This window comes from Kitasatospora cineracea (genome assembly GCF_003751605.1).
Lineage (GTDB): Bacteria > Actinomycetota > Actinomycetes > Streptomycetales > Streptomycetaceae > Kitasatospora > Kitasatospora cineracea.
In genome coordinates, this window is sequence record NZ_RJVJ01000002.1 from 284,525 (window position 1) to 398,189 (window position 113,665).

Here is a 113,665-nt window from a genome sequence, read left to right on the forward strand (position 1 = left end):
CGCTGACGGCTCCACGCCGAGCACAGGCAGGTGACGGGCACGCATGTGCACCGCGTGCCGCCCCGGACCGCAGCCGACGTCGAGCACCCGCCCTCGGGCCTCCTCGACCGCCAGGCGCTCCACGGCGTTCCACTCCGCCGGTCCGGTGAAGTACCGGCCGGAGTCGTGGACCGTCAACAGCCCGTCGTCGCGCTCGATGACCTCGTGGGCCGCGCCCGGTGCCCCGCCCCGTCGCCACGCCCGGCGCACCGCGTTCCCGAACGCGTCCCCGATCGGCACCACCGGTCCGTGGGCACGGCGGGACGACCGGTCCGCCGTCGCCGGGGGGCGGGAGCCGGCGGGTCGACCCGCAGCCTCGTTCGACGCGTACGTCTCGTGGTTCTCGTCCCTCATCAGTCTTCCTCCCATTCGACCGGCAGGGTGCGGTGTCCGCGCAGCGGCGAGCGGGCCAGCAGGACGACGGGCAGCGCCATCAGCGCGACGCCCGCCCAGAGGGCGGCGGCCGCGGACCAGGACGTGGCCAGCAGGCCGCCCAGCAGTGCCCCCAGCGGGGTGGTGCCCTGGGTGACGACGCCGGCCGCTGCGGCGACCCGGGCCATGTAGCGGGTCGGTGTCACCCGGGCCCGCAGGCCCGCGGAGGCGATCGCCCGTCCGACCACGACGAAGCCGATCAGTACCTGGGCGGCCGCGACCAGCGGCACCGCCGCACCCGGCGCGAGCCCGGCAAGCGGCGCGCCGACGGCCGCGACCGGGGCCGATGCGGAGAACACGAAGACCATCCGGATCTCGCCGAGCCGCCGCCGCAGCCGGGGACCGACCAGCGAGGACAGCACGCCCGCCGCGGCGCCCGCCGTCGACAGCGCGCCGTACAACCACGGCGCGAGGCCGAGGTCGTGCAGCAGGAACACCGGCAGGACCGCCAGGATCACGCCCGCGCCCAGGTTGTTGAGCGCCGCCTGGGCCATCAGCAGCCGCACCAGTGGCTGACGGGTCGTCACCCGGATTCCCGCGGCGATGTCGTGGCGCAATCGGCGCGTCCCGTCGGCGGGCCGGGCCACGTCCGTCTCCGGGCGGACGCCGCGCACCAGCAGGCTGGACAGCAGGTGCAGGCAGGCGGCGAGGCCGTACAGCAGCGGGGCCGGGACGGCTTGGGTGAGCAGGCCGGCCGTGCCGGGGGAGACCGTCCGGATCGTGTTCTCGGAGGTCTGCAGCCGGGCGTTGGCGTCGGCGACCCGGCGCTTGGAGACCAGCAGCGGCAGCACGCTGGTGTGAGCGACGTCGAAGAAGACCCCCGCCACGCTGGCGACGAAGGCGACCGCGAACAGCTGGGGGATCGTCAGGCAGCCCAGTGCGTACGTCGCCGGGACGCTGGCGAACGCCAGCGCGTAGGCCAGGTCGGCGGCCAGCAGGACCGTCCGCTTGCGCCACCGGTCGACCCAGGCCCCGGCCGGCAAGCCCACCAGCAGGTAGCCGAGCCGGGTGAACACCGCGACCAGGCTCGCCTCCAGAGCCGTCGCGTGCAGCAGCACCACGGCGGTGACGGGCAGCGAGAATCCGGCCACCTCGGCCGCGGTGTCCCGGAACCCGTTCGCCGTCCACAGCCGTCGGAACCGCGGGTCCCGCAGCACTTCCGAGTCGCCGTCCGCGCCGCGGGCCGGTCCCGTCCGGGTCTGCTCGCCGGTTCCGGTCACCACACCCGGTCCGTCCCTTCGAGAGCGCCGTCGCCGACGGCACCGGCCGCCAGCGCGGCCCGGTCGGTCTTCCCGCTACTGAGCCGGGGGAAGTCCCCGGTGAGGACGAACAGCCGGGCCGGCACCAGGTAGGACGGCAGCGCGGCGCGGACGGCGGCCGCCAGCCCGGACGACGGCCCGGGCGGCCGCTCGGCCGGCCGGACGAAGCCGACGACCGCGGTGCCGAGCAGGTCGTCGGGTACCGCCACCGCCACGCACGACCGCACCTCGGGCAGCGCGCCGATCAACGCCTCCACCTCGCCGAGCTCGATCCGGTACCCGCGTGATTTGACCTGCTGGTCGGTCCGGCCGAGGTAGGCCAGCAGACCGTCGGCGTCGCGCCGGACCAGGTCTCCGGTGGGGTACCAGGTCCGCCCGTCGGCGGTGCGGACGAACACCTCCCGCCCGTCGGCGTAGCCCGCCATGAGGGTGGCCCCGCGCACCAGCAACCGGCCCGGTTCGCCGTCGGCGACCTGCTCCGAACGGTCGTCGACGATCAGGAGTTCGGCTCCCGCGGCGGCCCGGCCGATCGGAGCCGGCCGGTTCGGCCCGTGGTCCGGCGGGAGCTCGTACGAGGCGCACACGTTGGTCTCGGTCGGCCCGTACCAGTTCCACACCCGCAGACCGGGCAGCACCGTGCGCAGGCGGTCCACGTCGGCCGGGCGGAGTGCCTCGCCCGCGAACACGGCCGCGCGCAGGCCCTTCAGCTCCGACAGCAGCTCCGTCCCGCGGGCGGTCAGCCAGGCCAGCGCGGACGGCACCGTGTACCAGACGGTGGCGCCGGAGCGCCGCAGGAAGTCGGCGTAGCCCGCCGGGAACGGGGCCACGGACGGCGGCAGCACCGCCACGGCCGCGCCCACCCGGCACGCCCCGAACAGATCGAGGGTCGACAGGTCGAAGTGCAGCGGTGCCGAGTTGAGCAGCACGTCGTCCGGGCCGAGGCCGAGTTCGGACACCCCCCAGTCCACGAACGCCGCCGCGCTGTCGTGGGTGTGCACCACGCCCTTCGGCACCCCTGTGCTGCCCGAGGTGTGCAGTACGTAGGCGGGCTGCTCGGCAGGGACGGCGCGGGGCTCCGGGACGAGGGCGATCCACAGTTCGGTGGCCCCGGTTGTCGGCAGCGGCGACCAACTCGAACCGGCGCCGACCGCCTCCCACGCCGACCGGGCAGGCCCGTCGGCGACGACGGCCCGCGGACGCAGCCGTTCCACCAGCCGCGCCGCCCGCCCCGCGGGGCCGTCCGGGTCCAGCGGCGCGTAGCCGGCGCCCGCCCGTAGCACCGCGTGCACCACCGCCACGGCGGTTGCGGACCTGCTCCCGCACCACGCGACGGCGTCACCCGGCCGTACTCCGTGCGCGCGCAGCGCTCCGGCCAGGACGTCCACCGCCGCGTCCAGTTCGGCGTAGCTCAGCGCGCCGGAGCCGTCGATCACCGCGGTTCGCCCGCCGTGCAGGTCGGCCGTGCGGCGCAGGTCGGCGGTGAGCCGCCGCTCAGCGGCCATCAGCGGCCCTTGGTGGCGAGGAAGGCCCGGATCGCGGTGACGGAGTGGAAGTTCCGGGGCAGCACCTCGGTGTCCCGGATCGACACGCCGAGTTCGTGCTCCAACCGGGCCACCACACCGACCAGCGCCAGCGAGTCGAGGACCCGTTCCAGGATCAGCTCGGTGGTGTCGTCGCCGGTGAAGGCCGGCGCCGCGGCCCGGACCGCGGCCCGGACGGTCTCCAGGACCGGGTCGGCGGCGCTCACAGGCCCCACCCCTCAGCGATCACCTTCACCTGCATGTCCTCCGTTCCCGAGTAGAAGCGGCTGGCCAGCGCGTCCTGCAGCAACTGGGCGATCCCGGTGCTGGGCAGCACCGCGTAGCCGCCGTACAGATCGGCCAGGCGCCGGCCCAGTCGGCCGAACTCCCGGCTCACGTGGAGCTTCGTCAAGGCGGCACGCCGGTGCGTCAGTTCACCCAGGTCGGCGAGCCGAGCGGTGCCGTGCAGCACTTCCCGGGCGGCGGTGACGGACAGTTCGGCGTCGACCAGCCGCTCCCGCACGGAGTCGAACGCACCGATCGGGCGGCCGAACTGCACCCGGCGGCGGGCGTGCTCGACGGCGCGGGCGAGCGCGCCGGCCATCAGGCCCACGGCCGGGGCCAGGATCATGGCCCGCTCGTGGCGCATCGCGTGCATCAGCACCGCGAACCCGGCTCCCTCACCGCCCAGGCAGGCGTCGGGCCCGACCCGGACGCCGTCGAACTGCACCGGGGCCATCGCGGCCCCGGCCGGTCCCACCTGGGTGAGCGCCGGCCCCACCGTCAGGCCCGCCGTGCCGCGTGGCACCAGGAACGCCGACAGCGCGCCGAGCGCGCTGCCCGCGCCGGTGCGGGCCAGCACCAGGAACACGTCGGCGAACGGGGCGTTGGTGACGAACGCCTTCGCCCCGTCGAGCCGCCACCGCCCCGCGTCGTCCCGCTCCGCACGGGTCCGCATCGAGAACACGTCCGAACCGGCTTCGTCCTCGGTGGCCGCGAACGCGCCCGCCACCGAGCCCGTCAGCATGCCGGGCAGCAGCGCCGCGTGCTGCCCGGGCGTGCCGAAGGCCAGCAGCGGCTCCTGGCAGGCCCACAGGTGCGCGGCCATGCCGAACAGCAGCCCGCCCGGCTCGTCGGCGCCCGCCAGCACCGCCGACTCACCGGCTGCTTCCCAGGCGCGGCACGTCGCCAGGTAGCCGGCCCCCGCCCCGCCGGATCCGGTCGGGACGGACAGCGACAGCAGACCCAGCCCGGCCCCCGCGGCCCAGTCGGCCCGGGTCGGCCGCGCCGCGGCCGCCCAGCTCCGCACTCCGGGCAACCACGCGGTGAACGCTTCGGCGGGGGCCGGACCGGCGGCCCGCTCCGTCAGCACGCCGCTTCCCAACTGAACGCCTGCAGCGAGGACACCAGGCCGTGCCGGGCGAACGCCTCGGGCAGCCGGCCCGGGGGCGCCAGGGCGAGCACCTCCGTCTCCGGGCCCACCCCGGCGGGAGACCGCAGCCAGGTCAGCACCTGGTCCACCGCGCCGGTCCCGCGGAACCGCGCGCCGAGCTTGAACTCGTGCAGCAGGACCCGGTGCGCGGTGCCCGGCCGCAGCCGCCCCAACGCGGTCAGCGCGAAGACGGCGGCGATCTCGCCCCCCGCCTCCAACGCGTAGTACGCGGTGGCACCGGCCGGGCCGGTCCGGGCGAGCCGGGACGCCATCTCGGCCTCCCGCTCCGTCCCGTACAACGCACCGACCGCGGCGGCGTCCGTCACCCCGACGGGCCGCACCCTCCGTTGCTCAGCCACCGGCCACCGCCGACATGATCAGCATCCGGGTGCCGGACGGCAGCACCGTGTCGAACGACCGGAGGCTGCGAACGTCGGCGTCGTCGACGTACAGGTTGACGAACGGCAGCGGGCGGCCGGACGAGTCGAACACGTGCCGGGCCAGGTCCGGGAAGCGGGTGCGGATGCCGTTCAGGACCTGGGGCAGCGCACCCCCCTCGACCGTGAAGCGCCGCAGGTTGCCGGTGAACCGGGCCAGTGGGGCGGACAGTTCGACCTCGACCGGGCCGACCGCCCCGCGCTCCCAGTCGTCCAGGGCCGTCCGTAGCTGGCTCCCGTAGTCGGCATCGGCGATGAAGCCGTGCCCGCGCCCGTTGCGCAGCAGCACGGCCCGGGCCCGGTCGTCGCCGTCGAAGGCCCGCATGATGGGACGCAGGTGCTCCAACGCGTAGTAGGAGTCCAGCTCGGAGACCAGCGCGTGCAGCCGGTGCCGGGCCCCGCCCGCGCCCCAGTCCGCCAGCAGGTCGACCGTCGGCCGGGGCGCCGCCATCGACGGCAGTCCGGACCACGGCCGGGCCTCCTGCTCCCACTGCGGCAGCACCGCCGGATCGTTGTGCGGGGAGACGACGAACGCCAGTCCGTCCCGCCCGGACCGCACCAGGTACTTGATCGCCGCGTAACCGCCCGACGAGAGCCCGTGCCAGACAGTTCCGGACAGCCCGTGCCGGTGCAGCAGCTCAGCCTGCAACGCGTGCACCTGCGGCAGGAACTCGTCCTCGCCGAGCAGGTACCAGCCGCACGCCGAGGCCGGGGTGAGCCGGTGGATCGGATCGGACAGGAACAGGCAGGCCGCGTCCAGCGTCCGGGCCCAGGCCCGGCGGGCGAAGACCGGCGGCACCTGTGATTCGATCCGGCTCAGTCCGTGGCAGAACACGTGCAGGTAGGGGCTCGCGGGCCGGTCCGGCACGTCGACCAGGTAGTCCAGCCGGTAGCCCTCGGAGTGGCGGAACCGGCCCTGCTCGGAGCTCATGGCTTCTCCTGTCCTAACCCAAGTAGTGACGGTCGGGGTCCCGGGGGATCACCGCGGGGAACAGCAGTGCACGGCGGCGCGGAGCGGGGCCGTCCTCGACGGGGACCAGCCGACCGGTCCCCCGCTCCGGCCGGAGCAGCCGCGGTGAGAACGACACCGTGTGTCGGCGCGCCGTCCGTTCGAGGCTGAACGCGACCAGCTCGTGGACAGCCCGGTCGGGTCTGGTGACCTCGTGGACGAACTCGCCCCTGACGGTGCGCAGCAGGGCCGCGGGAATCCGCTCCGGCAACGAGAGCAGGTAGTACCGCGGTCCGGAGCCGAGCCGGACCCGGTCCAGCCAGGTCCGGCCGAACGGTCGCAGGCTGCTGAACATCGCGAAGCTCCACTCGAGTTTCAGGCCGGCCACGACGAGCGCCAGGTTCACCGCGAACGCCCCCGCGACCGCCGCGTCCACCACGCCGCCGTCGGCCGTGGACCAGGCCGACGGGGCCCCGGCCGCCAGCGCGCTCGCGCACAGCACACCGAACACGCCGCCTTTGCCCGCGTCCCGCAGGACGGTCCGGGTCGGGCGCGGCCCGGCGGCCGTCCGGCCCAGCGCGGCCGCCGACAGCGCGCCCAGCAGCAACGCCGCCGCCGTTCCCGGCCCGAACGGGACGAGCTGGCCGTGCGCGGGGTCGCAGAGCGCGGTGTCCCACAGCGCCAGCGCGACCACCGAGAAGGTGAAGTTGCCGGACACCCCGAACACCCAGTGCATGCCGATCGCGGCGAACAGTCCGGCCCTCGCCCACGACGTCTGCCACAGGCTCGCGCCGACGGCGGCCTCCACCACCACCACGGCCACCGGTGCGGCCACCAGCACCCGGCGGGGCAGCGAGACGCCGTGCAGCCCGGCGTAGAAAGCGGTCACCAGCCGGCCGGCGCTGCGGTCCGAGCGCAGGTACTCGGCGTTCACCTTGAACAGCGCCGCCGACAGGTACACGCCGATCAGCAGGTCGCGCGCGAGCACCGGGTCCAGCCGTGCGGGCAGCACCGCCATCGCCACCACCGCGACCGAGCCCAGCCACACGTGATTGGCGAGCCGCCGCTGCACTGACAGCAGCCACAGCGCCGTGAGGACGGCCGCGACCGCCCGGCCCGCCGCCCAGGGCAGCGCTGCGGCCGTCACGGCGGCGGGCAACGCACCGACGGCCACGGTGCCGGTGGCCCGGCGCGGCATCCGCACTCCCCACACCGGGGCGAAGTTGTAGAACGCGTCGGCGGTTCCCCGGTCCCACAGCCGGTCCAGCTGGTGGACCAGCAGCGCGGCGGCCACCGCGGTCTCCGGCGCCAGCCGCAGTCCGGCCGTCACCGCTCCGCCCCCTTGCTCTTCCTCGTGGCGCTAGTGGCCAAGGGTCCGTCCCTCCGACCAGGCGAGGCCCGGGCAGACCACCCGGACCACGCTGAACAGTTCGGGCCGGGACGACAGGTCGACGGTCAGCACCGGGCGGGCGGTCACCGCTTCCACCCGCGCCACCAGCGAGGCCAACTCCCGTTCCATGTCGACGTCCTCCCGGCGGTGTCCGGCCGACAGCCGGTCCCACGACACGCCTGCCCCGCGGCCCCGGAAGCCGGGGTCCGCGACCGCGTCGCGGACCATCTGCTGGCCGGAGGGTATGTCGTCGCGGGTCGCGGTGATCTCCGTCAGCCGGCTCTGCACCGCCTCCGTGACCGCCCGGGACAGCGCCACGGACGGGTCGGCGTGGCTGCCCGAACCCGCGCAGACGATCGGGAACAGCGGCGACCACACCCGGGCCGCGAACGTGGGCACCTGGTAGCGGTTCGGGAGGAACGCCAATTCGTAGGAGACCGCGGCTGCGTCCAACCGGGCCAGGAGCGCGCGCAGGTGTCCGTCCGGCACGCTCGCCGGATCGACCGGAACGCCCCCGGCCCGCGGCCCGCCCAGGCCCGCCAGCACGTCCCGCTCCACGGCCTCGTACAGGCCGTGCAGGGCGGCCTCGGTCCAGGTGTTGCCGGAGGCCAGCCCCGTGCTGCCGGACCGGAAGATCCTCGGACGCCAGAAGTGCCCGCCGGCGAACGACAGCCGGACCACGTCGAACGGCACCATGACCGACGACCCGTCAGCCGGTCGGTACGCGGCGACCCACTCCAGCCGCAGCTGCTCGACGTCCGGCACGGGCAGTCCGCCGGCCGCCAACGGCAGCTCGTCCAGCCGGTACGGCAGCGCCAGGTCGGCCGCCACTGCCCGTTCCCGGGGCAGCTCGGGCCGCTCCGCGTGCCGGAGTTCGATCGACTCCATCACCGCGGACAGCCGGGCCAGCAGCTCCGTCGCGCCCTTCCCCTGCGAGACGGCGAGTGTCTCCGAATCCGGCCTGGCAGCCAGCACCACCGGGATGCCGATCACGTCCAGCCGCGTCACATCGGCGACCCGGGTGATGCCGAACCCGGGCAGCAGCGGCGCGATCCGGGCCCAGGTGGTCTCCGGAGCGACCGCACGCCGGGTCCCCGGCAGCAGGAGCTCAGCCACCCTCGCCCCCCGCGCTCCGGGCGGCGGCCGCCGCCGTCAGGAAGCCGACCGCGAACGGCCGCAGGGCGTCGGCGGCCTGCCGCGGGGAGGCGAACCCGCGGCGCGCGCACTCGGTGGCGTCGGCCGCCACGACGCCCCAGATTCCGGCGAGCAGCCGCAGGCACACCGCGTCCGGGATGCTGCCCAGGCTGCGGTCCGGGTGCGCCCGCAGGTGGTCGGCTCCCTGTGCCAGGTACTGGTCGAGGACCGACCGGTCTGCGGCGTCCTCCCGTCCGAGCAGCAGCGCGGCCTGCCGACGGTCCGTCAGTTCCGGGGTGGGACAGAGCAGTCGCACGACGCGCAGCCGCCCCTCCGGGCAGTCGGGCCAGGCCGCGGCGGACCGGCCCAGGGTCCGCTCCAGGTGGTCGCGCAACCCGGCGGGCTCCGCCAGATCGTTGAGGTACTCCCACCACACCTCGGGGAAGCCCGGGTCGAAGATCTGCTGGTAGGCGAGCCTGGCCGCGAGTCCGGTGAACCGGTTGCGCCAACGCCGTTCGAACTCGGTCCGCCAGGACCGGTCGCCCGCCCCCGGACGGGGGCCGGCGGCCGCTCGGTCGCGCTGCGCCGCGGAGGCCACCCGCAGGGCCCGCACGCTGTCGCGCAGCTTCTGGTCGAACGCCCGCGGGTCGCACCGGACCCGCTCCTGGTACCAGGCGGCGAATCCGGGTTGCCCGTGCTCGGCGGCGATCTCCACCACCCTCGTCTCGGTGCGCAGCGGGTAGTACTCCCGCGCCCAGCGGTCGAGCATCGGTTCGGTGCCCGCGGACGTCAGCACCCCGGCCCGAACCGCCGCGGCGGCGGCCGCGCGCAGATTGACGAGCGGGACGCTGAGCGGAGTCATCACCCCGGAGTCGGCGTGCGCCACGGCGACCTCGTCGTCGCCGGTGAGCACCCCGTCGCGGTACCAGCCGTACACGTCACCGACGCCCACCATGCCGAACGGCGCCAGCTCCACCGCGCGCAGGGCGCCGATGCTGGCCGCGCCGACCACGTGCACGCCCCGGTCCAGGGCGTCGAGGATCTCCTTGTGCCGTAGCGCCGGGCCGTGGTGGTACACACCGTCCAGCAGGACCACCGAATCGTGCGGGCGGATCGCAGCGGAGTACAGGTCGCCGTGCCGCGCCGGCGGGTGGACCACGGCCCCGGGGCACTCCGCCCGGACGGCGGGTTCGGGACATGAAGGTCCGGTGTACACGTGGATCGCCATGCCCCTCCCCTTTCGCCGGCGGATCTCACTGGTTCAGTCGGCCCCCGGGAAATGCGGGGCCGGAATGCGACGAACTCAGCAGTCGACGACCTCGGAGTCCGTGATCACCAGCGGGACGTGGCCGAACAGGGCCTCGAAGTCGTCCTTGGTGAGCTCCTCGGCGGCACTGAGGACGTCGTGCCACTCCTCCTGCTGCTTGACCTGCTCGGGCATGATTTCTCCCAGAGATAGAAGGGATCTGCCTTGTCTGTGCGCGCGCAAGGTCCACGATATTCGCCGACCGGCATTCAGCAAAGGGGCTTGGGGTTTATTTTACTTTCGCAGAAAAATTCCGGAAAACGGCAGTAGGAAGCGCCGCTCCGGCCGTCGTCCGGAGCGCTTTCCGGAAATGATCCGGATGAATTCCTCAGTCGGCCCCGGCGCCGGTCGAACGGCTGAGCGGAAGGGCCAGCGCGAGGTGCTTCCCGCTCTCGGAGACCGTGATGCGACGTTCGGCGAACAGCTCCAGGAGGCGATCGACGTCCGTGGCGGAGGCCTCGGCGCCCGCTTCCCGGAGCAGCCCGTGCAGCCGCTTCGGACTACGCGCCGTCTCGCCGCAGAGCTCGTACGCCAGGGCCTGCCAGCCGGCCAGCGTCCCGGTGAACCCGCCGTCGGCGAACCGCGAATCGTGGAAGTCCAGCCAGCCGGGGCCGCGCCGGTGGGCGAGGATCGGCAGCGGTCTGCGCTGCCAGCGTTCGCGCCAGTCCGCCACCGCTGCGGAGAGCCGCCGCACGGCCTCCGCCGAAGCCACGCCCTCGGCCCGATAGTCGAAGAAGTAGGCGATCGCCGCATGGTCGATCCCCGGCACCGGGTACACGTACCGGTACGCCTCGCGCGGTCGGACGTCCCGGATCGGCAAGCCCGGGTCGGTGAAGTACGGACTGAACCGCTCCAGCCAGATCCGGCTCACCCCGTTCGGCGGCTGCAGGTGCGCCAGCAGCGGCGCGAGTTCGGCCTGACCGGTGAAGTCCTCGTCCCGCTCACCGGGGAACCCGCTGAGCATGTTCCAGGTGACGTTCATCCGGTAGTGCCGCGCCCACTTCAGGAACCTGACGTTCATCAGCATCGTGGAGCCCTTGCGCATCAGTCCCAGCACATGGGTGCTGAGGCTCTCGATGCCCGGTTGGACGCGGCGGATCCCGGCTGCGCCGAGCAGCGCCAGTTGGTCGGCGGTGAGATTCGCCTTGACCTCGAAGAACAGGTCGGTGTCCCACCCGCGGCCCCTCAACTCCTCGCACAGCGAGGAGAGGTAGCGCATGTCGATGATGTTGTCGACGGCATCGATGTGGTGGATCCGGTGCCGCCGCAGGAGTTCCTCGATCTCCCGCAGGGCGGTCCCCGGCGACTTCGAACGGAACTGCATGCCGAGCGCGTTGAGGCCGCAGAACGTGCAGTGGTGCTTCTGTCCCCACCAGCAGCCCCGGGAGAACTCCGCCAGCAGCCGGATCGGCTTGCGCCCGACGGCTTCGGCCCGCCCGAGCCGTTCCACCGCGTCGAAGTACTCGGAGTGGTCGGGGAACGGCATGGCGTCCATGGCATCGAACGGAGGCTCCCCGGGAGTGGTGACCAACTCTCCGTCCGCCCCCCGGGCACACACGCCGGGAATGCCCACCGGCGACCGGCCGGCGGACAGCGCAGCGGCCAACCGGGGTAGCGCGAGATCGGCCTCTCCGATCACCGCGCAGTCGATCCACGGAAGTCGCCTGACGTACTCGGGGCCCATCTCACCGTCGAAGTTCGCCCCGCCGAAGACGATCACCGGCCCCGGGTGCTGCTCCTTGATCCGCCGGGCCAGGGCGATCGCGGCGACGTTCTGGAAGAACGTCGAGGTGAAGCCGATGAGGTCGTAGTCGGACCACTCCGGCCGGCGGGCGAGCTCCCGGATCCACGCGGGGAGGATCTCGGAGCGCAGTCGCAGCACCTCGTCGGCGGTCAGCCCCGCTTCGTCGAAGGTCTCCGCCAGCTCCGGGAACTCCGCCAGGTACTCCCGCTCGCCCCCCGGCTCGTCGAACGCGGCCGCGCCGAACAGCCACTCCCCGAACAGGTGCAGGCGCTCGGAGGAGGCCGTGGCGAAGGTGTCGTAAACGCTCGGGGTCAACTCCCGGGACAGATCGAGGTTCGGGTAGTGCACAGTGACGTCGTGCCCGTGCGCGACGAGCCCCGACTTGAGAATTCCGCACGCCAAGGACGGGGCGTCGTTCCGTCCCCACGGCATGTTGACAAGAGCGACCTTCAACGATCTTTCCGGCCGCACAGGAAACGGCTCGCCGATCGCAGGATGAAAAACCTCGCTCAGTGCCACGCCGACTTTCTCCATCACGTTGACGAATTGCGGCAAATTCTCTCGATCCGGAGGTTCAGGGATTCGGAGAGCTTCCTGCGGATCCGCTTGCAGAATTTTCGATCGTGTCCAGTGCAGTCTCGTTGCAGCCAATGCCCCCGTCAACGGGCCAATCGTGGAGCCCGACGGGGCAAAACGTGAAGGAGGCGTGAGCGCGATCTGCCGACGGGGAACGCCACCTCCACCCCCGGAGCGGACGGGTGATCATCCGGTGACACCGAGCGACGATCCCTGACCTGGAGAAGTCGCCTGGGCGCCTCTTCATCGACGGACCCCGACAGTGACACGTACAGGCCAGGAAAGAACTTGGCGTTCGGTCCGAACGGCACTCCAGCCACCGCCCCGGGGCGGCTGATTTGACCAGAGTTTGAAGCGACCGACCCCGGCCGACCCGTCGACCCGGCCTCATGTCAGGCGTTCCCTCCGGACCGGCTCCGGCGGCGCCCACGGGCCGCCGAGGGCGACCGCTGAACGACGCGAGACCGGTGCGCGGCCCGAACACAAGCGGGTCGCCCGGACCATGCGGGCCTACTCCGTCGTCGGCGTCCGCCTTCGCCACCTGCAGGAGGACCGCCTTCGCCTGGCCGACCCACTACAACACACGCTGTCGCCACTCTTCCGACAGCCACCTCAGTCCCACCGAACACGAACGACGGCACCACACCGCTGAGCTCACGCCCGCCGCGCGACAACCACCCCCGTGTCCACCCTCACGGGCGAAGGCCCGCCCACTCGCCCCGCTCGCGTACGCCCTTCGCCTGCCGACCACGACCCAACATGCGAACACCATGGCCGCATGACCGGCTTTACGCGTCGACCCGCCGTCAGGCCACACCCTGATTCCGTGCTCCTGCTGCTCAGAGCCACCTTCAAGCTCCCGACATGACGCCTGCAAAGCACCCCGGCCTGATCGGACTCGAAGTCGGGATATCCCAGCAGGACGCCGACACCCCTCGCGCGGTCTACCTGCTGCCGGACGAACTGGCCGAGGCCGAGTTGACCATGGCATGCCTGCGGGAGTATTCGGCCACGGTCCGCCGGTCCGCGACGACGAACACCGGCCGTCCGGCGACAAGCCCGACAGGCGCGTAACCGTCGACCTCGGGGTGTTTCCACAGGTCGGGGACAAGGTAGAAGGGTGGTCCGTTACCCCAGGACTCCGGCCTCGACACCTACCAGGCCAACGCCGCCCTCGGCCTCCCCGAGGACGGCCGCGACTACACCGCCGCCGCCCAGATGCTCACCACCCTCGGCGCCCCCGCCGTCCGCCTCCTCAGCAACAACCCCGACAAGGCCACCCAGCTCACCACCCACGGCATCACCATCACCGAACGCGTCCCCACCGGCGTGCACCTCTCCCCCAGCAACCTCCGCTACCTCCGCGCCAAGGTCGAACACACCCAGCACACCCTCGCCCTGGCCCCCCTGGTCGGCTGACCCCTGCGCTGCTCAGTGGCGGCGGGTGAGGAGGGCGGCGGTTCGGGCGCGGTGGTGCCAGGCGATGGCGGCCAGCGGGACCATGAAGAGGAACGGGGTGCCGGCGTTCTCGCCGTGCATCGCGGTCAGTTGGGTGACGAACGCGCACAGCAGGAAGCCGATCAGTGCGGTCGCGGCGGGTCCGGCGAGGCGGGGCAGCAGCAGGCCGACGGCGCCGGCCAGTTCGACCGCGCCGGTCAGGTACATGAACCAGTCGCCGACGCCGATCGCGTCGAAGACGGTGCTGGCGGCGGGCAGTGCCAGCAGCTTGGGTGCCGCGCTGGCCAGGGCGAAGAAGAGCGCCAGCAGGATCCGCAGCGTCAGGACGGCGCGGGCCACGGCCTTCTTCGGAGCAGCGGTGGTGGCGGCGGCAGTGGTGGTCGTGGTGGTGGACATCTGTTGGTTCTCCCCCGTCGGGTCGGTCGGTTGTCGTTGCTCTCACAGGCTTCGACGGGCCCGACCGCCCGGACTCATCGGTCCGGGGAGGAGAGGTTTCCGTTCACGGCGGCGGGGGGACGTCCCACCAGCGGTCGGCGGTGGCGCGGGCGAGTTCGGCGTCGTACTGCCGGGTGTCGAAGTGGAAGTCGGGCAGGCCCGGTTCGTCGGCCGGGGTCTCCCGGTCGGACCAGACCACGAGTGCGCCGTGCCGCCGGACGACAGCGGCCAGGTAGCCGCAGCAGCCGCCCGTGCACGCGGGTTCGCCGAGCTCGACCCGGCGGGCCTCGCCGGTCGCCCGGAGCGGGCCGTCCCCGGCGGCGGGCAGCAGCCCCGGGGCGTGGGCGCCGAAGCCGTCCGGGCCGGCCGTCGCGTCCACCAGGTCCTCGCCGTCGACCCGCACCCGCACTTCGGCGGCCGAGCGGACGCCCGCCCGTACCTCGATCTCCAGTCGGTTGAACACCGCCCCACCCCAGGACGCGGCGGCGCGCGGGCACCGTCCGTGGCGGCTCCGTCACCGCGCGCCCCCGGCGGTCGACCCACCGCGTCCGGGCGGGTACGGCGGGTGGACCGGGCGGGGGGCGGGGCGGGGTCCGCGTTGCGGTCGCGGGCGGGCGGGCGGACGGTGGAAGCAGCCGTGTCCGGCAGCCCGCCGCTCCCCCGGAGAGCGTTCATGACCGCAAGGCCGATCAGTCCCGCCAGGCCCGCGCCCGGGGCCGTCGCGGTCCCGCTCGCCGGTCCGGCGGATCCGCACGCGACGGTGGCGGAGCTGGCCCGGCAGCTGGCCGGGGCGGCTCGGGCGGGCGATCCGCTGGACGCCTTCCTGTACGCGGCGGGCATGGTGCAGGCCGCCGAGGACCGGCTCGCCGGCACGTGGACGGCTCCGCGCCGCCTCGCCCGCCACCTGCGCGACCGCACCGGCCCGCCGGCCGAGCCGCCGGCCGAGCCGCCCACCGATCCGCTCGGGTCCGCGCTCGACCGGGCGGCCCGGCTCGCCGCGCGAACTCCCGTGCTGGACAAGGCCGTTCGCTGGACGCGGGATCTCGCCGACGTGACCGACGAGTTGGCCGCGCCGGTACTGGACTCGGCTCCGCTGCCCTCCGCGCTGTACCGGCGGCTGTTCCGGCTGGTCGAACGGTTCGACGCCGCACCGGTGTTGCGCCGCACGCTCGGTTCCGCGCTGCGCCGGCCGCCGTCCTGTTTCTGCAGCTTCGACCAGTATCCGGCGGACCTGGCCGAGTTGGCCCGCCGGTTCGACGCGGCCCGCCCGCTGCCGGCCGGGCTGCCGCTGCTGGTGGTGGGGGTGCGGACCTCCGGGAGCTACCTGGGGCCGCTGCTGGCGGCGGCGCTGCGGCGGGCCGGGCACCGGGCGGTGACGGGCTGCACGGTGCGGCCGGGGCAGGCCGTTCTGCCGGGCCGGGAACGGGAGTTGGCCCGGCTGCTGGCGGCCGGCGGGCAGGCGCTGGTGGTGGACGATCCGCCGGTCACCGGGCGTTCGCTGGCCGAGGTCGCGGCCGGGCTGTGCGGGCAGGGGTTCCCGGTGGACGCGGTGAGCGTGCTGGTCGCGGTGGAGCGGGAGCCACCGTCGCTCGGCCCGTACCGGGTGGTCGCGCTGGCCCGACCCGACTGGGAGGTCGACCGGTTGACCTCGCCCGACGCCGTCCGGGCGCTGGTCCGCCGGGCCGTCCCGGGCGCCGCCGACTGGGCCCGGCTGGAGGTCGGCCCGGCCGGTTCCCCGGGGCGCGGCCTGCACCGCACCGTCCCGGTGACGGGGCACCCGGCGGACGGGCCGCCGGTGCCGCTGCGGGTGGAGACCGTCGGGCTGGGCCACCTCGGCCGCCGGGCCGCCGAGTACGCCGCGCTGCTGCCCGGCCTGGTGCCCGAAGTCCGTTGGCTGGAAAACGGGTTGATGGTCCGTCAGGACATTCCTGCCGCCGCCCCGGTCCGGGCTCTGGACGCGGCCCGCTACGTGGCCGCCCGGCAGCGGGCGCTGGCCGTGGGCGCCGACCGCAGTGTCCGGCTGGTCGGGCGCGGGCCGGTGTGGGAGGAGGCGGGGCGCCTGTTCGCTCCGCTGTTCGGCCGCGGGGCGGTGGTGCTGCGGCCGCTGCTCGCCGACCCGGTGGCCCGCGCGCTCACCCGCGCCGCCCGGCCGTACGTGGTGGACGGGCGCACCGGCGCCGACCGGTGGACGGGCCGGGACGGACGCTGGGTGAAGACCGACTGGGCGGAGGGCGCGTTCAGCCACCTCGACCTGGCCGGCTACGACCCGGCCTGGGACCTGGCGGGCCTCGCGCTCTCCCCGCCCCACCACGCCGGCACCACGGACGGGGACGCCGGGGCCCGGTACGGCGCGGAGGTCCGCTCCGCGTACGAGCGGCTGACCGGGGAGCGGATCGACCCGGCCCGCTGGTGCCTGGCCCGGCTGGTGCAGGTGCAGGTGCAGCACGGGGTGTCGGCGCGGCCGCTGGGCCGGGCAGAGCGGCGGCGGGCCTCGGCGCGGGCGGTGCAGGAGTTCCTCGCCGAGGTCTACCTGCGCGACCTGCCCGCCGCTCCCACCGGGGCGGACGGGCCGGGCGCGGGGTGGTGCGTGCTGGACCTGGACGGGGTGCTGGAGACCGATCCGCTGGGGTTCCCGGCCTCGTCGCCGCTGGGCATGCTCGCGCTGCGGGCGCTGCGCGCGCACGGGTTCCGCCCGCTGCCGGCCACGGGGCGTTCGCTGCCGGAGGTCCAGGACCGTTGCCGGGCCTACGGATTGGCGGGCGGCGTGGCCGAGTACGGGGCGGTGCTGCACCTGCCGGGCCGGCCGCCGCTGCCGCTCACCGACCGGGACGGCAGCGAAGTACGGTCCATGGCGGTGGAGTTGGACGGCCTGGTGGTCGACCCGCTGGCCCGCTGGACGGCCCGGGTCTCGCGCCGCCACCCGGGCGGGCGGTACACGGGGCTGGACCGGCGCACCGCGGACCGGATCGCCGCCGCGACCGGCACCCGGGTGGTACGGGGCGAGCAGCAGACCGATTTCCTGCCGCCGGGGGTCGGCAAGGCGGCCGGAGTGCGGGCGCTGCTGGCCGAGTTGGGCGATCCGGGCGCGGTGCCGGTGTTCGCGGCCGGGGACGGGCCGGCCGACCGGGAGCTGCTGCGCTGGGCACGGCTGGGCACGGCACCCGCGCACGCGGCGCCCGAGGCCAAGGCCGTCGCCCGGGTCGGCGGCTCGCCCTACCAGGCGGGGCTGGCGGAGGCGGTGGCCGTCCTGCTCGGCCACCGCCCGGGCGGCTGCGCCCGCTGCCGCCCGCCCCGCCCCTCGGCGCAGAGCCGGGCACTGCTGGCGCTGCTGGCCCTGCCGGAGGCGGGGATGCCGGGCCTGCCCGCCCGGCTGCTCCGACTGGCCTGCCGGTCGGGCGGGTCGGCGGTCGGCGGCGGACGGAGGGCGGGATGAGCGTCGGCGGCCGCATCCCGGTGTACGAGCTGGTGGGGGTGCGGGAGGTCGCGGGCGGGCTGCTGCTGGTGCCGCCGGGGCCGGCGGGCCGGGCCGCGGACGAGCTGCGACTGCGGCTGGCGGCACGGGAGTTGGGGCGCGGCCGGTGGGAGGCGGTGGCGCAGGGGTTCTCGGACGTGCTGGTGGCGCGCCGGCGTCCGGCCGGCGGCGGGCCGCCGGTGCTGGTGAAGTGCCCGCGCACCGGGGAGGCGGTGCGGGCGCTGGTGCGCGAGCGGGACGCGATCGCGGTGCTGGCCTCGGAGTTGCGGCCACCGGGGCTGCGCGCCCTGCTGCCGGAGACGGTGGACTCCCGGCTGGGCGCGCGCCCGCCGGTGCTGGTGCAGGAGGTGCTGCCGGGCGTGCCGGGCGACGTCCTGCTGGCCCGCCGTCCCGAACTGGCCGGTCCGCTGGCCGTGGCCGCGCTCGGCCTGCTGGACGAACTGCACGGTGCGACGGGCGGGTTGAGCCGGGACGGGCGCCTGGTGGACGGCTGGCTGGGCCACCGGCTGGCGGTGCTCTCCGACCGGGTCCGCTGGTGCCGGGGCGCGGAGGGCACCGCCGGGCTGCTGGCGCTGCGTGTCTTCCTGCGCCGGGAGTTGACCGAGCACCCGACCGAAGTGGCGTGGACGCACGGCGACTTCGCCCCCGGAAACCTGCTCCTCCGCTCCCCCGGCACCTCCGACAACGGCCCACCGGCCGCCACCGGCCCACCGGCCGCCACCGGTCCAGCGGCCGCCACCGGCCCACTCACCGTCACCGGCCCAGCGGCCGCCACCGGCCCGCTGACCGTCACCGGGCTGGTCGACTGGGCGGACGCCCTGGCCGACGGCCCGGCCGTCGTCGACCGCGCGACGTTCGCCCTCGCCCTGGGCTGGCTGCTGGACGGCCGCACCTGGGGCGAGCAGGTGGTGACCGCCCTGCGCACCGGCGTCCTGCGCCGTCCCGAGACCGGTGAACTCCCGCGCTCCGCCGCCCTGTTGGCCTGGCTCTGGCACGTCTCCGGCAACCTCGAGAAGTCCCGCCGCTTCGCCCGCAACCGTGTCTGGCTGCGCGAGGTCCTGGTCCCGGTCCTGCGCGAGCTCGCCGGCTCCGCGCCGCCGCCCCGGTGACACCGGCCGGGCGGCGGCTCAGTGCTGCCAGACGCCGATCCAGGCGACGTGGAGTTGGGCGGTGTCGGTGGTCGGGGCCTCTTCGAAGCCGACGGCCAGGTTGATCAGGAGTTCCATGGGGGTGTCGGGGATCGCGGCGGGGTCGGTGACCTGGAGGCGGGGGGTGCCGTCGACGTACCAGGTGATGCCGTCGGGTTCCCAGTCGACGCCGAAGACGTGGTAGCCGGCCGCGAAGTCGACGGGGCCGTAGCGCTGGTGGGCGTTCGCGTCCTGGCCCTGGGGGGTGCGGCCGTGCAGGTTGAGGTCGACGTAGCGGTTGGAGTTGATGAACTCGGCGACGTCGATCTCGGGGAGGCCGCCGCGGGTGGCGGCGGGCAGCAGCCAGAAGGCGGGGAACATGCCGGTGGAGTCGGCGGGGGCCTGGATGGCGGCGGCGACGTAGCCGTAGGTGAAGGTGTGCCGGGGCTGGGCGTTCCAGTTGTCGCGGCCGGTGGAGACCATGCCGGAGGTCCAGGGGTAGGTCTTGCCGTCGCTGCCGGTGGTGGCGCGGCGGGTGGCGGTGAGGGTGAGGGCGCCGTCGGCGACCGTGACCTGGCCGGGGCGGTACCACTCGCTCTCCCGGTTGCCCGCGTTGGTGCAGCCGTTCTGGTTCCAGTCGTAGCAGGTCGTCCAGTTCGCGGAGTCGAGGCCGTGGCCGGTGAAGTCGTCGTACAGGGCGGGGTGCCAGGGCCGGGGGCTGCCGGGCGGCGCGGCGGGCGGCTCGGTGGCCGGGAGGCCGGTGGGGGCGGTGGAGGCGGTGGAGGCGGGGCCGCCCAAATCCTGCATGCTGCCGACGGCCGGGCCGCCACAGGCGGTGGCGGTCAGCAGCGCGGCAGCCATCCAGATCCGCCCGCGCCCCTTCCGCCCGGGCCCCGCCGCTCCTCCCGGTCCTTCCGGGCCACCGGGCGGCTCGGACGGCTCAGGTGGCTCGGGTGGCTCCCGCCGGACCGCCAGGGTCAGCGCGGTGGTCAGTACGGCGAGCACCAGCACCACCCGGGCGGCGGTGAACTGCCGCGCCAGGTACAGGGTTTCGGTGACCAGCGCGGTGAGCGCGGCACTGACCGCGACGGCCAGCACCGCCGTCGACCACCACTCGCCGGGGCGCAGCGCCGGGCGGGCGACCCGGACGGCGGCCGCACCGGGGCAGCTGAGCAGGAACGCGGTGACGGCCGCGACCCGCAGCGGGCCGGCGGGGGGCAGCGCGGTCACGGCGAGCGCGATCCAGCCGGAGCCGGCCGGCAGCAGCGGCCACCGGCTCCCGGGGTGTCGCCGGACGGCATCGAGGGTCCTGCTCATGACGCGCCTCCTTCCGTGACGGCTCCGACGGGTCCGACGGGCCCGGCGCCCCGGACCGGCCCGGCGCCCCCGGCACCTCCGGCTCCCCCGGCAGGCCCGACCGGAGCCCTCGGCCCCGCAGGCCCGGCCGGGGCGGTGGGCGGCAGGTACTGGTAGACGATCGCGTCGGGGCTGCTGTACACCGGCCGCAGGGCGGACAGGTGGGCGGCGGTGTACTGGATCTCGTCGACCGCGGCGGCCGGGAGCAGGCCGGTGAGCCGGCAGGAGGCGAGCTGGGCGCGGGTGAGCACCAGGTAGGAGGGCTGTCCGGTGGAGAGCGCGTCGGTGAGGGCGGTCTGCGGGTCGGTGGCGAGCAGGAGGCGGTCGGCGGGGTCGGCGTCGGTGAGGATGATCCACGAGTGCTGGTCGTAGTGGAGTTCGCCGCCGGGTTCGTCGGAGGTGAGGGAGACGATCCGGGAGCCGGGCGGGGTCTGTTCGGTGGCGTAGCGGACGGCGGCGGCTTCCTGCGGGGTGAAGTGGTTGACGGCTTCCTTGCTGTAGTAGCCGAACAGCAGTCCGCCGAGCAGGGCGAGCAGGACGGTGCCGGTGACGGCGGGCCGGACGGGCGGGCGGGGCAGGCCGGGGGCGAGCAGGGCGGCGATCAGGAAGGAGGTGGCGGGCAGCGCGAACAGGTAGGCGCGGAACAGCATTTCGCCGTCGTAGCCGTTGGCGAGGAGCAGCACGAGCGGGGCGAGCAGCAGCAGCGGCAGGGTGGTGCGGCGGACCCAGCGGCGGCGCAGCACGGCGGCGAGGGCGAGCAGCAGGACGGCGGCGGTGGTGGCCCGGTCGGTCCAGGAGGCGAGGACCTGTCCGGGGGCGGCGGCGCCGAGTTGGGCGAGGCCGGAGACGGCGTTGCGGTCGGGGGCGGCGAGGGCGGTGATCAGGCTGTGCAGGTTGGCGGCGACGAACGGCCGGGCGACGGTGGCGTCCCAGGCGACGGTGAGGGCGAGGGCGGCGGCGAGGACGGGCAGCACGGTGCGGCGGTTGCGGCGGGGCAGGGCGAGGACGGCGAGCGAGCTGACCAGCATGACGGGGGTGAGCTGGTGCGAGGAGGCGATCGCGGCGATCAGCACCAGCAGCAGCGCGTACGGCCCGGCCCGCCAGCCGAATCTCCCCGCCTCCCGTTCTCGCAGTGAGAGTTGGCGCATCGTCAGGGCGATGACGGTGACGTACAGCAGGTAGGCGAAGGCCTGCGGGGAGAAGTAGTCCTGGCCGACCCAGGAGGTGGCGTAGTACAGCCACAGGGCGCACCAGACCAGGCGGCGGTCGCGGGTGAGGCTGCGGAAGAGCAGCAGCAGCGGGCCGAGCAGCAGCAGGTTGGCGATCAGCGGGTACCAGGAGGCGTAGCCGAGGGCGGAGTGCAGGCCGGTGGCGCGCAGGACGAGGGCGTTGAGGGCGAAGAAGCCGGGCCACTGGTTGTAGACGTCGAGCTTTCCGGCGTCGGGGACGGTGCCGCCGTGGCGGAGCATCGCGTCGACGACGGCGATGTGCTTCCAGGCCCAGGAGTAGCGCAGGGTGGGGTAGAGCAGGCTGGGGGTGGCGTGCACGAAGACGATCAGCGCGAGGACGTACCGGGCGAGGCGGCGCTGCGGCAGCCAGGGGGTGCGCAGGGCGGTGAGGAAGCCGGCGGTGAGGACGGCGAGCGCGGCGTAGTAGGTGGGCGGGAGGGCCTGGAGCAGGCCGAGGTCGCCGATCCGGTCGAGGCGGGTGGTGCGCAGGGCGGTCAGCCAGAGCAGGACGGCGAGCGGCAGGGCATAGCGGACGGTCCGGGCCCGCCAGGGGGTGGCCGTCCGGGTGGCGACGGGGCGGCGGTCGGCGCGGCGGCGGGCGGCGGGGCGCAGCGGGGTGGCGCCGGCCGGGGGGTCGGCGGCGGGTGCGGTCCTGGCGGGTGCGGTCACGGCGGGCTCCTGGCCGGGGGTCACTGGCGCGGCGGTCCGCCGGTGGGGCGGCCGAGGCGGGCGCGCAGGCGGCGGTAGGCGCGCCAGCCGAGGGTGGCGGCGCTGTCGCGGAGCGGGCCGGTACGGGTGGCGCGCAGGTGGATCCAGTCCTCGAAGGTGCGGGGGGTGGTGGTGTTCAGGACCATCAGGCGGCAGATCCGCAGCGGGTCGTCGGCGGCGGAGCTGAGGGCGTTGCCGACGGCGGCGGCGGAGGTCCAGCCGGCCCGGGCGACTTCGCGGCGGACGGCGGGGCTGTGGTAGCCGTGGGGGTAGGCGAAGGCGGTGGCGGGGTGGCCGAGGGCGTCCTCCAACTCGTGTTTGCTGCCGGTGACTTCCTGCCGGAGCCGGTCGGGGCGGGCGGTGTCGAGCGGGAGGTGGGTGCGGGAGTGGCCGCCGATCTCCAGGCCGAGGGCGTCGAGGGTGGCGACCTGCCGCCAGTTGAGCATGGGGGTGGGGGGCAGCAGGCTGCCGCCGGGGAGCGCGCCGGGGGCGTGGACGGCGCCGGTGGTGAGGTAGACGGTGGCGGGCAGGCCGCGGTCGGAGAGGATCGGGGCGACCGTCCAGTAGAAGTCGGCGTAGCCGTCGTCGAAGGTGAGCACCGCGCAGTGCGCGGGCAGCGGCGGGCCGCCGTGCAGGGCGGTGACCAGCCGGGCGAGCGGGACGACGGACAGTCCGGCGTCCTGGATGCGGTCGAGTTGGGCGCGGAAGGTGTGCGGGGCGACGGTGTAGGGGGCGAGCCAGGGCGGCGGGTCGTCGGACACCGAGTGGTAGAGCAGCACGGGGGCGACGCTCATGGTGCACCCCGTCCCTGCCCCGCGCCGTTCTCCGGCCGCCCGCCGCCCGTCTGACGGTCCGTCAACTGCCTTGCCCTTCCCAGCAGGTAGCCTCCGGTGGTGAGCAGGACGCCGGTGGTCAGGGCGGTGGCGGTGCCGAGCCGGCCGTGGCGCAGGGCGGTGCCCAGGGCGGCGGGGACGGTGCGGCGCAGGTAGGCGCGTTCGCTGGCGAGGGCGGGTCCGGGGCCGCGTCGGCGGGCGACCAGGGCCTTGGAGCGGCCCTCGGCGAGGCAGCGGGCGGCGAAGTAGCGGGGGGTGGCGCGCTGCCGGGGCACCTGGTGGCGGACGGCGGCGGCCGGGTCGTAGTGCATCCGGGTGCCGGGGTGGCGGGCGGTCAGGCGCAGGCACAGTTCGGTCTCCTCGCAGCCCGCGGGGTGGCGGCCGACCCGGCCGAGTTCGGTGCGGAAGCCGCCGGCGGCGCGGGCGGGCGCGGTCCGGAAGGACATGTTGGCGCCGATCAGGTTGCGGACGTCGCGGGGCTGCCGGGGCATGCCGCTGTGGCTGCAGCCGACCACCCAGTCGAAGGCGGGCGGGAACCAGCGGGGGCGGCCGTGCTGCCAGTGCGGGGCGACGAGTCCGCCGGCGCCGAGGACGTGCTGGTCGCGGTAGGCGGCGAGCAGGGCGGCGGTCCAGCCGGGGCGGGCGGCGGCGTCGTCGTCGAGGAAGGCGGTGACGGTGCCGCGGGCGGCGGCGAGCGCGGTGTTGCGGGCCCCGGACAGGCCGGGCCGTTCGCGGTTGGCGAGCACCGTGACGTCGGGCAGGTCGCGGGCCATCCGCTCCAGTTGCTCGTTGTGGTCGATGACCAGGAGCAGTTCGCCGGGTCGCGGGCTCTGCCGTCGCACCGAGTCGACGGCGGCCTGCAGCAGGGTCCAGCGGTCCAGGGTGTAGGCGCAGATCGCCACCGTCAGCTCGGCGGCGGTCGGGGCGGGGCTGGTGCTCATGTCGGCTCCTCCTCGGGGCGGGGGCGCCCGGACGCCGGCGCGGGGGCCAGCAGGCGGGGCAGGGCGGCGAGCAGCGGCAGGGCGATCGCGCATTCGGCGATCAGCCAGGCGGCGCCGATGCCGGTGAGGCCGAACGGCGGCAGCAGGGCGGCGGTCAGGGCGACGACGGTGGCGGCGAAGGCCAGCCGGATGCCGACCATCCAGGGCAGTGCGCGGCGGACCCGGGCGATCTGCAGGACCACGTTGGGCACCGTGTTGGGGATCGCGGACAGCGCCATCAGGCGCAGCGCGGTGCTGCCGCGGGTGGCGTAGTCGGGGCCGAACAGGCCGAGGATCCAGGGCGCGGCGGCGGCGATCGGCAGGGCGGCGGCGGTGACCAGCAGGGTGGAGTGGCGCAGCAGGCGGCGGGCGTGCTCGGCGAGCCGGGCCGGGTCGCGGGTGCCTTCGACGACCAGCGAGTGGCCCATGCTGAACGCGGCGACGTACAGGGTGGAGGCGATGACGTACGCCAGCGAGTAGTAGGCGCTGCCGTCGGCGCCGAGCCGGTCCAGCACCATCAGCGGGAGCACGGTCGTCCCGGCGAAGGTGAACAGGTTGCCGAGGTAGTCGGCCCCGGCCCAGCGGGCGATCCGTTCGGGCGGGCGGGGGCCGCCGGTGTCCGCGGCGGGGGCGGCCTGGTGGGCGGGGACGGCGCTGCGGAACAGCACCAGGTTGGTGGCGGCGATGGCCAGGACCAGGGCGGCGGCCCAGGAGACCAGGATGCCGGTGCCGACGGCCAGCGCGGCGCACAGCGCGAGCAGTCCGGCCTTGGCGACCGCGAACAGGGTGTTCTCGCCGAGCACCCAGCCGGCCCGGCGGACGCCGGTGAGCGCCCCGTCCTGGAGCACGAACACGGCGTACCCGGCGGTGGCGGCGACGAACGCGACGGCCAGCACGGGGCGGCGCAGTTCGCCGAGCGCGGGTGCGACGACCGGGACGAGCAGCAGGAACGCGACGGCGACGAGGGCGCTGCCGGTCGCGGCGACCAGGTAGCAGCGCAGCACCAGGCTTCGGGTGCGGCGTCCGGCGGTAGGGACGAACCGCACCAGGGCGTCGCCGAGGTTCAGGCTGCCCAGCGTGGACAGGAACATCGTCGCGGACAGCGCGGTGTAGCTGCGGCCGACCTCGGCGGCGCTGTAGGAGCGGGTGGCGAGCACCCAGAACAGCGAGCCCAGTCCGGCCGACAGCAGCGAACTCGCGGCCAGCAGGTGGCCGTTGTGCAGCAGCGGCTCCTGCCGGGAGCGGGCCGCCAGCGCCCGGGCCCGGGCCCGCAGCAGCGTCGGGTAGCCACACGTGCAGGGCTCCGCGGCGGGGTGGGGCCGGACCCGGGCGCCGGTGCTCATCGTCCGGCCCCGTCCGCGGGCCGCCCCGGGTGCCGTCGCCGGTCCGTGCGGCGTTGGGCGTGCAGGCTGCGCAGGTAGCCGAGCGGGCCGTACAGCAGGCCGAGCAGTTCCCGGCGGCGCAGCGCCCGCAGCAGCGGGTCGTCGGCTCCGGCCGGGGCCGCGCTCCGGTGGGCGGTGCGCCACAGGCCGCGCGGCAGCAGCGGCAGCAGCCCGGCCAGCAGCCGGGGTCGGCGGCGGACGGCGGCGGCCAGGTAGGCGCCGAAGCCCGCGCCGAGGCCGAACGCCTGCGGCGGCAGGGTGTCCAGGGCGCGCCGGTGCGGGTGCCACACCAGCGCGTCGGGCCGGTAGCTGACGGTGTGTCCGGCGGCCAGCACCTGGAGGAAGGCGAGCAGGTCCTCGCCGCCGTACGCGGGGGTGCCGGTGCCGGTGGCGGGGTCGAACCCGCCGAGGGCGCGCAGCACGTCGGTCCGGAAGGCCATGTTGGCGCCGGTGCCGAGCCGTCCGGTGGCGAACGGGTACAGCGGGTCGCCGGTCCGGGTGCGCAGCGTGTAGTCGCGGGGGGCGAACCCCTTGCCGTAGCCGCTGTAGCGTTCCAGCAGCAGTTGGGCCCGGGTGTCGAGCTCGGCGGGCATCACCAGGCCGGTCACGCAGGCCGGGCCGGGGGCCTCCCGGAACCCGGCGACCAGGGCGGGCACCCACCGCTCGTCGAGGATCAGGTCGTCGTCGGCGAACGCGCAGATCCCGCCCCGGGCGGCCGCCAGCCCCCGGTTCCGGGCCCGGGCGAGTCCCGCCACCGGCTCGCGCACGTACCGCACCCGGTCGCCGTAGCGCTCCGGCAGCAGTTGCCGGACGGCGTCGTCGGCGGGTGCGTTGTCGACCACGATCACGTCGAGGGACGGGTAGCCGCCGCGCAGCAGCGAGTCCAGGCAGCGCACCAGCAGGTCGGGCCGGTTGTGCGTGCAGACCACCACGCTGACCACCGGCCCGGCCGCACCGTCACCGCCCTCCTTCTCCTCCCCGCCCGCCGCGGGTCCCTCCGTCTCGAACCGCTGCCGCGCCGCGGCGTGCAGCGCGGCGTGCAGGCGGTCGGGGCGGTCGGCGTCGGCGGTGACGGTGCCGAGGGGGTGGCCGGCGGAGCGGACGAGGGCGAGGGTGGGGCCGGTGGGGTGGTAGGGGGTGCGGTGGCCGGGGCGGTGGAGTTCGCCGGGGCGGGCGAGGTCGAGTTCGGCGACCCGGACGGGGGGTGCGGTCGGGGTGTTCATGGTCGGTCAGCCTCCGCCGGGGGTGTGGTGCTGCTGTCGGCGGGTGTAGAGGTAGCGGGGCGGTCCCTGGGCGAGGCCGCGGCGTTCCATCCGGCGCAGGGCGCGCAGGCGGCGGCGGTCGAGGGGGGTGTCCGCGGCGGGGGGCCGGTGGCCGCGGTGCCAGCCGATCGCTCCGGCGGGCAGTCGCAGCAGCAGGTCGCCGAGCAGGGCGGGGTGGCGGCGCAGGGCGGCGGCGAGGTAGGCGCCGAAGCCGATGCCGAGGCCGCTGACCTGGACGGTGAGGGCGTGCAGGGTGCGCCGGTGGCGGTGCCAGACGACGGCGTCGGGCCGGTAGGCGACGGTGTGTCCGGCGGTCAGGACGAGGTGGAAGGCGAGCAGGTCCTCGCCGCCGCGGGCGGGGGTTCCGGTGCCGGTGGCGGGGTCGAACCCGCCGAGGGTGCGCAGCAGTCCGGTGCGGAAGGCCATGTTCGCGCCGATGCCGCAGCGTCCGGTGGAGTACCGGTCGAGCGGTCCGGCGCCGGGGGCGTCGAGGTTCCAGTCGCGGGGGGTCCAGCCGCGTTCCGTGCCGGCGTAGCGTTCGAACAACTGCTGGGCGGGGGTGTCGAGTTCGGCGGGGACGACGAGTCCGGTGACGCAGCCGGTGCGGGGGTCGGCGGCGAACGCGGCGGCCAGGGCGGCCAGCCAGCCGGGGTCGGCGAGGGCGTCGTCGTCGGTGAAGGCGCAGAGCGTGCCGCGGGCGGCGGCCAGGCCGCGGTTGCGGGCCCGGGAGAGTCCGGGGGCGGGTTCGCACAGGTAGCGGATCCGGCCGGGGTAGCGCTCCGCGACCAGCCGTTCGGTGTCGGGCCCGGCGGGGGCGTTGTCGACCAGCAGGACTTCGACCGTCCCGCCGGGGCCGGCCGCGGTGAGGGTGTCGGCGGCCCGCAGGACGGAGTCCAGGCAGTCGGCGAGCAGTTCGGTGCGGTCCCGGGTGCAGATCACCACGCTCATCCCGCCGGCCGGGCAGCGGGCCGCCCGCGGCGCCGACTGCTGCGCCGACTGCCCTTCCGGTCCTGCGGGGGCGCCCGGCGCTGCGGGTGGGTCCGGTACTGCGGGTGGGTCCGGTACGGCGGGGGCGCCCAGTTCCCGATGAGCGGCGGCGACCAGCGCCCGGGCGAGCGCGGCGGGCCGGCCGCTCGTCCCGGTGGCGTGCACCATGCCGAGCGGGTGTCCGTGCAGCCGCACCAACGCCGACACGCGTCCGTCGGGGGCGGCGGGGCCGCGGCCGCCGGGCGAGCGCACCTCGCCCGGGTCGGCCAGGTCGAGTTCGACCACGGTGACGGGGGTGTGCGGCGAGGCGGGTGCGGCGGGCGGCGGGCAGGCCGCGCGGTGGCGCCGGTCGCGGCCGTTCATCGTCCTTCCCCCGCGCCGGGGCGTTCGGCGAGCAGGGTGCGCAGCACTCTGCGGCCGTCGGAGACGGCGTGCAGGTGGGAGCGTCCGCTGCGGCGGGGGAGTTCCAGGCTGGGGACTTCGGCGATCCGCAGTCCCGAGCGCAGCGCGTGCGCGATCATCTCGGCCTCGATCTCGAACCCGGTGGCGCGCAGGTCGAGTTCGGCGAGGAAGTCGCGGCGGAACGCGCAGTAGCCGTAGCACAGGTCGGTCAGCAGGCCGCCGTAGAGGCGGTTGACGACCAGCAGCAGGGCCTTGTTGCCGAGCGCGCGCAGCGGGGTGAGGTCGAGCGAGCCGCCGCCGGCCATCCGGCGGGAGCCCTTGACGAAGTCGTAGCCGTGGTCGAGGAAGTGCAGGAAGTGCGGGATCTCGCCGGGCCACATCGAGCCGTCCGCGTCGATCATCACGATGTACTCGCCGGTGGCGGCGGCGAATCCGGTGCGCAGCGCGCTGCCCTTGCCGGGGGCGCTCTGGGCGACGTTGCGGACGGCGGGGCGGCAGGTGCGGGCCATGGCGACGGTGGCGTCCCGGGAGGCGCCGTCGACCAGGATGACCTCGTCGACGCAGCTGGGGATCTGCTCGAACACCCAGGGGATGTTGCGGGCTTCGTCCCGGGCGGGGACGACCAGGCTGACGGTGTGTCGGGTCCGGTAGTCGCCGGAGCGCCGGCTGGGTCCGCGGGTCAGCGGCCGGGCGGGGGCCCGGTCGCCGGTGCGGCGCATCGGCGCGTGGTCGGCGATCCGGTCGGCGGCCCGCCGCCGGGGGCGGGCGTCGGTGGGTGGACTGCCGTCCGGCAGTGCGTGGTTGGCTGGGGTTTGCCCGGTGGGCAGGGTGGCGCTCATCGCGGTGTGCCTCTTCACCGAGGCGGAAGCGGGCAGGTCGGTGCCCGCACGGAGGACGGGTGCGGCGGTCGGGGACGCCGGCGCGTCGAGGCGTCGGTGTGCCGGGGCGTCAGGACGTCGCCGCGGTGGTGGTGCTCCCCCCGGTGCTCCCCCGCTGCCCGGTCTCCCTGCCGGTCCCCCGCCGGGACAGTCGGCGCCGCAGAAGGGCGATCGACGTCCGGGGCGCGTGGTGCGCCGTGCGCGGCCCGCTCGGCGGGTTCGGGAAGAGGGCCCGTACCGGCGGCGCCAGGTCCTCATCGTGCGCCCGCCGCCGACGGGCCGTCAACCCCCTTCGCCCACCTTTGTCCGTTTCTGCCGCATCCTCCGGGCGCCCGGCCCGCCCGGCTGTCGCCCGGAACGGCCGTCCCGGCAGTGGTCGGCTGCCGCCGTGTCCGAAACTGCCAACCCGGGCCGGGACCCGCGCGGATGGGACCGGCGGCGAGGTCTCAGCTCTCGGGGCCGGACTCGAAGGTCCCGGACGTCCTGCTCTCCAACGACCCGTTCTCGAACGACCCGCTCTCCAACGACCCGTTCTCGGACGTCCCGTTCTCGAACGACCCGCTCTCCAACGATCCGCTCTCGGACGTCCCGTTCTCGAACGTCTCGGCCTCGGCGATCCGGCGGGCGATCTCGGCGGGGCGCACGGGGCGGCCGAAGTGCCAGCCCTGGGCGAGGTCGCAGCCCATCAGGCGCAGGCGCTCGGCGTCGGCGCGGCTCTCCACGCCCTCCGCGGTGACCGACAGGCCGAGGGTGTGGGCGAGCGAGACGAGGCCGCTGACGATCCGCCAGCCGAGGTGGGTGTCCTTGGCGGGGTCGTGCAGGTCGCCGACGAAGGAGCCGGCGATCTTGAGGTTGGAGACGGGCAGGTCGCGCAGGTAGGCGAGGTTGGACCAGCCGGTGCCGAAGTCGTCGACGGAGAGCGAGACGCCCATGTCGACCAGGGCGTGCAGCGCCTTGAGCGCCTCGTCCTCGGGGCCGACCACGGTCGATTCGGTGATCTCCAGCTGGAGCATCGACGGGTCGAGGCCGGTGTTGCGCAGGGTGCGTTCGATGTCGCCGACCAGTCCGGCGTTGCGGGCCTGCCGGACGGCCAGGTTGACGCTGAGCCGGGGGGCCCGGTCGCCGAACCGGGCGACCCAGTCGGCGGCCTGCTCGCAGGCCTGTTCCAGCACCCAGCGGCCGAGCGGCATGATCAGCCCGGTCTCCTCGGCGACGCCGACGAACTCCTCCGGGCCGAGCACCCCGAGCTGCGGGTGGCGCCAGCGCACCAGTGCCTCGACGCCGGTCATCACGCCGGAGGCCAGGTCGACCATCGGCTGGTAGTCGATGAAGAACTCGCCGCGGTCCAGGGCGGCGGGCATCCGCACGGAGACGGCGTACCGGCTGACGGCGCGCGCGTTCTCCTTGGGGTCGAACAGCGTCCAGCGGCCGCGGCCGGCCTCCTTGGCGCGGTAGAGCGTGAGGTCGGCGGCCCGGACGGCGGCGCCGGGGGTGGTGGTGGCGATCCGCCGCTCCAGCACGCCGACGCTGGCGCCGACGGCCAGCCGGTGGTCGCCGATCACCACGGGTTTGGTGAGCGCGGCGAGGACGGTCTTGGCGGCGGCGACGGCCTCCTGCTCGCCGCGGCAGTTCTCCAGCAGCACCACGAACTCGTCGCCGCCGAGCCGGGCCACCATGTGCCCGAGCGGGCTGAGCGCGTTCTCCAGCCGGCCGGCGACCACGGTCAGCAGCTGGTCGCCCATGTCGTGGCCGAGGCTGTCGTTGACGATCTTGAAGCCGTCCAGGTCGACGTAGCACAGGCCGAAGCGGACGTCCGGCTCCGGGTCCTCGAAGAGCTTCTCCAGGCGTTCGAAGAACGCGGCCCGGTTGGGCAGGCCGGTCAGCGGGTCGTGGGTGGCCTGGTGCCGCAGCCGTTCCTGCAGGCGGTAGCGGTCGGTGACGTCCTCCAGCATGGCGACCTGGTAGAGCGGCGCGCCGTCGTCGTCGCGGATCAGCGAGACGGTCAGGTGGGTCCACACCACCTCGCCGTCGCGCCGGTAGTACGGCTTGTCGAACTGGAAGTACTCGCGCTTGCCGCTGATCAGCTCCTCGTAGGCCTCCCACACGCCGGGGGTGTCCTCGGGGTGGACCAGGTCGTTGACCCGCACGCCCTGCATGTCCTCGGGGCCGCCGCCGAAGATCTCGCCCAGGGCCCGGTTGACGGCCAGGATGTTGCCGTCGGTGTCGCCGAGGCCGATGCCGATCGCCGCCGACTCGAACAGGGCGCGGAAGCGGGCCTCGGAGACCCGCAGGGCCTTCTCGATCTCCTGCCGGGCGGTGTCGGCGGCCAGCCGGATCGCTTCCTGCTCGCGCAGCGTGCGCTCGCGCAGGGCGGCCGCCCAGCCGGCCGCGAAGGCGCCGCTGAGCTCCGGGCCGCGGTCGTCGGGGACGGGGCGGCGCTGGAGCAACTGGACGGCGTCGGCGAGCAGTTGCGGGTCGGTGAACTGGTTGTCGATGAGCAGCGCCCCGACCTGGCCGGCCAGGTCGGGGCGGAACGGGTGCTCCCGGGCGGCGCGGTGCAGCAGTTCGGAGGTGCGGGCGATCAGCGGGTTGAGCACGCCGGGGCGGACCGCGGCGCCGTGCCCGGTGCGGAGCATGGCCCCCCAGGCGGCGTGGAACCCGGCGGCGTCCGGGCCGGGTGCCCCGTCCGCACCGGGTGACTCGTTCACGACAGGCGCCCGACGCCGGCCATGCCCGTCATCCGCTCGGGGTGCGGGCCGACCGACGCCGCGTCGTCGGGGTGCCACTCGGGCAGGTAGACCACGCCGGGCTCGACCAGTTCGTAGCCCTCGAAGAAGGCGGTGATCTGCTCGCGGCTGCGCATGGTGAGCGGCGTGGGGGTGGAGCGGTACAGGCTCTGGTGGGAGCCGGCCTGGTCGGGGCGGCCCTCCAGGGAGGCGTGCGAGAGGATCAGCATGCTGCCGCTGGGCAGCGCCTCGCGGAGCTTGGTGAGGATCCGGTCGGGGTGGTCCTCGTCGGTGACGAAGTGCATGACGGCGTTCAGGATCACCGCGACGGGCTCGCCGGGGGCGAGCAGCTCCTCGACCTCGGGGCGGGCCAGCAGGTCGTCGGTGTTGCGCAGGTCGGCGTCGACGATCCGGCAGCGCGGGTCGTCGGCCAGGATGAGGCGGCTGTGGGCGACCGCGACCGGGTCCATGTCGATGTAGACGACGCGGGCGTCGGGCTGGTACTCGCGGGCCACCTCGTGGACGGCGCCGAAGGTGGGGATGCCGGAGCCGATGTCCAGGAAGCGGCTGATCCCCTCCTCGGCCGCGAACTGGGTGGCGCGGCGCAGGAAGGCCCGGTTCGCCCGCATGATCTTCGGCAGGTCGGGCCAGAGCTCGATCGCCTTGCGCGCCATCTGCCGGTCGACTTCGAAGTTGTGCGAACCGCCGAGGTAGTAGTCGTACACCCGAGCCGCGTTCGGCTTGTCGAGGTCGGTCCCTGCGGGCACCCAGTTCGGACGCGCCATGACGGCACTCCTTCCGGCCTTCCGGCGTGGCAGTCGAAAATGGCAAGAGGACATAAAGATCTTCCTACACCTGCGATCCGCGCCGCAAGCCGCGGCGTCCGAACAGTGGCGTGGCGCGTCCCGTGTGGCGGCGGCCCGCGATCGGCGCAGAATCACCCCCATGGGCGGTCGCATCGAGGACTACGCGCTCCTCTCCGATCTCCAGACCGCCGCCCTGGTCGGCAGGGACGGCTCGGTCGACTGGCTCTGCCTGCCCCGCTTCGACTCCCCCAGCTGCTTCGCCGCACTGCTCGGCACCCCCGAGCACGGCGCCTGGCGGATCGCCCCGGTCGGCGCGGGCGACTGCACCGGGCGCCGCTACCTCGGCGACACCCTGGTGCTGGAGTCCCGCTGGCGCACCCCGGACGGCGAGGTGAAGGTGACCGACCTGATGCCGCACCGGGACCGCGCCCCGCGGCTGGTGCGGATCGTCGAGGGCGTCAGCGGCGCCGTCCCGGTCCGCGGCGAGCTGCGGCTGCGCTTCCACCACGGCCGGGTCGACCCGTGGGTGCGCCGCACCGAGCACCACCGGGTGGCCGTCGCCGGGCCGGACGCCGCCTGGCTGCGCGTCCCGCCCGGCGTGCACACCTACGGCGCGAACGGCGCCGCGGCCGGGCCGGGCACCGGGGCCGGGCTGGCCACCGTCTCCGAGTTCACCGCGCTGCCCGGCGTGCGGGTCCCGTTCGTGCTGACCTGGCAGCCCTCCCACCTGGCCACCGCCCCGCGCACCGACCCGGAGGCGCTGCTCGCCGCGACGCTGGCCGACTGGCGCGCCTGGGCCGGGCAGCTGAGTTACCGGGGCGAGTGGCGGGACGCGGTGCTGCGCTCGCTGCTGACCCTGAAGGCGCTGGCGTACGAGCCGACCGGCGGGATCGTCGCCGCGCCGACCAGTTCGCTGCCCGAGGCGCCGGGCGGGGAGCGCAACTGGGACTACCGGTTCTGCTGGCTGCGCGACTCCGCGATGACGCTCTCCGCGCTGCTGCGCGGCGGCTTCCGGCAGGAGGCCGCGGCCTGGCGCAAGTGGCTGCTGCGGGCGGTGGCCGGCGACCCGTCCGACGTGCAGGCGGTGTACGGGGTGGCCGGGGAGCGCGGCCTGCCGGAGACCGAGGCCGACTGGCTGCCCGGGCACCTCGGCTCGCGGCCGGTCCGGTTCGGCAACGCGGCCGTCGGGCAGCTCCAGCTCGACGTCTACGGCGAGGTGGTGGACACCCTCGACCTGGCGCTGCGGGCCGGCCTGCCGATGGAGCGGCAGGTCTGGGGCCTGCTGCGCACCCTGCTCGGCTCGCTGGCCGCCCGCTGGCGGGAGCCCGACGAGGGACTGTGGGAAGTGCGGTGCGGGCGGCGGCAGTTCACCCACTCCAAGGTGATGGCCTGGGTGGCCGCCGACCGGGCGGTGCGGATGGCCGAGGCCACCGGCCTGCCCGCCCCGCTGGAGCAGTGGCGGGCGCTGCGCGACGCGGTGCACGCCGAGGTGTGCGAGCGGGCCGTCGACCCGCGCCGCAAGGTGTTCGTCCGCTCGTACGGGGCGACCGAGTTGGACGCCGCCACGCTGTTCGTCGCCACCACCGGTTTCCTGCCGCCGGACGACGAACGGGTGGTGCGCACCGTGGAGGCCGTCCGGCGCGACCTGGACCACGGCGGGCTGGTGCGCCGCTACCGGGCGGGGGCGGCGGACGGCCTGCCCGGTTCCGAAGGGGCGTTCCTGGCCTGCTCGTTCTGGCTGGCGGACGCGCTGGCGGTGATCGGGCGCCGGGCCGAGGCGCGCGAGCTCTTCGTCCGGACCGCCTCGCTGGCCAACGACCTGGGGCTGCTCAGCGAGCAGTGGGACCCGCCGGCCCGGCGCCAGCTGGGCAACACCCCGCAGGCGTTCACCCACGTCGCCCTGGTCAACACCGCTTTCCGACTGGGGAGTTGAGGTCTTCCTGGATCGCCGGGTCCGGGAACGGCAACCGCCCACCTGCAGACTCTGCAGGTGGGCGGCGCCTTCGGGGTGGTGCGCTGCGGCTTCGTCCCGCGTCAGTCGGGCTCGGCCGCTACCCGCTGCGTGCTACCGGCTGCCTGGTGTCAGCTGGTGGCGGTGCAGGTCAGGGTCGGGACGGCGTTGCTGCCGGAGTAGCTGCCGCCGAAGCCGAAGCTGGTGGTGCCGTTCGCGGCGACCGCGCCGTTGTAGCCGGCGTTGTTGACCGTCACGGACTGGCCGGACTGGCTGACGGTGCCGTTCCACAGGTTGGTGACCTGCTGGTTGCCCGCGTAGGTCCAGGTGACCTTCCAGGACTTGATCGCGGTGTTGCCCGCGGTGACGGTGACGTCGGCGTTGAAGCCGGCGCCCCAGTCGCTGCTGACCTTGTAGGTGGCGGTGCAGCCGGCGCTGCCGGTGCCGGTGCCGGCCTGGGTGGTGGCGGTGACGGCCGCGGCGGCGGAGAGGTTGCCGGCCGCGTCCTTGGCCTTGACCGTGTACGAGTACGCGGTGGAGGCGCTCAGGCCCGAGTCGGTGTACGAGGTGCTGGTGGTGGACCCGATCAGGGTGCCGCCGCGGTACACGTTGTAACCGGTCACGCCGACGTTGTCGGTGGAGGCGCCCCAGGTCAGCGAAGCGCTGCTGGAGGTGGTGGTGGCCGCCAGGTTGGTCGGGGCGGTCGGGGCGGTGGTGTCGGTGGTGCCACCGGCGGAAGTGGTGACGCTGAGCGCCGCGGAGGCCGCGGAGACGTTGCCGGCCGCGTCCTTCGCCTTGACCGTGTACGAGTACGCGGTGGAGGCGGTCAGGCCGGTGTCGGAGAACGAGGTGCTGTTGGTGGACCCGATCAGGGTGCCGCCGCGGTACACGTCGTAACCGGTCACGCCGACGTTGTCGGTGGAGGCGGTCCAGGTCAGCGCGACGCTGCTGGAGGTGCTGGTCGCCGCGAGGCCGGTCGGGGCGGTCGGCGCGGTGGTGTCGGTGGTGCCGCCGGTGCCGAGCGCCGGGTAGGCGTTCTTCAGCAGCTCCTGGAACTGGGCCGAGAACCAGGCGCCCGCGAGCGGGGCGTTGGGCAGGGCGCCCGACATGTTGTTGTTGTTGCGCGGGTTGCCGGTGTACGTCGGGTCGCACATCCGGTCGAAGCCCTTGCCCTCGTCGTTGGCGATGGCCTGGCTCGCGCCGTCCGACTCACCCGGAGGCTTCACCCACACGTACGCGGCGATGCCGTCCTCGGGGGCGGCCTTCGGGCGCTCGCCGAGGCCCGCACCGGACTGGTTGCACCAGTTGCCGGTCTGGAAGCGGCGGTCGATGCGGCCACCGTCGACGTACGCGTCGACCGAGGTCTTCGGGCCCGGGCCGGTCGGACGGTTGGCGCCGCCCCAGCCGTTGCGGGAGGTGTCGATCAGCATGCCGATGTTCGAGTTGAACCCGGACGCGATCGCCTTGGTCCGCCACGCCTTGGCGTAGGACGCCTCGTCGACGTACTGGTTCCAGTCCACCCACTTCGACTGGCGGACGGAGGTGCCGTTCACCGAGTCGCCGACGGTGAAGTTGGTCTCGTGCAGCGCCGAGTAGTTGGCGGTGTTGACGATGAAGCCCTGGACGTTGTTGACCGTCGAGCCGGACGCGGTGGCGGCCTGCTTGATGGTGTCGATGGCCGGCTGCAGGTTGGAGTCCCAGCCGAGCCAGCCGTGGTGGCCCGCGTCCACGTAGTTGTAGACGTTCGGGATCGCGCCGAGCTTGGCCAGCGCGTAGCCCACACCGTTGATGTAGTTGCCGTTGGCCTTCATGACGTCGCAGTTGGCGGTCGCGGTGGCGGTGCCGCCCGCGTTGGTCACCAGGTTCGGCAGCGAGTCGATCTCGACCGTGGTCACGATCCGCAGGTTCGCGTAGGCCGGGTCGGCCAGGATCGCGGCGATCGGGTCGATGAACTCGCTCTTGTAGCGCGGCAGGTCGGTGGGGCCGAGCTCGCCGTTCGAGGCCAGGGCGGCACAGTCGCGGCCCGGCAGGTCGTAGATGACGACCTGGAACACGTACGGCTTGCCCGCGGCCTGCTGCACCGCGGCGTTCAGGTGGTCGCGCAGACCCATGCCGCCGTTGACGCCGTTGATGGCCGCGATGCGGTCCATCCAGACGGCGGTGGGCTGGTTGGAAACGGCCGAACCGCCCGGCTCGGCGGCGGCCTTCGCGGACCACTCGGGGTTCACGTAGACCCCGGCGCCCACGAAGGGGTTGTCCACACGGGTCGCCGCGTGGGCCGCGGTGGTCGACATGGCAAGGGGGACAACGGTCGCGGCGCTGAGCACCACGGCCGCTGCGGCCGTCCGGAGACGGCGTGTCAGGTTCGACGACACGGTAAGGGAGTCCTTTCGGGTGGGGGACGGACTCGACGGAAACGCTCCCAATCAATGGGAGCGCTCCCATACTTGGCCCGGGCTGAGGCGAACTCAGCTCGGGGACAACCGATATGAAGCCATGACCTCGCACTCCCGTCAAGAAGTTCGACAGAACCCGTGGGAGCGCTCCCGCCAACCCTGATGGACACTGTCCGTCACCGGGCGGCCGCCGCACCGCTCCCGCCCCGGCCCCGGGCCGCCCGCCACCAGCGCCCCAACAGGCCCGACGGGCACCACAGTTCACCGCCGCACCAGCACGTTCCGCCGGTCCCCGCCCCGCGCACCCGTGCCCCGGCCCCACCACCCCCTGCCGGGGACGTCGGCCCGCGGCCCTTCCGGCGCCCGTCCCGGGCCCGTCCCGCCGCCCGGGCCTGCCCCCGCCCGGGTGGGACACCGCCGGCCTGCGCGGGGGGACGCACCCCGCGGTGGGCGCTTTCCGGTCGAACTCGCTTCCCCCGCAAGCCCGTTCACTTCCCAGCCCCGCTTTCACCCGGCCGGGAGCCCCCCGCGCCCCCGCACCCGTCCCGCCCGGCCCCGTCGGCCTGCCCGCCGCGCGAAACTTTCATGCCCGCCCCTCCCGGAGCCCCGGCTCGCCCCTCCCGGAGCCCCGACCGCCGTCCTCGGCCCGGGGCGCCGGCCGAAGTCGCGCGTCGCGGCCGGGTGCGGGGCGGGGGCGTGGCAGGCTGGTCCCTCGATCCGGAGGAGGAACCCGTGGCGGTGCGACCCCTGTTCGACGACGACCAGCGCCGGGCCCGGCTCGCCCGGCGGCACCGGCTCGCGCCCGGCACCGCGGCCGACCGGGCCGAGCAGGTGGTGGACGACCTGGTCGCCGTGCACGCCACCGACCCCGCCACGGTGTTCCTCGCCGTCGCGGCCCGGCTGGCCGCACCGGGCATCGCCGACACCGAACGGGCCCTGTACGCGGACGGGACGGTGCTGCGCCGCCACGGCATGCGCAAGACCCTGTTCGTGGTCCCCGCCGACCTCGCCCCGGCGCTGTACGCCTCCACCACCGCGAAGGCCGCCGCCGCCGAACGCACCCGGCTGCTCAGGGACTTCGCTGCCTCCGGCCGGGACGCCGCCTGGACCGCCGGTGCGCAGGACGCCGTCCTGGCGGCGCTGGCCGCCGCGCTCCCCGACTCGCCGGACGGACTGACTGGCAGTCAACTCGGCGAACTCGTACCGCAGTTGCGCGAGACCATCGACTACGGCGTCGGCACCTCCTACCAGACCGCCCAGCCGGTCAGCATGCGGCTGCTGCGCCTGCTCGGCATGGAGGGCACCCTGGTCCGCCGCCGCCCGCTGGGCGGCTGGACCAGCAGCCGGCACCGCTGGGTGCCCGGCCCGCCCCTCCCCGCCGCCCCCTCCACCGCCGAACGCGCTTCCGCGCAGGCCGAGTTGGCCGGGCGGTGGCTGGCCTCCCACGGGCCCGCCACCGAGGACGACCTGGTCTGGTGGACCGGCTGGGGCGTCCGCGAGGTGCGGGCCGCGCTGGCCGCGTGCGCGGCCGTCGAGGTCGAACTCTCCGGCGGGACAACCGGGTTCGCACTGCCCGACGACCTCGCCCCGGTCGCCGACCCGGCGCCCTGGGCGGCCCTGCTCCCGGCCCTCGACCCCACCGCGATGGGTTGGAAGCACCGCGACTGGTACCTCTCCCCCGAGCACCGCCCCGACCTGGTCGACCGCTCCGGCAACCTCGGCCCCACCGCCTGGTGGAACGGCCGGATCGTCGGCGGCTGGGCCCAGCGCCCCGACGGCGAGGTCCGGCTCGAACTGCTCACCGACCCCGGCCCCGAGGCCCGCACCGCCCTCGCCGCCGAGGCCGCCGCCCTGCGCACCCTGCTCGCCGACACCCGCGTCACCCCGCGCTTCCGCACGCCCCTCGAACGGCGGCTCGGCGACTGACCGGACCGGCGGACGGACGCGGGGTCCGGCTTCCCGCAGCGGAGGCGTCGTTGCCCGGGACGGCAGGGCGGCGGACGGCGGCGTCCGGTTTCAGCGCACGCCCCGGGCCAGGCGGTCGAGCAGGGCCCGGAGGTCGTCCACGGTGGCGGCGGCCTGTTCGGGGTCGGCCAGGCGGACGGACTCCAGGCGGACCGCCGCGAGGTGGCGGGCGGTGTAGAGCAGGCGGCGCCAGGCGGCCTCGGGATCGGCGGCGAGGGGGCCCCAGGTGTCCCAGAAGGCGTCGCGTTCGGTGCCGGGCCGGCGGGCGGCCATGAAGATCGTCCAGTCCGCCTCGGGGTCTCCCCAGTGGGCCCGGTCGCAGTCCAGGACGCCGGTGATGACGGGGGCGGGGCTGTCCGGGGCGATCATCAGGTTGATGTTCCACAGGTCGCCGTGCAGGAGCCTGGGTTCGGTGATCCGGTCGAGGACGGCGCGGTGGCGGCCGGCCAGCGCGATCAGTTCCTCGACGTCGTCGAACGGCGTGCCGGTGTCGGCCAGGTCGGCGGCGGTGTCGGCCAGGCCGGCCAGGACGGCCTCGCTCCAGGTGCGGTGCCCGGGCCCGGCCACGGGGCCGAACCAGGGGCCCCGGACGCCGTGGATCTCCCGGGCCACGGTGCCGAGTTGGGCGTAGAAGCCGCGCCAGGCGGGGCGCGGGTGCAGCGGCAGGCCCTGCGGGGCGGGCAGACCGTCCAGGAAGGTCTGGAACAGATGGTCGCGGCCCAGCACCTGGTGGGTGAAGTCGGCGGCCAGCACCCGCGGCACCAGGTGCGCGACGGGGGCCAGGTACGGGACGGTCGCGTACTCGTTGCGCATCAGCGCGCGTTCGCTGCGGAACTGCCGGTCCGGTTCGGGGGCCACCCGCAGGACGGTCTGCCGGCCGTCGGCGAACTCCAGCCGGTAGGTGGAGTTGTACATGCCGCCGCCGAGTTCGACCGCGGCCAGGACCTCGGTGCCGGGGCCGAAGGCGCGCCGGCACATCTCCTCGATCGCCTGCGGCGGCACCGCCTGCTGGAACGCGCCGGGGGCGCGGTCGATGGGCTGGTACTTCATGGGTCCGGGTCACTCTTCCTTGTCGTCGGGGGACGTGCGGGGCTGCGGGGGCGGCTGCTCCCCGGCGGGGCCGGACCCGGAGTCGGGCTCGGGAGCGGAGTCGAGCCCTGGAGCGGAGTTGAGCTCGGCGGCCAGGTCGGCGATGCGCAGCAGGGCGTCCCGGCAGTCCTGTTCGGTGGCGGCCTCGACCAGCGCCGTGCCGATCCGGATGCCGGAGTTGGCGTCCATGGCGGGCATCACCTCGCCCGGCCGGATCTTGATCTCGACGTCGACCACGCCGGGGATCCGCTCGACGTGCTCGCGGCCGAGCCGGTTGACCGCGCCGGCGAGGGTCGGGATGTCGGTGAACCCGACCACCCGCCCGGCCGAGCCGCCCGGGTCGGGCAGTCCGCCCGGGTCGGCGGGTCCGCCGCCGCGGCCCGGCCGGTCGCCGGTCACCGCGCGGACCGCGGCGGCCCACAGGTCGATGCCGAGGACGCGTTCGGCGAGCGCGCCGATCATGTGGCCGCCGGGGCGGGCGGCGAGCTCGCCCGCGGTGAACCCGCCCGGGCCGCCGAAGACCTCGAAGTGGAACACGCCGTCGCGGTGGCCGAGCGCGGCCAGCGCCCGGCCGGTGAGTTCGGCGGCCTCCCGGTAGAGGTCGGGGTGGTCGGCGGGCGGCAGCGAGACGGTGGCGGCCGGGCGGCCGCGCTTGGTCTCGATCAGCGGGACGAGGTAGCGCGAGACCAGCAGGGCCGCGAGGGCGCCGTCGCGGACCAGCCCGTCCAGGTGCCACTCCTCGCCGGGCACCCGGTGTTCCACCAGCAGCCGTCGCCTGGTCTCCGACTCCGCCACCAACGCGGCTGCCAGTGCGTCGAGTTGGGCCGGTCCGTCGGCGGCGGCGACGCCGATGGTGGCCGCTCCGGCGGTCGGCTTGACCACGTACGGGGCGGCCACCCCGGCCGCGGCGGCGGCCCGGGCGACGCTGCCGCGGCCCGCGTCGGGGACGACGGCCCAGTCCGCGGTGGGGATGCCGGCGGCCCGCCAGGCCGCTTTCTGCAGGGCCTTGTCGCGGCAGCGCAGCGCCACCCGCGGGTCGATCGCCCGGGCGCCGAGCAGGCGGCCCAGCAGGGCGGCGGGCACCATGCCGTGCTCCTGGACGGAGACCACCGCGTCCACGGATCCGTGCGGCCCGGCACCACCACCGTCCGCCCCGTCCCCGTCCCCGTCCGGTCCGGCGGGGTCGAGCGCGCCGACGTGGTGCAGGGCGGACCACAGCGACTCCACCACCAGGTAGGAGTCGACGGCGCAGGCGTGGGCGAGGCGGTCGCGGTAGGGGTCGACCCGGCGGTGCTCGCCGCCCTCGTAGAGCAGGGAGACGGCGTGGCCGTCGGCCAGCAGCGCCTCGATCGCCTCCGACCGGGCGCCGATCAGCACCACGTGCATGGCAGTCCTCCTGGTCGTCTCGCGCTCACGCCTCGGCCGGGGCGTCGGCGGCACGGTAGTGGGTGAAGGCCGGTGCGGCGACGCTGACCAGGGCGGCCGCGGCCACCGCGGCCAGGCCGCCGCCGAGCATCGCGGTGCCGGTGCCGAGCAGGGCGCCGAGCGTGCCGGCCCGGAGCCGGCCGAGCTGGGTGCCGCCGACGCCGACCACGAACTCGACCGCGCTGATCCGGCCGCGCAGCCGGTCGGGGGTGCTGAGTTGGACGACCGTGGAGTGGAAGACCACCGCCAGGGTGTCGGCGGCTCCGGCGAGGGCCAGCAGCAGCAGTGCGGTCTCCAGGCTCCTGGTGACGGCGAGGGCCGCGACGGTCGCGCCGTACGCGGCGCAGCAGAGCAGGGCGGCGCCGCCGGGGCGGGCGATCCGGCCGGCCGGGCCGGAGCAGGCGGAGGCGAGGACGCCGCCGACCGCGCCGGCGGCGGCCAGCAGGCCGAGGGTCTGCGGGTGGCCGCCGAAGCGTTCGGCGCAGAGCGCGGGCAGCAGGGCGGCGGGCGAGGCGACCAGGGCGATGCACAGGTCGGCGAGGAACGCCCCGGCGAGTTCGCCCCGGCTCCGTACCAGGGCGAGGGCCTCGCCGGCTCCGGCGAGCCGGCCGGGCGGGCGGTCGCCCTGCGGGGGCATGGCGGGGAGCCGGGCGATGCCGTACAGCGCGGCGGCGAAGCTGAGCGCGTCCAGCAGGTAGCACGCGGTCAGGCCCCAGGTGGCGGCGGCGAGTCCGGCGCAGGCCGGTCCGGCGACCGCGCCGAACTGCATGGTCAGGGCGTTCAGTGCGGCGGCGGCGGCCAGTTGGCGGCGGGGCAGCAGCCGGGGGGTGCAGGCGCGCCGGCCGGGGGCGTTGACGCTGCCGACCAGGGACTGCAGGGCGACCAGCAGGTAGAGCAGGCCGGGCGAGTGCAGGCCGGCCAGGGCCTGGGCGGCGAACAGCACGGAGACGCCGGCCTGCAGGCTGCTGGTCCACAGCACCAGGCGGCGGCGGTCGGTGCGGTCCCCGAGGCTGCCGCCGACGGCGGCGAACAGCACCACGGGGACGGCCACCGCCAGGCCGAGCGCGCCGACCGCGGCGGAGCTGCCGGTGAGCCGGTAGACCTGCAGGGCGACGGCGAACACCGTCATCTGCCCGCCGATCTGGGACAGTCCCTGGCCGAGCCAGAGCCGCCGGAAGGCGGGTGAGTCGCGCAGCGGCGCGGTGTCGAGGAGCAGCCGGGTGGTCAGGACGGGCACAGTGCCCCGTCCAGGCGCCGCAGGACGTCGTCCTCCTCGGCCCGGTCCCGGTGGACGACGCAGAAGTCGAACCCGCCGCGGACGCCGGGGACGGAGGGCAGTGAGACCAGGACGCCGCGGCGGGTCTCGGGGCGGTAGGCGCAGTCGGCGGCGGTGGCGGCGGCGAGGAAGTCGTCGAGGTCGAGGGCGGGCCAGTGGGCGGGGGTGCGGTGCTGGGTGACGCTGAGTCCGGGGTGGCTGGTGGTGTCGACGACCCGGCCGGCGATCGGCCCGTAGAGGTGGAGCGAGCCGGTGACGCGGGCGTTGAGTTCGGTGAAGACCAGGCGGCCGGTGGCGTCGACGACGGCGTCGGCGCTGAGGTGGCCGCGGTAGCCGAGGGAGCGGTAGGCCTCGGCGAGCCGGGCGGCGCCGGCCAGCAGTCGTTGCCGGACGTCGGCGGGGAGGCCGCGGGCGGGGGTGGACTCCCGGACCAGCCGCCGTTCCCGGTAGTCGAGTTCGCCGGTGGCGGTGGGGCGGACGCCGGTGTCCTCGGCCAGGTACTCGGCGTAGACGGTGCGCGAGGCGGGCTGGAACTCCTCGACCACCACGGGGTGGCGGTCGTCCCGGGAGGCCCAGGCCCAGTGTTCGGCGAGGTAGTGGGCGATCGCGTCGGGGCCGGGTCCGAGGCGGTGCAGGAGTTTCGCGCCGACGTGGTCGGTGCGGTGGTCGTCGTCGCGGACCACGAGCTGGTTGCCGGCTCCGGCGCCGTTGTGCGCCTGTTTGACCAGGACGGCGCCGGTGCCGGCCAGCAGCCGGGGGATCTCCTGGGCGGCCTCGTGGCTGCTGCGGCAGACCGCGCCGGGGGCGGTCGGGACGCCGGCGGCGGCCGCGATCGCCCGGAACTCGGCCTTGCTGTTGGCGAGTTCGCCGCCGCCCTGGTCGATGAAGGCGGCGCCGGGCACCAGGTGGCGCAGGCCCAGGGCGGCGGCGTACCGCGGGACGAGCGGGCTGGGCCAGCAGGACAGCAGGCCGGTGGCGGGGCCGGGGGCGGCGGCGAGTGCTTCGGCGGTCCGGTCCAGGAAGTCCGGGTCGAGCAGGCTGTAGGGGTCGATCACCTTGCCCTGGTAGCGGCCGGGCGGCGGGACCAGGAAGGTCAGCGAGGCCGGGTCGGTTCCGGTGAGCGAGGTGGCGTGCCGCAGGAAGGCGGCGGGCGGCGCGACGGGCAGCACCAGGACGTCGCCGTCCTCGGCGAACCAGAGCAGCCGCTGCGAGTAGGACCGGAAGTCGACCCAGGACAGCATCGGGTCGACCTCGTTGGCGATCAGCAGGCGCATGTCGTGGTCCCGTTCCGCCGGTTCAGGCCGCGTAGTCTTCGAGCCCGCCGGTGCGGACGGTGTCCAGGGTGAAGCAGTGGAAGCCGCCGCCGAACAGCCGCCGGTGCCGGTGCCGGACCGGGACGACCGTGAAGCCCTCGTGCTCGAGGACCTTGACGAGTTCCGGGCACGCCTCGTTGACCAGGACCCGGTCGGGGCCGACCGAGAGGACGTTGAGGTCGATGTAGGGGGTGGTCAGGACCAGGTCGCCGTCGTCGTACACCGGGAAGTTGGCCTCCTCGGGCTGTGGCGGCACGATCAGCTTCCAGCGGCGGAAGGGTTCCGGCAGCAGGTCGCGGAGCCCTTCGTGGCGGGCCAGGAAGAGGCCGGGGCGCAGGGCCAGCAGCATGCTGTCGATGTGGTTGTCGCTCATCCGGTGCACCCGGTGGACGCGGCGGGTGCCGCCGAGGTGGCGTTCCAGCCAGTCGCAGGCGGCGGCGTGGTTGGCGTTGGCGATGTTGACGATGACGTCGCGGCCGAGCCGCAGGCACTGGGCGCCGTCGAGCATCATCTCGAAGCCGACGTCGTACGGGGAGGGTCGCGGGGCGGAGATCGGTTCGGTCGGTCCGCCGAGGGTGGTCTCGGTGTCGCGGGCGTAGGAGAGGTCGAAGGAGGCGTCGGTGAGGACCGGCCGCGGCATGGTGGACCAGCGGGCGCCGCGCCGGAAGTACTCGGTGAAGACCGGGGCCAGCAGCCGGGTCTCCAGGTAGCGGGAGCGGATGGCGGGCGCGGTCTCGATGATCTCGTCGCCGAGGATCAGCGTGTTGTCGCGCAGGTTGAGCGGCGGCACCGGGGCGGCGTTCCAGCCGAACCCGGCGATCGGGTCCGCGTCGGGGGGCAGCGGGACGGGGCGGTGCACGGTGACGCCGAGGGCGGTGAGGGTGTCGGCCAGGCCCTCGACGTCCTCGTGGAGTTCCTCCACGTACTGCTGCTTGATCCGCCAGGCGCGGTCGCCGACCGGGCCATGGGCGTTCTGGCGCAGCCGGGGGTAGGCCCAGTCGGAACGGAACAGGTTCTCGTGGAAGAACAGGTCGAAGGAGAGCTCGCGGTCGTGCGAGGTGTAGTTCGCGGCGGAGCCGACGACGATCTCCTTCAGCGGCGACCACTCGTCATGGCTGTTCAGCTGCATGGGCCACTCTTTCGCGTGGTGGGCTGGCTGGTCACTCTCGCCTGGTGGGCGGGTCCGTGGGTGGGGCCGGCGTGCCGCGTCGGGCGGTGCGCCGGCCCCACGTCTGACGTCTGCTCGTGACGCCTGTTCACGACGCCTGTTCACGACGTCTGCTCAGGACGCCTGTTCAGGACGCCTGCTCACGGCGCCTGTTCAGGACGTCTGCTCGGTCGGTGCTCCGGGGCGGGGTTCAGTGGTCGTAGCTCATCGCGCGCTCCTTCCCTTTCGGGGCCCCTGTCGGGGCGGGCCGCCGGACTGCTCACCGGTCGATGGCGACCGGGAGCACGTCCAGGCTGCGAACGGTCGCCGTCGGGCGCCGGGTCGGCGGGCCCGCGAGGCGGAGCCTCCCGGGTGCGCCGAGCAGGCAGACGATCAGCTCCCGTATCGCCACCTGGCCGAACACGGCCCCGACGCACGCGTGCGTTCCCCAGCCGAACCCCAGGTGACGGTTGGGGGTGCGGTCGAGCAGCAGGGTGTCGGGGTGGGGGAATTCGCGCGGGTCGCGGTTGGCCGCCGCCATCAGGGTCAGCACGATCTGTCCGGGCCGGACGGTCGTGCCGTGGATCTCGACCGTCCGGGTGGCGACCCGGCTGGTGCCCTGGGCGGGGCCGTCGTAGCGGATCAGCTCGTTGACGCCGGGGGTGAGCAGCCGCGCGTCCTCGAACTCCTCGAGCAGGCCGGGGCGTTGCAGGAGGGTGAGGACCACGTTGCCGACCGTGGCGTAGACCGTGCCGTAGCTGGCGTTGAACATCATGCCGGTGCTGTTGGAGATGTAGTGCGGCGGGAGGTCGGCCTTGACGGCCCGCTGCTTGACGTCCCGGAGCACCCCGGGCCGGTCGTCCGCGTCGGCGAACCACTCCTCGGCCAGCGCGTTCAGCCTGGTTCTGGCGCGGTCGCCGCGGGCGGCGTTCTCGGGCTTGAGGCCGGCGTCCATGCGCTCGGCGATGGCCGCGGATATCTCGGCGTAATCTTCGGGATCGGGTTCCCGGACGCCCAGCAGGTCGGCGGTGATGGAAAGCGCGAGCGGTGCGGCGACTTCACGCATCAGGTCGAAGGAATCGCGCTCGGCGAGTGCGCCGAGGATTCCCGCGGTGCGCCGTCTGGCGCGCAGTCCCACTTCCGGCAGGTCCTGGGCGTGGAACGCGTTCATGATCAGTGAGCGCATCGGGGCCTGCGCGGGCGGGTCGAGGGTCTGCAGGCTCTGGCGGAACTCGGGGACCTCCTCCCCGGTGCGCCGCCGGTCGCGGGCGAACACCTCGTGGTTGCGCAGCACGTCCCGGCAGTCCTGGTAGCGGGTCAGGACCCAGGACTTCATGCCCTCGTGCCAGAAGATCGGGTGTTCTTCGCGCAGCCGGGCGTAGTGCGGATAGGGATTTTCGAGCATGGCCGGATCCAGCGGATCGTAGTGCGGGTCCACAGCACAATTCCCAACGGTTGCCTGTTTTGCAAGGAGTTGGTGATGATTTGGTCCGCATGATGAATGCGCCAGGAATGATCGTCTGTCGCCGGACCGGACTTGTGCGCCGTAAGCGAATTTATCAATGCGACATGACCCTGGCAAGAGCCCTCAGGAAAGTATTGCGATAGCACCGGACGGAAGTATTCCGTCCACAAATGTCCGGAAGTGTCGTGCGCCGCGGCCGGGGCTCGCGGCGGGTCGGTGCGGACGGCGGGCCGATCGGGTGAAGCCGGACCGGGCGCCGCTCCGACTGCGGTTAGGATCGCCGGGGCTGACGTCGCGTCAGGCCGATTCGGGGGAACACCGGGGGACGGCGCCTTGCGCATCCGCACGCACGGGGACGGTGCCACGCGCATCCGCACGCACGCCGCTCGGGCCTGCCCGCGCCCACCCGTGCCCGCGTCCGCGACGCGCCCCCCTCCCCCGCCAGAAACGTTTCGCCCACGCATCACCCGCTCCCTGACCCTGCCGGAGGACACTTCGCCATGACCACCACCGCCACCGCGCCCACCACCGACACGGAGCTGCTCCGGGCCGCCGCCGAGCACGTCCGACGGCACGACACCGCCGCCCTGCTGCGCGCCCTGCTGCCCGGACTGGACGGGGTGGAGCTGCGGGCACTGACCGACCGCTGCCGGTTCGCGCACACCGCACTGCTGGTCTTCCCGCCGGACGCCGACGCGCTGCACCGGATGCTCGCCGACGCCGGGCTGCCGGCCGACGCCCCGGCCCGGCCGAGCACGGTGGTGCGCGAGCGGCTGGCGGCCCGGCACGGCCGGGACGCCTCGGGGCTGGAGGTCGGCATCCTGCGGCCGCCGGTGACCGGGGCGGACGGCGAGCAGCGGGTGGTCGAGGTGTTCGCGCTGACCGTGCCCCCGGGCTCCGACCTGTCCGAACTCGCCGGCTCGGAACGGGAGTCGCAGCACGAGGCGCACCTCGGCTTCGAGGTGGACCGCCCCGACCCGCTGGTGCTGCGCGGCCTGTGCGCGCTGTGGGAGCGGCACGGCGCGCGCCCGGACGGCGGCGGCTACAACCCGCACGAGGACGGCACGGTGCTGTACTTCACCGCACCGGCCGGCTCGAAGGCGGGCTTCGCCCGGGTCGAGCTGTACGCGCCCGGCGACCACCGGGAACTGCTGGCGGAGCACCTGGCCCGGCACCGCGCCGGGCAGCCCGCCGAGGCGCTGCTGCGGCAGCTGACCGGGGCGTGGACCACGCAGGCGCTGGCGGCCTTCGCCGAGCTGGGCGTCCCGGAGGCGATGGACCCGCAACTCCCGCGCAGTGCCGAGCAGTTGGCCCATGCGGTGGGGGCGGACCCGGAGACCCTGCGCTCGCTGCTGCGGTACCTGGCGATGCTGGGCGCGGTGGTCCAGGACGGCGGCGGCTTCCGGCTCGCCCCGTCCGGGGAACTGCTGCGGGCCGACGCGCCGGGTTCGCTGCGGCCGCTGGCGCTGCTGTACGCGGGGCCGTTCTACCGGTCGTTCGGCGAACTGGCCGGGACGGTCCGGACCGGGCAGGTGGCGTTCGACCGGCTGTTCGGCGAGAACCACTTCGACCACTTCGCCCGGGACCCGTACCTGGCCGAGCTGTTCGACCGGTCGATGGCGGCGAGCACCCGGATGTTCGACCCGCTGCCGAACCACCCGGCGGTGCGGGCCGCGGCCGCCGCCTCCACCCCCGGCGCACCGCGCACGGTGGTCGACCTGGCGGGCGGCACCGGCGAGTTGCTGGCCCGGCTGCTGACCGCGCACCCGGCCCTGCACGGCATGCTGCTGGAACGCCCGCAGGTCGCGGACGCTGCCCGGGAGTTCCTGGCCGGAGCGGGCTGCGGCGACCGGACGGCCTGCCTGCCGGGCGAGTTCGCGGACGTCCCGCCGGGCGGGGACGTGTACGTGCTCTCGCGGGTGCTGCACGACTGGACGGACGAGCGCTGCCGGGAGATCCTGCGGCACCTGTCGGCGGCGATGCCCGCGCACGCGGACCTGCTGGTGGTGGAACGGCTGCTCCCCGAGGACGACTCCCCCTCCCTGGCCACCGCCTGGGACCTGCACATGCGCTGCAACGTGGGCGGCCGGGAGCGCACCGCGGAGCACTACGCCCGGCTGTTCGCGGACGCGGGGCTGGAACTGGTCGGCCACGACCCGCTGCCGCTGGACGCCCACGTCCTGCACGTGCGCAAGTCCGCTTCCACTCCTGGGACCTGACGCCCCGGCACGCCCTTTCAGTGCTCGTCGAGCGCGCCGAGCGCGGCGGGCGGCCGGGCGCCCGCCGCGGCGGAGCCGCGCAGCAGGGCGGCGAGGTCGTGCGGGCCGGCCGGTTCGGGGGTCGGGTCGGCGCCGGTGATCCGGTCGAGGCGGAAGCCGCGGCCGGCCCGGCGGGCGCGGCACCAGGCGATCAGGTACCAGTGGCCGCCCGCGGTGAGCAGCCCGGCCGGTTCGACCAGGCGCTCGCTGCTCCGCCCGGCGGCGTCGGCGTAGTGCAGGCGCAGCACGGTGCCGGTGGCGAGGGCGTGTTCGACGGCGGCCCGGTGGGCGGCGGCGCCGGGCGGGGCGGGTGCCGCGGGGAGGGCGACGATCCGGCGGGCCAGGTCGCGGGCGGTGGCGGCGGCGTCGGCGGGCAGGACGGCGGCGAGTTTCTGCGCGGCGGTGCGGGCCGCGGCGGCGTAGGGCGCGCCGTGGTCGGTGGCGGCGAGCGCGACGGTGAGCGCGGCGGCCTCCTGCGCGGTGAACCGGACCGGCGGCAGGGTGGTGCGGGGGTCGATGGACCAGCCGCCGCCCCGTCCGGTGGCGGCCCGGACGGGGAGGCCCGCGGCCATCAGGGCCTGGAGGTCGCGCTGGACGGTGCGGGTGGCGACCTCGAACCGGGCCGCCAGCCGGGCGACGGTCAGCGGGCGGGGCGCGGCGGCCCGCAACTCCTCGACCAGGGCGTACAGGCGGGCCGTTCGGTTCACCCGGAGGACCCTACCGGCCCGCGGCGGCGAGGAACTCCCGCTCGCGGCGGCGTTCGCGGTCGGTGACGGTGAGCGGGTAGAGGGTGAAGCCGTGCATCGCCCCGGCCACCACGTCGAGTTCGGCCGTCCCGCCCGCCTCCTGCCAGCGCCGGGCCAGCAGCACCGAGTCGTCCAGCAGCGGGTCCTCGGTGCCGACCACGAGCCGGGCCGGCGGCAGACCGGCGAGGTCCGCGTACAGCGGGGACAGCGCCGGATCGCGGCGCCGCCCGGCATCGGCACCGGGGCTGAACATCTCGTAACTCCCCTGCAGGCTGCGGGTGTTGCTCAGCAGCGCACGGTCGCCGAAGCTGCGCTGGCTGGGCGTCATCGACAGGTCGTAGGGGCCGAAGGCCAACTGGGCGCCGCAGTAGGCCCCCGGGTGCCCCGCCCGCAGGCGCAGCAGGGTGAGGACGGCGAGGTGCGCACCGGCCGACTCACCCGCGATCAGCAGCCGGTCGGTGCCGAACTCGGTGACGGCGTGCTCGGCGAGCCAGCGGGCGGCGCGCTCGCAGTCCTCGGGGGCGGCGGGGTGGGGGTGTTCGGGGGCGAGCCGGTACTCGACGCTGACGACGGCCAGCCGGGTCCCCAGGGCCAGCTCCCACAGCCGCTCGTCCTGCCCGTCCGCCGACCCGAACGCCCAGCCCCCACCGTGCAGGTGGAGCAGGACGCCCTCGGGGCTGCCGGGATCGAGCACCCGGACCCGCACCCCGCCCGGAAGCCGCCGGTCCCGGGCCTGCGGAAGACGCCGGGGCGGCGTGTCACCCCCGAGCCGGTTGCGGCGCAGCCGGGCGAGCGTCTGCGCGTCGAGCGGTCCGCGACGGGCGGGCCGGCTGCCCGCGGCCCGTTCGAAGGCCCAGTTGAAGGCGAGCGTCTCCTCCAGGCGGTCGAGGTCCCGCAAGTGGGCGCGCAGGGGGTGCCCGTCGAGGGGCTCGCCGCGCAGGAAGTCGGGGAAGTCGGGCGTGGTGCGGTGCGTCGTCGTCATGCCGCAGACGCTGCCGGTGCGCGGCGACGACGCTGTGTCACCCTTTCCGGGTGATCCGGGTCACGAGGCGGGCTGCCGGGGCCCGTTCAGCCCTTCGGTGCGGACAGGACGCAGAACTCGTTGCCCTCCGGGTCGAGGAGGGTCACCCAGTGCTGCCCGTCCTGCGCGGGGTCGACCCGCCGGGCACCGAGGGAGAGCAGCCAGGCGACCTCGGCCTCCTGGTCGTCGGGGCGGAAGTCGGGGTGGAGCCGGTTCTTCGAAGTCTTCCCCTCGGGGACGGGCACGAAGAGCAGTCCCGGCATCCGGTCCGGCTCGGGCCGGATCTCGACGATCTCCTCGGTCTCGTCGACCACCACCCAGCCGAGGGCCTCGGCCCACCAGTGCCCGAGGGCGACGGGGTCGGCGGAGTCGACGATGATCTGTTCCCATTCCAGTGCCATGGGGATGAGCATAGACAGGGCCGACCGGCCGCCTGAGCAGGGACGATCGCCACCGGCCGCAGGCCGGGCAGCCCCCTCGGAGGCCGGCCGCCCGCGCCGGTCCCGTCGCCGTTGCCGGCCGGTCGGACGAGACGGGAGGAGCAGCAGGGGTGACGGGTCGTCAGGCGCGTTGCTCCGCGGGGCGTTCGGCTTCCACGACGGCCGCCGGCCTTCCCGCCCGCCGCCCGGGGCCCTTCCTCCGCGAGGGGTCTCGCGCCGTTCCGGCCGGTCAGGCGGCTTGGAGGGTGGCGCGGGGGGAGGTCATCTCGATCAGGTGGGCGCCGGTGGTGCGGATGCGGGCGGCGGTGGTCCGGGCGGCGGCGGGGCAGAGGGCGAAGACCCAGGTGCCGGGGATCAGGACGGTGTCGACCCAGCCGGCGGCGATGTCGGCGAGCAGGTGTTCGAGGCGCGGGGCGCGTTCGGTGGAGCGGGTGCCGTTGTCGAGGTAGAGGATCGGGCGGGCCAGTCCGCAGCGGTCGGCCAGGCCCTCGAGGGCGTGGCGGTGGGACATCATCTCCCAGCGGTCCTCGGGGTAGCAGCGCAGGTAGATGGCGGTGCTGTTCTTCGGCATGGGGTGCCTCGCAGGGTGGGTCCGGCCTACCGCGGTTCGGCCACGGGTGCGATGGGTGGGTCCAGTCTGCGCGGCGTCGGACAACGTTGTCCAGGGATTCCGGTCGCGTTTCCGAAAACCGATAGCTGTTAAGCAATGTTCAAGTAATGAGCGGCACGATTTCTCACTCAGTGCCAGTTCACGGACACGTACCGATTCAGCTCTCGACGGCCCGCCCCGCCCGCGCACTCCCCCGCCCGCGCACTCCCCCGCCCGCCCGCGCGGGCCTAGCGTGAGGGGGACGGCGGCGACGGAGGGAGCACCAGGTGTTCGAACGGTTCTCGCGGGCGGGGACGGGCAGCGCGAAGTGGGCGCGGGCGGGCGCGGGGCGGATCGCCATGGGGGTGGCGGACATGGACCTGCCGGGGCCGCCCGCGGTGGGGGCGGCGTTGCGGGTGCGGGCGGGGCACCCGGCGTTCGGGTACCCGGTGGCGGAGGCCGCGGACCGGGTGCTGGTGGCCGACTGGTACCGGCGGCGGCACGGGGTGGAGGTGGATCCGGGCTGGGTGATGCTGCTGCCGTTCGCGCCGGGCACGGCGGTGCGGCTGCTGCTGGAGGCGGTGCGGCCGCTGTCCGGTCCGGCGGTGTTCGTGACGCCGGAGTGGGGCGGTTTCGCCCGGGTCTGCGGGGCGGCGGGGGTGGCGACCAGGGAGCTGCCGCTGCTGGAGACCGGCGACCCGGCCGACCCGTACCGGCTGCCCCTGGCCGAGGTCGCGGCGGCCCGGCCGGGCCTGGTGCTGCTGAGCAGCCCGCACAACCCGTCCGGGCGGATCTGGCCGGCGGCGGACGTCCGGGCGCTGGCCGCGGCGGCCGCGCCGGGGCTGCTGGTCTCGGACGAGGTGCACGGCGACCTGCGGCACCCGGACGCGGGCGCGGCGCAGCCGGTGGCGGTCACGGTGACGGGCGGGGCGCCGAACGTGGTGACGCTGAACTCGGTCGGCAAGACCTTCAACGTCTCGGGCCTGCCGAGCTGTTTCGCGCTGGTGCCGGACGCGGGGCTGCGGGAGCGGCTGGCGGCGGTGATGGCGGGTTTCGGCCTGTGGGAGGGCGGGCTGCTGGGGGCGGTCGCGCAGCGGGCGGCGCTGGCCGAGGGCGGGCCGTGGCTGGACGGGCTGCTGGCGCACCTGGTGCGGGCCCGGGAGTTGGCGGTGGGGGCGCTGGGCGGTGCGGTGCTGGCCCGTCCGCAGTCCTCGTACCTGCTGTGGCTGGACGGCGCGGGGCTCGGCAGCCGGGAGGAGCTACTCACCGAGCGTCACGTCGAGCTGGCGGACGGTGCGGATTTCGGAGCGGCCGGTTCCGGGCGGCTGCGGCTGAATTTCGCCCTGCCGTTGGACCGTCTCCGCACCGCTCTCACCCGGCTGACCTGCGAATAGTCGATCCGGGCGGCATCGAGGTTTGCCTCGGAGCAGACTGAGCAGGAACAACCGGGCTCAAGTCGCGAACCGAGGGATGGTGAAACCCGGTGACATCTGTACGTCCGCAACAGGCCGCTCCGACCGCCGATCCGGTACACAGCGTGACGCTCAGGGCGGAGTTGACCGAGGCGTCGGCCGAACGGCACCTGGGCGCCATCTGCTTCAAGATCGGGCCCCCGGCGCTGGTCGGGGTCGAGGCGGAGTGGTTCGTCCATGACGTCCGATGTCCCGGCTCCCCGGTGGATCCCGACCGGGTGGCGGCCGCGCTGGCGGTGCTGCCCGACTCGGCCGACGGCCCGGTGCTCCCGGCGGGCTCGCGGCTGACGCGCGAACCCGGCGGGCAGGTCGAGCTCAGCTCCCCGCCCGCCGCCGACCCGGCCGACTGCGCGGCCGGACTGAGCGCCGACCAGGCGGTGCTGCGGGCGGCGCTGGCCGCCGAGGGCCTGCGGCTGACCGGCAGCGGCACCGATCCGATGGACCGCGAGCGCCGGATGCTCGCCACCCACCCGCGCTACCGGGCGATGGAGCACTACTTCGACCGCGGCGGCCCCTGGGGCCGGATCATGATGACCGGCACCGCCTCCGTGCAGGTCTGCGTGGACGCGGGCACCGAGGCCGACCACGCGCGGCGCTGGCGCCTGGCGCACGAGTTGGGGCCGGTGCTGGTCGCCGCGTTCGCCAACTCGCCGCTGCTGGAGGGACGTCCGACCGGCTGGAAGTCGACCCGGCAGCTGGTGTGGTCCCGGATGGACCCCTCCCGGACGCTGGCCCCGCCGCCGTCCGCCGACCCGCGCGCGGCCTGGACGGCCTACGTGCTGGACGCCGCGCTGCTGTGCGTGCGCCGCCCGGACGGGCTGCCCTGGGACGCGCCGGCCGGGCTGAGCTTCCGCGAGTGGCTGCGCGGCGCGGGCGAGCGGCCCGCGGTGCTGGCCGACCTGGACTACCACCGCACCACGCTGTTCCCGCCGGTGCGCCCGCGCGGCCACCTCGAACTGCGGATGATCGACGCCCAGCCCGGCGAGGGCTGGCGGGTGCCGCTGGCCCTGGTCAGCGCGCTGATGGACGACCCGGTGGCGGCCGACGAGGCCCGCGCCGCCCTGGAGCTGCTGGGCCACGCGGGCAGCCGCGCACCCCGTTCGGGCCTGTGGCGGCGGGCCGCCGCGCTCGGCATGGCCGACCCGGACCTGCGCCGCGCCGCGCTGCTCTGCTTCGCCGCCGCGGAACGCGCGCTGACCCGCCGGGGAGGGCGACTGCGCGCCGACCTGGTCGAGTTCGCCGAACGCTACCCGGCCCGCGGCCGCTGCCCGGCCGACGACCAGCTGACCGCCCTGCGCACCGGCGCCGCCCCCGCCCTCCAGGAGGACGCCCCGTGCTGACCGCCCGCTCCCTCGCTCCGCAGGAGGCCACCTCGTGCTGAACGCCGACCGGACCGACCCCGCCCTGCTGCGCGACCTGATCGCCGTCGAACTGCTCGCCGCCCGGGAGCGCACCGGGCAGCTCACCGAGGCCGTCGACGACGCCGAACTCGTCGCCCAGCACTCGCCGTTGATGTCGCCGCTGGTGTGGGACCTGGCGCACATCGGCAACCAGGAGGAGCTGTGGCTGCTGCGCAACGTCGGCGGCCGCGACCCGATGCACCCGGAGATCGACCCGCTGTACGACGCCTTCGAGCACCCGCGGGCCGAGCGCCCCCGGCTGCCGCTGCTGCCGCCCGCCGAGGCCCGCGCCTACGCGCACGAGGTTCGCGGCCGGGTGCTGGACCTGCTGGCCGCCTCCCCGCTGGAGGGCGCGCCGCTGCTGGACGCCGGGTTCGCCTTCGGCATGATCGCCCAGCACGAGCAGCAGCACGACGAGACCATGCTGATCACCCACCAGCTGCGCACCGGCCCGGCCGTGCTGGACGCCCCGCCGCCGCCCGCCGCCACCGGCCCGCTGCCCGCCGAGGTCCTGGTCCCCGCCGGGCCGTTCACCATGGGCACCGACACCGAGCCGTGGGCGCTGGACAACGAGCGCCCCGCCCACCAGGTCGAGCTGCCCGCGTTCTGGCTGGACACCACGCCCGTCTCGGCCGGCGCCTACCAGCGCTTCCTGGCCGACGGCGGCTACCGGGACCCGCGCTGGTGGACGCCCGAGGGCTGGGCGCACCGGATGTCGGCCGGCCTGGAGGCGCCGCTGTTCTGGGAGCAGGACGGCGGCCAGTGGCTGCGCCGCCGCTTCGGCCGCCTCGAACCCGTCCCGGCGGACGAGCCGGTGCTGCACGTCAGCTGGTACGAGGCCGACGCGTACGCCCGGTGGGCGGGGCGGCGGCTGCCGACCGAGGCCGAGTGGGAGAAGGCCGCCCGGCACGACCCGGCCACCGGCCGCTCCCGGCGCTTCCCGTGGGGCGACTCCTCCCCCGGCCCCGAGCACGCCAACCTGGGCCAGCGGCACCTGCGCCCGGCCCCGGTCGGCGCCTACCCGGAGGGCGAAGCGCCGTGCGGGGCAAGGCAGTTGATCGGCGACGTGTGGGAGTGGACGGCCAGCGACTTCACCGGCTACCCGGGGTTCACGGCCTGGCCGTACCGGGAGTACTCGGAGGTGTTCTTCGGCCCCGAGCACAAGGTGCTGCGCGGCGGCTCGTTCGCGGTCGCCCCGGTCGCCTGCCGGGGCACCTTCCGCAACTGGGACTACCCGGTGCGGCGGCAGATCTTCTCCGGCTTCCGCACCGCGCGCGACGCCGAGCCCCGGACGGGAGCCGGGGCCTGATGTGCCGCCACTTCGCCTACCTGGGGCGGCCGGTGCCGATCCGCTCGGTCCTGCTCGATCCGCCGTACGGGCTGCTGCGCCAGTCCTGGGCGCCCCGGCTGCAGCGCTACGGCACCGTCAACGCGGACGGCTACGGCGTCGGCTGGTACGCGGCCGGGGACGAGCGCCCGGCCCGCTACCGGCGGGAGGGCCCGATCTGGGCCGACGGCGACCTCGCCGACCTGGCCCGGGTGGTCAGCTCGCACGCCGTGCTCGGCGCCGTCCGCTCCGCCACCCCCGGCTGCGCCGCCGGGCCGCAGGCCGCCGCCCCGTTCGCCGCCGGGCGCTGGCTGTTCAGCCACAACGGCGCGCTGCCCGGCTGGCCCCGCTCCTTCGCCCCGCTGGCCGAACTGCTGCCCGCCACCGAGCTGTTGGAGGTCGAGGCGCGCACCGACTCGGCCCTGCTGTGGGCGCTGGCGCTGAACCGGCTGCGCGCGGGCGTCGAACTCGGCAAGGCGCTCGCCGAAGTCTGCCTGCTGACCGCCGAGTTGTCCGACGCCCGGGTCAACCTGCTGGCCACCGACGGCAGTTCGCTGGCCGCCACGGTGTGGGGCGACACCCTGTTCCAGCGCCGCGACCCGGACGGCTCCGTGCTGCTCGCCTCCGAGCCCTTCGACGACGGGCCCGGCTGGTCCGAAGTCCCCGACCGCACCCTGCTGGTGGCCGACGCGGCCGGCAGCTCGCTGACCCCGCTGGCCCCCGTCGGGCCGCGCACCCGAGAGGACGCCCCGCGATGACCGGATACCGGCTGACCCGCCTGCTGCCCCCCGACCACCTGCACCACGCGCTGCGCACCGACGCCCGCGAGGGCCTGAGCGGCCGACCCAAACGGCTGCCCCCGAAGTGGTTCTACGACGCCCGCGGCTCCGAACTCTTCGAGGAGATCACCCGGCTGCCCGAGTACTACCCGACCCGGGCCGAGCGCGAGATCCTCGCCGACCGCGCCGCCGCCGTCGCCGCCGCCACCGGGGCCCGCACCCTGGTCGAACTCGGCTCCGGCTCCTCCGAGAAGACCCGCCTGCTGCTCGACGCGCTGCGCGCCGCGGGCACCCTGGAGCGCTACGTCCCGGTCGACGTCAGCGAGAGCGCCCTGGCGGCCGCCGGGAAGTCGCTGATCGACGACTACCCGGGGCTCGAGGTCTCCGCCGTGCTGTCCGACTTCACCCGCAGCCTGGGCCTGCCCGACGGCGGCGGGCCCCGCCTGGTCGTCTTCCTCGGCGGCACCCTCGGCAACCTGCTGCCCGCCGAGCGCACCGGCTTCCTGGCCGGCCTGCGGGCCCAGCTGATGCCCGGCGACTGGCTGCTGCTCGGCACCGACCTGGTCAAGGACCCCGCCGTCCTGGTCGCCGCCTACGACGACGCCGCCGGGGTCACCGCCGCGTTCAACCGCAACCTGCTGTCGGTGCTCAACCGCGAGCTGAGCGCCGACTTCGACCCGGAGCAGTTCGCGCACGTCGCCCTCTGGGACGCCGAGAACGAGTGGATCGAGATGCGGCTGCGCTCGCTGCGCGACCAGACCGTCAAGATCACCGAACTCGGCCTGCCCGTGCACTTCGAGGCCGGCGAGGAACTCCGCACCGAGGTCTCCGCGAAGTTCCGGCGCGAACGCGTCGAACGCGAGCTCTTCGCCGCCGGCCTGCGCCTGACCGACTGGTGGACCGACGAGGAGGGCCGCTTCGGGCTGTCGCTGTCCCGGCCCTTCGAGGACGGCTCCGACTAGGTCCTGTCCGAAGGGGCCGGCGGGGCCGGCGGGCGGGCGGCGTGGCGCAGCAGGCCCGTCCACAGGCGGGCGCGGCCGGTGCGGTCGAGCGCTTCGTGCGCGGCGAGCAGGCCGCCCGTGACCGCGCCCAGGAAGCCTCCGGCCAGGCAGTCCTGGCCGGAGAGGTAGAGGCCGTCGACGGCGGTGCGCGGGCGCAGCCGGTCCGCCCGGCCGGGCGTGCGGCCGTCGCCGAAGGCCGTGACGTCCTTGGCGAGCCCGTAGAGGCTGCCGCCGGGCCAGCCGGCGAAGTGTTCGGCCGTCAGCGGGGTGCCGAGTTCGTGGTAGGCCACCCGGCCGCGGGTGGAGGGCAGTTGGCGGTGGAGCAGGTCGAGCAGTTCGGCGGTGAGTTCGGCCTTCAGGGCCAGGTACGCTCGGTCCCGGTGGCGGTGGCGGGAGCCGTGGAAGGGCGCGAACAGCTCGGGGCGGACGTAGGCGAGGATCTCGCCGGTGGACCGGCCGGGGTACCGGCCGGTCCAGGTGGGGTCCTTGGCGCAGGAGAAGGAGAGGAAGCAGCCGCTGGTGCGTCCGCCGGTGCCGTCGAAGAAGGCGTCGCAGTCGCCGTCGGTGACCAGCAGGTTGTGCCGGGGCAGGCCGAGTTCCGCGGGGTCGCCGTCGAGGCCGAGGAAGAGCACCACGAACGGGAATCCGCGCCGCATGCCGTCCAGCGGGTCCGGGGGGCCGGGGCGCACCGGGCAGCAGGGTGCGGTGGGTGTGGTGCGCGCCCGCCGCGCTGACCACCACCGGGGCCCGGACCCGGGTACCGTCCGCCAGCCGGACGCCCGTCGCCTGCGTCCCGGTCAGTTCGATCCGGGCGACCGGGGCCCGGACGAAGACCTCGCCGCCCGCGGCGCGGATCGGGTCGAGCATCGCGCGGGCGATCGCGGCGCTGCCGCCCACCGGGTACCAGGCGCCGGTGCGGAAGTGCTCGAACATCACGGCGAGCAGGAAGAACGGCAGTTCGGCGGTGGAGTCGGCCAGCAGCAGGGCGCTGCGGGTGAGGACGGCCTGCCGCAGCCGCTCGTCGGCGATCAGCCCCTCCACCACGTCCCGGGCCGGGCGCATCGCCTCGGGCGGTACGGCGGCCGTCCGCAGCAGGCGGGCCAGCCCGCGGGCCACCGGGCCCGAGAGGCGGCCCACCGCCAGCGCGGGGAGCACCGCCCGGCACCGCCCGACCAGGGCGAACAGGGCGTCGATGCCGGCCCGTTCGGCCGGGAAGCGGGCGGTCAGTTCGGCCCGGTGGGCGTCGAAGCCGACCGGGCCCCGGTGCACCTCGCCGGCCAGCCGGTACTCGTCGCACGGGTCGCCGACCGGGGCCCAGCGCAGCGCGCCGCCGGTCAGGTAGTCGGAGAGCACCCGCACCGGTTCGCGCGGGCCCAGTTGGCCGACGTAGTGGATCCCGACGTCCCACTCCCAGCCGCGGCGCCGGTAGGCGTGGGTGTAGCCGCCCGCGGTGTAGTGCTGCTCGAACACCGCCACCCGGCGCCCCTGGCGGGCCAGGCAGACCGCGGTGGTCAGGCCGCCCGCCCCGGACCCGACCACCACCGCGTCGTACCGGTCCGCGACCGCGCCCGCCGTCAGCGGCCTGCCCACCAGCACGCGTTCCGCCATGTCCGTCACCTCCGCCGCACCGGCCCGGGGCGGCGGGGGATCCGCCGCCCGCGGTACAACTCTCCCGGCCGTGGACGGTTACGGTCCCGCCCCCGGACGGCGGTACGGGTCGTCCGTTATTCGGTGGCGCGGGGGCGGGGCCGTCCGGAGAATGCCCGGGTGCAGATGACTGAGCAGCGGACGGCGACCGTCGTGGTCGAGTGGCGGGGCGAACTCCTGGGGGCGGTGGGCCCGTTCGCGGCGCAGTCGCCGTACTGGGCGCAGATCGGCGAGGTGGCCGCGGCGGCGTCGCGGGCCGCGGGGGTGCCGCTGGCGGTGCTGCGGCTGCTGTCGGTGGCGGGCGGCGAGGGCGGCCGGGGCGGCGGGGCGGTGTACCTGGCGGTGGCGTCCGGGCGTCCGACGGGCGCGCTGGCCGCGAGCCCGGTGCTGCCGGACGCCGGGCACCCGCTGCGGCTGCGGTGGGCGTCGGCGGACGGGCTGGCCGCGGAATGGGCTTGGGCGGACGGCAAGTTGGCGTCGCTGGGCCGGTCCAGGAGCGGCCCGGTGGAGCAGGTGCGCAGCTGGAACCTGTCGGCGCTGTCGCGTTTCCCGACCGCGGACGGCCCGGTGTGGCTGAAGAGCACGCCGCCGTTCGCGGTGCCGGAGGCGGCGGTGATCGCCCGGGTGGAGCGGGCCCGGCCGGGGCTGGCGCCGCGGGTGCTGGCCGCCGACGGGCGGCGGGTGCTGCTGGCGGACGTGCCGGGCGTGGACTGCTGGGGCGCGCCGGAGGACGGCATGCTGGAGGTGGTCGACCGCTGGGCGGCCGCGCAGGCGGCGCTCGCGGCGGACGGCCCCGGCGAGTTGGCGGACTGCTCGCCGGCCGCGCTCGCGGAGCGCTTCCCGGCGCTGCTGGAGCGGCTGCGCCCCGACCTGTCGGGGCCGGAGTACGCGCAGGCCCGGGAGCTGGCCGGGCAGTTGCCCGCGCTCGCCGGCGAACTCGCCTCCTGCGGGCTGCCGTTGACGCTGGTGCACGGCGACTTCCACCCGGGGAACTGGCGCTTCGACGGCGGGCGGACGACCGTCCTGGACTTCTCGGACGCGGCCTGGGGCCACCCGGCCCTGGACGGCCTGCGGCCGCAGCCGTTCCTCTCCCCCGAACGCTGGGCGGACGTCCGCGCCCGCTGGGTCGACGCCTGGCGCGGGCTGCTGCCCGGCTGCGACCCGGAACGGGCCCTGGAGCTGGCGCCGCCGCTGGTGCACGTGCACTTCGCGCTGCGCTACCAGGAGTTCCTGGACGGCATCGAACCGAGCGAGCACCCGTACCACGCGGGCGACCCGGCCGACGAGGTGCGGCGGGCGCTGCGGGCGGCGGCGGCCCGGTGAGCGGGGCGCCCGCGGCGCGCGAGCCGTAGCGGCGGCGGACTTCCTGCCGTTCCGGTGGACGCTGCCGGAGCCCGGGGCGTGCGTCGGGGGCTGCCGGGGCGTGCGTCGGGGGCTGCCGGGGTGCGAGGTCGGCCGACCGCGGTTCAGAACAGGTCGCCGCCGGTGGCGAGGGCCGTGCCGAAGGCGGCGACCAGCGCTCCGGCCAGCAGGAGCGCCGCCGCGCCGGTGAGGGCGCCGAGGGCGGCGACGTGGCGGGGCCGGTCGACGGTGTCGGCGGGGAGGGCGTCCTCGGGGCGGCCGGGCAGGTAGCGGACCTCGATCCGGTCGCCGACGGCGCGCGGGGTGTCGCCGTCGTCCTCGACCCGGACGGGCAGGTGGTCGGCGGTGCGGAAGCCGAGGACGGCGCGCCGGTCGGTGTGGACCTGCCGGGTCTCGGTGTGCCGGTGGGTGCTGGTGTACGTCTCCAGGACTTCGGCCTCGGCGGTGAGGCCGTGGGCGCGCAGGCGGCGCAGCCGGGCGTCGTGGCGCAGCCGTTGGACGGCGAGGGCGGTGCCGAGGGCGGCGAGCAGCAGTCCTGCGGCGCCGATCGCCGTGCCGGCCGCCGCGTCCGTCCAGTTCATCGGTCCTCCCCGTTCCCGTACGGCTGGACGTGCGGGGCCGGGGCGGCGGTTCCCCGGGGCGGGTTCAGGGCAGGCGGCGGTAGCGCAGGTCGAGGCCGTCGAGGAGGGCGTCGAGGCCGGTGGTGAAGGCGCCCTCGTCGATGGTGCGGCGGTGTTCGGCGAGGCGGTGGGCGTCGCCGAGGTGGGGGTAGTCGGCGGTGGCGTAGAGGGCGGCGTCGTCGGGGAAGCCGGCCGCGAAGGAGCCGAGGGCGGAGCCGGTGACGAAGTAGCGCATCAGGGCGCCGATCCGGGTGGCCTGGCCGCGGGGCCAGCCGGCGTCGACCAGGCAGCCGAAGACGGCGTCGGCCAGCCGCAGGGCGTTGGGGCGGCGGCCGGGGCCCTGGGCGAGGACCGGGACGAGGTGGGGGTGGGCGGTGAGGGCGGCGCGGTAGGAGCGGGCCCAGGCGTGCAGGGCGGTGCGCCAGTCGTCCGGCGCGTCGAACATGGTGAGGTCGACCTCGCCCATCACACTGTCGACGACGGCGTCGAGCAGGTCGTCCTTGGTGGCGAAGTGGTTGTACAGCGAGGGGCCACTGACCGAGAGTTCGGCGGCCAGGCGGCGGGTGGAGAGGGCGGGCAGGCCCTCGGCGTCGACCAGGGCGAGGGCGGCGGCGATGATGCGGTCCCGGCTGAGCAGGGGGGTGCGGGGTCGGGCGATCTCCGCCTCCTGGGGTGCGGGCTGCTGGGTCGGGCCATTCTCGCAGGTGCCCGCGGGTGCTCTTCCGCATCCGGTGCGGGCGGGCTACAGTCACCATAAAACTTGCAGTGCTAGTTTAAGTCGGGGTGCCCATCCGCATGGACCTGGAACTGACCGAGGAGCAGGCCGCCGTACGGGAGCTGGCCGCCGCCTTCACCGACCGGGAGATCGTGCCGTTCGCGGCCGAGTGGGACCGGGCGGAGTCGATCGACCTGGGCATCATCGGGAAGCTCGGCGACCTGGGCTTCCTCGGGCTGACCCTGCCGGAGGAGTACGGCGGCAGCGGCGGCGACCACCTGGCGTACTGCCTGGTGCTGGAGGAGCTGGGCCGCGGCGACTCCTCGGTGCGCGGCGTGGTGTCGGTGACGCTGGGGCTGGTCGCCAAGTCGGTCAACGCGTTCGGCACCGAGGAGCAGAAGCGGCAGTGGCTGCCCCGGCTGTGCTCGGGCGAGGCGCTGGGCTGCTTCGCGCTGACCGAGCCCGGCACCGGCTCGGACGCCGCCAACCTGACCACCCGGGCCGAGCGCGACGGCGAGGACTGGCTGATCTCCGGCGCGAAGATGTTCATCACCAACGGGACGTGGGCGGACGTCGCCCTGGTCTTCGCCCGCACCGGCGGACCCGGGCACCGCGGCGTCACCGCCTTCCTGGTCCCCACCGACGCGCCGGGCTTCGAACGGCGGCTGGTGCACGGCAAGTTGGGTCTGCGCGGGCAGGCCACCGCCGAGCTCTCCTTCGACCGGGTCCGCGTCCCGGACGGCGCCCGGCTCGGCGAGGTCGGCAAGGGCTTCACGGTGGCGATGGCGGCCCTGGCCAAGGGCCGGATGTCGGTCGCGGCGGGCTGCGTGGGCATCGCGCAGGCCGCGCTGGACGCGGCGGTGCGCTACGCCGGGGAGCGCGAGCAGTTCGGAAAGCCCATCGCCGCGCACCAGTTGGTGCAGGAGCTGCTGGCCGACATCGCCGTCGACGTGGACGCGGCCCGGCTGCTGACCTGGCGGGTCGCCGACCTGATCGACCGCGGACAGCCGTTCGCCACCGAGTCCTCGGTCGCCAAGCTGTACGCCTCCGAGGCGGCGGTGCGCTGCGCCAACAACGCGCTGCAGGTGTTCGGCGGGTACGGCTTCATCGACGAGTACCCGGTCGGCAAGTACCTGCGCGACGCCCGGGTGATGACCCTGTACGAGGGCACCAGCCAGATCCACAAGCTGCTCATCGGACGCTCGCTGACCGGCGTCAACGCGTTCTGAACCCCCCTTGCCCCTCCCTCTCCCTTGCCCCTCCTTCTCCCTTGCCCTTCCTTCTCCCTTGCCCTTCCTTCTCCCTTCCCACCCTCCCGACAAGGAGCCCGACGAAGTGCTTCCGGTCTTCATCGCCGCCGCCCGCCGCACCCCGATCGGTCGGCTGCGCGGCGCGCTGTCCGCCGTCCGGCCCGACGACCTGTCGGCGGCCGTGCTGCGCGGACTGCTCGACTCGGTGCCCGCGCTGGACCCGGCGCGGATCGACGACGTGTACTGGGGCGCCGCCAACCAGGCCGGCGAGGACAACCGCAACCTGGCCCGGATGGCCGTGCTGCTGGCCGGGCTGCCCGAGGGCGTGCCGGGCGCGACCGTCAACCGGCTGTGCGCGTCCGGGATGGAGGCCGTCACCACGGCGGCCCGGGCGATCGGCTCCGGCGAGGCGGACGTCGTCGTGGCGGGCGGCTGCGAGTCGATGAGCCGCGCCCCGTTCGTGCTGCCCCGCCCGGACGAGGCGCTGCCGCACCGGATGGAGACCTTCGACACCCGGCTCGGCTGGCGCCTGACCAACCCGCGGATGCGCGAACTGCACGGCGTGCTGTCGATGGGCGAGACCGCCGAGGAGGTCGCCGCCCGGTACGGCATCGGCCGCGAGGCGCAGGACGCGTTCGCGCTGCGCAGCCACCGACTGGCCGCCGCCGCCCGGGAGGCGGGGCACTTCGACGCCGAACTGCTGCCCGTCGCCCGCCCGGACGGGGCTCTGGTGGAGCGCGACGAGTCGATCCGGCCGGACACCACCGCCCAGAAGCTGGCCGCCCTCAAGCCGGTGTTCCGCCCCGGCGGGACCGTCACCGCGGGCAACGCCTCGCCGATGAACGACGGCGCGGCGGCGCTGCTGCTGGTCAGCGAACGGGCGCTTTCGGAGCTGGGGTTGGAGCCGCTGGGCCGGTACGTGGCGGGGGCGTCGGCGGGCGTGCACCCGGACGTGATGGGCATCGGGCCGGTGCCGGCCACCCGGCGGGTGCTGGAGCGCTCCGGCTGGAAGCTCGCCGAGCTGGAGACCGCCGAGTTCAACGAGGCGTTCGCGGCCCAGGCCCTGGCCTCGGTGGGCGAGTTGGGGATCGACCCGGAGCTGGTCAACCCCTCCGGCGGGGCGATCGCGCTGGGCCACCCGCTGGGCTGCTCGGGTGCCCGGATCCTCACCACCCTGCTGCACCGGATGCGCCGCACCGGCGCCCGGCGCGGCCTGGCCACCATGTGCGTGGGCGTCGGCCAGGGCTCCGCCGTGCTGGTCGAACGCGACTGAACCCGCTTTTCCCCCAACGAACATGACGAAGCATCAGGAACGGAGTACGGCCATGGGCAGGTTCGACGGCAAGGTCGCGGTGGTGACCGGCGCGGCGCAGGGCATCGGGGCGGCGACGGCCCGGCGGCTGGCCGAGGAGGGCGCGGCGGTGGCCGTGGTCGACCTCACCGCGGAGCGGGCCGAGGGCACCGTGGCGGAGATCGCCGCGGCGGGCGGCACCGCGCGGGCGTACGGGTGCGACGTCGCCGACTACGACGCGGTCGAGGCGCTGTTCGCCGCCGTGGCCGAGGAGTTGGGCGGGGTGCACGTCCTGGTCAACAACGCCGGGATCACCCGGGACAACCTGTTCTTCAAGATGCCCAAGCAGGACTGGGACGCCGTCCTGACCGTCAACCTGACCAGCGCCTACAACTGCGCGCACGTCGCCCAGAAGTACTTCGTCGCGCAGAAGTACGGCAAGATCGTGTCGCTCAGCTCGCGCTCCGCCCTCGGCAACCGCGGCCAGGCCAACTACGCGGCGGCGAAGGCCGGCATCCAGGGCCTCACCGCGACGCTGGCCATCGAGCTCGGCCCGTTCAACGTCAACGTGAACGCCGTCGCCCCCGGCTACATCGCCACCTCGATGACCGCCGCCACCGCCGAGCGGGTCGGCGCCACCCCCGAGGACCACCAGGCCGAGGTCGCGGGCCGCACCCCGCTGCGCCGGGTCGGCCGCCCGGAGGAGGTCGCCGCCGTGGTCGCCTTCCTGGCCAGCGAGGACGCCGCCTACGTCAGCGGTCAGACCCTGTACGTCAACGGCGGCGCCCGGTAGGCCAGGAGGGCGGCAGAGCGGCAGGACGGTGGCGACGGGCGTCGGGGGCGCGCACCGGCGGGGTGTGGGCGGGGTCCGCTACAGTCCGGCGGATGACCGAACTGGACTCCCTCCCCGGCATCCGGGCCGCCTACGACGCCGTCGCCGTGCGCTACGCGCAGCAGTTCACCGGCACCCTGCGCGACCGGCCGGTGGAGCGGGCGCTGCTGGCCGCGTTCGCCGAGTCGGTGCGGGCCGGCGGCGGGGGCGAGGTCGCGGACCTGGGCTGCGGGCCGGGGCACATCACCGCCCACCTGCGGGAGTCGGGGCTGCGGGCGTTCGGCGTCGACGCCTCCCCGGCGATGGTCGAGCTGGCCCGGCGGGCCAACCCGGGCGTGCGGTTCGAGGTCGGTTCGATGGCGGCGCTCGACCTCGCGGACGGCGTGCTGGGCGGGGTGCTCTCGCGGGCCTCGCTGATCCACGTCCCGCCGCCGGACCTCCCGGCCGTGCTCGCGGAGTTCGCCCGGGTCCTCGCCCCAGGCGGCCGGCTGCTGATCGGCTGCCTCGCCACCGACGACCCGGCGGTCCCGGCCCAGCCCTACGACCACTCGGTGGCGACGGCCTACCGCCTGTCCCCCGACCACCTGGCCGGGCTGCTGCGCGGCGTCGGCGTCCACGAGGTGGCCCGGGTGCTGTGCGAGCCGAAGCCCACCGACAAGCGGCAGTTCAAGGAACTGCTGCTGCTGGCCGCCAAGGAGCCGGTGCACTGACCGACGGGCCCGGCCCCGGCGGTCAACGGGTGGCGTTGGCCTCGGCGAGTTGGCGCAGGTGGCGTTCGGCGGCGCGGAGCTTGCGGTTGTCGGGGCCGGGGAGGTGGGCGCGGAGCTCGATGATGTCGGGGGCGATCCGGATGGCTTCGGCCGGGTCCTTGACGGCGCGCCAGCAGGCTTCGGCGTTGGTGACGGCGCGCTGGGTCTCGGGGTGGTCGGGGCCGTCGGTCTGCAGCAGGGCGGTGGCGACCTGGCGGTAGAGCTCGGCGGCGACGGAGGGGCGGCCGCCGACCCGGGAGACGTGGGCGCGGACCTGGCGGACCTGGAGCACGACGGGGGCGCGGGCGCCGTACGCGGCGACGGCCTTCTCCTCCAGGGCGAGGGCGAGCGCGGCCGCGGCGTCGTGGTCGCCGGTCTCGGCGCTGCGGACGATCTGGCCGATCGCCTCCAGGTACTCGCTCGGCGGGACCTGCCCGGGGTCGGCCGCCGGGGTGCCGGTCCCCTTGCCGAGCCGGACGGTGCCGGGCCCGGGCAGCGGGGTGGTGGCGGCCAGCGGGTCGTGCCGGGGGGCGGGTTCCGGTTCGGGGGCGCGCTCGACGAACGGGGCGGGGGCCGGCTTGCCGAGCGGGACGGTCGCGGTCGCCGCGGCCGGACCCGGCAGCGGCAGGGTGGCGGCCAACGGGTCGGCGGCGTCCGGGAGTTCGAGGGTCTTCTCGAGCGCCACCAGGGGCGCGGCGGGCGTGTCCTTGCCGAGTTCGACCCGGTCCGGCTTGCCCAGCGGCACCGTCGTGGTGGCGGAGAGGGGGTCGGCGGGGACCATCGGGACGCCCCGGACCAGCGAGACGATCATCTTGCGGCGCGGCGGGGTCGCCGGGACGCCCGGCTTGCGCAGCGAGACCAGGACGCGCGGGGTCCAGCCGGGGGCGAGCCGGGGCCGGGCGGGTTCGGGCGCGGCGGCCGGGGCGGCCGTCCCGGGGCGGGCGGGGGCGGCGGGCGTCGCGGCGGGGTCGCCGGGGCCGATCTGCCGGGCGGTGTTGCGGAAGTAGGGCCGGTCGGCGGGGTGCGCGGTGATCACCACGGTGTCGGCGCGCAGCACCGAGTGGACCTGCTGGCGGACGAGTTCGGGGGTGAGCAGCTGGTCGGCGCCGGGGCGGCCGCGGTGCAGGGTCTCGATCAGGGCGCGGGTGAAGGTGCCGAGCTGGTCGGGGTCGTGGTTGACGACGGCCCAGAGCGGGACGCCGTCGGAGAGCTGCTGTCCGGCGGTGGCGGCGAGGCCGGGCCAGACCACCTGGTCGGCGCTCAGGTCGCCGATCACCAGGGTGTCCAACTCGGTGCCGCGGTGGCGCAGTTCGTTGGCGACGGCGGACCAGGGCAGGCTCTCGGAGGCCTTGTTCTCGCGCAGCGAGAGGTAGAGCTGTTCGCCGCGCCGGTCGGTGACCAGGTGGCCGCCGAGGTGGATCAGCAGCGGCCCGGGGTGGCGGGCGGCGGCGCGCAGGTGGGCGAGGACGGTCTGCGGGTCGTTGGCGCCGGGCAGGTGGACGGCGTCGACCTGGTCGGCGGAGAGCAGCACCTGCGGGGCGACGCCGGCCAGCGCCGCGGAGAGCACGGAGGCGTTCGCGGTGCCGCCGCGGCCCCAGCGGCGGCCGCCGCCGTAACCGCCCTCGACGACCAGGACGCGGCCGCGCAGGCCGCCGCCGATGCCGTGGGCGGCGGGCGCGGGCGCAGTGGCGGTGGCGGGCGGCGGGGTGTCGGCGGCGGGGGTCTTGAAGGCGGCGGCCGGGAAGGTGCCGGTCCAGCCGGTGCCGCCGGGCGGGGTGGACGGCGGGGGCGGGACGGGGGTGCCGCCGGGCGGGGTGGGGGTGGGCAGCGGGATGGTGCGGGTGGAGCTGAGGACGGCGTCGGGGATCACCAGGTTGATCGAGGTGGCGAACGGGTCCGCGGCGGGCGCGGCGCCGGGGGTCTGCTCCAGGACGGGGGTCTTCGGGGGGAGTTCGACCGTCTCCGCCGGGTCGGCCGCGGGGCCGTCCCCGGTCGTCGATGCCACGTCAGCCACCGTTCGGTCACCGCCCCCGTCCGTCGCCCGTGCGACGTCGTACCCGCCGTGGCGTCCCGCACCACGCTCCGATCCCGGCCACGATACGTGGTCCGCGGCCGGCCGGGCCAGGCCGGGCCACGGGCGGGTTGACAGCGTCCCGGGGCCGGGGCGGACGGGGCGGTGAACGGTCCGGCCGGGGGCGGGCGTTGACCGGACGGGGGCGCCCGGACGGCGGACCGCCCCCGTTCCGGCGCCGGCGGTTCACCCCGGGGTGTTCTCCTGTGCGCCCGCCCGCCCTTGACGACCGGCCGGGCGCGGGGCCGTCAGTAGGTGACGGTGATCCGGCGGGCCGGACCGTCGACCCGGACCGAACCGCCGTACGGGATGACGAGTTGCGGTTCGGTGTGGCCGAGGTCGACGTCGAAGACGGCCATGGTGTCGGGGGCGTAGGCGTCCAGGGCGCGCAGGACGGCGGCGCGCTGGTCGGCGCGGTAGCGGGCGCGGGCCCCGGTGTCGTGGGGGTGTTCGAAGGTCCAGGCCATGGCGCGCCCGACCAGCAGGGCCGGGAACTGCCGCAGCAGGCCGCGTTCGCCGAGGTTGCGCAGCATCCGGAACACCTCGGTGGCGCTGGGCAGTTCCTCGGAGGTCTCGAGGAACAGCACGCCGCCGGCGTGCTCGGCGGCGGGACGGAGCCGGTCCGCGGCGGCCATCCAGTGCAGGATCTCCAGGTTGCCGCCCCAGGCGGTGCCCTCGACGACCCGGTCGGGGCGGTGCCAGTGCCAGCCGGTGACGGGTTCGCTCGCCGGCTCCCGCGCGAAGGTGGCCTCGTCCTCCCAGCGGCCCAGCACGGTACTGGCCTCGGTGGCGGCGGTGAGCTCGTACGGACCGCTGTCGAACAGGGCGGCGCGCAGCGAGGCGGCGGTGAGCGGGTGGACGGCGTGCGGGCGGCCGAGCTGGGTCATGACGGCGGCGCCGTGGTAGGCGACGATGCCCTGGCGGTGCAGGAAGTCGAGCAGGTTGGTGTTGTCGCTGTAGCCGAAGAAGGGCTTGGGGTTGGCCCGGATCAGCTCGGCGTCCAGGTGCGGGACGACGGTGATCTGGTCGTCGCCGCCGAGGGTGGCCATGACGGCGGTGACCGTCGGGTCGGCGAACGCGGCGTGCAGGTCGGCGGCGCGCTCGGCGGGGGTGGCGCCGAGCTTGCGGGTGGCGGGGTACTCGACCGGCTCCAGGCCGAACTCCTCGCGCAGGCGGCGCAGTCCGAGTTCGTGCGGGAGCGGGAAGGCGCCCGGGCCGGCGAAGCCGGGCGAGACGACCGCGATCCGGTCGCCGGGCCGGGGCTTGGGCGGGTACGTCGGCTGGTCTGACATGCCGGGATGCTAGTCGCCCGACGACACCGCGCACGACCGGGTTTCCGGCCCGGACCACCCGCGGCGAGCCGGGCCGCGGGCTCGGCGGGCGACGTCCGGCAGGGTCTGGCCGCGGACGGCACGGAACCCGACGGCACGGTGCGCATCGGCAGCCCGGCTCAACGCCCCCGGCTCCCCCAGCCCTCCACCCCTCGGCTCCCCCGGCCCCTCGGCTCCCCGGCCCCCGGCCTCCGCCCCCGGGCTCCCGGCCCAGGGGGCGACGTCCAGCAAGGTTTGGCCGAGGGTGGCGCGGAACCCGACGGCACGGTGTGCGTCGGCGGCCCGGTCAGCGCCTCCCGACTCCCCGGTCCCGGCCCTCCGCCCCCGGGGCTCCCGGCCCCGGGCTTCCCCGCTCAGGGGGCGACGTCCAGGAGGGTCTTGCCTAGGGTGGCGCGGGACTCGATGGCGCGGTGCGCGTCGGCGGCCCGTTCCAGTGGGAAGCGGCGGCCGATGACGGGGCGCAGCCGGTGCGCGGCGGCTTCGGCCAGGACGTGGGCGGTGGCGGCGCGGACGTGTTCGGGGGTGGGGCGCAGGGTGAGCACGGTGAGGTCGCGGGCGGCGGCCTCGGCGGGCGGGAGGTCGGTCCAACTGCCGCTGGCCAGGCCGTAGCTGAGCAGTTTTCCGCCGTCGCGGAGCAGTCCGGTGGCGGCCCGGCCGAGGGTGCCGCCGACGCCGTCGAGGACCAGGTCGACGGGGTCGGGGCCGCGGGTCCAGCCGGGCCGCAGGTAGTCGGTGGTCTCGGCGGCGCCGAGTTCGGCGGCCAGGGCGAGTTTGCTCGGGCCGCCGGCCGCGGCGACGACGTGGGCGCCGGCGGCGGTGGCGAGTTGCACCAGCAGGGTGCCGACGCCGCCGGCCGCGGCGGTGACCAGGATGCGGGCCCCGGGGGCGGGGGCGGCGGTCTCCAGCAGCAGGCGGGCGGTGCGGCCGTCGGCGAGCAGCGCGGTGGCGTCGTCGAGGGCGAGGCCGTCGGGGACGGGGTGCAGGCCGTCGGCGGGGACGGCGGCGAGTTCGGCGTAGCCGCCGCTGCCGCCGGTGGAGGAGACCACCCGGCGGCCCAGCCAGGCCGGGTCGGTGCCGGGGCCGAGCGCGGTGACGGTGCCGCCGACGCCGTTGCCGGGGACCATCGGGAGGTCGCCGGTGAACGGGCCGAGGCCGGTGGCCCGGAACTGGGTCTCGACGAAGGTCAGGTTGGCGTGCGCGACCTCGATCAGCACCTGTCCCTCCCCCGGCACCGGGTCGGGCGCACTGCCCGGCACCAGTACCTCGGGCCCGCCGAATTCCCGCAGCCACACCGCGCGCATCACGCCTCCGTCCGTCCACCGGCCGGTCGTTCCGGCCCGCCGCCCATCCTGGAGGCTCAAGTCCGCTTGAGGTCAAGCCGCTCGGGCCCTGCCGGGGGCTGTCGGGAGCTGACTGGATCTGCCGGGGGCTGTCGGCGGCGGCTGCCAGGATGCCCGGCATGGACACCGACGGATTCTGGGACCTGGTCGAGTCGAGCGCGGCGGGCGGCCCCGGCGGCGAGCGCGCCGAGCGGCTGACGGAGCGGCTCGCCGGGCTGCCGCTGCCGGAGGTGCTGGAGTTCCAGCTGCGTCTGGACGAGGCCCGCGCCCCGCTGGACACCGCGGGCACCCTGGCGCTGGCCCGGCTGGTGCTGCGCGGCCGGGTCAGCGACGACGGCCTGTGGTACTTCCACGTCTGGCTGATCGGCCTGGGCCGCGCCGCCCACCGCCTGGCCGTCCACGACCCGGACGCGCTGGCCGACCACCCCGCGCTGCGCCGCCTGGCCGCCCTCCCGTACGAACGGTGGACGGACGACGACTTCCCGGACTGGGAGGCGCTCGACTACTGCGCCCAGGACGCCCACGAGCGGCTCACCGGCGAGGAGGACGGACTGGAGGACGCCCTGGCCGCGCTCGGCCACGAGATGCCCTGCGACGCCGCCTTCGCCGACCCGGTCTGGACGCCCGCCCGGACCGCCGCCCGCCTGCCCCGGCTCACCGCGCTGTTCGCCGACGCCACCTGACGCCCCGTCGTGTCGGCGCCCCCGCCTACCCTCGGACCCCATGACGGCCACCGGCGACCTCCGCCCCCTCGATGACGACGATCCGGACCACGACACCGCGGACGAGCACCACGAGTACGACGAGCACGACGAGCACGACGAGCACGACGGGAACGGGGACGCCTGGATCGACGGCCCCGCGTGCCGGGACAACCCCCGCCTGAACGGCTGGCTGGCGGCCGCCCGGGCCGCCTTCCCGGCCTGGGCCGCGGCGCTGCCCGGCCGCTGGGACTTCGAGGTCGCCTCGCTGCCCCGGCTGGAACGGGAGGTCCGCCGCCGCTACCGGGACGCGGCCACCGCGCTGGACGCCCGCGACGAGCCGTTCCTGACCGTGGCGGCCTGGTACCTGGGCGAGGTGCACGTCCGCAACTACGGTGTGCGCTGGGCCCGTTCGCCGGAACCCGCCCCGCACCACCGGACCGACCCGCTGCTGCGCCTGCCGCGCGAACTGCTGGACGAGGCGGAGCGGGCCGAGCTCGCCGAGGCCGAGGAGCTGTGCGAGGACGACTTCCCGCTGGTCGACCCGCTGGGCCAGCTCGCCCACGCGGCCGGGCCCGGCCCGGCGGGGCGGCTGACCGCGGCCCTGGAGCAGTACGCGCCCTGGGCCGAACTGGTGGACCGGGCACTGGCCGCGGCCCGCGCCCGCCCGGCCGGGCACCCGGACGGCCGGCCCCTGCCGGGCGCGCCCGGGCCGCTCGACCCCGGCCCGGTCGGGGAGGCGCTCGCCGAGTGGCTGGCGGTCCGGGCCGACGCCTTCCCGCTCTGGGCGCGCGCCGCCGGCCCGGGCGCCGCGCTCGACTTCTCCGCCGGTTCCCTGGCGGTGCTGGAGGCCGCGCTGCGGGAACGGGTCCGGACGCTCGGGCTGGGCCCGGAGCTGAGCGTCCTGCTGTACCGGGAGGAGTACCTGCCGTGGAGCCCGGACCTGCCGCGGCTGGCCGACGACCCGGTGTTCGACTGCGCGCTCTGGTACCTCGGCGAGACGGCCTGCCGCGCCCGCGGCGCCCGCTGGCTGCCGCTGCGCGCCAACCTGGACGTCGGGCCGCGCACCGTCCCCCGGCTCGCGGTGGCCCGGGTCGGCGCCCGGACCGGCCCGCACCTGGCCGTCAGCCGGGCCGTGCACCGCTGCCTGCGCCCGTACGACGACACCGAGGTCGGCTACGCCCCGCTGTCCGGCGCCCTCGACCTGCTGGGCTGACCCGCCGTCAGCCCGGCGTCCGCCTCACCTGCCCGGGCGCACTGCCGTCAGCGCCGTCGGTCCAGCGCCCGTTCGATCAGCAGCCGGGTGAACAGCCGGGCCTGTTCGGCCCGGCGGGTCCGTTCCTCGGGGGTGAGGACCGGCGGGACGCCGTAGCGGCGGGCGGCGATGTCCTCGGCCAGGCCGGGCGGGGCGTCCAGGGCGGGGAGGCGGGCGATCGCCTCGCGCTTGGTGATCAGCTGGCCCTCGCGCAGCGCGACGGTGGCCCGGACGGCGGTGACCGGGCCGAAGTCCACCCAGATGTCGCGCCGCCACGGCTCGGAGCGGTCGGTGACCGGGTACCAGTAGTCGCGCAGGTCGGCCCGGATGTGCGCGTGCAGCGCGGCGTCGGTGACCGGCGGCAGCAGCTCCGCCGACGGACCGCCCGCCAACACCACTGCCCCGTCGAGGAGTTCACGGCGGGTGATGACCGTGACCGGGCGTTCCATCGGCTCGTCCTGGGCGAAGGTGAAGTGCACGGCGGCCGGGTCGCCGAGTTCCTCGCGCGGCAGGTACGAGCAGTGCAGTTTCGCCGCGCCGGGCTGCTCCTCGACCAACTCCCGGTGCAGCGCGGCGAGTCGTTCCCGCGTCGGCCCGTCGGGGACGGCGGGCAGCACGGCGATCAGGTCGAGGTCGCTGCGTCCGTGCCGGTAGTCGCCGTACGCCAGCGAGCCGTGCGCCCACAGCGCGTCGACCGGCACGGCGGCCGACAGGCGCGCCGCGAAAGCCGCCAACAGCGGTGCGGCGAGCGCGCGTTGGGCCTCGTCGTCGGGTGCGGGCAGGTACGGCGGTTCGGGGAGCGTCATGCCGCCCATGCTGACACGGGCCCGGCCGGGCCGGGCCCGACAACGGCCGGGCCGGCGCCGGGCGCGGCGCCGCCGGGACGCGCCCGGCACCCCCTACCGTCGAAGGGGCCCGGCCGTGCGGCCGGGCGACCGTCCGGGAACGGAGGAACCGTCACGATGGCGCAGAAGATCACCACTTTCCTGTGGTTCGACGACCAGGCCGAGCAGGCCGCCGAGTTCTACACCTCGGTGTTCGAGTACGGCCGGATCACCGACGTGCAGCGCTACTCGGACGCCGGGCCGGGCGAGGCCGGAAGCGTGATGCTGGTGTCCTTCGAGCTGTTCGGGCAGGAGTTCCTGGCGCTGAACGGCGGCCCGTCGTTCCGTTTCAACGAGGCGGTCTCGCTCCAGGTGGACTGCGCCGACCAGGCCGAGGTGGACCGCTACTGGGAGCTGCTGACGGCCGACGGCGGCGCGCCGGGCCCGTGCGGCTGGCTGAAGGACCGCTACGGCCTGTCCTGGCAGATCGTGCCGCACCGGATGACCGAGCTGCTCACCGACCCGGACCCGGAGCGCGCCCGCCGGGCCACCGCCGCGATGCTGCAGATGGGCAAGCTGGACGTCGCCGCACTGGAGGCCGCCGCCGACGGCGCCTGACGCCCCGCCGGGCACCGCACCCCGACCCCGCCCGACGCCTCGTCAAGCGCTTCTCCCCGCCCGGTCAACGGATCTCCGCGGCCCGGTGAAAGTATTGCCGTCCAGCGATCTGTCATGTCCGGGCTCTTCTGACCGGCCGTCCCGCCGCGCCCTACCGGGCTGCGCGCCACGCGCGTCATCCACCACGTGCGACGGACGTCAGGAGAGCCCTGCCATGAGCCTCACCCGCCGCCTGCCGCGCACCCTGGCCGCCGGTGCCACCGCCGCCGCCACCGTGCTGGTGCCGGTCACCTCGGCGCACGCCGCCGGCGGGTACACCCTGGTGGTCCTGACCGACCAGGGCGAGAACGCGAAGGCGATCGTCGCGGACTACGGCACCGCCACCGCCAAGGTGTTCGCCGGGTCGGAGAACTTCTCCGACAACTCCCTCAACCACAACCGGGAACTCGGCCTGGTCATCGCCGACCGGCGGTGCTCCCCGGCATCGAGTCGACCATCACCGCCGACTTCGACCGCGTCCCCGGCACCGCCAACGGCACTACCGTCGCCACCCACTCCGACCTCGACCACAACACCGGCTACGCCCAGCGCACCGTCGACCTCTCCGCCTACGCCGGGCAGAGCGTCACCCTCACCTTCAGCGGCACGGAGGACCACACCGAGCAGACCTCCTTCGTCCTGGACGACCTGGACCTGAACGCCTCCTGACGGACCGTCGGCCCGCGCACGCACCGCGCCCCCTTCCGGGCGGGGGCGCGGTGCGTGCTGCGGGGCCGGGGCCCGGGGCCGGTCAGCTGCCGGTGAGGAGGTCGCGGAGCAGGGCGACGGTGTCCGGGTCGAGGTCGCGGCCGGTGCGGCGGCTGAGCGCGTCGAGACGGTTGACGGAGCGGACGAGCTGGTCGCGGGCGCCGGCCGAGGCGTAGGCGTAGAAGAGGTCGCGGTGCAGGAGCTCGACCTCGGGGGCGACCGCGAGGGCGCGGAAGATCGCGGCCTCGGCGGTGCGGTGGTCGCCGTACTGGAGGCGGCGGGCGGCGAGTTCGTGCGCGGTGTCGACGATCGCGGCCAGCATGTCCTGCCGCTCGGTCTCCGCCCAGGCGAACGTCCCGGCCGGGGCCTCGGCGAACGGGGCGCCGCGGACCAGGGCCAGCGCGTGCGCGAGGGCCGCGTCGGCGGTGCTGGAGGTGGACCGCATGCCGCGCCGGTACAGGCTGCGGAACTCGTCCCAGTCGCAGCTGACCGCCGGGGCCAGCGCGTAGCTGTCGGCGGCCTGCGCCTCCAGGTAGTCGCGGCCCTCCGGGGAGGTGCCCAACCAGCCCGCCAGCGCGGCGAGTTTGGCCGGCAGCGGATCGGCCAGCCGCTCGACGGTGGCCCGCGGGTCGAGGTGCGCGGCACCCGGGTGGATGTCGCGGTCGATCGTGGTGCGCTCGGTGCCGGGGCGCAGCGCCAGGTACGCGGCGAGCTCGGTCAGCCGGGGGCGGCCCGCCGGGCCGGTGCTGCCCGCCGCGCCGAGCACGTCCACCGGCCCGAGCAGCCGGATCCGCGGCGCGGAACGCAGGTGGTGCGCCTCCGGCGAGCGCAGGATCGCCAGCAGGTCGTCGCTGTCGGTGCGGGCCGGACCGCTCCCGGGCCGGACGGACGGCCGGGCCGGGGAACGCGGGTCGGGGGCCGCCGCCTGGTCGTGGACGGGCAGCGGCTCGGGCACCGCCGGCTGCTCCGGCCCGACGGGCGGGGCCTGCGCCGGGGCTGCCGGCCCGGAGGAACGGGTGCCGCCGTCCGGCACCGGCTCGGGCGCGACGGTGCTGCCGCGCTCCGACTCGGCCGCGGCGGGCGGCAGTTCGGCCTGCGACGGCACCGGCGCCGACCCGGGCAACGCGGGCGCGGCGGACGCGGCGGACGCGGCGGACGCGGCGGACGCGGCAGGGGGCTCGGGGAGCGCGGCGGCGATCCGGGGGTCGACGGGCGTGCCGTGCGGCGGGGTGGTGACCTTGCGGGCCTGGCCGTTGGCGAGGTGCCGCGGCTCGAACCCGGGCACGACCGGCGGAGCGGGCGTCGCGGGCGTCGGCGGCATCGGGGACGTCGGGGGCTGGACGGGCAGCACCGGGACGACCGCGTACGGGTTGGTCGGGGCGGTCGGGACCAGCCCGGCGAACGGGCTGCTGCCGGTGGGCACCACCCGGGCCAGCAGCCGGGGCCCGGCCGCCTCCCCGCCGTCCGCCCCACCGCCGTCGGAGCCGCTGCCGGAGCCGCCCGCGCCGGTCTTGGCCAGGCTGGTCTTCGGCGCGGCGGCCGAGGCGGTCGCGGCGGCCGTCGCGGCGGCGGTCGCGGCCGGTCCGGTCGGCCCGCCGAGCAGGGCGAGCAGCCGGGCGTCGAGCGTGCCGTCGGCCCGCGCGTCCGTGTCCGCGTCCGCGTCCGGTTCCCCGTCCCGGTCCGCCGCCCCGAGGCCGAGCAGGTCGGCGCCCAGCGGACCGGGGGCCGCGCCGCTCTCGGCACCGATGGCGGCGCCGACCGCGGCCAGCGCGGGGACGGGCAGCGGGAGTTCCTGCTCGTCCTCGGGGCCGTTGTGCGGGCCGTCGAGGGTCCATTCGGGGGCCGGGTGCTGGGTGAAGTCGCCGGAGGCGCGGACGAGTTCGCCGAGCTGGGCGTACTGTTCGCGGCTGAGCCGCTGGAGTTCGACGCTCAGGTGCAGGCCGGGCAGGGCGGCGTGGCCGGTGGCGGGGAGGGTCCAGCGGGCGACCGGGCCGGCGCCGCGCTCGGGGGCGCGGGTGAGGACGGCCAGGCAGGTGCGGGGGCGGCCGTCGAGCAGGCGGCCGAGTTCGGCGGGCACGCCGCCGGTGGGCGGCTGCGCGGACAGCACGATCTCGGGCAGCCACGCCTCGTCGGCGCTGCCCCGGCTGCGGGCCTCGCGGGGGCTGCCGACGTTGGCGCCGATCAGGGTGGCGCGGGCCTTGGCGGTGCGCGGGCCGAGGGCGGCCAGTGCGGCTTCCAGCGTGGCGTGGTGGTGGACCCGTTCGGCGGCGGGGCCGGCGGCGGGCAGGTCGGTGGCGATGCCGACCAGGTGCAGGTGCAGGCGGTCGGCGAGCGGGCTGTGGGCGAGTTCGACGGCCAGGCTGCGCAGCACGTCCTCGGCGTCGTCGGGGTGCCCGGAGAGGTGCACCAGCCGGACGGTCTCCAGGTCGGCGAGGACGGTCGAGCCGTCGGGGGTGGCGCCGAGGGTGACCAGTGCCGGGTAGGGGGCGGCGTGCTTGGCGGCCTGTCCGGCGGAGAGCAGCTCGGTGGAGTCGGTCGGGCACCACCACACGTTCGGGGCGTGCGCGGCCCGGAACGGGGCGATCGGCACGGCCGGTGCGGCCAGGTGCAGTTCGACGGTGCCCGCGGTGGTGACCCGGGCGGCGACCAGCGCGGGCAGCCGCTTCTCGCCGCGGACGGCGTTGCGGCCCAGGGTGCGCAGGGCGCGGTTGAGCAGTTCGAGGCCGTGCTCGTCCTGGCGGGCCTTCAGTTCGGCCTCGAAGCGCCCGGCGGCGGCCGAGGGCAGCGCGATCCGGTGCCGGGGGCGGCGGGCCCGCTGCTGGTCGGTGCGGCGGCGGCCGACCAGGGTGATCAGCGCGGCGGCCATCAGCACGCCGAGGCCGGAGGCGGCCAGCGCGACGGTGTAGTCGCCGCTCCCGGTGGCGGCGGTGTGCTGCTCGCGGACGGCGGGCAGGTTGGCGGCGGACGCGGAGTCCTGCGGCGCGGGCGACTGCGCGGCGGGGCTCTGCGCGGGCGCGGTCTCCGGGGCGGCCGGGGCCGGGGTGCTCGGCGCGGGCGCCGGGGTCGCGGGCGCGGTGGCCTCGGGCGCCGGGGTCGTGGGGGCCGGGGTCTGCGGGGCCGGGCTCTCGACCGGCGCGGGCGGCGCGGGCGGCGCCGGGGTCTGCGGGGCCTGGGCGGCGCCGGGCACGGTGAGCACCGTGCCGGGGGCGAGCACGTCCGGGTCGGTGAGCTTCTCGCCGTCGGGCGAGGTGGCGCCCTTGTTGGCCTCGAACAGCTCGGGCCAACGGTCGCCGTCGCCCAACTCCCGCTGGGCGATGGCGGAGAGCGAGTCGCCGGAGTGCACGGTGACGCTGCCGTGCGCGGGCGCGGCGGAACCGGCGGCGGGGAGCGCGGGCTGGGCGCTGCCGGCAGTGGCGGCCGGGCCCGGGTCGGACTTGGCGCCGGCGGGCATCAGCAGCTGCCAGCCGGGCTGGATCGGCCGGTCGGCGTCGAAGCGGGTGCCCGAACCGTCCATCGGGCGGCCCGCGTTGAGCTTGGCGATCTCGGTCCAGCGGGCCCCGTCGCCGAGTTGGCGTTCGGCGATCGACCACAGGCTGTCGGCGGGCCGGGCGTCGCGGACGGTGTAGACCGGCTGCTGCGGGTCGGCGGCGGGCGCGGCCGCGGGGGCTCCGGCGGGGAGCGCGGCGTAGGCCGGGGCGGCGTTCAACTGGGCGACGGCGGCCGGGCGCTGGGCGAGTTCGGGGGTGGCGGCGAAGGCCGATCCGGCGACCGGGAGCAGGGCCAGCACCGAGCCGACCAGGCCGGCCGCGATCCGCTGGCTCCAGCCGAACGCGGGGATCCGGCGGGCGACCCGGCCGCGCAGCTGGGCGGGGATCTCGACCAGCACGGAGACCAGGAAGCACAGCCAGCCGATCCAGCCGATGCCGACCAGCAGCCACAGGAACAGGCTGCCGTCGTCGGGGCTGGTGAGCGCGGCGATCAGGTCGCCGTGGACCGGGTCGCCCATGGCGGCGACGGCGAGCGTGCCGTAGCCGAGCAGGGCGGGCACCCCGGCCAGCAGCAGGAGCAGGGCCAGCAGCGCGCCGAGCGCGGCCAGCACCGAGCCGCCGGTGCCGCGCCGGCGCCGGCCGGTGGCGGCGGGGGCGGGCTGCCGGCCGGCAGCGGGGCGGTCCGGCCGCCGTGTTCGGCGGCCCTTGCGGTGCTGGTCGTCGGCTCCGCGCGCGGCCATCAGCCGGTCGTCCCTTCCGTGATGCCGTGCAGCAGGGTGGCCTTGCCGTGCCCCTGCACGGAGAGTGAGGTGATGCCGACCAGGCCGAGCAGCGCGGTCGGGTAGGTGCTGGTGACGGTGACGCTGACCTCGCTGAGGTCGGGGTACTCGGGGAAGGAGACGTCTCCCGAGACGCCCTGGCCGGCCAGGTAGGCCCGGGCCGCGGACCGGGCCTGCTCCGCGTCGACCTGGTAGCCGTCGCCGGCCCGCAGCCGGGCGATGTCGAGTTGCTGGCCGGCCACCCGGGCGGCTTCCTGGGCGAGCGCGTCGGTCCGTTCCACGGCGCGCAGTTGGCCGCCGAAGTCGAGCACCAGGCCGACCACGGCGACCAGGCTGACGGCGGTGATGGCGACCATGACCGAGATGCTGCCCCGGTCCCGGGCGTTCACGCCTGGTTCGTCCACGTTCCCTCCCCCCACGGTGTGTTGAAGCCCTCTCAGTTTCCCCGATAGCGGTCCACCACGGAGGTGAACGTACCGGTGACCGTCTTGTGGCCCGGTACGCCGTCCAGGCCGAGCAGGTCGGACAGCGGCACCGTGCAGGACACCCGGACGGTGACGGTGGCCAGTTGGCCGCCGTCGGTGTCCAGCGTGCCGTACTGCGGGTCCCCGGCGGGTTCGGCGGCGCAGCGCACCGACCGGGAGGCCAGCGAGGTGCGGACGGCGTCCGCGGCGGCCTGCTGGGCGCCCTCGGGGGTGCGGGCCAGCGAGGCGGCCCGGGCGCCGGCCCGGGCGGCGGCGTCGACCACCGAGCCGGTGGTCTGCAGCCGTCCGGCGGCCACCGCCATCAGGGCGAAGCCGAGGATCACCGGCACCAGGACCGCCGCCTCGACCGCGAACGAGCCGCGCTCCCGGCGCGGGCCCGGCGGCCCGGTCCGCCCCCCGGCGGCCCGGATCCTCACGGCTGCCCCGGGGCGACGAACTTCTCCCGGGGCGCGCCGGCGGACTTGGTGATCGTCGGGTTGACGAACGGCACCAGGGTCACCGGCCGCACGGTGACGGACAGTTGGTACAGGTCGGGGTCGCCGTCGAGCTGCTGCGGCGGCTGCTGGAGCCGTACCAGGTCGCCGAGCCGGTCGATGAACGCGGTGGCCCGTTCCTCGCCCGCACCGGGCTGCGCGCCGTTGATCCGTCCGGCTTCCACGCCCTCCCGGGCGGCTGCCAGCGCGGCCTGTTCCGCGTACCACCACAGGCCGGCCTGCACCACCAGGAGGATCGTGAACAGCACGGCCGGGAAGACGATGGCGAGGCTGATCGTCATCGCTCCCCGGTCGGACCGGCGGGCGCGCGGCGGCGGCCCGCCGGGGGCGGGCCGCCGGTGCGGGCGGCGGGTCACGAGGTCTTGCCGTCGGAGGTGACGTTGTCCGGGATCTGCTCCTTGACGTGGTTGCCGAGCTGGGTGATGGCGTAGACGACCGTCCCGGCGACGGCGACCAGGACCAGGACGGCGAGGGCGAGTTCGATGCTGATCGCGCCGCGGTCGCCGCTGCCGCGGGCCAGCCGCAGCTTGGCCAGGCGGTAGTCGACGGCGGGGCGGACGAGGTGCAGCGGGAGCAGCGGCCGCAGGGCGGTCGCCACGGTGCGGATTCGGGCCATGGTGTGGTCTCCAGGACGTCGAGGGGAGGGGCTCGGTGCGGTGGGGTCGGGCCGTCCGGCGGGGCGGCGGGGCGGTGGCGGGGTCACGGGGGTGTCAGTTGGCGTTGAGCATCTGGTAGACCGCGGGGAAGGCGATCAGGACGGTCATCAGCAGGGTCAGGGCGGAGCCGGGGGCGACCATCCGTTCGCTGTCGGTGTTGGCCTTGGCGAGTTCCTCGGAGAGGAGTTCGCCGCGCAGGCTCTTGGCGCGGGCCCGCAGGGTGTCGTAGACGGCGGCGCCGTCGACGCCGGAGATCCGCATGATGTCGGCGACGTCCTGGAGCGGGGTGAGGCCCAGCTCCAGGGCGAGCGCGTCGAGCCCGTCCCAGGGCGGGAGCCGGTCGGTGGCGGCCCGTTCCAGGGCGTCGCGGATCCGCCGGAACACGGTGCCGCGCCCGACCGCGGCGGCCCGGCGCAGCGCCTCGGCGGGGCCGCAGTCGGCGGCCCGTTCGAGGGCGACGAGTTCCAGGTAGGCGGCGATGCCGTGCAGGTACTCGGTGCGGGCCTCCTTGGCCTCGCCGGAGACGATGCCGTCGGGGACGAACCAGAGCAGCGCCGCCAGCAGCGGCCCGACCAGCAGCGGGACGGCGAGCGGCAGGCCGTCGCCGATCACCGCGGCCATCACCGTCAGGTAGCCGGGCAGCGCGAACCCGAGGACGGCGAACAGCAGTTTGTGCGCCATGAACCGGGCCGGGCTGCGGCCGATCAGGGCGAGTTCCTGGTGCGGGATCCGCACCCCGGGCAGCCGCCCGGAGCGTTCGCCGACCCGGTCGTACCAGGGCAGCGCGACGTCCTGGTCCTCGGCCCGGCGGGGTTCGGGGACGCGGTGCAGCCGGTCCAGGGCCTGGCCCAGGTCGGGTGGGGCGGGCCGGAGTTCGGCCAGCAGCAGGGCCACGCCGCCGGCCGCGGCGCCGCCGGCCAGCACCGCCCAGGGGGAGATCACCGGGCCTCCTTCAGCAGGGGTTCGTCCTCGGCCGGGGCGCCGTCCTCGGCGCCCCGGCGGCCGGGCAGCCGGCCGGTCCTGGAGCGGCGGTCGGCCTCCAGGACCCGGGGCAGCGGGGTGTGCCGGGCCAGCGAGCGCATCCAGCCGATCACCGCGACGAAGGCCACCGCCACGATGCCGAGCACGAGTTGGCCCAGCGCCGTCGAGTAGGGGGCGGTGTAGCGGGAGTTGAACGCGCCGATCACGATGACCAGCAGGATGATGCCGACCATCCAGCGGATCGTGGTGCGGTGCTTGGAGCGGTCGGCCTCGATGGCGCGCCGCTGCCGGACCTCCTCGCGCACCGAGTCCGCCATGTCGGCCAACGCCCGGGCCAGGCCGGGCCCGCTGTCGCCGGCCCGCAGGACGAGGGCGGCCAGCACCTTGTCGGCGGTGGCGTCGGCGACCTGGTCGCCGAAGGCGCGCAACGCGTCCTCGGGGCGCCAGCGGGACTGCAGCCGGGCGGCCAGGTCGGAGATCTCGGTCTCCAGGGCGGCCGGGGCGGTGCGCCGGCTGGTCATGATGGCCTGGTTGAGGCCGACGCCGAGCAGCAGCACGTCGGCCAGGCGCTGGGTCCACTCGGCGAGCGCCTCCAGCCGTTCGATCCGCCGGGTGTCGGAGCGGGTGGCGTCGAACAGCCAGGGCAGGCCGAACACGGCGGCCGGGACGAGCAGCGCGACCAGCGGGATGCCGGTGAACAGCCAGCCGCCGGGCGCGCCGAGCAGGGCCAGCGCCAACTGGATGCGGCGCAGCCGGGCCATCCCGGGCGAGGCGGTGCCGGGCGCCCCGTACCAGAGGGTGTGCAGCCGGCCCTCCAGCGGGTTGTCCCGCTCCTCCTCGTCGGCGGGCCGCCCGCGCAGGCCGACGGCCAGCGCCACCAGCCCGCCGGCCAGCAGCAGTCCGCACAGCACGTACAGCAGCATCAGCGCATCCCCCCGATCCGCAGCGACAGCGGCGCGCTCCACGTCCCGTACGGGGAGCCGAGCAGGCCCGCGTCGAAGCCGGCCCGGCGCAGGTCGTCCAGGCAGTGCGGCGGGGTGACGGGGACGGCCCGGACCTCGCCGAGTTCCGGGCGCGGCCCGAAGACGGTGTTCAGGGCGGGGCGGCCGGACTCGCCGAGGCCCGCGACCTCCAGCACGTGCGAGACGAAGCGGTGCCGGCGGCCGCCGACGGCGGTCTCGTCGACCATCGCGACGTGCACGATGAAGTCCACCGCGTTGGCGGTGAGCCGGTAGGCGAGGGTGTCGGTCATGTGGGCGCCGTACTCGAGGCAGAGTTCGGCGATCCGGTCGACCACCATGTGCGGGCCGCGGGCGTGCAGGGTGCACATCGAGCCGCCCTCGCCGTTGGTCATCACCCGCAGCATCGGCACCACCTCGGCGGAGCGGACCTCGCCGACGATGATCCGGGACAGCGTCATCCGCAGCGCCGCCGGGATCAGCTCACCGATCGTCAACTCGCCCGCCAGGCGGCCGTCCACGCGTTCGCCGTTGCCCTCGCGGGCCTCCATCGGGACGACCTGCTTCAGGTGGCCCAGCGTGTGCAGCCACAGCTCGAACTCCGACTCCAGGGTGCCGACCCGCTCGTCCGGCGGGATCTCGGCGGCCATCGCGCGCAGCAGGCTGGTCTTGCCGACGCCCTGCGTGCCGGTGATCATCACGTTCTTCCGGGCCCGGATCGCGGCCGCCAGGAACGCCGCCAACGTGCTGTCCACGGTGCCGAGTTGGACCAGGTCGCTGAGCGTGGCACTGGCCACCCGGTGCCGGCGGATCGCCACGTACGGGCGGGGCGTCACCTCGGTCATCGCCTGCAGGCGCATCCCGCCCTCCAGCCGCAGCGCCAGCATCGGGCTGGCGGTGGACAGGCTGCGCTCGCCGCCGCCGTGCTGGCGCGCCAGGTCCTGGAGCAGCTCGACCAGTTCCTCGTCGGTGTCGGCCACCGGCGGCACCTGCCGCAGCGGCTGGTGCACCCGCGAGACCCACACGTCGTCGCACCCGTTGATCAGGATGTTCTCGATCTCCGGGTCGTCCAGGTACGGCTGCAGCCGCCCGGCCCGGAACAGCAGGTCATACACCGCCTCGGCGAGCACCCGGTCCTGCTCCCGGGTCGGCGGGATGCCGTGGGTCTGCGCGTACGCGTCCGACCAGCGGGCCACCGCCTCCTCGATCAGCGCCCGCCCGCGCTGCCGCCGGGTCGCCCGGTCGGCCTCGCTCCCGGACGCCTCCGACAGCCGCGACAGCTGCTGGTGCAGCTCCGCCGCGACCTGCCGCTTCAACTCCCGGGCCACCTGGGTGTCCACGGCCGGCCGCGCCCCCACCGGCGAGAGCGCGGGCACGCCCGACGCCGCCGCGGACGCCGCCCGGCCGACCGGCCCGGTCTGCACCTGCGGCTGCGGCTGCGGCTGCACGGGCGGCTTCCCCCACGGCAGCCCGGCCGCGTCGGCCGAACCCCCGTACACCACCTGGCCGTTCACCGGCTGCTGCGGCGGCACCGGACCCTGGTACGGACTAGCGCGCACGCCACACCTCCTCCCCGTCGGCCCCGTCCGGCCCCGCCTGTCCCGGGAACGGCGCGGGCGCGGGCGGCTGCGGCACCGCGGGCGGCGCGATGTGCGGCGCGGCGTACGAGATCTGCGGCGCCTCCACCCGGATCGGCCACTCCCCCGTGAACTGCCCCGCCCCTTGCGGCGGGAACTGCTGCTGGAACTGCTGCTGCTGGTAAGGCTGTTGCTGGTACGTCGGCGGCGGCGGCTGCTGCGGCTGCTGCGGGTACGCCGGCCCGGCCACCGGCCCCGCCACGAACGGCGGCACCGGCTGCGGAGCCTGCACCTGCTGCGGGGGCAGCGCGGGCTGAACGGACTGAACGGGCTGCTGCTGCACGGGCGGTGGCTGTACGGGCTGTTGCTGCAGCTGCGGCTGCGGCTGCGGCTGCGGGCCGCCGAGGCGCCGGCGGCGGGCGGCGGCGAGGTCCTGGATCCGGTCGGCGGTGGTGCGCGCGGTGCGCATCAGCTCGGAGCGGATGAAGCGCCGGTCGGTGGTGTCGCCGCCGTCGGAGAGCACCCGGGCGGTGCGCGGCGCGTGGGTGAGCGCCCCGAGCACGGGGAGCCGGAACTGCCGGGAGACCTCGCTCTCCGGGTAGGGGCCCTCGGCGACCAGCAGCAGGCCGAGGCCGTCCGAGCCGGTGCCGTGGGCGTCGAGGTCCTCGCGCAGCGCGGCGATCCGGGGCCGGGCGGCGGAGAGGCCGCGCAGGGTGGTGCGGACGGTGGCGGCCACCACGTCGGCGCGCCGGGGCAGCACCGCCATCGGCCCGTTGGCGCCGGAGCGGCCGAGGTCGAGCAGCACGTCGTAGCCCTGCGGTTCGAGCGCGTGCAGCGCCTCGACCAGGGGTTCCCAGGTGTAGGCCAGGCCGGGGGCCTGGGCCGGATCGGTCAGGCCGGGCAGCAGCAGGCGTTCGCCGGTGCCCTGCGGGGAGACGTCGAGCAGCTGCTCCCACAGCGTCTCGGCGAGCAGCCCGCGCCGGTCGGCGACGGCCAGGTTGCGCAGCCCGTACACGGCCTCCACCCGGCCCTCCAGCGCCCCGGCCAGCACCGCGCCGCCGTCCGGGTCGCACTCGACCAGCAGCACCCGGCGGCCCGGCCGCAGCGGCCAGGACAGCAGCAGCGCGAGTGCGCTGCTGGTGGCCCCCGGCGCGCCCGGCCCGCCGAGCACGGCCACCACCGTCATCAGGACCCTCCGGCGGTGCGGGGCGCCAGGATCACCTGGAACCTGCCCCCCGCCACCCAGAGCGCCAGCCGGGGCCCGTCGGCGGGGCCGACGGCGACGTCTATCACGGTGCTGCCGTCGGTGTCGGGCCGGCCCACTGCGGAGACCACCGCGGTCATCGTGTCCGGGGTCCGGGTCGCGGTGCCGTCGCCCTTGGCGTCGGGCGTGTTGACGATCAGGATCTGCAGGCCGGGCTGCAGCTTGGTCGCGGGCAGCTGGGAGCGCTTCGCGGAGACCCCGACGATCTGCTGCCCCGGCTGGGTCGCCGGGTCGCTGGTCAGGTCCGACTTGACCAGCAGCGCCCCGCGCTTGAGGTCGGTGGTGGCCCGCAGCCCCACCGTCCGCTGCAGGTCCTGGGCGTCCAGCGGGTGCAGCGCCGGGTCCCCCGCGATGTGCGCGACCACCAGGTCGTCCGACCCGATCACCTGCCCCATCGGCACGTCCCGGGCCAGCGCCAGCACCGCGATCCGCTGCCCGCTGCTGTTGTACAGCACCGCCCCGCCCAGCCCGCCGGCCGCGATCAGCGCCACCGCCATCGCCAGCACGGCGGGTCGCCGCCGCCGCGCGCCGAGTCGGCGCGGCGGGGTCGGCATGCTTCGGTTCTCCACCGCTCTGCGGCCTCTCACTCGTGACGGGACGTCGAACTCCGGGCCTCCCGGCCCCCTGGGCAGGTCAGTTCAGCACCTGGACCTCGTTGACCGGCACCTGCAGCGTCCTGGTGCCCGTGGTCGTCCAGCCCATGTTGGTGGTGTCGACCGCGGTGGTGCCGTCCTTCCGGGCGGTCACGTTCCATTCGAGCTGCACGTTGAGGGTGTACGCCTTGTCCTTCATCCCGGCCGAACTGCGGGTGAACAGGTGGCTGCAGGTCGGTGTCCCGCCCGTGCTGAACACCGTCCCGGTGTCCTGGCAGATGAAGGTCCGGGGCGGTTCGCCTGGCCCGCTGTCCACCGTCCAGATCACCTGCTTGAGGGTGATCGTGGTGACGACGCTGAACCCGTCGCCCTGCAGCGGGGAGCTGCTGAGCGGTCCGGTGACGTCCTTGGCCGGGTCGAGCCAGAACCACACCGGCGAGCCGACCACGGCGTCGGTGCCGGGGGCCGCGCGCAGCACGGGGTCGCCGACCGTGATCGTCTGCAGGGCCTCCCAGGCGAGTTGGCGCGGTGTCTTGGGCGGCGGGGCGGCCACCGGCTGGGCCAGGAAGACCTGGCCGCTCGGGACGAAGCCGTCGTCCAGGATGCACGACTTGTCGTAGATCGCGCCGTCCTTGGCGGTGTGGGTGCCCCAGACGGCCTCGGTGCCCAGCGGCTGCGGCTGCGACTTGATGTAGTAGCAGCCGGCCGAGAACGCCCCGCGGTCGTCGATCCAGCAGGGCACCTCGTGCCCCTGCCAGGTGCAGGTGGAGCCGCCGCCCCCGCCACCGCCGGACGTGCCGCCGCCGCCGGTGCCCGGCGCGGTGCTCGACCCGTGGTCGCTGGTGCAGATGGTGCGGTCGGCGCAGGGGGTGACGACGGGGTCGTCGGCGCTCGCCGACGGAACGGCCGCGAGCGTCAATCCGACTCCGGTCATTGCACAAATAGCGGCGCGCCAGGCGGAGTTCAGCATGTCTTGGTCACCTCACGGGTGAAGTCGGCGATCAGCCAGCGGTTTCCGTATTTCTTCATCAGGGCGGTCGCCGGATAACGCGACAGCCGCTGTTTCGGATCCTTGATCTCCTTGGTGACGGCGTCCGCCTGGTGCCAGTCGGACACGTCGAGGCAGTCGTCGATCGTCGCGGTGGGCGGATTCGCCTGCAGGTCCAGGCTTTTGAGAACGGGCGAGGTGCGCGGCTGCCCGACCATGACGAGCTTGTTGTCGTGCAGTTGGGTGAGCGAGATCGCGGTGTCGGTGAACGCCGACCCGGTCGCGTACTGGCGCAGCGCGACTCCGTCCGAATCCGATCGGCCGAGGACCTGCACCTGGACGTCCCACCAGGACTGATAGGTCGTCACCGCGTTGTGCCCCTCGACCCCTTCGGGGCCTTCCAGCGGGGCGGGGCTGCCGGACGGGGAGGCGGCCGCGGGGGCCGTCGCGGTGGCCCGGGGAAGGGTGCCCGAGGGTGTTCCGAGTCGGTCGGCGGATCCCGTGCCGGTGGCCGAACAGGCCGTCAGCAGGAATGGCAGGAGCAGCCCGCTGATCCCAACCGCCCCAGGGCGCACCAGAATTGAGCGCTGCCGCATAGCCCCACCTTGTTGCGGCCGGACCTGTGGTGGATCCGGACCGCGGATGTCGTCTGCCGTCCCCGGTTCGTTCTGAGGTCGCTCGGAGGTCGATTCTTCGCCACCCCTCCCCGGCACGGCAACACCCGGGGCCTCCTGACCTTACGCGGAAGGCGGATCGGTTGGGGCGTTTTCCCGCCACAGAACAGCCAAAAGTTCATCGGAAAACGGCAATCCGGCGAGCGCACCTCTCACGGCGGCGCGATTGCGCATCAGGAGTCTTCCCCCGTCACGGGGCACCAGGAGTCGGGCTTCGCCCGCGTTGGCCGGTTCTCCCCACCCCAACTGGCCTTCCACGGCGGGCTGGAGGTCGAGCGGGCCGACGGCGGCGGGCGCGCCGGGCACGCCGTGTTCGAGGACCCGGCCGAGGGCCCAGCTGAACGAGCCCTCGGCGCCGGGCAGGACGCCGTCGCGGCCGCGCCGGCCCGGGTTCCAGCGGCCGATCCGGCCCCACAGCGGGACGCGCGAGTGGGTGAGGAGTTCGCCGGCGCCGTCCTCGTGCCGCAGGGCGGTCCAGGTGTCGCGGTCGGCGGCCACGTCGGCGATCAGCAGGGTCTCCTCCTGTTCGCCGTGGACCATGGCGCTGGTGACCCAGTCCCAGGCGAGGCCGCGCCGGTAGGCGTTGTCGGGGGTGGAGCCGGCGGTGACCAGGGCGACCCGGCGGCCGCGCGGGTCGGCGACGAGCTGGCCGACCAGGCAGACCACCAGCCAGCGGGCGGGGCGCTGGGCGGCCTGCCGGAGGGCGGTGAGCAGGGTGTTGGCGTCGGCGTCGGCCGGGGGGCGGGTGACGGTGCTGCCGCGGGTGCCGGCGTCGAAGGTGCGGCCGGGGAGGGCGTCGGCGAGGGTGCGGGCGCCGTCGGCGGCGCGGGCGGAGCCGCCGTGGCCGCGTTCGGGGCCGCCGTCGGCGCCGATCACCACCAGTTCGATGCCACTGCTCACCCGTACCGCCCCCTCCGCCTGTTCCGTCCCCGGCCTGTCGTGCCGTCCCGTTCGGGCCGGTGTTCGGGCGCGGGGCGCCGCCGGAGGCCAAGGTATCGCCGCGGGGTGTCGGTGCGGGGCGGAATCGGTCCGATGAGCCCCAGCTCAGGGACCATGGACCCTGTTCGGGGCCGCGTCGGCGGGGGCACCATCGGGGGCATGGACCGTGACGACCGGGTGGAGGACCTCAGCGAGGCCGAGTGCCTGCGGCTGCTCGGCACCGTGCCGCTGGGGCGGGTGGTGTACACCGAGCACGCGCTCCCGGCGGTGCTCCCGGTGGCGTTCCGGGTGGCGGCGGACGGGCGGCTGGTGCTGGCGCTGCGCACCGGCACCCGGGTGGCGCGGGCGCTGGACGGCACGGTGGCGGCGTTCCAGGTGGACGACTTCGACCGGGCCGGCCGCTGCGGCTGGAGCGTGCTGGTGCACGGCCGCGCCGAGGTGGTGCGGGACGCGGGCGAGCGCGCCGCCCTGCACTCCGGCGGCCTGCTCCCGTGGATCCCGGAGCCGGGCCCGGAGTACGTGGCGATCAGCCCGGAGCTGGTCTCCGGCCGCCGGGTCCGCCCGGACGCCGCCGACCAGGACACCTGCCCGGCGCCGCGCCCCCACTGCGCCTGAGCCCCGCCCCGCCACCGCCACCCGGACCGCCACCACCCAGCCCGGCTGCCGCCCCGCACCGCCCGCCCCCGCTGCCAGGTGACCGGCGAGTAGGAATACGCTGCGTCTCGGCCCCGCCCGGGCCGATCCCTGCCCCGACGCACCTGTGGAGCGCACCGTGACGACCTTCGCCTCGCTCACCGACCTGACCGCCGCGGTCGGCACCGAACTCGGCACCAGCGAGTGGCACACCGTGGACCAGGACCGGGTGAACCTGTTCGCCGAGGCGACCGGCGACCACCAGTGGATCCACGTCGACCCGGAGCGGGCCAGGCAGACGCCGTTCGGCGGACGATCGTGCACGGCTACCTGACGCTCTCGCTGCTGCCGGTGCTGGCCAAGGAGTGCTACGGCGTGGAGGGGATCGCCATGGCCCTCAACTACGGTTCGGACAAGGTCCGTTTCCCGGCCCCGCTGCCGGTGGGCACGGCGGTCCGGGCGACCGCGGTGCTGGTGTCGGCGGAGGAGGTGCCGGGCGGCGTGCAGGCGGCGGTCCGGTTCACCATCACCAGCGAGGCGAGCGCCAAGCCGCACTGCGTCGCGGAGGCCATCACCCGGTTCTACCCGGCCGGCTGACCCTCCCCCGCCTTCCCCCGCCTCCCCCGTCCCGCCCCACCCCCTCTGCACGTCCTCTCCACGGACCGCCCCGACCCCCGGGGCGGTCCGTTCTCGTTGATCCGCACGGACCGGCCGCCGCCGCCCGGCGCACCGCCCGACCAGCGACCGACCACCGCCCGGCGCGCCGCCGTTGATTTGCGGTATTCGTCACCTTTCGGCCGGTAATGTCCCGGTCCGAGGTGCGCCGCCCGCGCCGGGGTCCCCGGCGGTCCGGGCGCCGTCCTCCGGCCCGCCGTCGATGCCGCGGGGCGCGCTGCGTCCCGCCGTCCCGGTGCGCCGCCGTCCGGGTGTTCGACCGTGGAGGTACCGTGTCCCGCCCCGTCTCCTGGCTGTTCCGCGCCGGTGAACTGGCCGCCGAGGCCGGGCTCGCGCTGCGCGACGCGAAGCGCTCGTACCGGACGCTCCCCCGGGAGACCTGGCAGCGGATGCGCACCGACGCGTTCGGCGCCGACCCGTCGGGCTGGCGCCTGCACCGGGTGCGCAACTCGCCGCACTTCGTGGACGGCTCCTTCCGCAACCCGGTCGCCACCCGCCGGCTCGCCTACGCGCACACCCCGCTGGCCCTGATGCGCACCAAGCTCGTGGTCGACCCGAGCCGCCGCAGGCCGGCCGCGGCCGTCCCGGTGCACCGCCTGCTGCCGATGGAGCTGGCCGTCCCGGCCGCGTCCGGCCTGCGGCTGACCTGGCTGGGCCACGCCACCGTGCTGGCCGAACTGGACGGGGTCCGGGTGCTGTTCGACCCGGTGTGGAGCGAGCGCTGCTCCCCGTTCGACTGGATCGGCCCCAAGCGCCTGCACCCGGTGCCGCTGCCGCTGGCCGAACTCGGGCCGGTGGACGTGGTGGTGATCTCGCACGACCACTACGACCACCTGGACATGCCGACGGTGCGGACGCTGGCCGCGGGCGACGCGGTCTTCGCGGTCCCGCTGGGCGTCGGCGCGCACCTCGAGCACTGGGGCGTCTCGCCGCGCCGGATCGTCGACCTCGACTGGTGGGAGTCCACCGAGCTGGACGGCCTGCGGCTGACCGCCACCCCCGCCCGGCACTACTGCTCGCGCGGGCCCCGGCCGAGCGGCCGGTTCCTCTGGTCGTCCTGGGTGGTGGAGGGCAGGCGGCACCGGCTCTTCCACAGCGGCGACAGCGGCTACTTCCCGGGGTTCGCCGAGATCGGCCGCCGCTTCGGCCCGTTCGACGCGACGATGATGCAGGTCGGCGCGTACTCCGAGCACTGGCCGGAGGTCCACCTGACCCCCGAGGAGGCCGTGCAGGCCCACCGGGACCTGCGCGGCGACGTGCTGCTCCCGATCCACTGGGGGACCTTCGACCTCGCCCCGCACCCGTGGGAGGAGCCCGCCGAGCGCGCCGTCGCGGCCGCCCGGGACGCCGGCGTCACCCTGGCCGTGCCCCGCCCCGGCCGCCCCTTCGAGCCCGCCGACCCGCCGACCGCCGGCCCGTGGTGGCGCGCGGTGGCCACCGCCCCCTCCGGCGCGGACCTGCTGCTGCCGCCCGCCGCGGACTCCCCCGTCCCGGACAGCCCGGCCGCCCTCCCGCTGCCGGACGCCCCGCTGCACTGAACCACCCGGACGCCCCGCCGCACCGGATCACGCCGGCCCGAGCAGCGCCGCCAGGTTGCGGGCCTCCGCGAGCAGCTTGGTGCCGCCCTTGCGGGCGGCGGTGCGGGTCACCGCGTCGATCGGGCCGCGGGCGCCGCTGCGGCGGGCGCAGTCGACGGCGACGGCGACCAGGTCGGCGGCCCCGCGCGGGGGGCCGCCGTCGAGCAGGGCGGGGAGCAGCGGGGCCAGCACGCTCCAGGTCAGGCGGGGTGCGGGGTCGGCGAGTTCGGCGAGCGTCGCGGCCAGCCGGTTGGGTTTGACCGCACCGAGGACGAGCAGTTCGTGCACCTCCGCGGCCAGTGCCGCCGGGTCGAGCTGCCGCTGGGCGGCCAGCGAGAGCAGCGCGTCGACGGTGGCGGAGCGGTCCTCGGCGTGGCCGGCGCCGAGGCCGTAGGCGAGGGCCTGGTGGACGGCGAAGCCGCAGGGGCCCTCGGCTTCGGCGAGCAGCGGCAGCAGCTGGGGGTGGCCGCGTTCGGGGGTGTCGGCGGCGGACTCGGCGAGCTGGCCGGTGATCCGCAGCGCCAGTTCCTCGCGGTGGTGCGGGAGCAGCGCGGTCCAGCGGGAGTCGGGCAGGGAGTCCGTCACGGCGGGGCCGAGCTGGAAGTCCCGGGACGGGCCGAGCAGCGCCCGGACGGCCGCGGGCGGGCCGGCCGCCGGTTCGACGCCGGGGACGTCCAGGGCGGGCAGCGTGAGGAGTTCCAGCGCGGGTCCGGCCGGTTCGGGCTGCTCCGCGTAGCGGCGGAACTCGGCGCACCGGACGCCGGTGGTCCAGGTACCGGCCGGCACCGGGACGCAGTCGCGCCGGGGCAGTCCGCCGCCGCGCAGCCAGGCCGCCAGCTGCCGTCCGGCGGGCGAGGTGAGCGCCCGGGTGTCCTCGGTGCCGTCGCCGGCCGTGCGCAGCAGGGCCAGTGCGAAGTCCACCGGCCCGGGCCGGACGCCGAGTTGCTCGTAGCGGGCCAGCCGGGCCGCCAGTTCCCGGGCGTCCAGGGCGCCGTTGCGCCAGGTCGGGGTGGAGAGCAGGAACGGGACGGGGTCGGCGGCGAGCCGCCAGGCGGTCTCGTGCAGGCGGGCGGCCAGGAACTCGCCGACCGGGCCGCGGAACCCCCAGCCCCTGAACAGCCGGTCCGCCCGGGACTGCAGGGCCCGCAGGACGCGCGACCGGGGGACGGCGCCGGTGGCGGCGCCGGCCAGCCCGCCGAGGGTGCGCCACTCGTCCGCGGGCAGGACGGGGGCGAGCGCGGCGGCCAGCGCGTCCCGGTCGGCCCAGACCTGGCGGGCCAGGCCGTCCAGGACGCGTTCGAAGGACACGCTCTCCTCGGGGGCGGCCAGCGCGGCGGCCAGTTCCTCGGCGACCTCGGCGGGGGTGGCGAGCGGCGCGGGCACCGGGACCCGCCGGGGCGGTTCGGGCAGCCGGTCGGCGTCCTGCGCGGCGGCGAGCGGCGGCACGTCGACGCCCAGCAGTTCGGCGGCCGTCCGGGCGTGCGCGGGGTCGAGCAGCAGTGCCGCCGCCCGCAGCTCGGTCAGCAACTCGCCTTCTGCGGAAGCGACGTGACGCTTCAGCAGTTTCAGCGCCTGTCCCTGCAGCTGCCGGTCCGGGTGTCCGAGGCAGTCGGCGGCGGCCCGCAGCGCGAGCTCCGCCCGGCCGTCCGCGGCGACCCGCTCCAGCCAGCCCAGTTGGGCCCGCACCAGCTTCTTCTCGGGGCGGGCCAGCAGCACCCCGGACGCCTCCGCGACCTCCTCGGCCGCCAGCCGGCCCGCGCCGTCCAGGGCGGCCAGCGCCTCCTGGGCGTACCCGGCGACGGTCGAGGGGCCGTCCAGCAGGGCCAGCAGGGCCCGCCGGTTGTCGGCGAGCTCGTCGGGGCCGGGGGCCAGCGCGCGCAGCGCCTCCAGGTAGGTGCGCAGTTCGCCGGGGGCGCCGCCGCGCACCAGCCGGGCGAAGCCGCGGCCGAGCAGGGCGGTGCGGTCGACGGTGCCCTCGGCGGCGAGCCGGGCCAGTACGGCGGGCCAGCGCTGGGCGGGGCCCCCGGCGCTCCAGGGGCCGGACAGGTGCGCGGCGGTGTCGGCGTCGAAGACCAGCGGGGCGAGGACGGGCGCGAAGGCGTCGGCGCTCAGCCGGGCGTACAGGTCGGGGCCGGGCGGGAGCAGCCGCAGCCACGGGCGGGGTTCGGGGCGGCCGCGGTCGCGCATCCACCCGGCGACGAAGTCGGGTTCGGCGGGCGGCGGGGTGTCGCTGCGGCGCAGCAGGTGCTCGGCGATCTCGTAGGGGACGGTGCTGCCCCAGCCGGTGCGGTCGGCGGGGCGGCGGGCCAGCCGGAGGGCGACCTCGCGCTGCCAGGGGGCGGGCCGGTCGTCCAGCAGGGCGACCAGCGGGGGCTGGGCCCAGTACCGGACGTCGAACTCGCGGCCGCCGATCCAGTCGGCGGCGCCGGAGGGAGCGGTGTGGCAGACCGCTCCGGCGACCAGCAGCGCGGTGGTGGCGCCGCCGCGGGAGTGGCTGCTGTCGCGCAGTTCGCGGCGCAGCCGCCTGAGCCGGGGCAGCGCGGCCCGGCGCCGGGCGTCCGGCAGCGCCGTGACCAGGTCGGCGACGTCGGCGAACCGCGCCTCCCGGACCGCCGCCGCCAGCTCCTCCGCGAAGTCGGCGGGCATTGCGGACCCGGCGGGCGCTGCGAGCTCGGCGGGCAGCGCGGGCTCGGCGGACTCGACGCTCACCGCTGCTCCTCCCCCGCGGTGATCCGCACCGCGAGCACGTGGCTGCACGGTCCGCGGCCGCCGCGGTGGCGGGCCCACCAGCGGCAGGTGCAGCCGAGGGCGGTGCCGTCGGCGCCGACCCGGACGTGGTGGGCGTGGTCGCCGACGGTGACCACCCGCACGTCGCCGGACACCGGGCCGACGGCGTCGGCGGCGAGCAGGGCGCGGGCGGTGCGCAGCCGGGGGTTGCGGTCCTCGGCCCGGCCGTCCTGGTAGGGCAGTCGGCGGTGGAAGTGGGCGGCGTCGGCGAGGTCGTAGCCGAGTTGGCCGGTGGTGGCGAGGTGGGCGAGGGCGGTGCGGACCTGTCCGGGGGTCAGGCCGGAGTCCTCGGCGAGGTCGGCGGGGTCGATCCGGGGTTCCCAGGCGAGCAGCGCGGCCAGGGTGTCGACGTGCCCGGTGGGGGCGTCCTGGGCGAGGACGTCGAGCAGGCCGCCCTCGCCGGAGAAGCCGCGGGAGCTGTCGGGCGACAGGGTGAGGGTGATCCGGCCGCCGGGGAGGGCGAGTTCCCAGGCGGAGGCGGTGGGTGCGGCGGGGGTGCCGGGCGGGGCGTAGACGCGCAGGGCGGTGGCGTGGCGCAGCAGCGGGCGCAGGGCGGTGAGGCGTTCGGGGCCGGGCAGGCAGACCGCGCCGGGGCCGGGGCGGGAGGTGGGGCGCAGGCCGGACCCGGCCGGGACGACCCAGCGGACGGCGCCGCGGCCGACGGTGGGCAGGGTGCGCAGGAAGCGGACGGCTTCGGCGGCGGGGAGCTGGGCGCGCAGGTCGAAGCGGGCGGTGAGCACCTGGGTCTCGGCGAAGCCCTTGAGCCAGCGGTCGGGCAGCGGGACCTTGCGTTCGACCAGGGTGTCGGGGCCGACGGCGACGGCGAGCTCCCCGGTGCCGACGGCGAGTCGGAGGCGCTGGCCGGGGGTGCGGAGCCGGAGCGCCTCGCGCAGCGGGGCGTTCACGTCGACGTTGGTGGTGCCGTGGCCGGTGGCGGCGCCGTCGAGCCCTTCGGGCAGGACGTCGAGCCGGGCGTGCACGCCGCCGCAGCCGGAGAAGGACTCGAAGCGCAGCCGGTCGCCGTCGGCGGTGACCACGGGGTCGAGCGAGGCGGCGCCGACGGGGCGGTGGTAGCGGGCGGCGGCCACGTCGGCGACGGCGAGCAGGGCGGCCGCGGCGGCGTCGGGGTGGCGCAGCGCGCCGTCGAAGAACCGGGGGTGGTCGGCCTCGCCGTGCGGGGTGGTGCCGCCGCTGGTGGCGAGGTCCAGCCGGCGGGGGCGGAGCGCGGAGGGCTGCAGGTAGCGCAGGGCGTGAACGGCCGTGGTCATGGTCGGAACGCTAACCGCCGCCGCCGACACGGCCGGCGCCCCGCACCCGCCCGCGCACCTGCCCACGACCTGCACCCGCACCCGCCCCCGCACCCTGCCGCGCACCCGCCCGCGACCGGCACGTGACCGGCACCACAGGCTCCGGGCACTGCAACGTGTTCTAGCATGATCCGGGTGACCGCTCCCGCCGCCCCGACGCCCGATCCCGCTGCGGAACTGCACTCCTTCGCCGAACTGCTCGGCATCGAGCAGCTGGAGGAGAACCTGTTCCGGGGCCACTGCCACGCGGGCGCGCCGCTGCGCGCGTTCGGCGGCCAGGTCGCGGCGCAGGCGCTCACCGCGGCCGGCCGCACGGTGGAGCCGGCCCGCCGGGTGCACAGCCTGCACGGCTACTTCCTGCGGCCGGGCGACCCGCGCCGCCCGATCGTCTACCAGGTGGACCGGGCCCGGGACGGCGGCTCGTACGCGACCCGGCGGGTGACGGCGGTCCAGCGCGGCGAGGTGATCTTCACCATGTCGGCGTCGTTCAAGCGCCCGGAGGCGGCGGGCGACCGGCAGCGCACCATGCCGCCGGTGCCGGGCCCGGAGGAACTGCCGGACCCGTACCTGGCCTGGCAGCGGGACGCCCCGGAGGAGTACGCGGGCGCGACGGTCTTCCGGGCTCTGCGGATGCGCTTCGTCCCGGCCGGGGCGCCCGGCCTGCCGCCGGAACTGCCGGGCGTCCCGCAGCAGTTCGTCTGGCTGCGGACCGGCAGCCCGCTGCCGGGGGACGATCCGCTGCTGCAGGTCTGCGCGTTGACGTACCTGTCCGACCTGACGCTGGCCTCGACCACGGCGCTGCACCTGCAGCCGCACCGGGTGCACCGGGTCGAGGAGCCCCGGGTGGCGCTGGCCTCGCTGGACCACGCGATGTGGTTCCACCGCCCGTTCCGCGCCGACGAGTGGCTGCTGTTCGCGCAGCGCAGCCCGTCGGCGTCGGACGGCCGGGGCCTGGCGATGGGTGAGTTCTACGACCGGGACGGGGTGCTGGTGGCCTCCGCCGTCCAGGAGACCCTGCTGCGCGAACTGCGCCCGCGCCCCGCGCGCTGAGCCCCCGCCACCGCCGTCCGCCGGTACGCACCTGTCGTCATCCACCGGTGACCTGTTGCGTCATACCGCCGCGGGGGGCCGCCCCGTATCATGGTTCGGGTGACCAAGGTTGACCTGTCACCTCGTCCGGTGGAGGCGATGTCCCCCGTCAGCTCGAACGCCGCGGCTCCCTCCTGTCCGCCGCCCTGGCCCTGGTGACCGAGATCGGCGTGGAGCGGCTCCAGATGAAACAGGTGTCGGAGCGTTCGGGCGTGGCCCTCGGGACCGCCTACCGGTACTTCTCGTCGAAGGACCACCTGCTCGCCGCCGCGATAGCGGACTGGCACCGGCTGCTGCTCGCCGACCTGGTCGGCGAGGTGGGGGCGGGGCGCAGTGCCTCGCCGACCGAGCGGGCGGTGCGGTTCGTGCGGCGGGGGATGCGGGCGTACCAGCGGCAGCCGGAGCTGGCCCGGTTGCGGGTGGCGGTGGCGACGTCGACGGACCCGTTCGCCAGTGAGGCGTTGCAGGGCCTGGCCCGGGCGGACCGGGCGGCGCTGGGGGCGGTGATCCCGGAGGTCCCGCCGGCCTCCGGGGAGCTGGTGCGGCACATGGTGGGGCACGCCTGGCAGGGCGAGTTGACGGCCTGGGTGACCGGGCGGACCACCCTGGACGACGCCCGCACCCGGCTGGAGGAGATGGTCCGGCTGGTGCTGACGCCGTACGAGTCGCCGCCGCTGCCGGCCTGAGCCGCCGTCCGCGGCGCCCCGGCGTGCCGCACCGGCCCGCGGGCCGCGCTGTGGACATAGTGCCTGGTATGTCCACCTCTGCTGAGCCCCCGACGGACCGTCAGCCCACCGCGCCGGACGCCGACGCCTTCCCGCTGGACCGGGTGGTGTTCGGGGTCGGCGCGGCCGCCGTGCTGGCGGTGGTGGCCTGGGGGGTGTTCGCGGAGGACTCGCTGGGCCGGACCTCGGACCGCGCGCTGGCCTGGGTGCTGCACAACTTCGGCTGGTTGTTCGTGGTCGCCGCGGACGTGTTCCTGCTGCTCGCGGTGGTGCTGGCGGTCAGCCGGTTCGGCCGGATCCCGCTGGGCCGGGACGGCGAGGAGCCGGAGTTCTCCACGCTGGCCTGGGTGGCGATGATGTTCTCCGCGGGCATGGGCATCGGCCTGCTGTTCTACGGCGTCGGCGAGCCGCTGCAGTTGTACGCGCAGCCGCAGCCGGGCTCCGGCATCGAGGCGCAGACCCCGGCGGCGGCGCAGCGGGCGCTGGAGTTCTCGCTGTTCCACTGGACGCTGCACCCGTGGGCGATCTACGCGGTGGGCGGCCTGGCGCTGGCGTACACCACCTTCCGCAAGGGCCGGGGCAACCGGATGTCGGCGGCGTTCGTGCCGCTGATCGGCGAGCGCGGGGCGAACGGCTGGAAGGGCCGGCTGATCGACCTGCTCTCGGTGTTCGCCACCGTGTTCGGCTCGGCGACCAGCCTGGGCCTGGGCGCGATCCAGGTGGCGGGCGGCCTGGGCTACGTCACCGACGTCCGGGCCACCGAGGGCGTCGAACTGGTGGTGATCGCGGCGCTGGGCAGCGCGTTCGTGCTGTCGGCGATGTCGGGCGTGCACCGGGGCGTGAAGTGGCTGTCGACCACCAGCGTGGTGCTGGCCTGCGTGCTGATGCTGTTCGTGTTCCTGGTCGGCCCGACGGTCTTCGTGCTGGACGCGCTGCCCTCGACGGTCGGCGGCTACCTGTCCGACCTGGCGGTGCTGGCCACCCAGACCGGGGCGTTCACCGACGAGGACTGGCTGGGCTCCTGGACGATCTTCTACTGGGCGTGGTGGCTGTCCTGGGCGCCGTTCGTCGGGACCTTCATCGCCCGGATCTCCCGGGGCCGGACGGTCCGCCAGTTCCTGGTCGGCGTGCTGCTGGTGCCCAGCGGGGCGACCGCGGTGTGGTTCGTGGTGATGGGCAGCTCGGCGATCCGGCTGCAGTCCACCGGCGCGGCCGACCTGGTCGCCACCATCCCGCGCGGCGCGGACGCCGGGCTGTTCGAGATGCTGAAGGCGCTGCCGCTGGGCGCGGTGACCAGCGTGGTGGCGGTGCTGCTGGTGATGCTGTACTTCATCACCTCCGCCGACTCGGCCTCCCTGGTGCTGGGTTCGCTGTCCTCCGGCGGCGCGCTGCACCCGCGCACCTGGCTGGTGGTGGTGTGGGGCGTGCTGATGGCGGGCGTGGCCGCCGCGCTGCTGCTGGCGGGCGGGCTGACGGCGCTGCAGAACGCCACCATCCTGGTGGCGCTGCCGTTCGTGCTGGTCATGCTGGGGCTCTGCCTGGCCCTGGTGCGCGAGCTGCGCACCGACCCGGCGGCGGGCGCCCCGCGGTTCCGTCCGGTGCACGGCCTGCGCGACGCGGTCGGCGCGAGCGTCGGCGAGGAATACCCCGAGCGGTCTCGCCCGCAGGAGTGAACCCGCCCCCGGGCCGCCGCCCCCGCCGCGCCCCGGCGCCCCGTGCGGCGCCTGGCCGCGACGCCAACTCCCGGACCTTTACCAAGAGTTCGTAATGGCCGCCACCGCCCGTCGGCGGTGGCACCCTGGTCCGCGTCGGACCCGGACCGAGCGCCGGGCGCGGACGGCCGTCATCCGCCCGCGCCCGCCGCCGACCCTCCGGAGGTCCCTTCTCCCCTCCGTCCCGAAAGCCGAAGCACCACCCGATGCCCCGCTCCCCGCGCCCGCTCTGCGTCCGCCTCGACCGCGCGCTGCGCCGCCGCCTGGCCGCCGCCACCCTCGCCGCCTGCCTGCTGGGCGGACTGCTGCCCGGCACCGCGGGGGCGGTCCGGCACTGCCGGACCGGGCTGCCGCCCGGCGTGACGGTGCCGATGCTGATGCTGGTCGCGGCGATGTTCATCGGCGGGTTCGAGACCCGGGCGGCGGACGTCGGCCGGGCCCTGCTGCGGCCCGGCCTGCTGCTGGCTGGGCTGGGCGTGGCACTGCTGCTGCGCACCCTGGTGCTGCTCGGCGCCGAACGGGCCGCCGCGGGCTGCTGGCCGGACGGCCGGGAGGCCCGCTGGCTGGTGGTCGGGCTGGCGCTGACGGCCGCCATGCCGGTCGCGGGGGCCGCCCAGACCTGGGGGGCCCGGGCCGGCGGCGACGCCCCGCTGGGCCTGGGCCTGGTGCTCGGCACCACCCTGCTCAGCCCGCTCACCACCCCGCTCGAACTCGCCCTCGCCGAGGGCCCGGAGGGCGACGGCCCCGGCCGCGTCCTGGACGCCCTGGCCCGCTCGGACGCCACCTGCCGCTTCATGGTGCTGTGGGTCGTCCTGCCGTGCGTGGCCGGGCTGCTGGCCCGCCGCGCCACCCGCCGGGCGCTGCGCGGCCGGCTGCGGGCCGCCCTGCTGCCCCGGCTGCGGCTGGCCGGGCTGCTCAACGCGCTCGCCCTGACCTACCTGAACGCGGCCGGGGTGGCCCGGCAGATCGCCCTGCGCCCCGAGCCCCGGCTGGTCGCGGCCGCGGCGGCCTGCGGGGTGCTGGTCTGCGCCGGACCGTTCCTGGCCGCCTGGCTGGCCGTCCACCGCTCCCGCACCGCCCCGGCGGCCCGCACCACGCTCACCCTCGCCTCCGGCCTGAACAACACCAGCGCGGCGGCCGGGCTGGCCGGCGCCCAGTTCGGCGGGCATCCGGCCGTCCTGCTGCCGATCTTCTTCTACGGGGCGGCCCAGCAGGTGCTGGCCGCCCTGCTGCCCGGGCTGCTGCGCGCCTTCCCGATCGGCCGTTCGACCTGCGCGGATGCGGGAGCGGCGGTTCCGACGCCGAGAGCCCTTCCAGACTTCACCCGCGTTTCGTGACCGCGTAACACCCCTCTGCCAGGCTCGGCACCATGAACGCCCGTACCGTCCCGTCGGCCCTGGATCCGCGCTTCCCGCTGCCCCGCCGCCACCGCCGCCTGCTCGCCTGCGCCGCCGTCGCGGCCTCCGTCGCCCTGGGCTCGCTCGGCGTCGGCGCCACCGTGGAGACCGTCCGGCACCAGGACCCGACCACGCAGGCGGCCCCGGCCGGGCGCTGAGCCGAACGGGTGGTGGACCCCGGACGGCCGTCCGATACTGGGGCTGACCGGCCCGAAGGGAGTCCCGCCATGGAGACCGGCACCGTCAAGTGGTTCAACCCCGACCACGGCTACGGCTACATCACCCCCGACACCGGCGGCCCGGACGTCGCCGTCTACTACGACTCGGTCCTCGCCGACACCGACGCCCACCGCTACCTCCATCAGGGCCAGCGCGTCCGCTACGACGAGAAGCTCGAAGAATTCCGCCCCGTGGCCGAACACGTCCACCCCCTCACCCCCTGACCCGCACCCCGACACCCCGACCGGCGCACCGGCGCCCCTCACACCGCCTGCCGGTCCCTCCCCCGCCCCGCCGCCGGAACGGTTGCCGGGCGGGAGTGGCAGCCCCACACTCGTTCCCCCTCCCCCGCCCTCTTCCCCTCACACCGCCTGCCGGTCCCTCCCTCGCCCCGCCGCCGGAACGGTTGCGGGGCGGGAGTGGCGCCCGGTGCCGGTCGGGGGTTCGGGTTCGGCGCGGGGGGCGTAGCGGGCGGCGGGGGCGAGCAGCAGCCAGGTGCGGCCGGCCGGGGCGGCCAGGCCCATGCGGTGGAGCAGGTCGAGCGCGTCGCGCCGGAAGGCGGCGAGGTCGGCGAGGTAGCCCGCGTCCCAGCCGGCGCTCATCCCGTAGTCGTCGGTGATGTCGCCGAGGGTGCCGTCGATCAGCGCGTCGGGGACCAGGACGGCGGGCGGGGCGTTCTCGGCGGCGGCCGGGCGGAGGTCCTCGACCAGGCGTTCGGCGAGCAGCAGGGCGGCCTGGGCGAGGGTGCCGGGGCCGGGGAGGGCGAGGTCGGTGAGTTCGTCGGCGGGATCGAACAGGGCGACGCCCTCGGCCCGGATCTCGGCGGTGAGGCCGAGGAAGTCGGCGAATCGTTCCGTCTCGGCGGGGGCGGCGGCCAGCAGGTGGGCGCGTTCGGCGGGGGCGAGGTCGTCGTAGCGGACGACGGGGGTCTCGGCGAGCAGCCGGCGGACGGTGACCTGCGGTCCGGCGGCGGGCAGCGGGGGTGCGGTGAGCAGGTCGGCGGCGAGTTCGGCGGGCAGCCGCCACTCGTCGAGCAGGGCGCGGACGGGTGCGGGAGCGGGGCCGCCGGCCAGGGCGCGGGCGAGGGCGGCGTACCCGGCGGGGTCGAGGCCGGCCAGCGGGCGGCCGGGCAGCGGGGCCTTGTGCAGGCGGGCGTGGGCGGGGCCGAGGGTGAGCCGGTAGCCGAGCAGGGTGTGGAAGTGCTCGGCGAGCGGTTCGGCGTGACGCCGGATCAGTGCGAGTGCGGCGCCGTGCGGCCCGTCGGCGGTGACCAGCGGGTGGGCCATCAGCAGCCGGGCGGCGGTGCGCAGTTCGGTGGTGGCGGCGGGGTCGCCGGTGGCGGCGGGGCGTTCGGGTTTGCGGTGCCGGCCGCCGCCGGTGGGGCGGGTGCCGGCCTGGGCGGGTGCTTCGCGGCGTATCCGGCGGTAGCCGAGGGGGCGGAACAGCGGGGAGGTGCTGTGGTGGACGGTGGGGCCGTGCCACCAGCTGGTGCCGGGGGCGGGTTCGGCCTGCTGGGGTGCGCCGCCGAGGTGCCGGGCCCCGTAGGCGCCGAACACCCGGGTGGCCAGCAGGTCGGCCGCGGCGGGTTCGGCGGCGGCGAACCGGGCGGCCAACTCCTGGGCGACGGCGGCCGGTTCGGCTGCTGACGGCCCGTCCGGCCGGGGGCCGGGCCGGGTCTGCGGGCGGCCGTCCTGGGGTGTGCCTGGGCGTGCCTGGGTGGCGAGCCGTCCTGCCCCGCCCGTGCGCCGCGTCCCCGTCCCGCCGGCCGCCGCGGCGGCGCCGGCGGCTGCTTCGTGCCGCTCCATGTCGGTGCCAAGCCTAGACGCCGGACCGGCCGCTACGCGCCGGTAACAACCTCTTCCGCTGGTCGCCGCCGTCCCCTAGGGTTCCGGGCATGCCACACCTGCCCGATGTCGTGCTCTGGTCGATACCGGCCTTCGTGCTGCTCACCGTCCTGGAGCTCGTCTCGTACCGGTTCCATCCGGACGAGGACGAGCAGGGCTACGCCGTGAAGGACACCGCGACGAGCCTGACCATGGGCCTGGGCTCGCTGCTGTTCGACGCGGGCTGGAAGATCCCGATCGTGGCGATCTACTCGTTCCTCTACGAGTTGACGCCGCTGCGGGTGCCGGTGCTGTGGTGGACGGTGCCGCTGATGCTGCTCGCCCAGGACTTCTTCTACTACTGGTCGCACCGCGGCCACCACGTGATCCGGGTGCTGTGGGCCTGCCACGTGGTGCACCACTCCAGCCGGCACTACAACCTGTCGACCGCGCTGCGCCAGCCCTGGACCTCGGCCACCAGCTGGGTGTTCTTCGTGCCGATGGTGCTGGCGGGCGTGCACCCGGCGGCGCTGGCGTTCTGCTCCTCGGCCAACCTGGTGTACCAGTTCTGGATCCACACCGAGCGGATCGGCAGGCTCCCCCGCCCGGTCGAGTACGTCTTCAACACCCCCTCGCACCACCGGGTGCACCACGCCTCGCAGGGCGGCTACCTGGACCGCAACTTCGGCGGCATCCTGATCGTCTTCGACCGGCTGTTCGGCTCCTTCGCGGCGGAGGCCGAGCGCCCGGTGTACGGCCTGACCAAGAACATCGGCACCTTCAACCCGCTGCGGGTCGCCACCCACGAGTACGCCTCGATCGCCCGGGACGTGCGCGCCGCGACGTCCTGGGGCGACCGGCTGCGCCACCTGGCCAAGGGCCCGGGCTGGCAGCCCGCGCCGCGTACCGAGCCCACCGCCCCCGCCGCCGGACCGGAGAGTGCCGCCGCATGACCCCCGCCCGCACCCCGCGCACCGCGCGGGCCCTGCTGACCGCCTTCGCCGCCGTCTCGGTGGCGCACCTGCTGGCGATCGCCGTCCACCTGCCGCCCCTGCAGTACGCCACCAAGCCGCTGCTGATGCCGCTGCTGGCGGCCTGGGTGTGGGCCGCCGCGCGGCCCGGCACACCGCGGCTGCTGGTGCCGGCGCTGCTGTTCGGCGCGGGCGGCGACATCCTGCTGGAGGTCGGCGGGACGGTGGCGTTCCTGGCCGGGATGGGCTCGTTCGCGGCCGGCCACGCCTGCTACGTGACGATGTTCGTCAAGCTGAGCACCTCCGCCGACCGCCGCCGGACCTCGCTGGTGGCGGGCTGCTACGCGGCGCTCTGGGCGGTGCTGGTCTTCCGGCTCTGGCCGGACCTGGACGCCGGGATGCGGATCCCGGTCGCGCTCTACAGCCTGCTGCTGACCGCCACCGCGGCGACCGCCGCGCGGATCAACCGGTGGGCCGGGCTGGGCGGGGCGCTGTTCCTGCTCTCCGACACCCTGATCGCCACCGACCTGGCGGGCTGGCGGCACCTGCCCGCGCACAGCTTCCTGATCATGCTGACGTACATCGTCGGCCAGTACCTGCTGACCGTCGGGACGCTGCGCCGCGTCGCCGCCTGAACGCGCGGGAAGGGCGGCACCCGTGACGGGTGCCGCCCTTCCCGCTGCCGCCGGCCGCGGGGGACGCGCGGCCGGCCGGGTACGGCGGGCGCGTACCGGGGACCGGCTCAGGAGGCCCGGCCGGAGGCCGCGCCTCGGCGGCGCAGCAGCCAGAACCCGCCGATGCCGGCGGCGACCAGCCCGGCGCCGACGGCCAGCCGGGTGCCGTCCACGCCGACCGAGCCGCCCAGGCCGGTCTCCACCCCGCCGTGCGGGAGCCGGGCGCCCTCCCAGACGCCGGCCCCGGCGGCCGCGCCGCTGCTGGCGGTGGAGGCGGACGCGATGGCGACCGCGCCGACGAAGCCGTCGCCGTTGGGGCACTTGCCGTCGATGCCCCAGGACGAGTCGGTGGTGGTGCGCTTGGCGGCGGCCGCGGCCATCTCCTGCTCGGAGATGACGGTGGCGCTGCCCGAGTACTTGCCGTCGGGGCCGACACGGAGCGTGGTGGACCCGCCGGCGAAGGCCAGCGAGGTCGCGGTGACGGTCTTCTCCGTGCTGCTCGCGCACGTGACACTGACCGCGACCGACTGACCGGGCTGGGCCTGCGCGGGAGAGACCCAGGCGGGTTCGCTGCCCTTCGCGGACGCGGGGGCGGTGCCGGCCAGGCCGAGCAGGACGGTGGTGCCGAGCAGTGCGGCGGCGGCGGTGCGCGTCGGGCGCATGCCGTACCTCCAGGGGGTCGGGGTGGGGGCAGCGGACGGGTGACCGGTCCGCTACTCCTGGTTGCCGCCCACGCTAGGCAGTGCCGCCCGGCCCGGCGAACCCGTACGGCCGTTCGAGGCCGTCCGGGCCGGTCGGCGCGGCAGGCGCTCCGGGCCCGAACGACCTCGCAGGCGGCTACTCGTTGCGGGCGGTCTCCGGCCCGGTGATCCGGCGCAGCAGCGGCAGGGTCGCGCCGATGACCGCCAGGGCGGCGGTGAGCCCGGCGGCCACCGTCAGGTAGTAGGCCGCGCCGGGGGCGTGCAGCGTGTACGTGAGCTGCGAGCGCAGGAACAGGTCGGCGGCCAGCAGTCCGACGCCGATCGCCACCGCCGAGACCGCCAGCAGCGGGACGGCGGACTCCATCAGCACCACCCGGCGCAGCATCGACAGCGGCACCCCGGTCAGCCGCAGCAGGCTGAACGGCCGCTTGCGCTCGCCGAGCGCGGCGGCGGCGCTGACCGCCAGGCTGCAGCCCGCGATCGGGAAGGTCGCCAGGATCACCACGTTCGCCAGCTGCTGGTAGCCCTTCAGCTCGCTGCCGGACAGTTTCATCCCCTCCTCAAGGGTCAGCGACTGCCGGGTCGCCGGGTACGCGGCGTCCACCATCGTCCGGGCCCGCTCGACGGCGGCCTGCGAGCCGTCGGTGCCGACCACCACCTTCACCACCGGGAGCGCCGCGACCTGCTCGGCGGTGTACGGGGCGGCGGGCCACGCGACGGCGGAGTAGTCGCGGAAGCCGGCCCAGACGTACGGCACGTAGGCGGTCGCCGCGCCGGGCTCGCAGCGGCCGAAGACCCGGACGGCCTCCAGCTGCCGGCAGTCCACCGTCTGGGCGGCCTCGGTCTCCCCGCCGGCGTCGACCGGCACCACCTTGCCGATCGGGTGCACCGGCAGGACGCCGCGCACGCCCGGGACCGCGAGCAGGCCGGCGAGCAGTTCGGGCGGCACGGGCCGGCCGGAGCTCTCGACGTGCCCGTCGGGGGTGTAGCCGCCGCCGAGGTCGTTGACCAGCACGTTGTCGTACTGCCGGCCGCCCTCGGGGCGTCCGCGTTCGGCGGTCATCGTGGTGATGATCCCGACCGTCGCGGTCATCACCAGCAGGGCCAGCACCAGGCCGCTGACGGCGCGGAACCCGGCGGTCGGGTTGTCGGCGAGCCGGCGCACCGCGAGCAGGGTGGCCGGGCGCTGGGTGCGCCGGGCCAGCAGCGCGGCCACCTGCCCGGTCAGCCAGGGGCCGGAGAGCACCAGGCCCAGCATGATCAGGCCGAACGCGGAGAGGTAGCCGCGGGTCTGGCCCTCGACCGAGGACGGGTGCCAGACCAGGAAGGCCGCCAGTTCGACCAGTCCGGCCAGCAGCGGCAGCACCCGCCAGGGGCGGGGCGGCTTCGGGGTGACCCGGCGGCTGACCCCGAGCGGGGAGATCCGCACCCGGCGCAGCGCGATCCGGGCGGCCGCGGCCGCCGCCAGCGGGACGCCCAGGGCGACGGCGGCGACCTGCAGCGGCGTCAGGGTGAGGTCGGAGGTGAAGAACCGGTCGCCGGTCAGCGACATCCCGGCGACCTGGCCGCGCAGCGCGAGGAAGGGCAGGAAGCCGAGCAGCACGCCGACGGCGGCCGCGGCGGTGGCCTCGACGGCGGAGACCACCGAGACCTGCCGGGGCGTCGCGCCGACCAGCCGCATCGCGGCGAAGCGGCGTTCGCGCTGGGTGGCGGTCAGCCGGGTCGCGGTGCCGATCAGGATCAGCACCGGGAAGACCAGCGCGCCGGTGGCGACGGTGAGGATCAGCGCGGTGCCGTTGGACTTGATGCCGACCACGCAGTCGTCGCACCGGTCGGGCGAGGTGGCGGCGATCCGGTCCACCAGGGCGGCGTCCTTCAGGTCCGCCATCTCCTGCGGGGTCCGGCCGACCAGGGCGACCAGGCTGTCGGGGGCGGGCAGCGCGTCCTTGCCGAGGATGCCGATCCGGTGGCCGCCGAAGCGGTCGGCGAGCTGCTCGGAGGGCGTGGCGTCGACCATCTTCGCCAGCGCGGGCGACAGGTAGTACTCGCCGGCGGCGGGCATCCGGTCCACGCCGGGCGCGAGCGCGGTGGTGACGCCGGTGAGGGCGACGTCGACCCGGCCGATCTGCCGGCCCTGGAAGCTGTCGCGCCGGGTCAGCCACCACATCGGGGCCTTCCCGTCCGCGCCCGCCCCCGCCGCCGCCTCCCGATCGGCGGCGGCGGAACCGGCGGAACCGGGGGCGGCCTGGGCGCCGGCCGTGAAGCCGGTGTTGAACCAGGCGTAGCGGTCGTTCTGGGTGTGCACGGCGTTGACGGCCGCGAGGGTGGTGAGCAGCAGTCCGACGCCGATGGCGACGGCGGCGGCGGTGACCAGCAGGCGCAGCAGCGCGTCGCGGCCGCCGCTGACGGCGAGGCGCAGGCCGAGGCGGATCATCCGGCGGCCCGTCCGCTCAGCGAGGTGGCGCGGCCGTCGCGGACGATGGCCTCGCGGTCGGCGTAGGCGGCGATCCGGGCCTCGTGGGTGACCAGGACGACGGTGGTGCCCTGGGCGCGGGCGGAGTCGACCAGCAGGTCCATCACGTGTTCGCCGGTGAGCGAGTCGAGCGCGCCGGTGGGTTCGTCGGCGAACAGCACGCGCGGCTCGGCGACCAGGCCGCGGGCCAGCGCGACGCGCTGGGCCTGGCCGCCGGAGAGCTCGCCGGAGCGGCGGCCCTCCAGCCCGTCCAGGCCGAGCCGGGGGAACCAGCCGCGGGCCCGGGCCAGGGCGTCGGCGCGCTTGGCGCCGCCGAGCAGCAGCGGCAGGGCGACGTTCTCCTCGGCGGTCAGCTCCGGTACCAGCTGGCCGAACTGGAAGACGAAGCCGAAGCTGTCGCGGCGCAGCGCGCTGCGCTCCTGCTCGCCGAGGCGGTCGATCCGGCGGCCGTCGAAGTGGATCTCGCCGCCGTCGGGGGCGAGGATGCCGGCCAGGCAGTGCAGCAGGGTGGACTTGCCGGAGCCGGAGGGGCCCATCACGGCGAGGATCTCGCCGGGGTCGACGGCGAGGTCGGCGCCGCGCAGGGCCGGGGTCTCGCCGAAGGAGAGGGTGACGGCGCGGGCTTCGATCAGGGGTGCGGTCATCGGGAGTTCACCTCTGCGGCGAGGGCGTCGAGTCGGGCGGCGGTCAGGTCGATCCAGCGCAGGTCGGACTCCAGGTGGAACAGGCCGTGGTCGGCGAGCAGGGCGTCCACCAGGCTGCCGGAGCGCTTGATCTCGGTGAGTTGGCGCATCCGCCCCAGGTGGGCGGCGCGCTGGGTGTCGAGGTAGTGCTCGGCGTCGCGGCCGAGCATCAGGGCGAGCACGACCTTGCTGAACAGCACGGTCTGCAGGTGGGGTTCGGCGGCGACCGGCTCGCGCAGCCAGTCCTCGAACTCGGTGGCCCCCGCCTCGGTGATCACGTACCGCTTGCGGTCCGGCCCGTCGCCGGCCTCGGGGTCGCCGACCACCACCTTCCCGTCCCGGGCCAGGCGCCCGAGGGTCGCGTAGACCTGTCCGAAGGGCAGCGGCTTCCCGCGCCCGAAGAAGGCGTCGTAGTCGCGCTTGAGGTCGTAGCCGTGGCTGGGCTCGCGTTCGAGGAGCCCGAGCAGGGTGAGGGGAACGCTCATGATCGGAGCGTACGCCGGGCGTACACTCCACGTCTATACACTCGGAGAATACCGGGGCAGAAAAGCCCCTGACCTGGGGCTTCACCAGGGGGCGGGGCGGGGCCGCCCCCTGACGGAACCTCAGAGGTCGAGGTCGACCACCACCGGGGCGTGGTCCGAGGTGCCCTTGCCCTTGCGGGCCTCGCGGTCGACGTAGGTGTCGGTGACGGCGTCCGCGAAGGGCTTGTTGGCGTACGTCAGGTCGATCCGCATGCCGCGGTTCTTCGGGAAGGCCAGCGCCCGGTAGTCCCAGAAGGTGTAGGGGCGGTCGTACTTGAGGGCGCGCGGGACGACGTCCTGCAGGCCGGCCTCCCGGAGGGCGGCGAGGGTGTCGCGCTCGGGGGCGGTGACGTGGGTGAGGCCCTCGAAGGCGGCGAGGTCGTAGACGTCCTCGTCGGTGGGGGCGACGTTGAAGTCGCCGAGCACCGCGAACGGGCGCTCCCCCGCCGCGTCCTGCCGGACGGCGTCGCGCAGCGCGGCCATCCACTCCAGCTTGTAGCGGTAGTGCGCGTGGCCGACCTCGCGGCCGTTGGGCACGTACACCGACCAGACCCTCACCGGGCCGCAGGTCGCGGCGACGGCGCGCGGCTCGACCACCGGCAGCAGCGCGTCCTCCGCGAGGTAGCCGGGCTGGCCGGGCAGGTCGCGGACCACGTCCTCCAGGCCGATCCGCGACAGCAGCGCCACGCCGTTCCACCGGCCGTCGCCGTGCGCGGCGGAGGCGTAGCCGAGCTCGGCGACCGCCTCGGCGGGGAACGCGTCGGCGGCGCACTTGAGCTCCTGCAGGCACAGCACGTCCGGCTGGGCGGACTCCAGCCACTCCAGCAGCTTGGGCAGCCGGGCGGTGACGGAGTTGATGTTCCAGGTGGCGATGCGGACGGTCACGGCGGCCTTCCCTCGGCGGTGCGGACGGACGGGGCCCCGGCGCGGGCCGGGCACCCCGTCCGAACATACCGTCCGGCGCCGACAGCACCCGGCAGCTGACGGCGGCTCAAGCTCAGCGGGCGGGGACGACCACCCCAGCCGCTCCGCCGCCGCGCCGGACCGGTTCGGCGGCGGCCAGCCAGCGGCCGTCCGGGAGCCGCTCGACGCCGGTGGCCGCGCCGATCTCCGGGGTGGCGGTGAACACGTGGCCGAGCGCCTGGAGCTTCGCCGCCTCGGGCGAGGCCAGGAAGGCGGGTTCGGCCTGGGTGGCGGCGGTGTTGCGCTGGCTGGCCCGGGGCGCGGCGATGGCCTGTTCCAGCGTCAGGCCGCGGTCGACCCGGCCGGTCAGCACCTGCAGCACGGTGGTGATGATGGTGGCGCCGCCGGGCGAGCCGAGCGCCAGGTAGGGCCGGCCGTCCTTGAGCACGATCGTCGGCGAGATCGAGGAGCGCGGCCGCTTCGCCGGGCCGGGCAGGTTCGGGTCGGGGACGCCGGGGGTGAGCGGCGCGAAGTCGAAGTCGGTGAGCTCGTTGTTGAGCAGGAAGCCGCGGCCGGGGACGGTGATGCCGCTGCCGCCGGTCTGCTCGATGGTCAGCGTGTAGGCGACCACGTTGCCCCAGCGGTCGGCGACGGTCAGGTGGGTGGTGCTCTGGCCCTCGTACGGCTCGGCGACGGCCGGGCCCGCGGCGGTGCAGGGCGCCGGGTGGTACGGGTCGCCGGGGGCGAGCGGGCTGGTCAGCGCGTGGTCGGGGTCGATCAGGCAGGCCCGGGCCTTCGCGTAGGCGGGGTCGAGCAGTCCGCGGGTCGGCACCTGGACGGCGCTCGGGTCGCCGACCCAGCGGTTGCGGTCGGCGAAGGCGATCCGGCTGGCCTCCAGGTACTGGTGGTCGTAGGCGGCCGGATCGGTGAGCCCGGCGGCGCCGTTGGCGGCCAGGACGTTCAGCGCCTCGCCGACGGTGGTCCCGCCGGAGGAGGACGGCGCGATGCCGTACACGTCCAGGCCCCGGTAGTTCACGTGGGTCGGGTCCTGGGCGCGGACCCGGTAGGCGGCCAGGTCGGCGGCGTCGACCTTCCCGGGGCGGGCGGTGCGGCCGGAGGCCGGGTCGACCGGCGGGTGCTGGAGGGTCCGGACGATGTCGGCGCCGATCGGGCCCCGGTACAGCGCGTCGGTGCCGCGGCGGCCCAGCTCCCGGTAGGTGGCGGCCAGGTCGGGGTTGCGCAGGGTCGAGCCGACGGCGGGCAGTTGGCCGTCCGGCAGGAACAGCGCGCGGGTGGCCGGGAAGTCCTGGAACCGGGCCCGGTTGGCGGCGGTCTGGTCCTGGAAGGTCCGGTCGACGGTGAAGCCGCGGTCGGCGATCCGCTCGGCCGGCTTGAGCACGTCCGCCAGGCTGCGGCTGCCCCAGCGGCGCAGCGCCTGCTCCCAGGTCGCGGCGGTGCCGGGCACCCCGACGGACAGGCCGCTGGTGACGGCGTCGTCGAAGGCCAGCGGCTTGCCGCCCTCCAGGAACAGCGAACTGTCCGCGCCGCGCGAGGCGGTCTCCCGCCCGTCCAGGGTCTCGACCCGGCCGGTGCGGGCGTCGTAGTGGACGAAGTACCCGCCGCCGCCGATGCCCGCCGAATAGGGCTCGGTGACGCCCAGCGCGGCGGCGGTGGCCACCGCGGCGTCCACCGCGTTGCCGCCGCGCCGCAGCACCTCCAGCCCGGCGGCGGTCGCGTCGGCGTCCACGCTGGCCACCGCCCCGCCCCAACCGGTGGCCACCGGCTGCTTGCCCGGCGGAGCCTGCCCGGCCTGCGCGGGCGCGGTGCCCGCCAGCAGGCCGGCGGCGGTGACGAGCGCGAAGGCGGGGACGAAACGGGCGAGCACTCCCATGTGCGACCTCCCGGGGGACGGCATCGGTCCCCCGTTCTCCCACACCTGCCGCGCACCCGACAACCCGCTGTTCGGCCAACCGGAGCCGTTTCACCAAGAGTTGACACCACGTCAACACGACCCCGGCCGAACGGAGCACAGAGAAGGAGGGACCTGTGGAAGCGACGGAGTCCGGGCGGCAACCAGGCGAACCGCCGCCGCCGGAGGCCACCGGGCCGGGGACAGGGGCCGACGCGGTGGCCTCCGGCGGCGCGAGAGCGAGCAGGAAGCCCACACAGCACCGCGCAGCGGGCAGGGCGCCCCGGGCCCCGCAGCCGCTGTTGCGGCGGAGGCGGCCGGGGACAGGGGCCGACGCGGCGGCCTCCGGCGGCGCGAGAGCGAGCAAGAAGCCCACACAGCACCGCGCAGCGGCACAGCACCGCGCAGCGGGCACAACACCGCACAGCGGCAAAGCCCCGCGCAGCGGGCGGGGCGCCCCGGCTCCGTGGCTGCTGTTGCGGCGGAGGCGGCCGGGGTGCGGTGGGGTCAGGGGGTGACGCGGTGGCGTTTGACGGTGCGGAAGCGGCGGGCGACCTGGCGGGCCAGGTCGGCGGCGCCGACCAGGCCGGCCTCGTTGCCGAGGGCGGCGTGCACGATCTCGGCCTCGGGGCGGAAGCCGCGGCCGGTGAGGGTGCGGCGGAAGGCGTCGCGGGCGGGGGCGAGCAGCAGGTCGCCGGCCTCGCTGACGCCGCCGCCGATGACGAAGCGGCCGGGGTCGAGCGCGGCGGCCAGGTTGGCGATGCCGACGCCGAGCCAGCGGCCGACCTCGTAGAGGAGTTCGACGGCGACGGCGTCGCCGTCCCGGGCGGCTTCGGTGACCAGCGGGCCGGTGATGCCCAGCGGGGTGCCGCCGGCCCGGGCGAGCAGCGGCTGGACGACCGGGGACTCCTCGGCGGCGAGTTCGCGGGCCTCGCGGACCAGCGCGTTGCCGGAGGAGTACTGCTCCCAGCAGCCGCGGTTGCCGCACGGGCAGCGGTGGCCGCCGGGGACCACCTGCATGTGGCCGAACTCGCCCGCCAGGCCGTGCTTGCCCCGGTCGACCCGGCCGTCGCGGACCACGGCGCCGCCGATCCCGGTGCCGAGGGTGATCATCACCATGTGGTCCTCGTCCCGGCCGGCACCGAAGCGCCACTCGGCCCAGGCGGCGGCGTTGGCGTCGTTCTCGACCACCACCGGGAAGCGCAGCCGGGAGCTGAGTGCCTGCTGCAGGGGCTCGCCGCGCCAGTTCAGGTGCGGGGCGAAGAGCACGGTGGAGCGCTCGGCGTCGACCCAGCCGGCCGCGCCGACGCCGACCGCGTGCACGTCGTGCTTGTCGGCGAGTTGGAGGACCAGGTCGACGATGACGTCCTCGACCACCTTGGGGCTCTTGCTCTTGTCGGGGGTCTCGGTGCGCAGCCGGTCCACGACGTTGCCCTCGCCGTCGACGACGCCCGCGACCACTTTGGTGCCGCCGATGTCCACGCCGACGGTGGGGAGCCGGAGCAGCCCGGCGGGCAGGGTCCGGCGACGGCGTTCGGCGCGGGGGCCGAGGCCCAGCAGGTTGGGCAGGACGGGGCGGACGGGGCCGTTGGCGCGGGTCACGGAACGAATGCTCCTTGATTGGGTAAAGGTTGCGGTCCGGTGGCGGAGGGCTGTGGACGAACTGGCAGACTGAGCGCAGAACGCACAGCGGATTCTCACGAAAACGTGATGTTCCTCTCAGGTTTTCGCGAGTGTCGACAGCAACTGATCGCTTGCATGACGCAGTCTGACAAGTGTGATGCGTGAACCGGGGGACCGTGCCCCGGACGGCCGGACGACCCGATTCGAGAGACCCCGATGCAGCTGACAGGCACCCCGTTCCTCCTCCTCACGATCGTGCTGGTGCCGATCTCGATCACGGTGGCCCTGCTGCTGTGGGGGCGGGTGCGGGGTCCGCGGCCCGTCCAGGCGCTGTCCAGGATCGTGATGCTGCTCTTCTGCCAGCTCACCGCCGTCATGATGGTCTTCGTCATGGTGAACAACGCCAACCTGATCTACGGCAGCTGGGACGACCTGCTGGGCACCGGCAACCACGTCCGCGCGGTGCCGAACGTGCAGGCGCAGGCCGACGGCGGGGCGGCGGGCACGCCGGGCAACGACGCCCAGCGGCCCAAGGTGATCCAGCAGTTCAAGCCGGTCGGCGACCCGAAGGTGCCGAACGACGTGCAGACCACCGACCTCAAGGGCCAGGTGTCCGGCGTGGACGGCGAGGTGCTGGTCTGGCTGCCGCCGCAGTACAACGACCCGGCGTACAAGGACAAGACCTTCCCGGTGGTGGAGCTGCTGCCGGGC

General features: G+C 75.7%; 96 protein-coding genes and 3 pseudogenes (2 of these 99 cut by a window edge). 33 read left to right on the plus strand and 66 right to left on the minus strand.

All coding sequences use genetic code 11. From position 1 onward, the window contains the following. The 12 genes from EDD39_RS27780 to EDD39_RS27830 form a co-directional block, all read right to left on the minus strand. Positions 1-393 carry the 5' portion of a class I SAM-dependent methyltransferase gene (locus tag EDD39_RS27780; RefSeq protein ID WP_162870230.1) on the minus strand. The gene continues 507 nt to the left of window position 1, outside the view, so 393 of the gene's 900 nt are visible here — the first part of the coding sequence; its start codon is at positions 391-393; its stop codon lies off the left edge, out of view. Continuing rightward, the gene (locus EDD39_RS27785; protein WP_123561340.1) at positions 393-1,694 is read right to left on the minus strand and encodes an MFS transporter; all 1,302 of its coding nucleotides are present in this window, start codon (positions 1,692-1,694) and stop codon (positions 393-395) included. Before EDD39_RS27785 ends, EDD39_RS27780 begins: the two co-directional genes overlap by 1 nt. Next, complete coding sequence (locus EDD39_RS27790; protein WP_123561342.1) at positions 1,688-3,232, minus strand: amino acid adenylation domain-containing protein; 1,545 nt, start codon at positions 3,230-3,232, stop codon at positions 1,688-1,690. Before EDD39_RS27790 ends, EDD39_RS27785 begins: the two co-directional genes overlap by 7 nt. Next, positions 3,232-3,477, minus strand: a complete 246-nt coding sequence (locus EDD39_RS27795; RefSeq protein WP_162870231.1) for a phosphopantetheine-binding protein — start codon at positions 3,475-3,477, stop codon at positions 3,232-3,234. Before EDD39_RS27795 ends, EDD39_RS27790 begins: the two co-directional genes overlap by 1 nt. Next, positions 3,474-4,622, minus strand: coding sequence for an acyl-CoA dehydrogenase family protein (locus tag EDD39_RS27800; RefSeq protein WP_148089543.1), 1,149 nt, complete (start codon positions 4,620-4,622; stop codon positions 3,474-3,476). The genes EDD39_RS27795 and EDD39_RS27800 overlap by 4 nt, the downstream gene beginning before the upstream one ends. Continuing rightward, positions 4,616-5,008, minus strand: coding sequence for a hypothetical protein (locus EDD39_RS27805; RefSeq protein WP_123561348.1), 393 nt, complete (start codon positions 5,006-5,008; stop codon positions 4,616-4,618). Before EDD39_RS27805 ends, EDD39_RS27800 begins: the two co-directional genes overlap by 7 nt. Before the next feature lie 25 nt (positions 5,009-5,033). Continuing rightward, complete coding sequence (locus EDD39_RS27810) at positions 5,034-6,050, minus strand: ubiquitin family protein (protein WP_123561350.1); 1,017 nt, start codon at positions 6,048-6,050, stop codon at positions 5,034-5,036. A 13-nt stretch (positions 6,051-6,063) separates the two neighbouring features. Beyond that, positions 6,064-7,398, minus strand: coding sequence for a hypothetical protein (locus tag EDD39_RS27815; protein ID WP_123561352.1), 1,335 nt, complete (start codon positions 7,396-7,398; stop codon positions 6,064-6,066). Between the two features lie 30 nt (positions 7,399-7,428). Continuing rightward, positions 7,429-8,574 carry a YcaO-like family protein gene (locus EDD39_RS27820; RefSeq protein ID WP_123561354.1) on the minus strand — a complete coding sequence of 382 codons (1,146 nt, stop codon included), beginning with the start codon at positions 8,572-8,574 and terminating at the stop codon, positions 7,429-7,431. Continuing rightward, a complete protein-coding gene (locus tag EDD39_RS27825; RefSeq protein ID WP_123561357.1) occupies positions 8,567-9,820 on the minus strand; it encodes a TfuA-like protein in 1,254 nt (417 codons plus the stop codon). Before EDD39_RS27825 ends, EDD39_RS27820 begins: the two co-directional genes overlap by 8 nt. A 75-nt stretch (positions 9,821-9,895) precedes the next feature. Then, positions 9,896-10,033 carry a hypothetical protein gene (locus EDD39_RS39880; RefSeq protein WP_157852496.1) on the minus strand — a complete coding sequence of 46 codons (138 nt, stop codon included), beginning with the start codon at positions 10,031-10,033 and terminating at the stop codon, positions 9,896-9,898. A gap of 193 nt (positions 10,034-10,226) precedes the next feature. Continuing rightward, a complete protein-coding gene (locus EDD39_RS27830) occupies positions 10,227-12,197 on the minus strand; it encodes a RiPP maturation radical SAM C-methyltransferase (RefSeq protein WP_123561359.1) in 1,971 nt (656 codons plus the stop codon). Positions 12,198-13,082: 885 nt separating this feature from the next. Between EDD39_RS27830 and EDD39_RS27840 the strand changes: the two genes are divergently transcribed. Beyond that, positions 13,083-13,292: a hypothetical protein gene (locus EDD39_RS27840; RefSeq protein ID WP_123561363.1), complete on the plus strand. Its 210-nt coding sequence runs from the start codon at positions 13,083-13,085 to the stop codon at positions 13,290-13,292. 60 nt (positions 13,293-13,352) lie between these two features. Next, positions 13,353-13,637, plus strand: a pseudogene (locus EDD39_RS27845) (GTP cyclohydrolase II); the annotation flags it as partial. A gap of 12 nt (positions 13,638-13,649) precedes the next feature. Here EDD39_RS27845 and EDD39_RS27850 read toward each other — a convergent pair. Both EDD39_RS27850 and EDD39_RS27855 read right to left on the minus strand, forming a co-directional pair. Continuing rightward, complete coding sequence (locus EDD39_RS27850; RefSeq protein ID WP_123561365.1) at positions 13,650-14,072, minus strand: DoxX family protein; 423 nt, start codon at positions 14,070-14,072, stop codon at positions 13,650-13,652. A gap of 103 nt (positions 14,073-14,175) precedes the next feature. Further along, on the minus strand, positions 14,176-14,574 hold the full coding sequence (locus tag EDD39_RS27855) for a hypothetical protein (RefSeq protein ID WP_123561367.1): 399 nt from the start codon (positions 14,572-14,574) through the stop codon (positions 14,176-14,178). 210 nt (positions 14,575-14,784) lie between these two features. Between EDD39_RS27855 and EDD39_RS27860 the strand changes: the two genes are divergently transcribed. Together EDD39_RS27860 and EDD39_RS27865 are read left to right on the plus strand one after the other, a co-directional pair. Continuing rightward, positions 14,785-17,544, plus strand: coding sequence for an HAD hydrolase family protein (locus tag EDD39_RS27860; RefSeq protein WP_123561369.1), 2,760 nt, complete (start codon positions 14,785-14,787; stop codon positions 17,542-17,544). After that, positions 17,541-18,692 carry a phosphotransferase family protein gene (locus EDD39_RS27865; protein WP_123561371.1) on the plus strand — a complete coding sequence of 384 codons (1,152 nt, stop codon included), beginning with the start codon at positions 17,541-17,543 and terminating at the stop codon, positions 18,690-18,692. The genes EDD39_RS27860 and EDD39_RS27865 overlap by 4 nt, the downstream gene beginning before the upstream one ends. Positions 18,693-18,710: 18 nt before the next feature. Here the strand turns inward: EDD39_RS27865 and EDD39_RS42275 are convergent, their stop codons facing one another. The 10 genes from EDD39_RS42275 to EDD39_RS27920 form a co-directional block, all read right to left on the minus strand. Then, the gene (locus EDD39_RS42275; protein ID WP_123561374.1) at positions 18,711-20,027 is read right to left on the minus strand and encodes a glycoside hydrolase family 16 protein; all 1,317 of its coding nucleotides are present in this window, start codon (positions 20,025-20,027) and stop codon (positions 18,711-18,713) included. After that, positions 20,024-21,964: a glycosyltransferase gene (locus tag EDD39_RS27875; protein ID WP_162870232.1), complete on the minus strand. Its 1,941-nt coding sequence runs from the start codon at positions 21,962-21,964 to the stop codon at positions 20,024-20,026. Before EDD39_RS27875 ends, EDD39_RS42275 begins: the two co-directional genes overlap by 4 nt. 20 nt (positions 21,965-21,984) lie before the next feature. Further along, the gene (locus EDD39_RS27885) at positions 21,985-22,797 is read right to left on the minus strand and encodes a polysaccharide deacetylase family protein (protein ID WP_123561380.1); all 813 of its coding nucleotides are present in this window, start codon (positions 22,795-22,797) and stop codon (positions 21,985-21,987) included. After that, positions 22,794-23,777 (minus strand): glycosyltransferase family 2 protein, encoded by a 984-nt coding sequence (locus EDD39_RS27890; protein WP_123561382.1) that lies wholly within the window; start codon positions 23,775-23,777, stop codon positions 22,794-22,796. Before EDD39_RS27890 ends, EDD39_RS27885 begins: the two co-directional genes overlap by 4 nt. Further along, the gene (locus tag EDD39_RS27895; RefSeq protein WP_123561384.1) at positions 23,774-25,159 is read right to left on the minus strand and encodes a lipopolysaccharide biosynthesis protein; all 1,386 of its coding nucleotides are present in this window, start codon (positions 25,157-25,159) and stop codon (positions 23,774-23,776) included. The genes EDD39_RS27890 and EDD39_RS27895 overlap by 4 nt, the downstream gene beginning before the upstream one ends. Then, entirely contained in the window at positions 25,156-26,421 is a 1,266-nt protein-coding gene (locus EDD39_RS27900; protein WP_123561386.1) for a glycosyltransferase family 2 protein, read from the minus strand. The genes EDD39_RS27895 and EDD39_RS27900 overlap by 4 nt, the downstream gene beginning before the upstream one ends. Before the next feature lie 6 nt (positions 26,422-26,427). After that, entirely contained in the window at positions 26,428-27,810 is a 1,383-nt protein-coding gene (locus tag EDD39_RS27905) for a glycosyltransferase family 2 protein (RefSeq protein ID WP_123561388.1), read from the minus strand. Next, positions 27,807-28,688: a glycosyltransferase family 2 protein gene (locus tag EDD39_RS27910; protein ID WP_244257323.1), complete on the minus strand. Its 882-nt coding sequence runs from the start codon at positions 28,686-28,688 to the stop codon at positions 27,807-27,809. Before EDD39_RS27910 ends, EDD39_RS27905 begins: the two co-directional genes overlap by 4 nt. Before the next feature lie 485 nt (positions 28,689-29,173). Continuing rightward, the gene (locus tag EDD39_RS27915) at positions 29,174-31,435 is read right to left on the minus strand and encodes a putative bifunctional diguanylate cyclase/phosphodiesterase (protein WP_244257324.1); all 2,262 of its coding nucleotides are present in this window, start codon (positions 31,433-31,435) and stop codon (positions 29,174-29,176) included. Continuing rightward, complete coding sequence (locus EDD39_RS27920) at positions 31,432-32,238, minus strand: SAM-dependent methyltransferase (protein WP_123561390.1); 807 nt, start codon at positions 32,236-32,238, stop codon at positions 31,432-31,434. Before EDD39_RS27920 ends, EDD39_RS27915 begins: the two co-directional genes overlap by 4 nt. 160 nt (positions 32,239-32,398) lie before the next feature. On the opposite strand from EDD39_RS27920, the gene EDD39_RS27925 reads away from it, so the two are divergent. Beyond that, on the plus strand, positions 32,399-34,192 hold the full coding sequence (locus EDD39_RS27925) for a glycoside hydrolase family 15 protein (RefSeq protein ID WP_123561392.1): 1,794 nt from the start codon (positions 32,399-32,401) through the stop codon (positions 34,190-34,192). 149 nt (positions 34,193-34,341) lie between these two features. Here EDD39_RS27925 and EDD39_RS27930 read toward each other — a convergent pair whose 3' ends face one another. Further along, a complete protein-coding gene (locus EDD39_RS27930) occupies positions 34,342-36,504 on the minus strand; it encodes a glycoside hydrolase family 6 protein (RefSeq protein ID WP_123561394.1) in 2,163 nt (720 codons plus the stop codon). Positions 36,505-37,338: 834 nt separating this feature from the next. Between EDD39_RS27930 and EDD39_RS27935 the strand changes: the two genes are divergently transcribed. Continuing rightward, positions 37,339-38,532, plus strand: a complete 1,194-nt coding sequence (locus EDD39_RS27935) for a winged helix DNA-binding domain-containing protein (RefSeq protein WP_244257325.1) — start codon at positions 37,339-37,341, stop codon at positions 38,530-38,532. A 90-nt stretch (positions 38,533-38,622) separates the two neighbouring features. On the opposite strand, the gene EDD39_RS27940 is transcribed toward EDD39_RS27935, so the two are convergent. The 6 genes from EDD39_RS27940 to EDD39_RS27960 form a co-directional block, all read right to left on the minus strand. Further along, positions 38,623-39,621, minus strand: coding sequence for a phosphotransferase family protein (locus tag EDD39_RS27940; protein ID WP_123561398.1), 999 nt, complete (start codon positions 39,619-39,621; stop codon positions 38,623-38,625). Between the two features lie 9 nt (positions 39,622-39,630). Then, positions 39,631-41,046 (minus strand): hypothetical protein, encoded by a 1,416-nt coding sequence (locus EDD39_RS27945; RefSeq protein WP_123561400.1) that lies wholly within the window; start codon positions 41,044-41,046, stop codon positions 39,631-39,633. Positions 41,047-41,071: 25 nt separating this feature from the next. After that, entirely contained in the window at positions 41,072-42,322 is a 1,251-nt protein-coding gene (locus EDD39_RS27950; protein ID WP_162870233.1) for an MFS transporter, read from the minus strand. Further along, positions 42,310-43,635: a preATP grasp domain-containing protein gene (locus EDD39_RS39885; RefSeq protein WP_162870234.1), complete on the minus strand. Its 1,326-nt coding sequence runs from the start codon at positions 43,633-43,635 to the stop codon at positions 42,310-42,312. Before EDD39_RS39885 ends, EDD39_RS27950 begins: the two co-directional genes overlap by 13 nt. 22 nt (positions 43,636-43,657) lie before the next feature. Continuing rightward, positions 43,658-44,803: a glycine amidinotransferase gene (locus EDD39_RS27955; protein WP_123561405.1), complete on the minus strand. Its 1,146-nt coding sequence runs from the start codon at positions 44,801-44,803 to the stop codon at positions 43,658-43,660. 298 nt (positions 44,804-45,101) lie between these two features. Next, on the minus strand, positions 45,102-46,226 hold the full coding sequence (locus EDD39_RS27960) for a cytochrome P450 (RefSeq protein WP_123563405.1): 1,125 nt from the start codon (positions 46,224-46,226) through the stop codon (positions 45,102-45,104). 560 nt (positions 46,227-46,786) lie between these two features. Between EDD39_RS27960 and EDD39_RS27965 the strand changes: the two genes are divergently transcribed. Then, positions 46,787-48,505 carry a methyltransferase gene (locus tag EDD39_RS27965; protein ID WP_123561407.1) on the plus strand — a complete coding sequence of 573 codons (1,719 nt, stop codon included), beginning with the start codon at positions 46,787-46,789 and terminating at the stop codon, positions 48,503-48,505. A gap of 17 nt (positions 48,506-48,522) precedes the next feature. On the opposite strand, the gene EDD39_RS27970 is transcribed toward EDD39_RS27965, so the two are convergent. The 4 genes from EDD39_RS27970 to EDD39_RS27985 all read right to left on the minus strand — a co-directional run bounded on the left by EDD39_RS27970 (position 48,523) and on the right by EDD39_RS27985 (position 51,322). Then, positions 48,523-49,251: a helix-turn-helix transcriptional regulator gene (locus EDD39_RS27970; protein ID WP_123561408.1), complete on the minus strand. Its 729-nt coding sequence runs from the start codon at positions 49,249-49,251 to the stop codon at positions 48,523-48,525. A gap of 10 nt (positions 49,252-49,261) precedes the next feature. Next, the gene (locus EDD39_RS27975) at positions 49,262-50,272 is read right to left on the minus strand and encodes an alpha/beta hydrolase (RefSeq protein WP_123561410.1); all 1,011 of its coding nucleotides are present in this window, start codon (positions 50,270-50,272) and stop codon (positions 49,262-49,264) included. Between the two features lie 86 nt (positions 50,273-50,358). Next, positions 50,359-50,712 carry a VOC family protein gene (locus EDD39_RS27980; RefSeq protein WP_208765669.1) on the minus strand — a complete coding sequence of 118 codons (354 nt, stop codon included), beginning with the start codon at positions 50,710-50,712 and terminating at the stop codon, positions 50,359-50,361. A gap of 268 nt (positions 50,713-50,980) precedes the next feature. Then, a complete protein-coding gene (locus EDD39_RS27985) occupies positions 50,981-51,322 on the minus strand; it encodes a hypothetical protein (RefSeq protein ID WP_123561414.1) in 342 nt (113 codons plus the stop codon). Positions 51,323-51,627: 305 nt separating this feature from the next. Here EDD39_RS27985 and EDD39_RS27990 point away from each other — a divergent pair, with 305 nt between their 5' ends. From EDD39_RS27990 to egtD, 5 genes are all read left to right on the plus strand, one after another. After that, positions 51,628-52,734 (plus strand): aminotransferase class I/II-fold pyridoxal phosphate-dependent enzyme, encoded by a 1,107-nt coding sequence (locus EDD39_RS27990; RefSeq protein WP_123561416.1) that lies wholly within the window; start codon positions 51,628-51,630, stop codon positions 52,732-52,734. 143 nt (positions 52,735-52,877) lie between these two features. Continuing rightward, positions 52,878-54,152, plus strand: a complete 1,275-nt coding sequence (egtA, locus tag EDD39_RS27995) for an ergothioneine biosynthesis glutamate--cysteine ligase EgtA (protein ID WP_244257326.1) — start codon at positions 52,878-52,880, stop codon at positions 54,150-54,152. A gap of 34 nt (positions 54,153-54,186) precedes the next feature. Continuing rightward, positions 54,187-55,521, plus strand: coding sequence for an ergothioneine biosynthesis protein EgtB (egtB, locus tag EDD39_RS28000; RefSeq protein ID WP_123561420.1), 1,335 nt, complete (start codon positions 54,187-54,189; stop codon positions 55,519-55,521). Next, positions 55,521-56,297 (plus strand): ergothioneine biosynthesis protein EgtC, encoded by a 777-nt coding sequence (gene egtC / locus EDD39_RS28005; RefSeq protein ID WP_123561422.1) that lies wholly within the window; start codon positions 55,521-55,523, stop codon positions 56,295-56,297. Before egtB ends, egtC begins: the two co-directional genes overlap by 1 nt. Then, positions 56,294-57,280, plus strand: a complete 987-nt coding sequence (gene egtD, locus EDD39_RS28010; RefSeq protein WP_123561424.1) for an L-histidine N(alpha)-methyltransferase — start codon at positions 56,294-56,296, stop codon at positions 57,278-57,280. Before egtC ends, egtD begins: the two co-directional genes overlap by 4 nt. On the opposite strand, the gene EDD39_RS28015 is transcribed toward egtD, so the two are convergent. Then, positions 57,277-58,008, minus strand: coding sequence for a phytoene desaturase family protein (locus EDD39_RS28015; protein ID WP_148089544.1), 732 nt, complete (start codon positions 58,006-58,008; stop codon positions 57,277-57,279). The genes egtD and EDD39_RS28015 overlap by 4 nt on opposite strands. After that, a pseudogene (locus EDD39_RS42790) lies at positions 58,004-58,927 on the minus strand (phytoene desaturase family protein); the annotation flags it as partial. The gene EDD39_RS28015 and the pseudogene EDD39_RS42790, both read right to left, overlap by 5 nt. 165 nt (positions 58,928-59,092) lie before the next feature. On the opposite strand from EDD39_RS42790, the gene EDD39_RS28025 reads away from it, so the two are divergent. After that, on the plus strand, positions 59,093-60,289 hold the full coding sequence (locus tag EDD39_RS28025) for a phosphotransferase family protein (protein WP_208765670.1): 1,197 nt from the start codon (positions 59,093-59,095) through the stop codon (positions 60,287-60,289). A 143-nt stretch (positions 60,290-60,432) separates the two neighbouring features. Here EDD39_RS28025 and EDD39_RS28030 read toward each other — a convergent pair whose 3' ends face one another. Both EDD39_RS28030 and EDD39_RS28035 read right to left on the minus strand, forming a co-directional pair. Beyond that, a complete protein-coding gene (locus EDD39_RS28030) occupies positions 60,433-60,909 on the minus strand; it encodes a DUF3592 domain-containing protein (protein WP_123561428.1) in 477 nt (158 codons plus the stop codon). Positions 60,910-60,973: 64 nt separating this feature from the next. After that, complete coding sequence (locus tag EDD39_RS28035; RefSeq protein ID WP_030460647.1) at positions 60,974-61,606, minus strand: TetR/AcrR family transcriptional regulator; 633 nt, start codon at positions 61,604-61,606, stop codon at positions 60,974-60,976. Positions 61,607-61,743: 137 nt separating this feature from the next. Between EDD39_RS28035 and EDD39_RS28040 the strand changes: the two genes are divergently transcribed. The 4 genes from EDD39_RS28040 (at position 61,744) to EDD39_RS28055 (ending at position 65,746) form a co-directional block, all read left to right on the plus strand. After that, positions 61,744-62,892: an acyl-CoA dehydrogenase family protein gene (locus EDD39_RS28040; protein ID WP_123561430.1), complete on the plus strand. Its 1,149-nt coding sequence runs from the start codon at positions 61,744-61,746 to the stop codon at positions 62,890-62,892. A gap of 106 nt (positions 62,893-62,998) precedes the next feature. Beyond that, the gene (locus tag EDD39_RS28045) at positions 62,999-64,186 is read left to right on the plus strand and encodes a thiolase family protein (RefSeq protein WP_123561432.1); all 1,188 of its coding nucleotides are present in this window, start codon (positions 62,999-63,001) and stop codon (positions 64,184-64,186) included. A gap of 52 nt (positions 64,187-64,238) precedes the next feature. Continuing rightward, entirely contained in the window at positions 64,239-64,997 is a 759-nt protein-coding gene (fabG, locus tag EDD39_RS28050; RefSeq protein WP_123561434.1) for a 3-oxoacyl-ACP reductase FabG, read from the plus strand. Between the two features lie 92 nt (positions 64,998-65,089). Then, the gene (locus EDD39_RS28055; protein WP_123561436.1) at positions 65,090-65,746 is read left to right on the plus strand and encodes a class I SAM-dependent methyltransferase; all 657 of its coding nucleotides are present in this window, start codon (positions 65,090-65,092) and stop codon (positions 65,744-65,746) included. 22 nt (positions 65,747-65,768) lie between these two features. Here EDD39_RS28055 and EDD39_RS28060 read toward each other — a convergent pair whose 3' ends face one another. The 3 genes from EDD39_RS28060 to EDD39_RS28070 form a co-directional block, all read right to left on the minus strand. After that, complete coding sequence (locus tag EDD39_RS28060; RefSeq protein ID WP_123561438.1) at positions 65,769-67,790, minus strand: hypothetical protein; 2,022 nt, start codon at positions 67,788-67,790, stop codon at positions 65,769-65,771. A gap of 314 nt (positions 67,791-68,104) precedes the next feature. Then, positions 68,105-69,148 (minus strand): S66 family peptidase, encoded by a 1,044-nt coding sequence (locus EDD39_RS28065; protein ID WP_123561440.1) that lies wholly within the window; start codon positions 69,146-69,148, stop codon positions 68,105-68,107. A 392-nt stretch (positions 69,149-69,540) separates the two neighbouring features. Then, on the minus strand, positions 69,541-70,488 hold the full coding sequence (locus EDD39_RS28070) for a zinc-binding dehydrogenase (RefSeq protein ID WP_123561442.1): 948 nt from the start codon (positions 70,486-70,488) through the stop codon (positions 69,541-69,543). A 158-nt stretch (positions 70,489-70,646) separates the two neighbouring features. On the opposite strand from EDD39_RS28070, the gene EDD39_RS28075 reads away from it, so the two are divergent. Both EDD39_RS28075 and EDD39_RS28080 read left to right on the plus strand, forming a co-directional pair. Then, a complete protein-coding gene (locus EDD39_RS28075) occupies positions 70,647-71,210 on the plus strand; it encodes a DUF4240 domain-containing protein (RefSeq protein ID WP_162870235.1) in 564 nt (187 codons plus the stop codon). Positions 71,211-71,250: 40 nt separating this feature from the next. Further along, complete coding sequence (locus EDD39_RS28080; RefSeq protein WP_123561446.1) at positions 71,251-72,444, plus strand: hypothetical protein; 1,194 nt, start codon at positions 71,251-71,253, stop codon at positions 72,442-72,444. A 47-nt stretch (positions 72,445-72,491) separates the two neighbouring features. On the opposite strand, the gene EDD39_RS28085 is transcribed toward EDD39_RS28080, so the two are convergent. Continuing rightward, positions 72,492-73,289: a nucleotidyltransferase domain-containing protein gene (locus EDD39_RS28085; RefSeq protein ID WP_123563407.1), complete on the minus strand. Its 798-nt coding sequence runs from the start codon at positions 73,287-73,289 to the stop codon at positions 72,492-72,494. A gap of 156 nt (positions 73,290-73,445) precedes the next feature. Between EDD39_RS28085 and EDD39_RS28090 the strand changes: the two genes are divergently transcribed. Together EDD39_RS28090 and EDD39_RS40405 are read left to right on the plus strand one after the other, a co-directional pair. Further along, positions 73,446-73,925, plus strand: a complete 480-nt coding sequence (locus EDD39_RS28090; RefSeq protein ID WP_123561448.1) for a VOC family protein — start codon at positions 73,446-73,448, stop codon at positions 73,923-73,925. Between the two features lie 471 nt (positions 73,926-74,396). Beyond that, complete coding sequence (locus EDD39_RS40405; protein ID WP_208765730.1) at positions 74,397-74,633, plus strand: hypothetical protein; 237 nt, start codon at positions 74,397-74,399, stop codon at positions 74,631-74,633. An 82-nt stretch (positions 74,634-74,715) separates the two neighbouring features. Here EDD39_RS40405 and EDD39_RS42280 read toward each other — a convergent pair whose 3' ends face one another. The 13 genes from EDD39_RS42280 to EDD39_RS28160 all read right to left on the minus strand — a co-directional run bounded on the left by EDD39_RS42280 (position 74,716) and on the right by EDD39_RS28160 (position 88,510). Further along, positions 74,716-78,900: a LysM peptidoglycan-binding domain-containing protein gene (locus EDD39_RS42280; protein ID WP_123561450.1), complete on the minus strand. Its 4,185-nt coding sequence runs from the start codon at positions 78,898-78,900 to the stop codon at positions 74,716-74,718. Beyond that, positions 78,900-79,343, minus strand: coding sequence for a TadE/TadG family type IV pilus assembly protein (locus tag EDD39_RS28105; protein WP_148089545.1), 444 nt, complete (start codon positions 79,341-79,343; stop codon positions 78,900-78,902). Before EDD39_RS28105 ends, EDD39_RS42280 begins: the two co-directional genes overlap by 1 nt. Positions 79,344-79,375: 32 nt before the next feature. Next, positions 79,376-79,840 carry a TadE/TadG family type IV pilus assembly protein gene (locus EDD39_RS28110; RefSeq protein ID WP_279634005.1) on the minus strand — a complete coding sequence of 155 codons (465 nt, stop codon included), beginning with the start codon at positions 79,838-79,840 and terminating at the stop codon, positions 79,376-79,378. Beyond that, positions 79,837-80,199 carry a TadE/TadG family type IV pilus assembly protein gene (locus EDD39_RS28115; RefSeq protein ID WP_123561454.1) on the minus strand — a complete coding sequence of 121 codons (363 nt, stop codon included), beginning with the start codon at positions 80,197-80,199 and terminating at the stop codon, positions 79,837-79,839. Before EDD39_RS28115 ends, EDD39_RS28110 begins: the two co-directional genes overlap by 4 nt. Before the next feature lie 71 nt (positions 80,200-80,270). Continuing rightward, the gene (locus EDD39_RS28120) at positions 80,271-80,534 is read right to left on the minus strand and encodes a hypothetical protein (protein WP_030460347.1); all 264 of its coding nucleotides are present in this window, start codon (positions 80,532-80,534) and stop codon (positions 80,271-80,273) included. A gap of 94 nt (positions 80,535-80,628) precedes the next feature. Next, the gene (locus EDD39_RS28125) at positions 80,629-81,516 is read right to left on the minus strand and encodes a hypothetical protein (RefSeq protein ID WP_123561456.1); all 888 of its coding nucleotides are present in this window, start codon (positions 81,514-81,516) and stop codon (positions 80,629-80,631) included. After that, a complete protein-coding gene (locus tag EDD39_RS28130) occupies positions 81,513-82,478 on the minus strand; it encodes a type II secretion system F family protein (RefSeq protein ID WP_123561458.1) in 966 nt (321 codons plus the stop codon). Before EDD39_RS28130 ends, EDD39_RS28125 begins: the two co-directional genes overlap by 4 nt. After that, positions 82,478-84,073 (minus strand): TadA family conjugal transfer-associated ATPase, encoded by a 1,596-nt coding sequence (locus EDD39_RS28135; protein WP_244257327.1) that lies wholly within the window; start codon positions 84,071-84,073, stop codon positions 82,478-82,480. Before EDD39_RS28135 ends, EDD39_RS28130 begins: the two co-directional genes overlap by 1 nt. Further along, the gene (locus tag EDD39_RS40410) at positions 84,063-85,277 is read right to left on the minus strand and encodes a CpaE-like family protein (protein WP_208765671.1); all 1,215 of its coding nucleotides are present in this window, start codon (positions 85,275-85,277) and stop codon (positions 84,063-84,065) included. The genes EDD39_RS28135 and EDD39_RS40410 overlap by 11 nt, the downstream gene beginning before the upstream one ends. Then, the gene (locus EDD39_RS28145) at positions 85,277-85,909 is read right to left on the minus strand and encodes an SAF domain-containing protein (protein ID WP_123561462.1); all 633 of its coding nucleotides are present in this window, start codon (positions 85,907-85,909) and stop codon (positions 85,277-85,279) included. Before EDD39_RS28145 ends, EDD39_RS40410 begins: the two co-directional genes overlap by 1 nt. A 79-nt stretch (positions 85,910-85,988) precedes the next feature. Beyond that, on the minus strand, positions 85,989-86,882 hold the full coding sequence (locus EDD39_RS28150) for a hypothetical protein (protein ID WP_148089546.1): 894 nt from the start codon (positions 86,880-86,882) through the stop codon (positions 85,989-85,991). 29 nt (positions 86,883-86,911) lie between these two features. Beyond that, positions 86,912-87,532, minus strand: coding sequence for a hypothetical protein (locus EDD39_RS28155; RefSeq protein ID WP_123561467.1), 621 nt, complete (start codon positions 87,530-87,532; stop codon positions 86,912-86,914). Between the two features lie 141 nt (positions 87,533-87,673). After that, positions 87,674-88,510, minus strand: a complete 837-nt coding sequence (locus EDD39_RS28160) for a hypothetical protein (protein ID WP_123561468.1) — start codon at positions 88,508-88,510, stop codon at positions 87,674-87,676. A gap of 198 nt (positions 88,511-88,708) precedes the next feature. On the opposite strand from EDD39_RS28160, the gene EDD39_RS28165 reads away from it, so the two are divergent. The 3 genes and pseudogenes from EDD39_RS28165 (at position 88,709) to EDD39_RS28175 (ending at position 91,395) form a co-directional block, all read left to right on the plus strand. Further along, on the plus strand, positions 88,709-89,164 hold the full coding sequence (locus EDD39_RS28165) for a pyridoxamine 5'-phosphate oxidase family protein (protein ID WP_123563409.1): 456 nt from the start codon (positions 88,709-88,711) through the stop codon (positions 89,162-89,164). A 145-nt stretch (positions 89,165-89,309) separates the two neighbouring features. Next, positions 89,310-89,779: pseudogene (locus EDD39_RS28170) on the plus strand (MaoC family dehydratase). Positions 89,780-90,129: 350 nt separating this feature from the next. Continuing rightward, positions 90,130-91,395 carry an MBL fold metallo-hydrolase gene (locus EDD39_RS28175; RefSeq protein ID WP_360294937.1) on the plus strand — a complete coding sequence of 422 codons (1,266 nt, stop codon included), beginning with the start codon at positions 90,130-90,132 and terminating at the stop codon, positions 91,393-91,395. A gap of 27 nt (positions 91,396-91,422) precedes the next feature. On the opposite strand, the gene EDD39_RS28180 is transcribed toward EDD39_RS28175, so the two are convergent. Together EDD39_RS28180 and EDD39_RS28185 are read right to left on the minus strand one after the other, a co-directional pair. Next, on the minus strand, positions 91,423-94,143 hold the full coding sequence (locus EDD39_RS28180) for a DUF7824 domain-containing protein (protein WP_244257328.1): 2,721 nt from the start codon (positions 94,141-94,143) through the stop codon (positions 91,423-91,425). After that, positions 94,140-95,489, minus strand: a complete 1,350-nt coding sequence (locus EDD39_RS28185) for an SWIM zinc finger family protein (RefSeq protein WP_123561469.1) — start codon at positions 95,487-95,489, stop codon at positions 94,140-94,142. The genes EDD39_RS28180 and EDD39_RS28185 overlap by 4 nt, the downstream gene beginning before the upstream one ends. A gap of 165 nt (positions 95,490-95,654) precedes the next feature. Here EDD39_RS28185 and EDD39_RS28190 point away from each other — a divergent pair, with 165 nt between their 5' ends. The 6 genes from EDD39_RS28190 (at position 95,655) to EDD39_RS28215 (ending at position 100,894) form a co-directional block, all read left to right on the plus strand. Continuing rightward, positions 95,655-96,578 (plus strand): acyl-CoA thioesterase, encoded by a 924-nt coding sequence (locus EDD39_RS28190; RefSeq protein ID WP_030460361.1) that lies wholly within the window; start codon positions 95,655-95,657, stop codon positions 96,576-96,578. A 173-nt stretch (positions 96,579-96,751) separates the two neighbouring features. Next, positions 96,752-97,303: a TetR/AcrR family transcriptional regulator gene (locus EDD39_RS41475; protein WP_279638466.1), complete on the plus strand. Its 552-nt coding sequence runs from the start codon at positions 96,752-96,754 to the stop codon at positions 97,301-97,303. A 68-nt stretch (positions 97,304-97,371) separates the two neighbouring features. After that, the gene (locus EDD39_RS28200; RefSeq protein WP_123561471.1) at positions 97,372-99,015 is read left to right on the plus strand and encodes a BCCT family transporter; all 1,644 of its coding nucleotides are present in this window, start codon (positions 97,372-97,374) and stop codon (positions 99,013-99,015) included. 245 nt (positions 99,016-99,260) lie between these two features. Beyond that, on the plus strand, positions 99,261-100,391 hold the full coding sequence (locus EDD39_RS28205) for a bile acid:sodium symporter (RefSeq protein ID WP_123561472.1): 1,131 nt from the start codon (positions 99,261-99,263) through the stop codon (positions 100,389-100,391). Between the two features lie 32 nt (positions 100,392-100,423). After that, the gene (locus tag EDD39_RS28210) at positions 100,424-100,609 is read left to right on the plus strand and encodes a hypothetical protein (RefSeq protein WP_123561473.1); all 186 of its coding nucleotides are present in this window, start codon (positions 100,424-100,426) and stop codon (positions 100,607-100,609) included. 69 nt (positions 100,610-100,678) lie between these two features. Continuing rightward, positions 100,679-100,894, plus strand: a complete 216-nt coding sequence (locus tag EDD39_RS28215) for a cold-shock protein (RefSeq protein WP_123561474.1) — start codon at positions 100,679-100,681, stop codon at positions 100,892-100,894. Positions 100,895-101,032: 138 nt separating this feature from the next. Here the strand turns inward: EDD39_RS28215 and EDD39_RS28220 are convergent, their stop codons facing one another. After that, positions 101,033-102,475: a DUF2398 family protein gene (locus EDD39_RS28220; protein ID WP_148089547.1), complete on the minus strand. Its 1,443-nt coding sequence runs from the start codon at positions 102,473-102,475 to the stop codon at positions 101,033-101,035. 89 nt (positions 102,476-102,564) lie between these two features. Here EDD39_RS28220 and EDD39_RS28225 point away from each other — a divergent pair, with 89 nt between their 5' ends. Together EDD39_RS28225 and EDD39_RS28230 are read left to right on the plus strand one after the other, a co-directional pair. After that, on the plus strand, positions 102,565-103,446 hold the full coding sequence (locus EDD39_RS28225; RefSeq protein ID WP_123561478.1) for a sterol desaturase family protein: 882 nt from the start codon (positions 102,565-102,567) through the stop codon (positions 103,444-103,446). After that, a complete protein-coding gene (locus EDD39_RS28230; protein WP_123561480.1) occupies positions 103,443-104,099 on the plus strand; it encodes a lysoplasmalogenase in 657 nt (218 codons plus the stop codon). The genes EDD39_RS28225 and EDD39_RS28230 overlap by 4 nt, the downstream gene beginning before the upstream one ends. A 107-nt stretch (positions 104,100-104,206) precedes the next feature. Here EDD39_RS28230 and EDD39_RS28235 read toward each other — a convergent pair whose 3' ends face one another. The 7 genes from EDD39_RS28235 to EDD39_RS28265 form a co-directional block, all read right to left on the minus strand. Beyond that, positions 104,207-104,800, minus strand: a complete 594-nt coding sequence (locus tag EDD39_RS28235; RefSeq protein WP_123561481.1) for a hypothetical protein — start codon at positions 104,798-104,800, stop codon at positions 104,207-104,209. A 175-nt stretch (positions 104,801-104,975) separates the two neighbouring features. Further along, the gene (locus EDD39_RS28240; RefSeq protein WP_123561483.1) at positions 104,976-107,273 is read right to left on the minus strand and encodes an ABC transporter permease; all 2,298 of its coding nucleotides are present in this window, start codon (positions 107,271-107,273) and stop codon (positions 104,976-104,978) included. Continuing rightward, positions 107,270-107,956: an ABC transporter ATP-binding protein gene (locus EDD39_RS28245; protein ID WP_123561485.1), complete on the minus strand. Its 687-nt coding sequence runs from the start codon at positions 107,954-107,956 to the stop codon at positions 107,270-107,272. The genes EDD39_RS28240 and EDD39_RS28245 overlap by 4 nt, the downstream gene beginning before the upstream one ends. Continuing rightward, entirely contained in the window at positions 107,953-108,480 is a 528-nt protein-coding gene (locus EDD39_RS28250) for a PadR family transcriptional regulator (protein WP_123561487.1), read from the minus strand. Before EDD39_RS28250 ends, EDD39_RS28245 begins: the two co-directional genes overlap by 4 nt. A 120-nt stretch (positions 108,481-108,600) precedes the next feature. Continuing rightward, positions 108,601-109,404, minus strand: a complete 804-nt coding sequence (locus tag EDD39_RS28255) for an exodeoxyribonuclease III (RefSeq protein ID WP_123561489.1) — start codon at positions 109,402-109,404, stop codon at positions 108,601-108,603. A 112-nt stretch (positions 109,405-109,516) separates the two neighbouring features. Continuing rightward, a complete protein-coding gene (gene ggt / locus EDD39_RS28260; protein ID WP_123561491.1) occupies positions 109,517-111,313 on the minus strand; it encodes a gamma-glutamyltransferase in 1,797 nt (598 codons plus the stop codon). Between the two features lie 525 nt (positions 111,314-111,838). After that, on the minus strand, positions 111,839-112,891 hold the full coding sequence (locus EDD39_RS28265) for an ROK family glucokinase (protein WP_244257425.1): 1,053 nt from the start codon (positions 112,889-112,891) through the stop codon (positions 111,839-111,841). A gap of 279 nt (positions 112,892-113,170) precedes the next feature. On the opposite strand from EDD39_RS28265, the gene EDD39_RS28270 reads away from it, so the two are divergent. After that, a protein-coding gene (locus EDD39_RS28270) for an alpha/beta hydrolase (RefSeq protein ID WP_123561495.1) crosses the window boundary here: on the plus strand, positions 113,171-113,665 show its 5' end (the start). 639 nt of this gene lie beyond the right edge of the window; the window shows 495 of its 1,134 coding nt (coding positions 1-495); it begins with the start codon at positions 113,171-113,173; its stop codon lies beyond the right edge, outside the window.

Bases quoted from the DNA above. Each gene is read 5' to 3' on its own strand.
- EDD39_RS27790 (WP_123561342.1), bottom strand. From the start codon at position 3,232: ATGGCCGCTGAGCGGCGGCTCACCGCCGACCTGCGCCGCACGGCCGAC.
- EDD39_RS27810 (WP_123561350.1), bottom strand. From the start codon at position 6,050: ATGAGCTCCGAGCAGGGCCGGTTCCGCCACTCCGAGGGCTACCGGCTG.
- EDD39_RS27825 (WP_123561357.1), bottom strand. From the start codon at position 9,820: ATGGCGATCCACGTGTACACCGGACCTTCATGTCCCGAACCCGCCGTC.
- EDD39_RS39880 (WP_157852496.1), bottom strand. From the start codon at position 10,033: ATGCCCGAGCAGGTCAAGCAGCAGGAGGAGTGGCACGACGTCCTCAGT.
- EDD39_RS27840 (WP_123561363.1), top strand. From the start codon at position 13,083: ATGACGCCTGCAAAGCACCCCGGCCTGATCGGACTCGAAGTCGGGATA.
- EDD39_RS27850 (WP_123561365.1), bottom strand. From the start codon at position 14,072: ATGTCCACCACCACGACCACCACTGCCGCCGCCACCACCGCTGCTCCG.
- EDD39_RS27860 (WP_123561369.1), top strand. From the start codon at position 14,785: ATGACCGCAAGGCCGATCAGTCCCGCCAGGCCCGCGCCCGGGGCCGTC.
- EDD39_RS27865 (WP_123561371.1), top strand. From the start codon at position 17,541: ATGAGCGTCGGCGGCCGCATCCCGGTGTACGAGCTGGTGGGGGTGCGG.
- EDD39_RS42275 (WP_123561374.1), bottom strand. From the start codon at position 20,027: ATGAGCAGGACCCTCGATGCCGTCCGGCGACACCCCGGGAGCCGGTGG.
- EDD39_RS27885 (WP_123561380.1), bottom strand. From the start codon at position 22,797: ATGAGCGTCGCCCCCGTGCTGCTCTACCACTCGGTGTCCGACGACCCG.
- EDD39_RS27890 (WP_123561382.1), bottom strand. From the start codon at position 23,777: ATGAGCACCAGCCCCGCCCCGACCGCCGCCGAGCTGACGGTGGCGATC.
- EDD39_RS27895 (WP_123561384.1), bottom strand. From the start codon at position 25,159: ATGAGCACCGGCGCCCGGGTCCGGCCCCACCCCGCCGCGGAGCCCTGC.
- EDD39_RS27900 (WP_123561386.1), bottom strand. From the start codon at position 26,421: ATGAACACCCCGACCGCACCCCCCGTCCGGGTCGCCGAACTCGACCTC.
- EDD39_RS27905 (WP_123561388.1), bottom strand. From the start codon at position 27,810: ATGAACGGCCGCGACCGGCGCCACCGCGCGGCCTGCCCGCCGCCCGCC.
- EDD39_RS27910 (WP_244257323.1), bottom strand. From the start codon at position 28,688: ATGAGCGCCACCCTGCCCACCGGGCAAACCCCAGCCAACCACGCACTG.
- EDD39_RS27920 (WP_123561390.1), bottom strand. From the start codon at position 32,238: ATGGCGCGTCCGAACTGGGTGCCCGCAGGGACCGACCTCGACAAGCCG.
- EDD39_RS27925 (WP_123561392.1), top strand. From the start codon at position 32,399: ATGGGCGGTCGCATCGAGGACTACGCGCTCCTCTCCGATCTCCAGACC.
- EDD39_RS27930 (WP_123561394.1), bottom strand. From the start codon at position 36,504: ATGTCGACCACCGCGGCCCACGCGGCGACCCGTGTGGACAACCCCTTC.
- EDD39_RS27940 (WP_123561398.1), bottom strand. From the start codon at position 39,621: ATGAAGTACCAGCCCATCGACCGCGCCCCCGGCGCGTTCCAGCAGGCG.
- EDD39_RS27945 (WP_123561400.1), bottom strand. From the start codon at position 41,046: ATGCACGTGGTGCTGATCGGCGCCCGGTCGGAGGCGATCGAGGCGCTG.
- EDD39_RS39885 (WP_162870234.1), bottom strand. From the start codon at position 43,635: ATGCGCCTGCTGATCGCCAACGAGGTCGACCCGATGCTGTCCTGGGTC.
- EDD39_RS27955 (WP_123561405.1), bottom strand. From the start codon at position 44,803: ATGCAGCTGAACAGCCATGACGAGTGGTCGCCGCTGAAGGAGATCGTC.
- EDD39_RS27960 (WP_123563405.1), bottom strand. From the start codon at position 46,226: ATGCTCGAAAATCCCTATCCGCACTACGCCCGGCTGCGCGAAGAACAC.
- EDD39_RS27965 (WP_123561407.1), top strand. From the start codon at position 46,787: ATGACCACCACCGCCACCGCGCCCACCACCGACACGGAGCTGCTCCGG.
- EDD39_RS27975 (WP_123561410.1), bottom strand. From the start codon at position 50,272: ATGACGACGACGCACCGCACCACGCCCGACTTCCCCGACTTCCTGCGC.
- EDD39_RS27980 (WP_208765669.1), bottom strand. From the start codon at position 50,712: ATGGCACTGGAATGGGAACAGATCATCGTCGACTCCGCCGACCCCGTC.
- EDD39_RS27985 (WP_123561414.1), bottom strand. From the start codon at position 51,322: ATGCCGAAGAACAGCACCGCCATCTACCTGCGCTGCTACCCCGAGGAC.
- egtC (WP_123561422.1), top strand. From the start codon at position 55,521: ATGTGCCGCCACTTCGCCTACCTGGGGCGGCCGGTGCCGATCCGCTCG.
- egtD (WP_123561424.1), top strand. From the start codon at position 56,294: ATGACCGGATACCGGCTGACCCGCCTGCTGCCCCCCGACCACCTGCAC.
- EDD39_RS28025 (WP_208765670.1), top strand. From the start codon at position 59,093: ATGACTGAGCAGCGGACGGCGACCGTCGTGGTCGAGTGGCGGGGCGAA.
- EDD39_RS28030 (WP_123561428.1), bottom strand. From the start codon at position 60,909: ATGAACTGGACGGACGCGGCGGCCGGCACGGCGATCGGCGCCGCAGGA.
- EDD39_RS28040 (WP_123561430.1), top strand. From the start codon at position 61,744: ATGGACCTGGAACTGACCGAGGAGCAGGCCGCCGTACGGGAGCTGGCC.
- fabG (WP_123561434.1), top strand. From the start codon at position 64,239: ATGGGCAGGTTCGACGGCAAGGTCGCGGTGGTGACCGGCGCGGCGCAG.
- EDD39_RS28055 (WP_123561436.1), top strand. From the start codon at position 65,090: ATGACCGAACTGGACTCCCTCCCCGGCATCCGGGCCGCCTACGACGCC.
- EDD39_RS28065 (WP_123561440.1), bottom strand. From the start codon at position 69,148: ATGTCAGACCAGCCGACGTACCCGCCCAAGCCCCGGCCCGGCGACCGG.
- EDD39_RS28070 (WP_123561442.1), bottom strand. From the start codon at position 70,488: ATGCGCGCGGTGTGGCTGCGGGAATTCGGCGGGCCCGAGGTACTGGTG.
- EDD39_RS28075 (WP_162870235.1), top strand. From the start codon at position 70,647: ATGGACACCGACGGATTCTGGGACCTGGTCGAGTCGAGCGCGGCGGGC.
- EDD39_RS28080 (WP_123561446.1), top strand. From the start codon at position 71,251: ATGACGGCCACCGGCGACCTCCGCCCCCTCGATGACGACGATCCGGAC.
- EDD39_RS28085 (WP_123563407.1), bottom strand. From the start codon at position 73,289: ATGACGCTCCCCGAACCGCCGTACCTGCCCGCACCCGACGACGAGGCC.
- EDD39_RS28090 (WP_123561448.1), top strand. From the start codon at position 73,446: ATGGCGCAGAAGATCACCACTTTCCTGTGGTTCGACGACCAGGCCGAG.
- EDD39_RS42280 (WP_123561450.1), bottom strand. From the start codon at position 78,900: ATGGCCGCGCGCGGAGCCGACGACCAGCACCGCAAGGGCCGCCGAACA.
- EDD39_RS28115 (WP_123561454.1), bottom strand. From the start codon at position 80,199: ATGACGATCAGCCTCGCCATCGTCTTCCCGGCCGTGCTGTTCACGATC.
- EDD39_RS28120 (WP_030460347.1), bottom strand. From the start codon at position 80,534: ATGGCCCGAATCCGCACCGTGGCGACCGCCCTGCGGCCGCTGCTCCCG.
- EDD39_RS28130 (WP_123561458.1), bottom strand. From the start codon at position 82,478: ATGCTGCTGTACGTGCTGTGCGGACTGCTGCTGGCCGGCGGGCTGGTG.
- EDD39_RS40410 (WP_208765671.1), bottom strand. From the start codon at position 85,277: ATGACGGTGGTGGCCGTGCTCGGCGGGCCGGGCGCGCCGGGGGCCACC.
- EDD39_RS28145 (WP_123561462.1), bottom strand. From the start codon at position 85,909: ATGCCGACCCCGCCGCGCCGACTCGGCGCGCGGCGGCGGCGACCCGCC.
- EDD39_RS28150 (WP_148089546.1), bottom strand. From the start codon at position 86,882: ATGACCGGAGTCGGATTGACGCTCGCGGCCGTTCCGTCGGCGAGCGCC.
- EDD39_RS28155 (WP_123561467.1), bottom strand. From the start codon at position 87,532: ATGCGGCAGCGCTCAATTCTGGTGCGCCCTGGGGCGGTTGGGATCAGC.
- EDD39_RS28165 (WP_123563409.1), top strand. From the start codon at position 88,709: ATGGACCGTGACGACCGGGTGGAGGACCTCAGCGAGGCCGAGTGCCTG.
- EDD39_RS28185 (WP_123561469.1), bottom strand. From the start codon at position 95,489: ATGACCACGGCCGTTCACGCCCTGCGCTACCTGCAGCCCTCCGCGCTC.
- EDD39_RS28190 (WP_030460361.1), top strand. From the start codon at position 95,655: ATGATCCGGGTGACCGCTCCCGCCGCCCCGACGCCCGATCCCGCTGCG.
- EDD39_RS28200 (WP_123561471.1), top strand. From the start codon at position 97,372: ATGTCCACCTCTGCTGAGCCCCCGACGGACCGTCAGCCCACCGCGCCG.
- EDD39_RS28205 (WP_123561472.1), top strand. From the start codon at position 99,261: ATGCCCCGCTCCCCGCGCCCGCTCTGCGTCCGCCTCGACCGCGCGCTG.
- EDD39_RS28210 (WP_123561473.1), top strand. From the start codon at position 100,424: ATGAACGCCCGTACCGTCCCGTCGGCCCTGGATCCGCGCTTCCCGCTG.
- EDD39_RS28215 (WP_123561474.1), top strand. From the start codon at position 100,679: ATGGAGACCGGCACCGTCAAGTGGTTCAACCCCGACCACGGCTACGGC.
- EDD39_RS28220 (WP_148089547.1), bottom strand. From the start codon at position 102,475: ATGGAGCGGCACGAAGCAGCCGCCGGCGCCGCCGCGGCGGCCGGCGGG.
- EDD39_RS28225 (WP_123561478.1), top strand. From the start codon at position 102,565: ATGCCACACCTGCCCGATGTCGTGCTCTGGTCGATACCGGCCTTCGTG.
- EDD39_RS28230 (WP_123561480.1), top strand. From the start codon at position 103,443: ATGACCCCCGCCCGCACCCCGCGCACCGCGCGGGCCCTGCTGACCGCC.
- EDD39_RS28235 (WP_123561481.1), bottom strand. From the start codon at position 104,800: ATGCGCCCGACGCGCACCGCCGCCGCCGCACTGCTCGGCACCACCGTC.
- EDD39_RS28240 (WP_123561483.1), bottom strand. From the start codon at position 107,273: ATGATCCGCCTCGGCCTGCGCCTCGCCGTCAGCGGCGGCCGCGACGCG.
- EDD39_RS28245 (WP_123561485.1), bottom strand. From the start codon at position 107,956: ATGACCGCACCCCTGATCGAAGCCCGCGCCGTCACCCTCTCCTTCGGC.
- EDD39_RS28250 (WP_123561487.1), bottom strand. From the start codon at position 108,480: ATGAGCGTTCCCCTCACCCTGCTCGGGCTCCTCGAACGCGAGCCCAGC.
- ggt (WP_123561491.1), bottom strand. From the start codon at position 111,313: ATGGGAGTGCTCGCCCGTTTCGTCCCCGCCTTCGCGCTCGTCACCGCC.